This is a genomic window from Cohnella sp. LGH, from assembly GCF_017671885.1.
GTDB lineage: Bacteria > Bacillota > Bacilli > Paenibacillales > Paenibacillaceae > Cohnella > Cohnella phaseoli.
Genome location: NZ_CP072117.1, coordinates 8067042 through 8182384 on the forward strand (window position 1 = coordinate 8067042; position 115343 = coordinate 8182384).

The 115343-nt window shown below is 49.7% G+C and carries 101 protein-coding genes (2 of these 101 cut by a window edge); 3 read left to right on the plus strand and 98 right to left on the minus strand.

The annotated features are described in order from the left end of the window. The 25 genes from csrA to J4772_RS33375 form a co-directional block, all read right to left on the minus strand. Window positions 1-163, minus strand: the 5' portion of a protein-coding gene (gene csrA, locus J4772_RS33255; protein WP_209073151.1) for a carbon storage regulator CsrA. The gene continues 71 nt to the left of window position 1, outside the view; 163 of the gene's 234 nt are visible here — the first part of the coding sequence; the start codon lies at window positions 161-163; its stop codon lies off the left edge, out of view. 15 nt (window positions 164-178) lie between these two features. Next, window positions 179-604: a flagellar assembly protein FliW gene (gene fliW, locus J4772_RS33260; protein ID WP_209073152.1), complete on the minus strand. Its 426-nt coding sequence runs from the start codon at window positions 602-604 to the stop codon at window positions 179-181. A gap of 84 nt (window positions 605-688) precedes the next feature. Further along, window positions 689-1255 carry a DUF6470 family protein gene (locus J4772_RS33265; RefSeq protein WP_209073153.1) on the minus strand — a complete coding sequence of 189 codons (567 nt, stop codon included), beginning with the start codon at window positions 1253-1255 and terminating at the stop codon, window positions 689-691. A 25-nt stretch (window positions 1256-1280) separates the two neighbouring features. After that, on the minus strand, window positions 1281-2204 hold the full coding sequence (gene flgL, locus J4772_RS33270) for a flagellar hook-associated protein FlgL (protein WP_209073154.1): 924 nt from the start codon (window positions 2202-2204) through the stop codon (window positions 1281-1283). A 25-nt stretch (window positions 2205-2229) separates the two neighbouring features. Further along, on the minus strand, window positions 2230-3792 hold the full coding sequence (flgK, locus tag J4772_RS33275) for a flagellar hook-associated protein FlgK (RefSeq protein ID WP_371822798.1): 1563 nt from the start codon (window positions 3790-3792) through the stop codon (window positions 2230-2232). Between the two features lie 36 nt (window positions 3793-3828). After that, complete coding sequence (locus tag J4772_RS33280; protein WP_209073155.1) at window positions 3829-4332, minus strand: flagellar protein FlgN; 504 nt, start codon at window positions 4330-4332, stop codon at window positions 3829-3831. Window positions 4333-4367: 35 nt separating this feature from the next. Continuing rightward, window positions 4368-4634: a flagellar biosynthesis anti-sigma factor FlgM gene (gene flgM / locus J4772_RS33285; protein WP_116060632.1), complete on the minus strand. Its 267-nt coding sequence runs from the start codon at window positions 4632-4634 to the stop codon at window positions 4368-4370. 84 nt (window positions 4635-4718) lie between these two features. Beyond that, window positions 4719-5141, minus strand: coding sequence for a TIGR03826 family flagellar region protein (locus J4772_RS33290; RefSeq protein ID WP_116060633.1), 423 nt, complete (start codon window positions 5139-5141; stop codon window positions 4719-4721). Between the two features lie 87 nt (window positions 5142-5228). Next, entirely contained in the window at window positions 5229-6416 is a 1188-nt protein-coding gene (locus J4772_RS33295) for an acyltransferase (protein WP_209073156.1), read from the minus strand. 108 nt (window positions 6417-6524) lie between these two features. Then, a complete protein-coding gene (locus J4772_RS33300) occupies window positions 6525-7274 on the minus strand; it encodes a ComFC family protein (RefSeq protein WP_209073157.1) in 750 nt (249 codons plus the stop codon). Window positions 7275-7388: 114 nt separating this feature from the next. Beyond that, a complete protein-coding gene (locus tag J4772_RS33305) occupies window positions 7389-9434 on the minus strand; it encodes a helicase-related protein (RefSeq protein WP_209073158.1) in 2046 nt (681 codons plus the stop codon). 138 nt (window positions 9435-9572) lie between these two features. Beyond that, window positions 9573-10514 (minus strand): RpnC/YadD family protein, encoded by a 942-nt coding sequence (locus J4772_RS33310; protein WP_209073159.1) that lies wholly within the window; start codon window positions 10512-10514, stop codon window positions 9573-9575. Between the two features lie 324 nt (window positions 10515-10838). Continuing rightward, window positions 10839-11258: a hypothetical protein gene (locus J4772_RS33315; RefSeq protein ID WP_209073160.1), complete on the minus strand. Its 420-nt coding sequence runs from the start codon at window positions 11256-11258 to the stop codon at window positions 10839-10841. A gap of 208 nt (window positions 11259-11466) precedes the next feature. Continuing rightward, window positions 11467-12189 carry a response regulator gene (locus tag J4772_RS33320; protein WP_116060643.1) on the minus strand — a complete coding sequence of 241 codons (723 nt, stop codon included), beginning with the start codon at window positions 12187-12189 and terminating at the stop codon, window positions 11467-11469. After that, window positions 12179-13357, minus strand: coding sequence for a sensor histidine kinase (locus J4772_RS33325; protein WP_116060644.1), 1179 nt, complete (start codon window positions 13355-13357; stop codon window positions 12179-12181). Before J4772_RS33325 ends, J4772_RS33320 begins: the two co-directional genes overlap by 11 nt. 183 nt (window positions 13358-13540) lie before the next feature. Beyond that, window positions 13541-16243: a phosphodiester glycosidase family protein gene (locus tag J4772_RS33330; protein ID WP_209073161.1), complete on the minus strand. Its 2703-nt coding sequence runs from the start codon at window positions 16241-16243 to the stop codon at window positions 13541-13543. Between the two features lie 288 nt (window positions 16244-16531). After that, on the minus strand, window positions 16532-16885 hold the full coding sequence (locus J4772_RS33335) for an MmcQ/YjbR family DNA-binding protein (RefSeq protein WP_209073162.1): 354 nt from the start codon (window positions 16883-16885) through the stop codon (window positions 16532-16534). Further along, window positions 16885-21303 carry an Ig-like domain-containing protein gene (locus J4772_RS33340; protein WP_209073163.1) on the minus strand — a complete coding sequence of 1473 codons (4419 nt, stop codon included), beginning with the start codon at window positions 21301-21303 and terminating at the stop codon, window positions 16885-16887. The genes J4772_RS33335 and J4772_RS33340 overlap by 1 nt, the downstream gene beginning before the upstream one ends. 149 nt (window positions 21304-21452) lie before the next feature. Next, a complete protein-coding gene (gene metK, locus J4772_RS33345; RefSeq protein WP_209073164.1) occupies window positions 21453-22655 on the minus strand; it encodes a methionine adenosyltransferase in 1203 nt (400 codons plus the stop codon). Between the two features lie 143 nt (window positions 22656-22798). Then, entirely contained in the window at window positions 22799-23065 is a 267-nt protein-coding gene (locus tag J4772_RS33350) for an alpha/beta-type small acid-soluble spore protein (protein ID WP_209073165.1), read from the minus strand. 101 nt (window positions 23066-23166) lie between these two features. Further along, window positions 23167-24105: a glycosyltransferase family 2 protein gene (locus J4772_RS33355; RefSeq protein ID WP_209073166.1), complete on the minus strand. Its 939-nt coding sequence runs from the start codon at window positions 24103-24105 to the stop codon at window positions 23167-23169. After that, window positions 24102-24959, minus strand: a complete 858-nt coding sequence (gene rfbD / locus J4772_RS33360) for a dTDP-4-dehydrorhamnose reductase (RefSeq protein WP_209073167.1) — start codon at window positions 24957-24959, stop codon at window positions 24102-24104. Before rfbD ends, J4772_RS33355 begins: the two co-directional genes overlap by 4 nt. Before the next feature lie 3 nt (window positions 24960-24962). Further along, window positions 24963-25979, minus strand: a complete 1017-nt coding sequence (rfbB, locus tag J4772_RS33365; protein ID WP_209073168.1) for a dTDP-glucose 4,6-dehydratase — start codon at window positions 25977-25979, stop codon at window positions 24963-24965. Further along, a complete protein-coding gene (rfbC, locus tag J4772_RS33370) occupies window positions 25976-26545 on the minus strand; it encodes a dTDP-4-dehydrorhamnose 3,5-epimerase (protein WP_209073169.1) in 570 nt (189 codons plus the stop codon). The genes rfbB and rfbC overlap by 4 nt, the downstream gene beginning before the upstream one ends. A 13-nt stretch (window positions 26546-26558) precedes the next feature. After that, the gene (locus J4772_RS33375; RefSeq protein WP_209073170.1) at window positions 26559-27302 is read right to left on the minus strand and encodes a sugar phosphate nucleotidyltransferase; all 744 of its coding nucleotides are present in this window, start codon (window positions 27300-27302) and stop codon (window positions 26559-26561) included. A gap of 269 nt (window positions 27303-27571) precedes the next feature. On the opposite strand from J4772_RS33375, the gene J4772_RS33380 reads away from it, so the two are divergent. Continuing rightward, window positions 27572-28642: a class I SAM-dependent methyltransferase gene (locus J4772_RS33380; protein WP_209073171.1), complete on the plus strand. Its 1071-nt coding sequence runs from the start codon at window positions 27572-27574 to the stop codon at window positions 28640-28642. Between the two features lie 119 nt (window positions 28643-28761). Here the strand turns inward: J4772_RS33380 and J4772_RS33385 are convergent, their stop codons facing one another. The 46 genes from J4772_RS33385 to J4772_RS33610 all read right to left on the minus strand — a co-directional run bounded on the left by J4772_RS33385 (window position 28762) and on the right by J4772_RS33610 (window position 88898). Further along, window positions 28762-29745, minus strand: coding sequence for a class I SAM-dependent methyltransferase (locus J4772_RS33385; RefSeq protein ID WP_209073172.1), 984 nt, complete (start codon window positions 29743-29745; stop codon window positions 28762-28764). 106 nt (window positions 29746-29851) lie between these two features. Beyond that, complete coding sequence (locus J4772_RS33390) at window positions 29852-31777, minus strand: methyltransferase domain-containing protein (RefSeq protein ID WP_209073173.1); 1926 nt, start codon at window positions 31775-31777, stop codon at window positions 29852-29854. Window positions 31778-32233: 456 nt separating this feature from the next. After that, a complete protein-coding gene (locus tag J4772_RS37430; protein ID WP_209073174.1) occupies window positions 32234-32818 on the minus strand; it encodes an acyltransferase in 585 nt (194 codons plus the stop codon). Between the two features lie 41 nt (window positions 32819-32859). Further along, complete coding sequence (locus tag J4772_RS33400; RefSeq protein WP_209073175.1) at window positions 32860-33882, minus strand: glycosyltransferase family 2 protein; 1023 nt, start codon at window positions 33880-33882, stop codon at window positions 32860-32862. 16 nt (window positions 33883-33898) lie between these two features. After that, complete coding sequence (locus J4772_RS33405) at window positions 33899-34861, minus strand: NAD-dependent epimerase/dehydratase family protein (protein WP_209073176.1); 963 nt, start codon at window positions 34859-34861, stop codon at window positions 33899-33901. Then, complete coding sequence (locus tag J4772_RS33410) at window positions 34858-36639, minus strand: thiamine pyrophosphate-binding protein (RefSeq protein ID WP_209073177.1); 1782 nt, start codon at window positions 36637-36639, stop codon at window positions 34858-34860. The genes J4772_RS33405 and J4772_RS33410 overlap by 4 nt, the downstream gene beginning before the upstream one ends. A 14-nt stretch (window positions 36640-36653) precedes the next feature. Then, the gene (gene rfbG, locus J4772_RS33415; RefSeq protein ID WP_209077595.1) at window positions 36654-37724 is read right to left on the minus strand and encodes a CDP-glucose 4,6-dehydratase; all 1071 of its coding nucleotides are present in this window, start codon (window positions 37722-37724) and stop codon (window positions 36654-36656) included. Next, entirely contained in the window at window positions 37715-38491 is a 777-nt protein-coding gene (rfbF, locus tag J4772_RS33420) for a glucose-1-phosphate cytidylyltransferase (protein ID WP_209073178.1), read from the minus strand. Before rfbF ends, rfbG begins: the two co-directional genes overlap by 10 nt. A gap of 16 nt (window positions 38492-38507) precedes the next feature. Next, a complete protein-coding gene (gene rfbH, locus J4772_RS33425) occupies window positions 38508-40064 on the minus strand; it encodes a lipopolysaccharide biosynthesis protein RfbH (protein WP_209073179.1) in 1557 nt (518 codons plus the stop codon). Next, entirely contained in the window at window positions 40057-40461 is a 405-nt protein-coding gene (locus tag J4772_RS37715; protein WP_371822801.1) for a GtrA family protein, read from the minus strand. The genes rfbH and J4772_RS37715 overlap by 8 nt, the downstream gene beginning before the upstream one ends. Before the next feature lie 49 nt (window positions 40462-40510). After that, window positions 40511-42097: a glycosyltransferase family protein gene (locus tag J4772_RS33435; RefSeq protein WP_209073181.1), complete on the minus strand. Its 1587-nt coding sequence runs from the start codon at window positions 42095-42097 to the stop codon at window positions 40511-40513. Window positions 42098-42170: 73 nt separating this feature from the next. Further along, window positions 42171-42521 carry an EamA family transporter gene (locus J4772_RS37720; protein ID WP_371822923.1) on the minus strand — a complete coding sequence of 117 codons (351 nt, stop codon included), beginning with the start codon at window positions 42519-42521 and terminating at the stop codon, window positions 42171-42173. A 40-nt stretch (window positions 42522-42561) separates the two neighbouring features. Continuing rightward, window positions 42562-43443: a hypothetical protein gene (locus J4772_RS33445; protein ID WP_209073183.1), complete on the minus strand. Its 882-nt coding sequence runs from the start codon at window positions 43441-43443 to the stop codon at window positions 42562-42564. A gap of 1 nt (window position 43444) precedes the next feature. After that, window positions 43445-44461 carry a Gfo/Idh/MocA family protein gene (locus J4772_RS33450; protein ID WP_209073184.1) on the minus strand — a complete coding sequence of 339 codons (1017 nt, stop codon included), beginning with the start codon at window positions 44459-44461 and terminating at the stop codon, window positions 43445-43447. Between the two features lie 15 nt (window positions 44462-44476). Then, window positions 44477-46735, minus strand: coding sequence for an ArnT family glycosyltransferase (locus J4772_RS33455; protein ID WP_209073185.1), 2259 nt, complete (start codon window positions 46733-46735; stop codon window positions 44477-44479). Continuing rightward, the gene (locus J4772_RS33460; RefSeq protein WP_209073186.1) at window positions 46735-47112 is read right to left on the minus strand and encodes a DUF2304 domain-containing protein; all 378 of its coding nucleotides are present in this window, start codon (window positions 47110-47112) and stop codon (window positions 46735-46737) included. Before J4772_RS33460 ends, J4772_RS33455 begins: the two co-directional genes overlap by 1 nt. Further along, window positions 47099-47824 carry a glycosyltransferase family 2 protein gene (locus J4772_RS33465; RefSeq protein WP_209073187.1) on the minus strand — a complete coding sequence of 242 codons (726 nt, stop codon included), beginning with the start codon at window positions 47822-47824 and terminating at the stop codon, window positions 47099-47101. The genes J4772_RS33460 and J4772_RS33465 overlap by 14 nt, the downstream gene beginning before the upstream one ends. A 105-nt stretch (window positions 47825-47929) precedes the next feature. After that, on the minus strand, window positions 47930-49054 hold the full coding sequence (locus tag J4772_RS33470) for a glycosyltransferase family 4 protein (protein WP_247741252.1): 1125 nt from the start codon (window positions 49052-49054) through the stop codon (window positions 47930-47932). Further along, entirely contained in the window at window positions 49038-50144 is a 1107-nt protein-coding gene (locus tag J4772_RS33475) for a glycosyltransferase (RefSeq protein WP_209073189.1), read from the minus strand. Before J4772_RS33475 ends, J4772_RS33470 begins: the two co-directional genes overlap by 17 nt. 156 nt (window positions 50145-50300) lie before the next feature. After that, window positions 50301-54053 (minus strand): glycosyltransferase, encoded by a 3753-nt coding sequence (locus J4772_RS33480; protein WP_209073190.1) that lies wholly within the window; start codon window positions 54051-54053, stop codon window positions 50301-50303. Window positions 54054-54070: 17 nt separating this feature from the next. After that, window positions 54071-55420, minus strand: coding sequence for an ABC transporter ATP-binding protein (locus J4772_RS33485; protein ID WP_209073191.1), 1350 nt, complete (start codon window positions 55418-55420; stop codon window positions 54071-54073). An 11-nt stretch (window positions 55421-55431) separates the two neighbouring features. Beyond that, complete coding sequence (locus tag J4772_RS33490; protein WP_209073192.1) at window positions 55432-56214, minus strand: ABC transporter permease; 783 nt, start codon at window positions 56212-56214, stop codon at window positions 55432-55434. Window positions 56215-56408: 194 nt separating this feature from the next. Next, window positions 56409-57029 carry an adenylyl-sulfate kinase gene (cysC, locus tag J4772_RS33495; protein ID WP_209073193.1) on the minus strand — a complete coding sequence of 207 codons (621 nt, stop codon included), beginning with the start codon at window positions 57027-57029 and terminating at the stop codon, window positions 56409-56411. A gap of 95 nt (window positions 57030-57124) precedes the next feature. Beyond that, entirely contained in the window at window positions 57125-57619 is a 495-nt protein-coding gene (locus J4772_RS33500) for a hypothetical protein (RefSeq protein ID WP_209073194.1), read from the minus strand. Next, entirely contained in the window at window positions 57616-58560 is a 945-nt protein-coding gene (locus tag J4772_RS33505) for a glycosyltransferase family 2 protein (protein WP_247740925.1), read from the minus strand. Before J4772_RS33505 ends, J4772_RS33500 begins: the two co-directional genes overlap by 4 nt. A gap of 18 nt (window positions 58561-58578) precedes the next feature. Further along, on the minus strand, window positions 58579-60810 hold the full coding sequence (locus tag J4772_RS33510) for an O-antigen ligase family protein (RefSeq protein ID WP_209073195.1): 2232 nt from the start codon (window positions 60808-60810) through the stop codon (window positions 58579-58581). Between the two features lie 13 nt (window positions 60811-60823). After that, window positions 60824-62326, minus strand: coding sequence for a sugar transferase (locus tag J4772_RS33515; RefSeq protein ID WP_209073196.1), 1503 nt, complete (start codon window positions 62324-62326; stop codon window positions 60824-60826). A 154-nt stretch (window positions 62327-62480) separates the two neighbouring features. After that, window positions 62481-64631: a hypothetical protein gene (locus J4772_RS33520; RefSeq protein WP_209073197.1), complete on the minus strand. Its 2151-nt coding sequence runs from the start codon at window positions 64629-64631 to the stop codon at window positions 62481-62483. A gap of 127 nt (window positions 64632-64758) precedes the next feature. After that, window positions 64759-67710 carry an S-layer homology domain-containing protein gene (locus J4772_RS33525; protein WP_209073198.1) on the minus strand — a complete coding sequence of 984 codons (2952 nt, stop codon included), beginning with the start codon at window positions 67708-67710 and terminating at the stop codon, window positions 64759-64761. 544 nt (window positions 67711-68254) lie between these two features. After that, a complete protein-coding gene (locus tag J4772_RS33530) occupies window positions 68255-72145 on the minus strand; it encodes an S-layer homology domain-containing protein (protein ID WP_209073199.1) in 3891 nt (1296 codons plus the stop codon). 297 nt (window positions 72146-72442) lie between these two features. Beyond that, window positions 72443-73570 (minus strand): glycosyltransferase family 4 protein, encoded by a 1128-nt coding sequence (locus tag J4772_RS33535; protein WP_116060759.1) that lies wholly within the window; start codon window positions 73568-73570, stop codon window positions 72443-72445. A 137-nt stretch (window positions 73571-73707) separates the two neighbouring features. Then, window positions 73708-74478: a WecB/TagA/CpsF family glycosyltransferase gene (locus tag J4772_RS33540; RefSeq protein ID WP_209073200.1), complete on the minus strand. Its 771-nt coding sequence runs from the start codon at window positions 74476-74478 to the stop codon at window positions 73708-73710. 80 nt (window positions 74479-74558) lie between these two features. Then, window positions 74559-75680: a polysaccharide pyruvyl transferase CsaB gene (csaB, locus tag J4772_RS33545; protein WP_209073201.1), complete on the minus strand. Its 1122-nt coding sequence runs from the start codon at window positions 75678-75680 to the stop codon at window positions 74559-74561. A gap of 476 nt (window positions 75681-76156) precedes the next feature. Next, window positions 76157-78229: a DUF5693 family protein gene (locus J4772_RS33550; protein ID WP_209073202.1), complete on the minus strand. Its 2073-nt coding sequence runs from the start codon at window positions 78227-78229 to the stop codon at window positions 76157-76159. A 45-nt stretch (window positions 78230-78274) separates the two neighbouring features. Continuing rightward, window positions 78275-79984 carry a phospho-sugar mutase gene (locus tag J4772_RS33555; RefSeq protein ID WP_371822802.1) on the minus strand — a complete coding sequence of 570 codons (1710 nt, stop codon included), beginning with the start codon at window positions 79982-79984 and terminating at the stop codon, window positions 78275-78277. An 18-nt stretch (window positions 79985-80002) separates the two neighbouring features. Then, the gene (gene fabZ, locus J4772_RS33560) at window positions 80003-80440 is read right to left on the minus strand and encodes a 3-hydroxyacyl-ACP dehydratase FabZ (RefSeq protein ID WP_209073203.1); all 438 of its coding nucleotides are present in this window, start codon (window positions 80438-80440) and stop codon (window positions 80003-80005) included. A gap of 171 nt (window positions 80441-80611) precedes the next feature. Beyond that, the gene (locus J4772_RS33565) at window positions 80612-81121 is read right to left on the minus strand and encodes a CDP-alcohol phosphatidyltransferase family protein (RefSeq protein WP_209073204.1); all 510 of its coding nucleotides are present in this window, start codon (window positions 81119-81121) and stop codon (window positions 80612-80614) included. Between the two features lie 120 nt (window positions 81122-81241). Next, entirely contained in the window at window positions 81242-81475 is a 234-nt protein-coding gene (locus J4772_RS33570; protein ID WP_209073205.1) for a DNA-directed RNA polymerase subunit beta, read from the minus strand. A gap of 63 nt (window positions 81476-81538) precedes the next feature. Further along, entirely contained in the window at window positions 81539-82357 is an 819-nt protein-coding gene (locus J4772_RS33575) for a flagellar hook-basal body protein (RefSeq protein WP_116060687.1), read from the minus strand. A 14-nt stretch (window positions 82358-82371) separates the two neighbouring features. Further along, window positions 82372-83235 carry a flagellar hook-basal body protein gene (locus tag J4772_RS33580; protein ID WP_209073206.1) on the minus strand — a complete coding sequence of 288 codons (864 nt, stop codon included), beginning with the start codon at window positions 83233-83235 and terminating at the stop codon, window positions 82372-82374. Window positions 83236-83298: 63 nt separating this feature from the next. Then, window positions 83299-84297, minus strand: a complete 999-nt coding sequence (gene mreB / locus J4772_RS33585) for a rod shape-determining protein MreB (protein ID WP_305827809.1) — start codon at window positions 84295-84297, stop codon at window positions 83299-83301. A gap of 103 nt (window positions 84298-84400) precedes the next feature. Next, complete coding sequence (gene spoIIID / locus J4772_RS33590) at window positions 84401-84688, minus strand: sporulation transcriptional regulator SpoIIID (protein ID WP_094047597.1); 288 nt, start codon at window positions 84686-84688, stop codon at window positions 84401-84403. A gap of 203 nt (window positions 84689-84891) precedes the next feature. Next, the gene (locus tag J4772_RS33595) at window positions 84892-86025 is read right to left on the minus strand and encodes an HD-GYP domain-containing protein (protein ID WP_209073208.1); all 1134 of its coding nucleotides are present in this window, start codon (window positions 86023-86025) and stop codon (window positions 84892-84894) included. 200 nt (window positions 86026-86225) lie between these two features. Then, window positions 86226-86957, minus strand: a complete 732-nt coding sequence (locus J4772_RS33600; protein ID WP_116060691.1) for a M23 family metallopeptidase — start codon at window positions 86955-86957, stop codon at window positions 86226-86228. A 125-nt stretch (window positions 86958-87082) separates the two neighbouring features. Further along, complete coding sequence (gene spoIID, locus J4772_RS37235) at window positions 87083-88372, minus strand: stage II sporulation protein D (protein ID WP_247741253.1); 1290 nt, start codon at window positions 88370-88372, stop codon at window positions 87083-87085. Between the two features lie 298 nt (window positions 88373-88670). Beyond that, window positions 88671-88898: a hypothetical protein gene (locus J4772_RS33610; RefSeq protein ID WP_209073209.1), complete on the minus strand. Its 228-nt coding sequence runs from the start codon at window positions 88896-88898 to the stop codon at window positions 88671-88673. Between the two features lie 387 nt (window positions 88899-89285). Here J4772_RS33610 and J4772_RS33615 point away from each other — a divergent pair, with 387 nt between their 5' ends. Then, window positions 89286-89969 carry a transposase gene (locus J4772_RS33615; RefSeq protein WP_209073210.1) on the plus strand — a complete coding sequence of 228 codons (684 nt, stop codon included), beginning with the start codon at window positions 89286-89288 and terminating at the stop codon, window positions 89967-89969. Between the two features lie 52 nt (window positions 89970-90021). Here the strand turns inward: J4772_RS33615 and murA are convergent, their stop codons facing one another. The 27 genes from murA to upp form a co-directional block, all read right to left on the minus strand. Continuing rightward, entirely contained in the window at window positions 90022-91407 is a 1386-nt protein-coding gene (gene murA, locus J4772_RS33620; RefSeq protein WP_209073211.1) for a UDP-N-acetylglucosamine 1-carboxyvinyltransferase, read from the minus strand. Between the two features lie 203 nt (window positions 91408-91610). Continuing rightward, complete coding sequence (locus tag J4772_RS33625) at window positions 91611-91871, minus strand: DUF1146 family protein (RefSeq protein WP_116060695.1); 261 nt, start codon at window positions 91869-91871, stop codon at window positions 91611-91613. A 57-nt stretch (window positions 91872-91928) separates the two neighbouring features. Then, window positions 91929-94058 (minus strand): S8 family serine peptidase, encoded by a 2130-nt coding sequence (locus J4772_RS33630; RefSeq protein WP_209073212.1) that lies wholly within the window; start codon window positions 94056-94058, stop codon window positions 91929-91931. Window positions 94059-94316: 258 nt separating this feature from the next. After that, window positions 94317-95846 carry an NADH-quinone oxidoreductase subunit N gene (locus tag J4772_RS33635; RefSeq protein WP_209073213.1) on the minus strand — a complete coding sequence of 510 codons (1530 nt, stop codon included), beginning with the start codon at window positions 95844-95846 and terminating at the stop codon, window positions 94317-94319. A 1-nt stretch (window position 95847) separates the two neighbouring features. Next, entirely contained in the window at window positions 95848-97446 is a 1599-nt protein-coding gene (locus tag J4772_RS33640) for a complex I subunit 4 family protein (protein ID WP_209073214.1), read from the minus strand. Continuing rightward, entirely contained in the window at window positions 97446-99314 is a 1869-nt protein-coding gene (gene nuoL / locus J4772_RS33645) for an NADH-quinone oxidoreductase subunit L (RefSeq protein WP_209073215.1), read from the minus strand. The genes J4772_RS33640 and nuoL overlap by 1 nt, the downstream gene beginning before the upstream one ends. A 4-nt stretch (window positions 99315-99318) precedes the next feature. Next, window positions 99319-99621: an NADH-quinone oxidoreductase subunit NuoK gene (gene nuoK, locus J4772_RS33650; RefSeq protein ID WP_371822924.1), complete on the minus strand. Its 303-nt coding sequence runs from the start codon at window positions 99619-99621 to the stop codon at window positions 99319-99321. A gap of 2 nt (window positions 99622-99623) precedes the next feature. Beyond that, on the minus strand, window positions 99624-100148 hold the full coding sequence (locus J4772_RS33655; protein WP_209073216.1) for an NADH-quinone oxidoreductase subunit J: 525 nt from the start codon (window positions 100146-100148) through the stop codon (window positions 99624-99626). A gap of 3 nt (window positions 100149-100151) precedes the next feature. Then, window positions 100152-100598: an NADH-quinone oxidoreductase subunit NuoI gene (gene nuoI, locus J4772_RS33660; RefSeq protein WP_116060702.1), complete on the minus strand. Its 447-nt coding sequence runs from the start codon at window positions 100596-100598 to the stop codon at window positions 100152-100154. Window positions 100599-100611: 13 nt separating this feature from the next. Then, window positions 100612-101619 carry an NADH-quinone oxidoreductase subunit NuoH gene (nuoH, locus tag J4772_RS33665; protein WP_116060703.1) on the minus strand — a complete coding sequence of 336 codons (1008 nt, stop codon included), beginning with the start codon at window positions 101617-101619 and terminating at the stop codon, window positions 100612-100614. Beyond that, window positions 101619-102719 carry an NADH-quinone oxidoreductase subunit D gene (locus J4772_RS33670; protein WP_116060704.1) on the minus strand — a complete coding sequence of 367 codons (1101 nt, stop codon included), beginning with the start codon at window positions 102717-102719 and terminating at the stop codon, window positions 101619-101621. The genes nuoH and J4772_RS33670 overlap by 1 nt, the downstream gene beginning before the upstream one ends. 6 nt (window positions 102720-102725) lie before the next feature. After that, the gene (locus tag J4772_RS33675; protein WP_209073217.1) at window positions 102726-103763 is read right to left on the minus strand and encodes an NADH-quinone oxidoreductase subunit C; all 1038 of its coding nucleotides are present in this window, start codon (window positions 103761-103763) and stop codon (window positions 102726-102728) included. Next, window positions 103760-104278 (minus strand): NuoB/complex I 20 kDa subunit family protein, encoded by a 519-nt coding sequence (locus tag J4772_RS33680; protein WP_116060706.1) that lies wholly within the window; start codon window positions 104276-104278, stop codon window positions 103760-103762. The genes J4772_RS33675 and J4772_RS33680 overlap by 4 nt, the downstream gene beginning before the upstream one ends. Further along, window positions 104263-104634, minus strand: coding sequence for an NADH-quinone oxidoreductase subunit A (locus J4772_RS33685; RefSeq protein ID WP_246016495.1), 372 nt, complete (start codon window positions 104632-104634; stop codon window positions 104263-104265). The genes J4772_RS33680 and J4772_RS33685 overlap by 16 nt, the downstream gene beginning before the upstream one ends. A 240-nt stretch (window positions 104635-104874) precedes the next feature. Beyond that, a complete protein-coding gene (locus J4772_RS33690) occupies window positions 104875-105315 on the minus strand; it encodes a Dps family protein (protein ID WP_209073218.1) in 441 nt (146 codons plus the stop codon). Window positions 105316-105547: 232 nt separating this feature from the next. Next, complete coding sequence (locus tag J4772_RS33695; protein ID WP_116060708.1) at window positions 105548-105970, minus strand: F0F1 ATP synthase subunit epsilon; 423 nt, start codon at window positions 105968-105970, stop codon at window positions 105548-105550. 27 nt (window positions 105971-105997) lie between these two features. Continuing rightward, a complete protein-coding gene (gene atpD, locus J4772_RS33700) occupies window positions 105998-107416 on the minus strand; it encodes a F0F1 ATP synthase subunit beta (RefSeq protein WP_209073219.1) in 1419 nt (472 codons plus the stop codon). A gap of 144 nt (window positions 107417-107560) precedes the next feature. Next, window positions 107561-108421 carry an ATP synthase F1 subunit gamma gene (gene atpG / locus J4772_RS33705; protein ID WP_116060710.1) on the minus strand — a complete coding sequence of 287 codons (861 nt, stop codon included), beginning with the start codon at window positions 108419-108421 and terminating at the stop codon, window positions 107561-107563. An 89-nt stretch (window positions 108422-108510) separates the two neighbouring features. Next, complete coding sequence (gene atpA / locus J4772_RS33710) at window positions 108511-110025, minus strand: F0F1 ATP synthase subunit alpha (RefSeq protein WP_116060762.1); 1515 nt, start codon at window positions 110023-110025, stop codon at window positions 108511-108513. A 46-nt stretch (window positions 110026-110071) separates the two neighbouring features. Next, window positions 110072-110620, minus strand: a complete 549-nt coding sequence (locus J4772_RS33715; RefSeq protein ID WP_116060711.1) for a F0F1 ATP synthase subunit delta — start codon at window positions 110618-110620, stop codon at window positions 110072-110074. Next, window positions 110617-111108 (minus strand): F0F1 ATP synthase subunit B, encoded by a 492-nt coding sequence (gene atpF / locus J4772_RS33720; RefSeq protein ID WP_247740926.1) that lies wholly within the window; start codon window positions 111106-111108, stop codon window positions 110617-110619. Before atpF ends, J4772_RS33715 begins: the two co-directional genes overlap by 4 nt. A gap of 101 nt (window positions 111109-111209) precedes the next feature. Continuing rightward, window positions 111210-111434: a F0F1 ATP synthase subunit C gene (gene atpE / locus J4772_RS33725; RefSeq protein ID WP_094047624.1), complete on the minus strand. Its 225-nt coding sequence runs from the start codon at window positions 111432-111434 to the stop codon at window positions 111210-111212. Between the two features lie 55 nt (window positions 111435-111489). Then, complete coding sequence (gene atpB, locus J4772_RS33730; protein WP_209073220.1) at window positions 111490-112251, minus strand: F0F1 ATP synthase subunit A; 762 nt, start codon at window positions 112249-112251, stop codon at window positions 111490-111492. Between the two features lies 1 nt (window position 112252). Then, window positions 112253-112657, minus strand: a complete 405-nt coding sequence (locus J4772_RS33735; RefSeq protein ID WP_116060713.1) for an ATP synthase subunit I — start codon at window positions 112655-112657, stop codon at window positions 112253-112255. Next, window positions 112657-112899 (minus strand): AtpZ/AtpI family protein, encoded by a 243-nt coding sequence (locus J4772_RS33740; RefSeq protein ID WP_209073221.1) that lies wholly within the window; start codon window positions 112897-112899, stop codon window positions 112657-112659. Before J4772_RS33740 ends, J4772_RS33735 begins: the two co-directional genes overlap by 1 nt. Window positions 112900-113150: 251 nt before the next feature. After that, entirely contained in the window at window positions 113151-114272 is a 1122-nt protein-coding gene (wecB, locus tag J4772_RS33745; RefSeq protein ID WP_209077605.1) for a non-hydrolyzing UDP-N-acetylglucosamine 2-epimerase, read from the minus strand. 65 nt (window positions 114273-114337) lie between these two features. Then, window positions 114338-114967 carry a uracil phosphoribosyltransferase gene (gene upp / locus J4772_RS33750; RefSeq protein ID WP_116060715.1) on the minus strand — a complete coding sequence of 210 codons (630 nt, stop codon included), beginning with the start codon at window positions 114965-114967 and terminating at the stop codon, window positions 114338-114340. Between the two features lie 213 nt (window positions 114968-115180). Between upp and J4772_RS37240 the strand changes: the two genes are divergently transcribed. Then, on the plus strand, window positions 115181-115343 hold the 5' portion of the coding sequence (locus J4772_RS37240) for an LSm family protein (RefSeq protein WP_247740927.1). The gene runs 134 nt beyond the window's last position; only the first 163 of its 297 coding nucleotides appear in the window; the start codon lies at window positions 115181-115183; its stop codon lies beyond the right edge, outside the window.

Consider the following 115343-nt stretch of genomic DNA (forward strand, 5'->3'; position numbering starts at 1 on the left):
TCGATTCTTTGACGGAAAGAAGCAACTCTTTCCGAACGATTGGCATTTCTTTTGGCGCAGAAATCCCTAGTTTGATCGTATCTCCGTCGATCTCCAACACGGTAATCTCTATCGAATCCTGAATGACAACGGATTGTCCCTTTTTTCGCGAAAGTACGAGCATCCCTCTCGCCCCCTTCTAGCGCCCTTCGGACGGCTCAAATAAACGATGTCTGGTCGAATATCGGGTATTGGTCAGAATGACCTGCCTGCCTTCGCGATTCGTTCTATTGACGACAATCGGAGCGACCAGATTAACCGAAGCTTCTCCTGCCTCTCCCCGGATGGAGACGATGGAACGAATGAGCAAATCCTCGGCTTGACGGATTTGCAACTCCTGGCAAGACGTTTCGGCTAGATCGAACTCATAATCCTTAAAAAACAGAAACGGATCAACGACAACAAAGCTTATCGTTTCTTGGTCCGTAGATTGCAAAGTGCCAAATGGTTTATTGCTTTCGTTCTCAAAAAGGTTAAACGCCTTATAAGCTTCAAATCCGGGAAGTCCCTCTTTGAAATGTATCCTTAACGACTCAACGTTATCCGTTTTCGCTTCTGCAGACATTTTGACTGAACCTCCATGGTCAACAAAATTAGAAAAGCTATAAGCGATAACTCGCTTACAGCCAATAATGTGTCACTCTTCCCGTTATGCCGTAATGTCAATCTCGGGAGGAGTGATCGTCACTTTAGGATACTGCTGCATATAAATACGCACAGATCCGCGATGGAATTGTATATCTGGCCGATGGATTTGCGCGTCGACGGTTAACTTCCCTCGTTCAACTTGGATATTTACATCATTTGGTGTATATTGAAACGCAATATTAGTCGGAGAAGCATGTCCGAAAACCTGCAAATCTGGAGCTCCTTCAATGAAAGCCCCCAGCGCGATATCTGCAATCGGGCTTCCCTTGATATGCAGCGCTCCCATTCGGTTACCGTTCTCCACGATTTGCTGAATGTTTTGCGCTGCGACCTGTTTATACTGAGAATAGATTCTTTCCCAGAAGGCTTGAGGCTTCCCCCCGGTCAAAGCATCGTTAGTTAGATTCTGATCGACGCTAAGCATGCCTGGTTTGTTGTTCGCCGTAATCGTTGCACGTTCGGAATGAATTTTCAGTTCGGGCTGCGGTCTGCTAATTTCATACTGCCCACGCTGTGATTCTATTCCGATAAGTGCCCTTTGTGACTGTATAGAAATTCTCGGGAACATATGGGGGGACACCTCAATTCTTAAGCTATCTCAGAAAATCGACCAAGGAAGGCTGAATCACTTTAGCTCCGACAGATAGGGACGCCTGATAGACCGATTCATTCACTTTTGATTTGATCAATACATCTTCAATGTCCGCATCTTCGGTCTTCGATTGGAGCGTCGTCAAGTTCAAATTCAGATCCTGCAATCTTTGCTCCATCAACTCGACACGGTTTACTCGCGCTCCCAATTCCGCGCGCTGAGTTAATACTTTATTTGCTCTGGAGTCCAGGAAAGTGAGTTGGGCGCTTACGGCTGACGTGTCACCGGCTTCCAAACCGGCAATCATCTGGTCCAGAACATGAAACAGATTGTCATCCTCATTCTTCGGCGCAGTCACGCCAGAAGGAGGGTAACCGAATACATCGTTTCCGGTCAGATTCACTCTCACAGGAGACCCCGAGCTAATCAGGTACTCAAGACCGAAATCGTCTGTAAGCGTATTGGAAGCATTGGTAAGATTGGTATACGGCTCAACATCCGTAAATTGACCGTTAAACACATACTTTCCTTTGAACTGACTATTTCCGATTCCCTGCAATTGTTCCTTCAGTTGCTTCATTTCCGCTGCAATATTATTCAAGGCAACATCCGGGTTAGTGCCATTGGAACCTTGAATTGCTAGTTCCTTTGCTCTCTTGACTACCTCCCCGACTTGATTCAGCAAAGTATCGCTATAATCCAACCAAGAAGCAGCCGCAGTGACATTTTCTTGATAGCGTTCATTGAGGGAAAGATCGCTTCTGTATCGCAGCGAGTAAGTGATCCCTACAGGATCGTCTGAAGGCCGATTGAGCTTCATCCCCGTCGACAATTGCTCCTGCAGCCCCTGCATCTGCCCCAGGTTCTTGTTAATGTTGCGAAGCAATTGATTGGTTATCGTTCCTTGGGTTACGCGTCCTAACACTTTACTTCACTCCCTCTCCTGCCTATTATCTACCTACCGTACCCATACCGTTAATAATTCTATCCAATGTTTCGTCGATGGTTGTCATAAAGCGAGCAGCCGCATTATAAGCATGCTGGAACTTCACCATGTTGCTCATTTCCTCGTCCAACGAAACTCCGCTTACAGACTGTCGTCTCGACTCCACCTGATCCACTACGATTTTGGCGTTAGTCGTTTGACGATTGGCTTCTTCAGCTTCAACGCCCAATTGACCGACGATCGACCGAAAAAAGTCGTTAACGGTGCCCTGCGCAGTAGCGGCTCCGGTAGCTACAGAAGAAAAGTCAATCTTCATTTCGCTGAATTGGCTGATCAGGAGCGCCAAATCCTTGTTCCCTTTAACGACAGTTTCAGGCGTACCCGTCGTTCTCATCGAGGAGGCAATATATCCGGCATCATTAAGGATATTCTGGTTTAATGCCAAATTCCCGGCCGTCACAGGCCCTCCGTCTTTGGATACGAAGAAGGTACCACCAGCTTGAGGCGGGTCCATCATCGTGTACCCGAGTTGGTGGAGGCCGTTAAACCCCTGTACCGTTACAGTTAACGGAGAAGTCAAAGTGCGAGCCGTTCCACTATAGGTGACATTATTCAAAGTTGTGCCGTCAGGCAGAACCGTCCCTGCCGGAAGCGTAACCGTAATATCTCCGTTAACCAGTCCATTCACAAGCGTATCCAGTTGCCGTTGATAGTTGGCTACATATTGATCTCTGGAAATAATCATCCCGTGAACTTCGCCGCCGTTCAAGTCGCCGCCTGCGAAGCTGGCTAGCAGCCCTTCGGCCGTTACCGGTGTGAACTCTCCGTCCTCTACCAGTGCAGCTCCACCCATTAACACCTGATAGTTGCCCTCAGTGGTTTCCACGCTCGTTACATTAATAATTTTGGACAATCCGTCCATTAGTAAATCCCGTTGATCCCGAAGATCGTTCGCGTTATCTCCTAGTCCTTCGATTCGCTGAATTTGCAAGTTGAGGTTGGCGATCGTTTCAAGTGATGTATTGATTTGATTGGCTTTCACGCCTATGTTCTCGGTGATGTCGGCACTAAGATCGTCCAACTGACGGGCCGTCTGGTTGATCGCGTCCGTAACTGCCTTGGCTGTTTCGCGGACCAGTTTGCGAGCCGTTATGTCCTCCGGGTTCTCGCTAAGATCGTGCCAAGACTTCCAAAACTTATCAAGCACCGCCCGCAATCCAGTGTCCGAAGGCTCATTCACGATCGTCTCCAGCTTCTGCAGCGTATCCGCCTGAATCGACCAGCTTCCATGGGTTTTGCTTTCATTCCTAAACTGGGCATCCAAGAAGCCCTCTCGAATCCGGGTAATCGAGCTGAACTCTACGCCGGTACCTAGCTGCCCCGGAATGGTCGACTTGGTCATTCCAATCGCTTCCATCGGTTTGGTCGCCGCCATATTCACGACTTGGCGAGTATATCCGATTGTATTAGCGTTGGCCACGTTGTGTCCGGTCGTCTGTAGAGCAGCTTGTTGCGTGAACAAACTGCGCTTGGCCGTTTCAATCGCATGGAAAGTGGAGCGTATCATTTACTATCTTCCCCATTTCGCCGTAAGTTAAAGTGACTAGGCTTTAGAATCAAAAAAGCTGAGCTTGTTTTGCCCGTATGCCGATTCGGTCGGCTTCTTGTATACATAATCTTGATCGTCATAAGAGCTGGATAAGAGATTTAAGGAAAAATCATTAAATTCGATGGATTGCTGCGTCAGCCTCATGTTCAGTTCATTCAAGGCTCTGACGTGCTCAACAGCAGCACTAAGTTTCTCTGCGAGGTTCGAAAGCTTCAATTTGTCTTCTGCGTTCGTAATCATTCGAATAAGGCTGGCCACTGTAGTTGAGGGCGTAGGGCTGAAGCCCGCTTCCTTCAGAAAATGAACGACGGCTTGCTGGCGACGTCCTTCAGTTTCCACGATTAGCCTGACCAATCGCGACTCTTTCGTCACCATTTCGTTCAACAGCTCAATATCGTTCGCAATCAGCGCCTCTTTCTTGCGCTCGGCAAATCCGCTCATCTGTTCATGCTGAAGCAGCAGCGTTTCCATTGCTTCGCACAATTCGTGAACTGCCATTGTTATCACCTTCCGCCATCTGGATTGCGAGCGACCTATTCACGAACGAATGGCAGCATCTTCTCGGCTAGCTTGCCGGAATCGACATGATACGTTCCCGTTGCGACTTCCTTCTTCAACGTCTCAATCCGCTGGGAGCGGTTCGGATCTTCCGCGCGCTGCGCTCCGAGAAGCTCCATCGCTTCAGCCGAAAACTGCACCTCGTCCTTGCGGCGTTTGCCAGAGGCCTGGCTGGCGCGGATATCGTTTTGCTGCTGATACGTGCGGTAGGCGCCAATGCGCTGAACATCATTTATTTTCACGAAGATCACCTCTATAAATAAAAAAGACCGATAATAATCTATCCCTATTATCGGTCAGTTCCTATGAAATGTTTAGAGTTTCCTTTAATTCCCGCCGCGGTCTTGAAGCCGATCGCCGATCTGATAGGCGCTTCTGTGCTTCTCCTCGTCAGGGTTGATGCGTGTTCCCCCCGGAGAAGTGGCATTCCTTACGTCCCGCTGCAGACGCTTCCGGCAATTCTCGCATATGTGTCCTTCACGAATAGGCGTGCCGCAAGATTCGCAAGGATAGGTCAGGTTAGGCGCGTCCATCATCGAAATCCGGCCTTCGCGCACCCATCTGGCAATCTGTTTGATGCTGATTTCCGTTTCTTCGGATAGCTGCTGGATGTCCATGCCTTTATTTTTGCGAAGATGCTCGGCGCATCTCTCGTAATCCTTCTCTAGCTCCTGGTGGCAGTTATTGCAGACCTCTCGGAAGTTTTTCGAGAATAGTCGCCCGCATCTCGGACAGTAGGTTAAATCCATGCCATCATCTCCCCGAATTCCGACATCAACTACTACAATTGCTTAAATTATACTAAATATAACCTAAATTCGCCAGTCCATCAAAGATTATGCCGATGCAGCGGGTTTGCCGGACGGCTTGTCGACACGATTCGAGTCCGAATAAGCGGCTTGAAGCTGATTAGGAACGCTGCCGAACAGCAGCCAAGACCATCCGGTCAACCGACTCAACGCAGTGACGACGACCCAGGAAATCAGCAAGGCAAGCAGGAAGCCCCCGGCATACCAGGCGTGATGGATGAGCGTGCTACCGCCATTAGGCGGAAATTGCCGATAGACAAGCAGGACAAGCGGATGCACCAAGTACACGCCGAACGATACGATCCCCAAATGACGCAATCGGCCGACCCAGAACGAAGTGTTCATTTTTCCGCCAATCAGAAAAGCGATCTGGATCAGAACCAGCGGAGTAATCATCGTGTAGAGATCCCACACGCCGTCGTATAGCGCATTCGAATATCTCGTCTGATACAGTCGAGCGTTATAGAAAATCGTCACATAGGTGATGCCGGTCCCCAGCCAGACAGCCCAGAGCGCGATCCATGACGCTATTTTCGTCGCCGACAGATTTTCCTTCGCAATGATCAACCAGCCTTTGATCCGATCAAAGTAGATGCCCAGCCATGCCCCGAGAAAATAATGCCCGAAGTACGACAACGACCAGCTCCCCCGATTCGTGACCTGCCAGTATTCGCGATTAAGCAGGAAGAACGCCCACTGCAAGCCGACGCCGATCACGATCGCGGACGCCGCGAGCCATTTGTACCGTTTCATCAGAAACAGGAAAACCGGAAACAGCAGGTATAGCTGAATACTAATAAACACAAAATACAAATGCGTGTAGGCCTGGCCCTGCGACACTTTGCTCCAGAAGCTCGGCCACATCTGCGATAAATCCCAGGCGAAGCCGTTCTGATACCATCTCAGCACGAAATACACCATCGAAAACAGCAAATACGGAACGATAATATACATCAATCGATTGCGATAAAACTTCTTGAAGCGCTGCAGCGTGAGCGGCTGCGGATAATAGTTGTAGAATAGCACGAAGCTGCTGAGCAAAATAAAAGAAGTCGTCCCGATCTTGGAAAAAATGTTTAGGAAGTTGTAAACCCCGAACAGAGTTGTATTTTTCATATCGATTGTTGCGAACGAGGTCGAGTGCACCATCAGCACGCCCAGAATCGCAATACCGCGTACAATGTCGATTTCGTTTAATTTAGCGCGACGTTCCATGTCTCCTCCTTTTGATTGCAGGAATAATTTGGATGAGAGTGCAATCTGAAGTCACCCTATCATAGCATAGGCGAACGCCGTCGAAAAGGAAGTTTCAATGGAATATCTCTAGGATCGGGCCCAGAGCAAGCCGTAAATTCGGCGCTCCGATTGCGGTTCGGATGCTTGCAGTAAGACGCGAGCGCACTCATCAAGCGTGCTGCCGGTCGTGTACACATCGTCCAAGACCAGGATATTTCCGGAAAAAGAGCTCCTATGAGCTGCTGCGAAATTGCCTTTCATGTCGACGACGCGGCTGCGACGGGTTTTGAGACTTTGTTTCTCGGTATGACGTAGGCGAAGGAGCAGCGGCTGATAGGTCATTCCGTACCATTGAGCCAATCGAACGGCTAACCGCTCAGCTTGGTTGAATCCGCGTTCACGCAGTCTCTCAGGAGCAAGCGGAACAGCCGTAATGAACGGGAAATGGGCTTGGGGATCCGCCGCTCGCAAACGCTCAAATGCAAATGCCGCCATAGCCGCCAAAATGGTCTCGACACCCTCGTTGCCCCGATATTTGTAAAGCGCCAGCCAGTTCTTCATCTCATCGGTGTATCGCACCGCGCAGCGACTGATCGCGTAAAAGCGTTCCGTCCTGCGAACGCAGTCCTCGCACAGCTCCGCGCGTCCGCAGACGCGACAGACCGGATTTGCAATCCAGGGGATGTTTTGAAGACAGGAGCCGCACAACGACGCCAAAGCCTTCCTCGGCGCCGAGTTCTTAACTGGAATCGGCACAGCGGCCGGACGAGAATCTCGCCCACAGATCGGGCATTCGCGCTTGGCCGGCGCAAACCAGGCTCCTATGTTTATAGGCATGGGAAGATCACTCCTATTTGGACGAGGTAAAGTTCGGAAAAGTTACGAATGAAGAGAAAGCCCATTACATTTCTCAAGAATTAGCTTTGCCGACTGGGTCGCCTGCTGCGATACTCACTTTTCTTTTAAGTACCCTCTGCGTTTTGCAGCGGTATTCATTTTCTGTATCTGTCTTACCGAGCTTCGCTGAGAGCTTGTCCACTCCGGAGCGCCGTAGTAGACGAATCCGAATGGATCATCCCCCGAGCGCCCCGCCCTGCCCGCCATCTGGACGAGCGAAGACGCATCGAACAGCGAGTTATGGGCGTCAATGACAAAAACGTCGCTACGCGGGATCGTAACGCCACGCTCCAAAATCGTCGTTGTCACAAGAAGCTGTACGGAGCTATCCCGAAAAGCGACAACTTTGTCGCCCCGCTCCTCGTCTTGAGAAGACGTGCCCGAGATCGCCGAAGCAGTCAGTCCAAGACTCTTCGCACCCTGACGGAGCAAGCGAACCATCGGTTCCACTTGTTTCACGTATGGCACGAACAGAAATACTTGCGCTCCTCGGGCGACGGATCGACGTATTGGGCTCAGCAGCTTATTAGGTATTGTCTGCTTACCTAGCATGAAGCGGATAGAAGGCAGCTTTAATCTACCGGGTACAGGCAAAGGATAACGATGGTACCGAACCGGAACTCTCGCATAGCTCAGTTTCCCACGCGAAACATCACGCTGCATCGCAACTGGAGGCGTTGCGCTAAGATATACCGTGCGCCCCTCTGGTTTGCCGCATTTACCCGCAGCGTAATGAAGCATCGGATCGTTGTGGTACGGAAAAGCATCCAACTCGTCAATCAGCACGAGATCAAACGCCCCTTGAAAACGAAGTAACTGATGGGTCGTCGCCAAAGTCAGCTCTCCTTCCCGCCACCGATCCGGACTCCCTCCATACAAAACAGCAAATCTGCGATCAGGGAACGCTTTAGCCAGCCTCGGCGCCAACTCCAGCACGACATCCCTTCTTGGCGTCGCCACTAATGCTCGCCCCCCTCTCTCCAGAACCGAATCCAGCAGCGGGAAAATCATCTCGGTCTTTCCCGCTCCCGTCACGGCCCAAAGCAGAAACGAACGCCCCCGGGAAGCCGACGGGTCTTCCAGAAAAGCGAGCGCTTCTGCCGCAGCGTCGCTTTGTGCAGGGCTGAGCCCCCAGCGCTGGGCGAGGTAGCGTCGAACTTCTCCGGCTTCGGCCGCGCTTTTGGAATTTACAGCCGGTTTGACGGCTATTTCGGGCGTCGAAGTGGCGGCCCCATGAGACGTCGACTTTGCGGCCGATATGGGCATCGGGGATGTGGATTCGGTGCCCGCCGAGCCTGAGATCGGCGCGCCGATAATGAGCAGCTCGCATTCGCGGCTGCGCCCCATCGTCAGGCATGCCTCGCAATACGCGCAGGCTTGCCTCCCGCATGCGGCGCACTCCGTGCGCCGCAGCCTAGCGCTGCTGCAACGCCGGCAGCGCAATTCCGGGGCGCGACGCCGTCCGCGCCCCCACAACAGCCGAGCGCGGCGCAGCGCCCGCTCGGCCCAACCAGGCAGCCCCGCCGCAGCGGGGGCTGCAACATCATCGGGGGCCACGGCAGCCGTAAGCTGCACGGCCCCCAACAGCGCCGCGAGCTGCAGCGCAGCAAGCGGCTTGACGCCCGCGCTGCCTACCGGCGCGGCGTCCAATAGCTGCTGCGCTTCCTCGCGGAGCAGCGAGCGGCCGGCCATGCGCTCGGCCGCTAACTCCGCCGCTTCGTTCAGGCGCGAATCCGCCCCTTCCTTCAGCGCAACCCTCTCTATCTCTCCACTGTATCCGGCGGATCTCGCCGCATTCCCCAACCGATCCGCCCAGCTGCCGTCCCTATCTCGCCCTTCTACTGAACCTTTCGCGGAAGCTTCCTTCCCGCCGTGCAAACCCGTCGTTCGCTCAGCGTGTCTATCCGCCTTGGCCGCTCCCTCCCACTCTGCCTTCAACAAGCGGCACAACTGCTCCGCCTCTCCCAGAGGAAGCCCTTCACGAAGGCGAACGACTTCATCCGCTCTTCCGCTCCAATACTGGCGATCCGTCTCCCAGTCGATCGAGAATATCACTTTACGCTCGCTATTCAGCCGCACCGCATATACGACAACTCTCATTCGCTCCACACCCCCTCGCCTGCACCAAATCTTTCAAGAACAACAAAAAACACACCTACGCCTATACGGCGATTCGAGGTGTGCTTCACCTTGCTGCAAGCCTATTTATTACCCGTAGTCTCCCCGCTCCACCCGACATCACGTTACTTTGTCGACTTCAGGTCGCAGACTAAGCTCACGAATCCGCCCTGCAGGCAGCCCAGTCAATTCTTCCACTATAGCCGGATCAAGCCCCTTCGCCAGCATTTTAGTGGCGATTTCTTCCTTACTTTCTTGCCTGCCCTGCTCCAAGCCCTTCTTCTCCCAGGAAGTTAACCATTCCATAACCATAGCCTCCTCCTTCAGTTCTGTTTGCTCTATTTTCTTCACCAACTGCTCATTCTCCGTTTCCGTTAATGGCATATACGTTTCGAAAAATATCGTCAGCAACTTCATTCTCGCCGGGTCCAACCGAAGACGTATCATCATCCGTAGAAATTCTAATTTTACGGTTACGCGTTCCTTCTTATTATATCCCATGCTGCTCAGCAATGCAGCAGCCACCGGATTGTTCTTCCGCACAAACTGACGCCAGTTTTTCTTGCGCAACTGCACCACATAATACCGAAACCATACTACCTGCAGAAACGGAAACCCCCAACCAAACGTTATCGGTTCCTCCGCCCGACGCGCATGACTGAAGATTGCAATCGGCAGAATAGGTCGACGATATTTCTCATACAGCTTGCTTGAATACAAAAACATCCGCTCCGGAAAATCGGACTCATGATAAGACTGCGGTTCCAAGTGGATAATGATCAATGTTTTGTTCAACTTGCTCCGTATATTCGGTTTGTTTTTATGCACCTGACCGACCTCCCGCTCCTCTCCGTCCTCCAACAACTTCGTCTCCACCACTAAATCCACCCGTTCCGTCGTCCCGCCAACGAGACCGGAAAACACTTCTTCCGATAAAAACTTCAAATGCGTATAATCGATTGCTGCCGAAACTTTTGGAAAGAACAGATCCATAAACTCCTTGAAAAAGGTTTGCAATAGCTCCTTGTACAGTCGATCATGATCTATTGTATCTGCGCCCATTTTTTTGCTTCTCCCTTCATCTCGCCGATTTCGCCGCAAAATACAAAAGCCGCCCATCCCCCTGAATTCATCAGGAGAAAGAGCGGCGTGTTCTTCACGACCGTGCTTGCTTTCCATCATCGTAACATTTATTAAATGACGAATCAATCCATTTTCTCTGCTCTTGTCGTATTCCTTTATCTCACTGTTTCTCTTTCTGTGCGATTCATCTTACTCATTATTTCCTCTACAATCGTATTTCTCACTTCTCTTTCTGCCTCATTCATTTTATTCACTGTTTCTCCTACTGCCGCATTCCTTTTCCCACTCTTTTCTCGCTTCTATTCAGATATTCAAACGCTTCCCATCCTGCCCCAGCTCCAACCAAACTACGCGCGAATCCGCAGCCGATGACTCCAACATTGCCTCCGTCCGTTCGCAAACCTTTTCATATTCCTGCCTGACATCGTCCGATCCGTTCCGCCGCACCCACGCGATCCCCGAATCCCGGCGAGCCATACGCTCCAAGATCGGCCCTGTCTCGTCCGTCGAACGGTCCAGCAGGACCGTTATGCCGATCTCCGTTCCCGTCCTTCTCGAAAAATGCTGAAGAGTCCGAATATATCCCTCAATCTGCATCTGATGATTCCCCGCGACCAGCACATAGTGGCGACGCCCTTTGCGGGAGCTTCGACGAACGATGGCGCTCACCAGCAACGCAGCCGCAACGTACAAACCGACAATCCACAACAGCTCGGGAAGCATGGCTGTGCTCCTCCTTTGCCATGAAGATGAGCGACGGCTGACCCGAACCGGACTTTTCCTCCCCGTTCACCGACCGTCTACTCGTTCCACAATATATGCCATCTTACGTTGCGGGGTTCCGAGGCTCCTTATCCCATCCGCCATCCCGCCTCACAAATAAAAAATCGCGATCCTCAGGCCCAAGCCCGAAAACCGCGATTGCTATTCCCTACAAAGTCACCCAACCATACTTGATCGAGTTGATAACCGCTTGAGTCCGATCGTCCACTTCCATCTTCTGCAAAATGCTGCTGACGTGGTTTTTGACCGTTTTCTCGCTAATAAACAGGTTCTCTCCGATCGTCTTGTTGCTCTTGCCCTCGGCCATCAACCGAAGCACCTCAGCCTCGCGGCGAGTAAGCGGATTGTTTCCGCGAGGAACAAGCTTGGCCACCGTCTCCCGGCTGGCCGCAGCGCCCGAAGCGGCGCCGATCTCGTCAAGATAAGTCATGCGACGGAGCTGATTGATCAGCTTGCCCGTTACTTTCGGATGTATGTATGCATGTCCTTCAGCGACCGTTCGGATCGCATTCACCAGCGACTCGGCCTCCATGTCCTTAAGCAGATACCCCGACGCGCCCTTGCGCAGAGTCTCGAACACGTAGCTTTCGTCGTCATGAATCGAGAGAATGATCACCTTGATCTCCGGAAAAATATCGCGCAGCTTCTCCGTTGCCACCACGCCGTTCTCAATCGGCATATTAATGTCGAGCAGCACGACGTCCGGCTTGGCCTGGTTACAGAATTCCAGCACCTGGATTCCGTCGCCGCACTCTCCTATAACCTCCAGATCGCTCTCCATGTTCAGAATCCGCTTCAGTCCTTCGCGGAAGAGCTGATGATCGTCGGCTAGCAGTACTTTAATCGTACGTACCGTTGTCTTATTCTCCATACGCGATTAACTCCTTTCCTGAATCCGCTTTGATGGGAACATTGATCTTGATTACCGTACCTTGACCAACTGTTGAATCGATCTCTATCTTGCCTTGCAGCAGATCCACTCGCTCATTCATTCCAATCAAGCCGAAATGGGAATGCGACTTAGAACGAACAGCCACGGCTTCCCGATTAAAACCAATTCCATTATCCTCGATAAACATCCGAACCGTATCGTCCAGAAAGATCAGCTCAAGCGAGACGAAGGTCGACTGCGCGTGCTTCAGCACATTGTTGAAGGCTTCCTGCACGAGCCGGAACATAGCCGCTTCCATCGCGTCGGGCAGCCGCTTCTCCTTGCCCGAAGTCTCGAATACGGATCTAATTCTCGTCTTCTCCTCGAAGTCCTGCACGAACTTCCGGAGCGTCGGCACCAGACCGAGATCATCCAAGGCCATCGGACGAAGGTTGAAAATAATTTTGCGAATCTCCTCCAGCCCGATCCGGATTTGCGACTTCAGGTCGATTAGCTCGCTGCGTACGACCGTAAGATCGCCCGTATCCAGCAGCCGTTCGGCAATCTCCGTTCTCAGAACGAGATTGGCCAGCGACTGCGCCGGTCCGTCGTGAATTTCCCTGGCTACTCGCTTGCGCTCATCTTCCTGGGCCAGAATGATCTTGAGACCGATCATCTGACGATTTTTCGCCGATTCCAATATCCTCGTAACCTGCGTCAGATCGCCCGACAAGTAATCAAGTACAACACTCATCTGCAGACTGATCGTGTCCGCTCGTTCGATGGACTGTTCTACTCCCCTTACCCTCATCTGCAGCTCGTCTCTACGAGCTTTCAGATAGCTTTCCTTTTCGCGGTACACCATCAAATCAAGCTGTAGCTGAGTTGCCTTCTCGTACGCCAATTTGATATCCTGCTCGGAATACCTGACGAAATCCCGGCTCACTTCCGTGAGCCGGATTCTCGCCAGCCGGTAGTCCCGTTCGATGCGATCTACCTTATCTATTGTGTCCGACGTCTCCTGCAGGACGGTCTCCAGCTCATTCGTGAGGGAGAGCAGCTCCCGGCGGGCAGCCTCGCAGATTTCGAACACTTGAACCTTGCTGTCTTCCATGACGGAAATGGCCTTCTGGATGACGCGGTCTATCTGATCAACATGATAATCCACGTTAACTACTCCCCTACTCGAGACGCCGTCTACAATCTTCCTCTATCACAGCTTGCAGTCGATCACATTTTGCTATAACAAGTCGAAAACCTTTTCCGTTTTATTACTTAACTCATATAGCATTGTTTATCATACCATATTTCAGCGTTTTATTGAGAGAGGAATAGGTCCTTCGGTCTAAAATTAACGAATTGTAATCGTTTGAGTTTTATTCTCCCAATCTACTTTTTGACCGAGCTGCTCGGATATGAGACGAACCGGAACGTAGACGCTGCCCTTGATCAGCTGAGGAGCCGCCGGCACGGGCTGACGAATTCCGTTCGCGGTCATCGTGTCCTTGCCGACCCACAGCTCCAGCATTTTATCGCCGCGCAGCACCGTGACTCGCTTCGTTTTATTGTCCCAGACGACCTGCGCCCCAAGCGTATCCCCGACAAAGCGAAGCGGCAAATAGTTCGTGTTCGTGCCTTTTTGGATGAAAGGCGCTCCCGGAAGAGTGACCTTGGCACCGTCAACCGTTGCTTGCTTGTTCCCAACCTTCATTTCGATCGTCGGATTAGTAACTGCGATCTTTCCCGGTGGATACTGAAGCACCAAGTTGTCAAAAGCGATCTGGCCCAGCATCGAACGCTCGTCCTGATCATTCTCCTGATTAACGAGATACAGCTTAGTCAGCTTGGCTTCGCCCTTCAGCCCGGCTTGAGCGAGATCGAAGCGAATGTTCTTCCAGCCGGTCCAATCGACTTTATCGGCAATTGTAGCATAAGCCGGTTTGCCGTCTCCGTTGATAAACTCGGCCCGCAGCCAGTGCATGCCTCCATCACCCATCACATCAAGCGACATAGCGCTTGGCGAACCCTTGATCGCGATGCCTTTGCCGTCGTTCAGAACGGCGTTCGCATACCTTTTGCCGGCTCCGACCGTAAAATCGTAATCCATCGCCAGAACCTTCGACAGCTCGCGCCCGGCAATTCCCGTGACGATCGCCGCCGACCCCATCGTCTCGACAGGCGTGCCGGCGAAGCTTACTCCGTACGCGGCTTTCTCGAAATCCTCCAGCACCTGCTCCGAACCCGAAGCGAGCACCGCAACTGCTCCATAGCCGTCATAGCGGGCAATCGCATAGCCTGCGGCTGCGTCGTTCTGCACCTTGTTCACCGTCAGCTTGCCGTCCTGCACCGTTGCCGTAAAGCCGCGGAACTCCCAAGACACCGACGATGCCGGTACGGACATCAATCGTCCATCCGTCAGCTGCGCTTTGACCGGTACATTGATCACAGATCCCGGCTTCAGCAGCGTCGAGCTTGGTTCGACGATCAGCTTGGCAATCTGCGCCTCGCCGACAATCTCCAGTTTAAGCGAGTCGCTGGCGCTGCCCGATTTTACGCTGACCGTGGCCGTGCCGGCTTTCGCCGCCTGGAATGTCCCGTTCGAGAACGAACCCAACTGTTTATCGATACTCCATGTTGCGGTCAAGCCGTTCGGATCGAGCGGATTGTAGTGCGTGTCATAAGCCTTCAGCGAGTAAGCTGCCTGTTGGCCGATGAACACCGTTTGCGGACCGCTGGCCGCAATGCCCTTCAATGAGCCTTGCGGAGCCGTCGTATAGACGCCGATCCCGTTCGTGACCAGACGCTGCGTCGTCCCATAAGAGGTCGGATGCGTAAGCTGCGTCTGAAAATCTCCCAACGGACGAGTCACCATCGTCGTCGACCCGCCCCCGTCCAGATTGACAGCCTTCCAGACGCCCAATTCCTTCAGCATCTGCTGCAATTCCTTCAGCGTGACGCCTTTGCGGCCACCATTCTCCTCGACGGTGAGCATATAGGCAGTGGAGCCGTCCTTGGAAAAGCCGACGGCCGTGCGCGCACGATCCGCATACCCGCTTAGTCCGTTGACATCCCGCGTGAAAGAGACGGGCGCCCCTTGATCCATTAGCAGCGTATGTCCGCTCACCATCATCTGGAAGTCGGACGGATTGTACGTTTTGCCCGAGGCTGTTGTTAATGAATAGTCTGCAGCAACACGGTCTCCGACTGCCAGACTTGCGACGAAATTGCCGGATTCCCTTCTATTGTGCCCTCGAAGAATGAAGCCGTTCTCGGGGATCGGAGTTGAAATCGCCGCCCCCTCTACAACCTCCGTTACGATACCATCGACGATAAGCGCCTCATTCGGGGTAGCCGAACTGTTCGCAGGCCGCTCAGCCGCTGTCCATGCATTCGTATACATGTACAGAGCGTTAACGTGACTGTAGGCTTTGTCCGGCTCCGTGCGATAGGCTGACTTGTTCAGCCCCGCCAGAGGATACGACACCCCCTTGTCCGTCGCTGTGACCGTACCGCTAAACACAAAGTTGTCGATAACAGGACGACGATCCTGAGTTACGCCGAACGCATACATTCCCTGCAACTGCTCGGTGCTGGCAAGCAATTGTCCTGAAGTGATCTGCGCCCCCATCGGCACGCCTTCCGTGCCGCTTGCCGTACGGAACACGTCGCCGTTAATGCCGGCAACCGCCCCCGTCTCCCTGGTCATCGCGCCAACTGATTGCTTAGCGGTGACGCTTCCTTTCGGTCCTCCCATAGCATTGAGCTGGACGTAAGGATTTTGGAGATCCACCTGTAGAACGTGCAAAACCTCGGTCGGAATCGAAGAGTCGGACGGAATCCAGGCATAGGTCAGTTGGCGAACGCCGGAAGTCACGATCGATTCGCTTTGCTTGGAAAGCTTATAGGTGACCGCTGTCTTCTGAGTCGCGGCGACGGCATAAGGAACGGGGAGAAATCCCGAGCTGACGGGACCTGTAAACACCAACACTCCTGCGAGAAAAGGCAACACAAAACGGGAACGCTTCTGTCGAGCATTTGAAGTGAATAATCGCATGTACTTCTGTTCTCCTGTAAGTCTATGAATTTAGGGAGAAGTTCCTCTACGACGGTAGTAGCGGCCATAGCCGGGCAACTTCCCATTATCCCTAATCTATTAGACTCTAAAATAGAGCAAAAGTTACAGTCGACGATCGACTTCGCAAAATTTAATAGAAAAAAGACGACGATCGCTCGCCGCCCTTTTACCTAATCTTCCACTATTACTACGTTATATAGGTTGAACCTATGAATAGGAAAACTCTCGCACTTCGCCATAAGAGTCGCTTATCTGCGGTTCAAACTTTTATTGCAGCTCATCTCTCTCCCGCTTAGGAAGCTTGTCCCGTACAAGTAGATAGGATTGCTCCAGCATTGCAAGCACCTCGTCGTCCGGAACTATACCGTTCAAGACAACCGTATTCCAATGCTTCTTGTTCATATGGTATCCCGGCAGCACGGCTCCTTCATACTGCTGACGCAGCAGCCACGCTTCCTCGGGGTCCGCCTTCAAATTGATGCTCTCCACCTCGCCCGTATGGCCAAGCAACGCAAACATTTTGCTGCCGACGAACAGCACGGGCAGGTCGGGATCGAAAGGATAGCGAAGGGTTGTTCCGGGCCGCTGCAACCCCCTCTTCATCAGTTCGGCGTGGTTCATCACAGAAACTCTACGTATTCCAGGAACCGCTTGAGCATAATCGCGGCCTCGGCCCGGGTCGCATTGCTTTGCGGGTTGATTAATTTCGCATTCGTTCCTTGGATGAAGCCTGCGGTTACGCAAATTTCCATGCCTTTTTTCGCCCAACCGCTGACCTTGGTACGATCCTTGAAGCTATTTAGCGCCGTACTGGAAGCAGGTGTCTGAACACCGACATAATTCATCGCCCGAACGAGCATCGTCGCCATTTCCTCGCGTGTAATCGCCGCATTCGGACGGAATTTGCCGTCCGTTCCGCCCTCAACGATCTCAGCTTTGCTGACCGCACCGATGAACGCTGCCGAACCGTTCGTGACCGTGATATCGGAGAAACGAGTGGCCGAATTACGATCGCCGTCCAGTCCGATTCCACGTGCGATAAACTCCGCAAAGTCTGCGCGAGTAATATTTTTCCCAGGTGCATATAGCTTGTTGGACTCCCCGGTCACAATAAACTTTGAGGCCAACAGCGTGACATCGTTGCGCGACCAGTGACTGGTCATATCTGTGAAGGAGGCAGTTCTGCTCGCAACCGTATATACGCTGTTGCCTTTACGCTTGAAGCTTGCTCTTGTCGCCCCTCCGACGCTGTCGAACTGTGTCGGCACATAAGTCGTCTGATTGGCCTCAGGGTCGAAGCGCACAACCGCCGTATTGTTCACAGAGCCGGTAAAGCCGGGAAGCAGGAACGATCTCGTCACGTATTGCTCGTAATTATCGATCGCTCTGTAATTCGAGCCGGTCAAAATTCCTGCGGAGAAGTCCGCAGGCGTCGCGACCGACTGCGCTCCGAAGATATTCAGCGTAGACAGCACCGGCGCTCCCGGCACTTTCTCGATAATGAACTGCAAGTAGGACGAAGTCGTATTTCCTCCGGCAAGGTATATCTCCTTGCTGTAATTTACCGCCAACAGTGGCAGTTCCAATTGATACTCGCCGTACTCCACCCGGAACGAAGTGTTCGAGGCTCTGGCTGACGCGTCCATGATCGAGTTGATCGGAATGGCTACGATTGCCCCTAATTCCGTCGCTGGCACCTTGAACGTCAGTCTCGGCACCGTTACTCCGCTATTCGTCCGAATCGAATCGTACGCGCTAAGGAACTTCGATCCGTCCAGCGTGTAGCGAGGCATTGTTTTGCCAGATGGCGTCGATCCAAGGGAAGTCGTTGAAGCTTTTGCGGTCAAGAACTGAACGCCGCCGCTTCCGTCCCCTTCCAGATAGTCAGGAAGATTCGATATCGTTCCGCCACCTCCACCACCGCCCCCGGTGGACGAAGATTGAACCGTAACCGGCGTGTCTGTAAAGCCGGCAACCTGTTGTTGGTTCGTCAAATCCTTCAACGGATTTCCAGCCGTCATGTAGCTGAGTGCGGCAGTCGATCCGAGTGAAACCGGCACGGCCAACGTCAATCTAACCTGCAAGCCGTTCACATACACATTCGTAATACTGGCGAACGCGCCATTCACCTTCAAATAATACTGCGAAGCATAAGGAACCGAAGACGGGCTTAGCGGAGCGCTGTAGGTCAACGTAAGTTCGTTCTGATAAACCGTTGCCGATGCCAACGTTGCCGTTGTCGCTGCCGTTCCCGTCACCTGATAGCTGTTGATAGCTGGAGCCAAATTGCCAGCCAGATCCTTAATCCCCTGGCTTGTCGGAATATAGGATACATACACGATTGCATTGGTCGCGATCGACTGTGCTGTCGTCAGTTCGACCGTATTGTTCGCAATCGCCACCGAAGAGATCGTAGCGGCATTCCCCGCGATGATGACCGAGAAATTCGATTTTTGCGGGATCGAAGACGGGCTTAGACCTTCGTTATAGATAAGCGTAATTTTCGTCCCACTCGCCGTCGCACCGTTAAGTACAGGCGGCACCGTATCGTTCACATTCTGAATATAGAAATCGTTGAAGCCGACGACGGCATTCCCGCTTGTGTCCCTCAATGGGTAGGAACCCTGAACATACGAGACTGATGCTGTCTGCGTATTGTTAACACTGCTCGACAATGTCAAAGTGACCGTAGATCCACTGGAAGCAATCGAGTTTATTCCATAGGAACCCCCGTTAATCTTGACCGTGAACTGGGATCTGGCATTGCTATTGACGGCCGCGAGCGACTTATTGAAATTGAGCGTCAACGTTGCTCCGTTCAGAACCCCGCTTACCGGTCTCGGAAGCGTCGTATCGGTCGTATTCGTCACGTCTCGACTGGTGAACGCAGCCGCCTTGTTGCCTGAAGGATCCTGAAGCTGTTTGTTCGTATTGATGTCACGGGTGTAAGCAACCTTAACTACCTGTCCAACCGAAACGCCGGACTGCAGCGTCAGTCGTACCGTTTTCCCGCTAATTGCCACCGCGTTAACTTGTCTCGGAATGTCGTTAACCGTTACATAGTAGTTAGCCGGATAAGGAACGACATCGGCATCCAAATCTTCATTGTAGGTCAAGACGATAACCCCGCCATCCATCGCTGAGCTTTGAATAATTGGAGCCGCCTTGTCGGAGCCGATCGTCTGGATGGTCCAGCGATAATCGTTAAGAATCCCAGGGAAAGCGTTGCCTGCAAGATCGGTAATCGCGTTATCCGGTATGCTGACAATATAGGAGGACGACCCTTGCAGCGAGGTAGTCGGAGTCAGGACTACCTTCTTGGAATCCGTTCCATCCATTGTCAGCGTAGCCGGGATCGGATCCCGGGTCGTTCCGGATACAACCCGATACAGAGTAGCATTGACTCCATAATTAACCTGAACAGGCTTATCGAACGTCATCGTAAATATGGCGTCCAGCTTCACGCTGTTGGTTCCAGAAGCCGGCGACGTGCTGACCAAATCAGGCTTAACGGTATCCGTTGCCACGTTAAATCTCCAGGTCGTGAAGTCGTTAGTTCCGATCCCAACGTAAGCATTGCCTGCCAGGTCGGTAATAGCCAGGCTGCCGATTTGTACGGCATACGTCGTGTTTTTCACAAACGATCCGCACGAAGAATAGGCAGACGGTGTAATGGAGATTGTATTCGTCCCCCCGCCTGTTACCGCGGCATGAGTAACCGGTATGGAGCATACGACGGCTTGATTCGCCACATTTCGGAGGACAATCATGCCGCTTCCGGGTTTAACCACTTCATTGAACTCAATGCTCAAAGTGCCATTAAGCGCGGTAACCGTACCGCCTGAGGCCGGAGTGAACTTGTTCACTAACGGCCTTGTGGTATCGACACCTGTCTGGGTAGTGAAGCTCCAGCTCACCGCATCGACGATACCCTCATAGATCGTCCCACTTGCATCTTTCAGAACACCGGGATCCATCATAATGTAATACTCTGTACTCGCCACCAGGTGCTGAGGGAAAGCGATGCCGATGGCCGTCGTCCCGTTGCCGGATACCCGAGAGCGATCCGAAACGTTTGCCATATTAAGCGCGCTAACAGTCTCATTCGTCTGAACCTTCTTGAGATAGATGTACCCTGACGTTCCGGTGAACATAGGTGTTGCAAACGTCATTTGAGCCGTAAAGGCGCCAATCGCTACGTTCGTTGCATTGTCTGTAGGCGTTGTTGAGATCGGCGACAAGACAGAAGCGGTTGTCGTAAGCGTCCAATTCGCTCCTCCAAAAGAGTTGCCTACAACATCAACAAATGACCCCGCGGGTACAATAACTCTATAGCTCTTGCCCGACACGAGACGAATCGAAGGTTGTATCGAGATCGTCGTTCGGCTGTTGCCGTCCACTATGCCGCTACCGGTGACTTCAGGGGAGAGTACCGAGATGACCTGCGTATCGTTCGTATCCGTTCGAATGATCTGGATATTGCCGCTGGCCGCAAACACCTTCTCATTGAAATTTAGCTGGATCACACCTGTTGCCGACATAGTTCCGCCATTCACTGGAACCGTATTTGCATAAGGTGGCGTAGTGTCGCTGGCAATGACGCCAAAATTCCACGTCGTTGCGTTGCTAATTCCCGCAAAACCCGCTCCAGTTGCATTCGTAAACGCATTTGAACTAATCTCGACATAATAGCTCTGACCTGCGGCAAGAGAACCGTTCGGCTCGATGATCATCGTGTCCGCGCTCGTAGGATCAACCCTGACATAGCTGTTATGCGAAGTATTTCCCATATCATAGCTCGCAACAGTCGCGTTCGTATTCGAATTTTTGATCGAGACCGTTCCGCCGCTGCCCCGATAAATATTTTCGTCGAACTTAATCTTCAATTTTGCATTGGCCGGTACGGTCGATTCGTAGCTCGCAGGATACGTCGACACCATCACCGGACCGCTCGGAGCCGCGAAAGAAGCCCCAGCTACCCACAATTGCATCACCAGTGCCAGAATTAACGTAAGGAATAGAGTACGTTTAAGCCGCAAAAGATTTACCTCCCGTTGAACACACATAATATCCTTTATTTCGGCATTTTGGCTCTGTAAAGTTAGGGTCGGAGGTCTTATTTTCCAATTGGGGACAAAAAAAGACCTCCGCATTAGCGAAGGCCCTCGTGAATTGTCGATGATTTTTATTACGCCAAAGCCCCTTGCTTCAAGGCCTCAACCCGATCCAGTTGCTCCCAAGGAAGCTCAACATCCGTGCGACCGAAGTGGCCATATGCCGCCGTTTGACGGTAGATAGGACGACGCAGATCAAGCATCTTAATGATGCCAGCAGGGCGAAGATCGAAGTTGCTCTTGATCAATTCAACAAGCTTCTCTTCGGAAACTTTACCTGTACCATACGTATCAACGTTAATGGAAACCGGGCTAGCTACACCGATAGCGTAAGCAAGCTGGATTTCGCACTTGTCGGCAAGACCGGCAGCAACGATGTTCTTGGCAACGTAGCGAGCCGCGTAAGCCGCGGAACGGTCGACCTTTGTTGGATCCTTACCGGAGAATGCACCGCCGCCGTGGCGCGCGTAACCGCCGTAAGTATCAACGATAATTTTACGACCCGTCAGTCCAGCATCGCCTTGAGGGCCGCCAATAACAAAACGCCCCGTCGGGTTAATGAAGAACTTCGTGTCCGCATCCAGCCACTCTGCCGGAACTTCGGGGTAAATAACATGCTCGCGAATATCTTGCTGGATTTGCTCCAGTGTAATATCTTCGGCATGCTGAGTAGAAACTACGATCGTGTCAACACGCACCGGCTTACCGTCCTCGTATTGTACCGTAACTTGAGTTTTTCCGTCTGGGCGTAAGTAAGCGAGCTTACCGTTCTTACGAACCTCCGACAAACGGCGAGACAGACGATGAGCCAGCGCGATCGGTAGCGGCATAAGTTCAGGTGTCTCATTCGTCGCGAAACCGAACATCAAACCTTGATCGCCTGCACCGATGTCTTCATTCTCTTGTTGAATGTCTTTGCCGTCACGGGATTCAAGAGCGGCATTAACACCTTGCGCAATATCCGCGGACTGTTCATTCAGCGAGGTTAGAACTGCGCAGGTGCTGGAATCAAAGCCATACTTCGCGCGAGTATATCCGATCTCCTTGATCGTGCGACGTGCAATAGCGGAAATATCGATAAAATCGGCTTTACTGCTGATCTCGCCGATCACGAGTACAAGTCCTGTCGCTACGGAAACCTCACAGGCTACACGTGCATAAGGGTCCGCCTCCAAAAATGCATCCAACACCGCATCAGAAATCTGATCGCAAATTTTATCCGGATGGCCTTCCGTGACCGATTCGGATGTGAAGAGATGCCTGCCTTTAATCGACAAAGTCTCCAACCTCCACATATAAAAATCAACCTTTCCCAATTGGAAAAGGCTGTTAGGAATAAACCTTCGATAAATAATGATACCGGAAGTGTCGGATAGTGTCAATAAACAGGCGCCCAGCTTTGCACTGTACTCCACCCGATTTATAGAAGTGTCTGTTGTGCCTGCTGAATCAATCGCTTCGTAATACCCCCGCCAAGAGATCCCGCTTCCCGCGAGGAGATGTTACCAAGATAAGCTTGCCCGAATCCGGCTGCCCCTATGCTCCCCAACTCTCCCGCAAACTCCGTATCCAAGCCTTGCCCATGCTGACCGATCTGAACACCTATCTCGGATGCGATTTCGTATTTCATTTGATTAATCGCATTAGCACATTCGGGTACGACAAGCCTGTTGCTCCTTCTAGCCATGATCCATTCCTCCTTGAAAGTTGATACACTTATTATGGCTCGACTGATCCTCTTCAAGGCGTATTACATTTTGGATGGTCGGGGAAAATGTAGGAATCTAATCAGAAGGACTGGCGGAGTGCTTGTATTTTTCTTCGTTTGTTCCATGCAGATGGCACTAGTCGTACCAGATTTCGGATACAGCCAATCAACACTCCCGGATCTCGAACAAGCAAATAGCCATGAAGTGCAACTTCGTATAGAACCAGCTTAGGTAATCGGCTCCACCAGCTTAGATTAAATTGTTCATTTTTCAGGATCATCAAATATCTATTCTGATGAGAATGCTGACGCACTTTTCTGGAAATGTGCTTCCGGTCCTTTCTTGATCCCCAATTTCTACCATGAATGCCCTTAGCGCGAGGTTCGTACCAAGCTTTCCAACCGAGAAGCTGGGCCCTCCATGCCACATCAACATCTTCTTTATAGGCAAAAAAGTCCTCGTCAAAAAATTGTCCGTTAATTGAAATAGCATTAATCATTCTTCGAGAGTATAGAGCCGCCGCTCCCGACACGCCGAAGACCTCTTCTGCTACCTGAAATTCTTGCACCGATCTGCCCGCGCCTCTCTCTGAAGCCCGTCTCATCTCATTGATTTCCATTCCTGCCGAATCAATGCGTTCCGGATTGGAGATGAAAGTTAAACATCCAGTCGCGCTTCCGATTGAAGAATCTGATTCAGCTCTTTCGACTAATTTTCGAACATAGTCTCTCTCCAACACGACATCCGGATTAAGTACCAGCACATAGGGTGAATTGGATTGAGCAATCGCTAAATTTTGCCCTGCTGCAAACCCAGTATTATTCTCATTTCGAAAAACCCGAGTTTCCCCTATCATCGATGAAACGATCTCAACCGTGTTGTCCCTTGAAGCATTGTCCACAATAACAATATCGATTGCAGGCCACGTCTGGTTCTTAACCGCTATGAGACATGCTTCAATATCATTCGCGCTATTGTAGGTTACAATGCAGATTGTGACGCTAAGCTGTTCGCTCATATCGCCCTGTCCTTCAAAAAGTCCGTCAAAGCCTCACGCCAATGCCGTAAATCTTGCAACCCGTTTTGTCGGATTGCGGAGTGGTCCATCACCGAATAAACCGGACGTGGCGCAGGGCGTGGGAATTGAGACGTCGAACAAGGCTCGACACGGATCGGGCTGCCGATCTCCTCAAATATGGCCTGTGCGAATTCATACCATGTACATGCGCCAGCATTGGTTGCATGGTATATTCCGTAAGCTTCAGTCTTTATCAAATCGATTAAAAAACGCGCCAGATCAAGGGTATAAGTAGGTGAACCCTTTTGATCCTGAACAACGGATACCGAGTCCCGCTCAGCCGCAAGTTTCAACATGGTTTTAACGAAATTGTTTCCGTATTGCCCGTATACCCAAGAAGTTCTCACAATAAAATAATGACTGCTTAAACTCTGAACCATCATCTCTCCGGCCCGCTTGGATTTTCCATAGACCGATTTCGGGTTGGTGTTGTCATATTCATTGTAAGGTAGAACCGACGTTCCATCGAACACATAATCGGTACTGATATAGCAAAGCTTTAACCCTTGCTCTCGTGAAGCAAGGGCCAAATTCCGGGTGCCTATTGCATTGACCCGATACGCTTCATCTACATCCGTCTCAGCTTTGTCCACAGCAGTATAAGCCCCGGCATGTATAATGGCGGACGGCTGAATTTCCGAAACAACTTCACGACATTGAACCAGGTTTGTGACATCTAACTGTTCCCGTCCGCAGCCAATCACATGAATGAGATCGTCATTCAGTCTGACCAATTCTTGTCCCAATTGGCCACTAGCCCCCGTAACAAGAATCGTCGTCTTGTCTTTACCCATCGTTTAGCCTCCCAAACGCTGTCCGTACTGCAATTGATAATACTGCTGATAAGCTCCAGTCCGAACGCTCTCCATCCAGTCTTGGTTATTCAAGTACCATTGGATAGTTTCGCGAATACCTGTTTCATAGTTGTATTTCGGCTCCCACCCCAATTCATTCCGGATCTTGTCAGCATCAATCGCATAACGGCGATCATGGCCCAGCCGATCTTGCACGTAGCTGATCAACGATTCGGGCTTATTCAACTCATTCAGTATTGTCTGAACTACCTGAATATTGGTTCTTTCGTTATTGCCGCCGACATTGTATACTTCACCACTGTACCCTTTCCGAATAACCAGATCAATAGCGCTGCAATGGTCCTCGACATACAACCAATCACGCACGTTTAATCCGTCCCCATATACCGGAAGCGGCTTGTCAGCCAGCACATTCTGGATCATTAGCGGAATCAGTTTCTCGGGAAACTGATAAGGACCATAATTATTTGAGCAACGAGTGATGTTTACATGTAGGCCAAATGTCTCGTGATAGGCACGAACTAACAAATCCGCGCCGGCTTTGCTTGCAGAATAGGGGCTATTTGCTTGAAGCGGCGTAGTCTCGGTAAACAATCCTGTATCGCCCAACGTTCCATACACTTCATCTGTGGAAACTTGAACATACTTGGCGACTCCGTATTGCTTCGATAGATCAAGCAGGGTTTGCGTCCCCATAATGTTGGTGCGCACAAACACGCCAGGATCAAGTATGCTCCGATCCACATGCGACTCAGCAGCAAAATTCACGACAACGTCAATGTCCGCTGCAAAGCTCGGCTCAAGCGCTTCCCGATCTGTAATGTCGGCTTTAACAAATTTATAATTGGGATTAGCATCAACGGACTTCAGGCTCTCCAGATTTCCGGCGTAAGTGAGGCTATCGATATTGATAATCTCATCTTGCGGATGCTGACTCATAACATAATGAACAAAATTACTTCCAATGAATCCGGCACCGCCGGTTACGAGAATTCTCATTGTGTTAATCCCCCTTCATACTGGATGTTGATTTCCGCATGGGCCAGCAATGGATGTTTGGAATCCTTTTCGGACAATATGGGGTTTGCCAGCGGCCAATCAATGCCCAACGCCGGATCATTCCATGCGATGCCACGGTCGTGTTCAGGAGAATAACATTCATCCACTTTATATAGAACCTCCGTATTAGGCACTAACGTGCAAAATCCGTGAGCAAAGCCTTGCGGAACAAACAACTGGCGTTTGTTGAAAGAGGACAATATAAACCCTTCCCATTGTCCGAATGTGGGTGATCCTCTACGAATATCCACGACAACATCGTAGATTGCTCCCGACACGACTCTCAGCAATTTCGCTTGAGCTTTCGGGTTCAATTGGTAATGGAGCCCTCTAAGCACCCCAGTCTCGGCGGATAAGGAGTGATTGTCCTGAATAAATACATTATGGATATCGTTATCGATAAAACGACTCGAATTATAGGACTCCATAAAAAAACCCCGGTGATCGCCGTGTACAACCGGATCAATTATCTTTACGCCGTGAAGCTTTGTTGACATAGCCTTCATTTTTATTTCACCTCTATAGCTTTAATACTCCGAACTCTTCTCCGAATACAATATCTTTTGCCAATTCATTGGCATGCGTAAGCGAAGCATGAGTTCCGGCATCTGTCCACCAGCCCTGCAGAATGTCATATTTTAATTGTCCTGCAGCAATATAGGCATTATTTACATCGGTAATCTCTAGCTCTCCACGCCCCGATGGTTTCAAGGTACGTATCACATCGAACACTTTTGCATCAAACATATATATGCCTGTCACAGCGTACTGACTCTTCGGATGACTAGGTTTTTCTTCAATGGATACAATTTTGTTGCCGTCAAGCTCGGGTACTCCGTATCTTTTCGGATCGGACACTTCTTGCAAGAGAATCCTTGCACCGCCGCCCTGCTCAATATAGTTATTCACAAACGGAACAATGCTATCGGAAAATACATTGTCGCCCAGAATAACGACCATCGAGTCATCTCCGACAAAATGTTCAGCTAACCCTAGAGCTTGAGCAATGCCACCGGCCTCGTCTTGTACTTTATAGGTAAACGTAACTCCCATTTCGTAGCCGCTTCCGAGCAAATTTACAACATCGCCCATATGATCCTTACCTGTGACAATCAAAATATCCGTTATGTCGGCCTCTTTCAGTTTTGCAACTGCGTGAAAAATCATAGGGTACTTGCCAACAGGCAAAAGATGCTTATTCGTTACTTTGGTTAAGGGGAATAGCCTGGAACCTGTCCCCCCGGCTAGGATAATACCTTTCATTTTCATTCTACTCCCTCACTGAAAACTTACTGACAATATGTGTAATCCACTACCAACTTAAAACTAATTTAGATTTATAAAATGGTCATGTCAACGAAAAAAGCATGGTTCATTGTGTTGGGCTCATTATTGAGGATACAATCTCTTTATGATATTTGCTAGAATGACAATATGCAACATTGGGTTGGCTTTCGCATCCCTCTCCCTTGTTTACTCTCACGCAAGAAGATTTAAAACCGCTGTAAAAAGAAATGTAAGGGGGGATTGAAGTGGAATTTACAGGAGAACGTGTAATTAAAGGCATGGTCACAGATGACCTCTACAACGAACATATCACTAGGTACCTATTTGCTGCACAATATCTCAAACCGTATACTCGTCATCTCCTAGATGCCGGATGCGGAAGCGGCTATGGCTCTTTCGAGTTATCAAAATCGTTCGAATCCATTACGGCGATTGATATTTCAAAAGAAGCAATTGAATATGCAGTACATCGTTATCCAGCCCCCAATTTAACTTACGCAGTCGGTGACTGCAAACATATGTCCTTTGAACATAAATTCGATGCCGTTACTTCGTTTGAAGTGATAGAACACCTCGACGAAGTGGAGAAGTATCTCACGTCCGTTAAGAATGCTTTAGTTCCTTCTGGAATTTTTATCGTCTCCACCCCTAATAAAAAGTTGTATTCTGACGCCTTGGAGAATTATGAAAATCCCTATCACGTCAAGGAATACTATTTACAAGAATTTGTTGAAATACTACGGGGGCACTTTAATTATGTTCAGATTTTTGCTCAAGACCTTCTTAAAGGTATCTATATTCGCCAAACGACGAGCATTCCGGTAAGTACGGGAGTATTCTTTCTTGACGATCACGTTTACACTCCTGAAAGTTCATCCTTTTTTATTGCAATATGTTCTGATAGGGCACTACCAGAGGAGCAACATGATATCATTTTCCCATTAACGCACAATAACATCATAGCTGAGAAAGACAAATATATTGACGCCTTAAAAAAAGAAGTAGACAAACGAGACAGCAGCATTGTTGATATACTCCGAAATCAGGACGAAATTAACAACTGGATCGAGGACTTAAAAAATAATGTTGTAGAACGGGATCTAATAATTGAACGTTGTATGAGAGAGAATAAACAATTAAGCATAGATCTTACAAGCTCAATTCAAGAAACAAATAGAAGAGATGAAATCATGCAGCATCTTGTAAATGAAATAACAGAACTAAAAAAATGGGTAGAAATCCTTCAACATGAAGTAAGTATTCGCGATGAGAGTGTCGTAGCACTCCAACATGAAATAAAAGAACTAAGAAAATAGCGATGAAGATCGTTGAAGCTGCAAAAAGAAGCCCTCCCGTTAAATGGTTGCTGGACACTTCCATTCTACCAAGGTAGGCTTCTTTTTATTTTGAGAATATTATCAAATCACTCGAATTTCTATTTCCTTCTGATCCAAATGCTTCCTCCACAATTACCCAAATGCTTTAATGGCGCTGTTAATACTTCGTCCATTTCTTTTCTATGGTGAGTAGCCAAGTACCTAGAGGAAAATACGATTTCAAAACTCTCATTATACATTAAAAAAGCATGCAAAACGTATTGCTCATTCCAAAAGAGATTAAGTTCATCTACCCAGTTAGAAGGGAGCTCATTCGGTAAAAAGATATCATGGATATGAATAAGCACACCGCTTTTAAGAGTAGGGAGGATATTGAAAATAAAATGATTAACATCACTACCAAATTTGGATACATGGGAACCGTCGTAAAATAAAATATCATTTTCTTCAAGTCGAGCGAAATATTCAATGGGTACATCTTGAATTTTGCGTTCAATAATTTCAACCTTGTTTTTTTTGGCGATACTGTTTAACTCGTTTGACGGATAGGGCTCGATGATCGATAGAATGTTGCTAACATTAGACTCCTGCTTTAATAATGATGAGATTGCCAACTTAGTGGAATTTCCGGCACCCACTTCAATGACTTTTTTCGGATGCTTAATTTGAATTAGAGAATAGTAAAAAGCGGCATCTGAGTGCGAAAACGAACTATTATTCCAGTAAAATTCGAATTCATTCTTCTGATCAATCGAGCAAGAAAGCAGATCCGTCTGTATGTTTTTGCATGCATTGAGGTAGGATAATTGAACAGCATCATTCCAGCCAATTCCAACAGTACTATATTCATCATTTCTATAATCACGAATCTCTTCCTTTGTCGGAACAGGAGAATAAAAATGAGCAGGTAGACATATAAGATTTCTCTTTTGGGCTAATTCCACAATCCGATTATCAGGATGATAAACGCCAGGCACTCTATTCATATAATTTTTCGAGAGAACACCAAAAAACTTATCGCAGAGCTCCATAAATTGGGCAGGAGATAGTTGATCGATGGTTTTCAGCAAATCATCTGACATAAATTGCAACACTCCCGTTCCGTAAACTATATAGCCTCTGGCGGCGAAGAATTCGAGCCCAACAGACGCTCGCCCAGAGTCACAATCTGATTGTACTAATCTCCTATCACGGTGTGCGGTAATAAAATATCGCTTGACCGGTGGGCATCTTCAATAGCTTACCGGGTTTATCCGCCAGAAAACGATCAATTGCCGATTTGGTCTCTGCGTGCGGTAGCCATCCGTAATCATCGAAGAGAATGACGCTTCCTGCTTGCAATGAAGGATAGAAGAACCCTAATGCTTCAATGGTAGCTTGCGCCGAATTCAGGTCGATATGGAGATAGGAAATCGGGGAGATTGACTCCGTCAGGGTGTCCGGAATGTATCCTCTATGATACTCGATGCGAGGTTCGAATTCAGCAAGGTTCATTTGCGCCCGTTCAAATGAATTATTTCTGTATTTGCCGAGCATCGAATGTTCGCTATCAGGGAGATTGTCGCCTAGTATCATCCCCCAAGAGTCATAAAGGTGCATTCTATAGTCGAATGACGGACATTCTTGCTCGAAGTGATTCAATTCGCGAAGCGCGAAGAAGGCGGACATGCCGTCTCCTACTCCGCATTCTACGAAATTGCACCTTGTATGATTAATTTCCGTAAATTCCAGCGCATATTGAATGACGAAAGCTACGACCCAATGTCGCCAGAGCAGATGATCCGCGTTGCCCGCATGGATGCCTGTATCTGCCTTCAAGCCGAAGTTGAACCTTCTTTTAATATCTTCGCTCGCGGTTCGGAAGGTCTCCCACTGATATTCGTCATCCCAGGGGAGCTGGTGATTGGTCGCCATACCCCATCCTTCGAATGTAAGCTCGCTCATGTTTGTCTTTGACAGGTGGAGCTTCTTGGCCAGATTAATATATTCTTGCTGCAATTGGACGATATTGATGTCGGGCACCTGCTTATTTTCGCTTACGATAAAGGGCAATCCATTCGATTTTTGCTTTGTTGCGGAATCGTAAAGGTACAGGGTGTGCGTTCCCTTGAATGTGTAAAGCCATGCAGGGACAACAGCGGTTATAAGATTTTCTTCTACGTTCGCATGACTAACCAGCGCGACATCGTCGATCTTCATGACCGTCGTACTCGTCAGGTTTTGCGCAAGCGCCCAAATGGCGCTGTCTCCGGAGGATTGAACATTAAACGGGACGCCTGCCACAATGGCATTCGGTTCGAATTGAAGCAACTGTAGCTTGCTGACGCTGCGTATTTCCGAATGCACACGCGCTTTTTTCCGAGATTCGAAAACGATGGAGTTGTAGCGATAATAGTACAGCGGATCGGTTGTCAGATAGTCGGAATAGCTAATGTCCACATTCGTAATCTCAGCTGGTTGATAAAAAACGTGGAGGTTCCATTGCTTGGTCTCCATCCCGAAGCGCGACGTGATTTCAGGGAGATCGGTCCCCCAGTCGGTGTACACAAGGGCTCCGCCCGCCCGAAGTGCATCTCCGTGGAATATCGGTCTTAAGTTCGCCCTCGATTGGGTAGGCGAGGTTTCATGCAGGGGGACGGTAAAGACGTGACAGCCTTCCGGCTTGAGCACGCGATTCAGCTCTGCGAGTGCAAGCTCAGGCTGCTCGATATGTTCGAACACGTCCTGGCTGATAATGATGTCGAACGACTCGTCATTGAATGACAATTGCTGCAAGTCATTGCTCATGACACCATTGACAATCACCCCTGGCTCGGTACTGTCTATAAATTCAAAGCAAGTGTAATAGGGATAATCTTTTAATACGCGGTGAATGGCGCCGCTCGCTTGCGCTTCCAAGATCGATATCTTTTTGGAGGCGAGCAAGTCGACTCCATGTAGGAGCGGGATATCTCTTCCGGTGACTGCTAACATCAGGATTTTAGCCGTATCCGAATTTCGAATACTCGCATGGCAGTGACTGCAAGTAGCCTCCCGCAACAAGGTGGCGTTGTCCTCAATTGTAAAGTTGGCGAGCTCCCCGCAAACATAGCATACTTCGACAGATAGAATCATCGTATTCCTCCCGGATTTTACAGCATGAAGGCTGCCAAAAGTGATGGATACATAGCAAGTCTAGCATACCGGGGACTCTCAAACCAATCATTAAGAGCCCTACACAGAAGTTCGCACAACGGCCCTATTGCAGGCTGATCTGCGCCGTCTCAAAACAATATTATTGCAGAAAAAGATAACTATATTAATTCATTAAAACAAGAGAGTAACAAGCGAGATGAGAGCATAGCAACAATGCTTCGCCATCAAGAGGAAGTTAATAGATGGATCGAGGACTTGAAGCAAGAAATTGCGGATAGGGATAGAAAAATTACCAAAAAAGCAAAAATATTGGATAACCCCTTACTGGGTCGCACACGAAATCGATTGAAGAAACCCTAAAGAGAGATGATACGGTCTACTGAAATAAAGAAACTTAACAACTGGGTAGAGATTTGCGATGCAAGGTCAGAATGGTCATCGATTCCGAACCTTCCTCGCTGGTGCGCCTACCATTACCGAATAGGGCTCCGTATCTCTGGTCACAACTGCATTTGCCCCTACTACAGTTCCTTCGCCAAGGGTTACACCTGGCATAATCACGGCGTTTGCTCCAATCCACACATCATTTCCAATGACAATCGGCTTAGGAACTGTCGGGCGGGTAAAGATTGGAGGGTATCTTGCTTCGATGGGATGAATACCGGACGAGATGGTGACATTCGGGCCTAAAAGTACGTAATCCCCGATATCGATACCCCCAATGGCATTGATGTATGTTCCGCTATTTACGCCGAACGATTTGCCGACCTTTAACCGATTGGTATACACGAACACCACATTAGGCTGAATATAAGCCATCCCAAACAATTGTTTAAACAACACCTTGGCTACCAGAGTGCGCAGCACGAAACCAGGAATACCCGGGATCGATTTGACAATCCAAAACAAATAGGCTTCCCATTCGCCGTAGAGAATATGTCGAAGCTTTAAGTGCCCTATCTTCTGTTTTAGAAAAGAACTGGTGTTTTGCGAGCTCCCACTCTCTTGCCGTCGAGCCATATTGTATCCCCATTCGAATTCATTTGCGATAAAGACAAGCCTTACACTCCTACATTCACTTTCTTGTTTGCCTCTTGGATATCTGCTTCACTGCTAATTTCTTTCCCTGCCGGCTCGAAAGATTTCAAAGAATCATGAAAATTGATTCGTTCCTTCTCGATGACCAAGGGTCTTTTGAGCACTTGTGTATGAATTGAACCGATATACTCGCCAATAATTCCGATAAAGAACAGCTGAACGGAGGAGAACAGAAACAGACCAATAATTAACGGAGCCATCCCAACCGTGAAGTAATTCCAGAATATTAGCTTCGCTGAAAAGTAAATTACCGCTACCAGAAAGCTTAATCCTGACATAACAAAGCCGAGTAGAGCTGCCAACCTAAGCGGGATTTTTGAGTGGTTGGTAATTCCCAACATTGCGATATCATACAGCGTATAAAAATTGTTTTTAGTGATTCCCTTTTTTCGTGCCGGTTGAACGTACTCGATTTTGTAACTTTCGAAGCCAATATCCGATATCAGCCCCCTAAAATAAGGATAGGGATCATCGATTTTTCTTAGTACTTCTATAACTCTTTGATCGTATAACCCGAATCCCGTATTGTTCTTAGTAAGCTCTATTTCGGCAACTCTATTGATAAAATTATAGTACATCTTCCGGATGAAAAACATCGATTTGGATTCTTCGCTTTGATGTTTAACCCCTAGAACAACTTTGTAGCCCTCTTCCCATTTTCTAATAAAGTCAACGATCATCTTCGGAGGGTCTTGCAAATCAGCAACCAAAAGAATAACGGCGTCCCCCGCCGCTTGCAGCAACGCATGATATGGAGAGCGGATGTGACCAAAATTACGCGAATTAATAATTACCTTTACGCGTGAGTCTTGCATCGCTATTTTTTTCAGAATGGATGCGGTGCGATCTTTAGAGGCGTTATCTATAAAGATGTGCTCGTACTCGTAGCCATTTAGCGTATCGAATATCGCTTTTACTTGAAAATACAGTTCCTCAACGTTTTCCTCTTCATTGTAACAAGGCGTTACGATACTGATGAGCTTCATTGGAAATAGACCTCGTTTATTCTTTTAGTTTAAATAGCAGCACCGCAGCTACATCACGAATACAATCTAGCGAACTGTATTGAGGAAAATACCCGACTTTTGTAGCCGAGTTATTTTCAGAGAAATAGTTTCTCTTCTGGCCGCCGACTGAACTGCCCAACTGGACCTGCGATGACTCGATTTGCAAACCGTACTTTCCCTGGAAAAAGTTCAAAATCTCTGATTTAGAGATCGCACTTTTACTATAAAGATCAAAAGATTCATTTAATCTTCTTGTATGAACACAGCTTTGAATCATGTTTATTAAATCTAGAGGGTGAAGGAAATCCCGAACCAACTCTTCATTGTTTGTGCTCAAGGCTTCATTCTTCTTCAAGCAATTAATAATGTCGGACAGCAAGAAGCTTGAGTTTAAATCGATAAACCTGCTAAAGAAGCTAAAAACCCTCAAGTCTACAATATTTAAATGGTTTAAGGATCGATGCTTCGCCTCGATATACAGCTTTGCAATCCCATAGTAATCTGAATTCTTTAGTTCATTGACATTAATGATAGCTTGTGATCGAGAATTCACCGCATTTTCGAACGAACCGCCATACACCGCTCCGCTGCTTATATGAATATACAGACAAGCAGGATGTACCTTAATATACTTCAAGGCGTAGTTATCATACTTCTCTCCCACCTGAAAAACTTCATTCGGTTGATCATTTAATACGTTACCCTGCGTTACTCCCACGCAATTGATAACGACATCGTAGAAACCCTTATCAAATTCTTCATAAGGGCGCACTTCAATCAAATTTAGTTCCATTTGGGTTTCCGCTAAAAAGTCTTGCACTCGTTCAGTAGAACGAGCGAACAATATCAAGCGATAACGGCCATCTTGTCCGAAATAATAGATAATGTTTTTAGCGACATGGCTAGTGCTTCCCAATATGGAAATGCAAATCGGCTCCGTTTTCAGGGTATGGCTCATTTTGGTACATCCACTTCCTCAACAAGGTCGATGAGCATCATCTCCCGTAATTCTTCACGATCCAAGTGCGGGTACATGTCTTCGATTGGTCGATTAACAACGAGTTTCGGATTTACTGCTGAATCTTTAGATACCTCGACATTCACCAACACCGGACCCTTACAATTGAGAGCCTGTTGAACAATTCTTTCCGCTTCGCTCCAATTAATGATGTTAAATGATTCGATCTCGTAGGCCATAGCAATGTTGCAGAAATTTGGTGCATCATAAACGGTAGACTGCTTGCGGCCATCGAAGTACAACTCTTGGAACTGCCTTACCATTCCTAGCGAATTATTATTGACAACGAATATTTTAATCGGCAACTTGTAGCGCTTAATCGTATCCAGTTCTTGGATGTTGAGTTGGACGGCTCCATCGCCCACTATGGCAATGACATTATTCGTGGTCAGAAATGCACTGCCTATCGCTGCCGGTATAGCGAAACCCATTGCCCCCATACCGCCGGAATTAATCAATCGTTGTTGTTCCTTCAAATGAAAAGATTGAGAAGCCCACATTTGATGTTGTCCGACATCCAAACAAACTATATCGCCCTCGTTGCAGTTCGAGGATAACATCTCCATAAATCGATTAGGGTCGATTGTGTTATTCGTACCTTGGTCCGGTAGCTCTGAATACTTTGATCGAAATTGCTGAATTTTTTCATTCCACGCAGTCGGGGCTATAAAATCATGATTAGCGATAGCTCCGTTTATCTGATCCAAGAAATCCTTTAATTCGGCGTGAATGACGACTTCCGTATTTACCTTTGCATTTAACTCATTCGCGTCGACATCTATATGAACCTTTATGGCTGCTCTTCCGAAAGTATCCGGTCTCGTTCCTGTTTGCCTTGTATCCAGTCTGGAGCCTAGAATAAGAATGAAATCAGCATTAGCTAGAGCCATGTTGGCGTAACGATTCCCATACGAACCAATTAAGCCGACGTATGACGGATGAGTATGCGGAAGCACATCAAGGCCCATCAGAGAGCAGGCAACAGGAATGTTAGTCCTATTAACGAAATGTTCAAATTGTTGCTGTCCGTTAGCCGTTCGAATTCCCCCGCCTGCTAGAATTATTGGACGCTTCGCTTCTTGAATGAGTCTAATAATTAGTTGAATTTGATCGTCAGGCACAGCTTTGCGATAGGTTTCCGATTGAACAATTTCTTTATATTCCGTACTGTCGAAGAAACTCTCCAATTGCTCGGGATCGACATCTTGCCGTTGAAGATTCATTGGAATATCCAGCAGAACAGGGCCAGGTCTTCCCGATTGCGCAAAATATACGGCCTTTTCCAAATGGAATCTAATCTTATTCGCTTCAACAACCATCTCCGCGTATTTAGTCAAGCTCTTCACTACACTTACGATATCTGTCTCCTGAAATCCAATCTGTCTTACAGGACGATCAAATTTATATTCATAGGTGTTTACCTGCCCTGTAATAAATAAACATGGAACCGAATCAAAATAGCAGCTGCCGATTCCGGTAACCAAATTTAATGCGCCTGGCCCGCTAGTCGCCATTGCAACGCCAAGTTTACCATTAATTCTCGCGTAGCACTCTGCTGCGAATGCTCCAGACTGTTCATGGCGTACGGATATCGTTTTCATGTCATCTCTCAACGCAATTGAGTCGATTAAATGGACGATCGCACCGCCAATAAATTCAAAGACATGCGATACTCCCTTCTTGGAGATAAAATCGACAATATAGTCGGATACTTTCAATTGTCGTTCTCCTCTCATAGAGATTTCATATAAACATCTATCTGTTTAGAGCAAATACTATGTACATTTTGTCCGTTCTTATATTCGATATTCCAGTCAATAATTTTGTCGATGGCTGCACTTAATGACCACCTTGGTCTCCAGTTCAACATATACTTCGCTTTCGAACAATCTAGCTTTAAGTAGTGCGCTTCATGAGGATGATCCGCATGATTTAGTTCAAAGCCTTGATTATCCGTCCATTTTTCAGTCAACTGCTCCACGATCCATTTTACCGGTTTCGCATCCTCATCGTCGGGGCCGAAGTTCCAAGCCTGGGCATACGTTTTTCCTTCCATGTAAAGCTTCTGAGCTAAAACCATATATCCGCTCAAGGGTTCTAATACATGCTGCCACGGACGAATGGCATGCGGGTTTCTTATTATTATTTTCTCGTTATTCAGAAGGGATCTTACACAGTCCGGGATGAGTCTATCCTCTGCCCAATCGCCGCCGCCGATTACGTTTCCGGCTCTTGCCGAAGCAATTTGCATACCGCTATTCTCTTGATCATAAAATGAGCTGCGGTACGATGCAGTAACTAGCTCTGAACAAGCTTTACTGCTGGAATATGGATCGTGTCCGCCAAGCGGCTCATTTTCGCGATAGCCCCAAAGCCATTCTTTATTCTCATAGCATTTGTCAGTGGTTACGTTAATGAATACCTTGGCGCCATTGTATTCACGTAAAGCCTCATGCAAATAGACTGTTCCCAGAACATTCGTCGTGAATGTCTCTACTGGGTCTTTGTAAGAGGCTCTTACAAGCGGTTGGGCTGCCATATGAAACACAATTTCCGGTTTGACCAGTTGGACCGCGTTCCTCAACTTTTCACGATCTCTAATATCCTCAAAATATGTCTCATACAACTTATGATTTCCCGTCAACTCGAACAAGGACGGTGTTGTTGGCGGTTTCAGTGAATATCCCGTTACGTTTGCCCCAAGTCGAGTAAGCCACAATGAAAGCCAGGAGCCCTTAAAACCGGTATTGCCGGTAATCAGAACGTTTTTGCCCTTCCAAAATGTCGTATCAATTATTCCCATAGCTTCCAAGGTGCTTTCCCCTCTTTCCACAAGTCCTCCAAATAATTTTTGTCCCTGAGGGTATCCATTGGTTGCCAGAAACCGTCATGCTTAAACGCCATCAATTCCTTATTAGATGCCAACCTTTCTAAGGGTTCTCTCTCTAATATCGTAGAATCTCCTGCGATATGATCGAATATTTCCGGACCGAATACGAAGAAGCCGGCATTAATCCATGCTCCATCGCCTTTTGGTTTCTCTTGAAAACCATTTACTTGATTGTTCTGTCCTAAATCCAACGCACCGAATCTGCCGCCCGGTTGGACGGATGTCACGGTTGCAACTTTCCCTTGCTTACGGTGAGACTCTAATAGTTTTCCTAAATCTACACTGCCGACTCCATCCCCATAAGTTAGCATAAAAGGCTCATTACCTAAGTATTTTTGAACTCTCTTTAACCGGCCTCCAGTCATCGTATCTATTCCCGTGTTAACAAGAGTTACTTTCCATGGCTCGGCCGTATGTTCATGGGTAACATATTGATTATTATTCTTGAAATCAAAGGTAACGTCGGATTCATGCAAGTAATAATGCGCAAAATATTCTTTTATATAGTAACCTTTATATCCTAAACAAATAATGAAATCATTAAAGCCATACGAAGAGTAAATTTTCATGATGTGCCATAGAATGGGCCGGCCGCCGATTTCAATCATCGGTTTAGGCCTAAGATGGGATTCCTCGCTAATTCGAGTGCCATAACCCCCGGCTAAAATGACAACTTTCATTCTTAGTCCCTCCCCGTCACGGTTGCGCAGTCATTACGAACTCATTAATCTTCTTCACCATATAATCGATCATCTGATCGGATAGCCCTGGATACACGCCCACCAAAAACGTGTCATGCAAAATTTTATCCGTATTTTTCAATTCTCCATGGATGCGGTAATTTATATTTTGAAAGGCAGGTTGCCTAGTCAGATTTCCTGCAAAAAGCATCCTCGTTTGGATTCTATTTTTCTCCAAATAACCTACGATTTCATTTTTGGTAAACCGAGCATTATCTCTTACAGTAAGAATAAATCCGAACCAGCTTGGATCTGAATTATCGGTTGCCCTAGGAAAAATGAAATACTCATCAAGATGGGAAAGACCGGCAAGCAATCGATTAAAGTTCTTCTTTCTCGCTTCCGAGAAGCCCGTAACCTTTTTAAGCTGCTCAAGGCCAATGGCTGCTTGCATATCGGTTACTTTAAGATTGTAACCGATATGGGAATAAGTGTATTTATGATCGTATCCCTCAGGCAATGCACCCAACTGCCACCCGAATCTCTTTTTGCAAGTATCGTCGCACCCAGAAGGGCACCAACAATCCCTGCCCCAGTCCCGGAAAGATTCAACGATCATTTTTAATTTGGCGTCGTTCGTGTAGACCGCACCGCCCTCTCCCATTGTCATATGGTGGGGAGGATAAAAGCTGGAGGTCCCAATATGTCCAAATGTTCCCGTTAATTTGCCGTTGTAGAGTGAACCTAAAGCATCGCAGTTGTCCTCCACTACCCACAAATTATACTTATTCGCTATTTCCATAACTTTATCTAGCTGAAACGGATTACCCATCGTGTGTGCGATCATAATCGCTTTTGTTTTTTCCGTAATTGCTTCTTCAATTTGATCGGCTAAAATATTGTACGTACCTAAATCCACGTCTAAGAAAACGGGTACCGCACCATTCTGCACGATAGGCGCCACTGTCGTCGGAAAGCCGGCTGCAACCGTAATGACCTCATCCCCGGGCTTTATTCTACGATCGCCAAGTTTGGAGGAAGTGAGTGCCGAAAAAGCCAGAAGGTTAGCAGAAGAACCAGAGTTCGTCAGCAATGCATAACGGACCCCCAGAAATTCCGCGAACTCTTTTTCGAATTGTTTACTATATCTGCCTGCCGTCAACCAAAAGTCGAGAGAGGAATCGATGAGAATTTTCATCTCCCGTTCGTCGTAGACACGGCCTCCATAGGATAAGGAATCCGTATCTTCGTTGAAGCTGCTTTTCTTTTCATGAAACAAGTGATAGAATCCTTCTACTTTTGTTAGTATATCTAATCTTAAAACCTTCTCCAGCTCCGAATGGTTCAAGCTGCCTTTGAGAATAAGCCGATCTGAAGAGAATGTTTTCCTTTTTCCCCAATCGCAAAATAAGGAGCGAGTATCATGTTCAAGTCGAATGGACGTTTGTTGGTCGTTTGACTGTGAGTCGTTCGACAATTCAACAACAATATAGTCCCCCTCGACACTATCAACAATAAGCCCCAAGTATCCTTCAACATTCTCAACTCCGACAACGTTTCCGACTTTATACATCCGCACCCGACTCCGTTCTATTTTTTCTGAAACTCCAATATTTGTGTCCTACAAAACTAATCATTGTCGTAATCATTAGGGTTATCGCTTGCGCGAAGATCTGGTTCATAAAAAAGATTAAAACACTCAAAAGTAAAAGATTCAAAGAAAAAGTGATGCCGTAAACGGTAATAAACTTGTAAATCGTTCCGGCTTCAACTTTGCCAGCCTTGAATGTCCACTTATTGTTCCAATAATAACTATGACAAACACCAATGATATGGGAGATCACTAACGATAACGTGTAGTGGAGACCTAAAAAATACACGCATAAAAAATATACAGCAAACCCTACAACCGTGTTTAATATCCCAACTATCACAAATCTTAAGGACTCATGCAGTTTCATCATTACCATCCATAACCGGATTATTAATACGTCGTCTTGTCAGGTCTGACTTTTCACACTAAGGCTTTATCTTCTTCACAACAGCAATTCCGACAAGCCCAACGAGCACCGGATTTTCAAAATCATAGCCACTGAGCTTCATTCTTTCCACAATAGCTGCATTTATTTTTCCCGTTGCTTCCGGCCCCAAGTAGCTGGCGGTACCTCCATAAATATAAGCTCCGGTCGTCTCATCTTTCCCCAAGATCGTCATGACTGCGTAGTCCGCCTGCTCGATGCCAACAGGAAAGAAATTCACTTGTCGATTCTTATATAAATTCGCCATAGCTCCTTCAGGCACTGTGACAACAGAGCCCTCAGGAACAGCCGCTTGAATTTGCTTCTTACTGTCCTTGATCACTTTGCCGTAGTCATCGGCATAAAAAAGCCTCAAATCCTTGGCATGTTTATAAAACGGGTTGTAAGCCACATTCTGTAGAGAAATGTTGACCGACTTGAATTCGTAAGGATTAATAAGCCCCATACATACTGTGATCGCCACAGGGATTGCGCTTCCCACCCAAAGTTTTCTTGCCCCTGCTTCTCGCAATCTGGCATTCAATACGACAAATCCTGTAGCCGCTGCAAATGCAAGAAACGGATAATAGTTGCTGTGATAGTGAGACATCCAACCAACTTTTTCAGCTCCTCCGATGTTACCAATAATATTGGGTAGCATCGTACCGAACGCCAGTAAAGCAACCCTCCAGTTGAAGAACATAAAGAAGCCCATGAGCACCACATTAAACAACAAAAAAATCCATGCCATTTCCATAAACTCGGGATTTTGCAACCTCGATACTACTTCTTGATAGCTCTGCGGCAAAAAATTGTTGTAGGCTTCGTAACTGGTAAACAATTTTTTCAACAAAGCTGATCCTATGATCATTCCTAAACCAATCGTGAGACGATAATATTTCAGCGTGTCAATTTTTTTCCAGTACAGCGTTACAAAACCTACAGCAAACAACCCGGCGATCAGTCCGGTTCTCTCGGTAAAGGTCATGGCAAGCAAAGCTGAAAATAGAATGTAATATTTATTCGGCTTCGCGCTCGTAAACAGGATAGCAAACAACAGACCAAAAAACATAAAAAAGCGGTCGACATAAAGCTGTCCCTGCAAAGCTTGAGACCATGCGGGATGTGATACAAGCGGAACGCAAAACAACGCTGCTGCGCCAATCGACACCCCGCGTCTACGCATAAACATATACAGCAAGTAAGGGATGCCGACAAAACATCCCACCGTTAATGCTTTTAGCAGAATATCTACAGGTATCAGCCAAGCCAAGGGAGCGACCACGTAAAGAAATAAATAAGTATGATACTTAAAAAAATTCATTTTGTACTCTTCCGGCATTTGCAAACTATCCGTAATAAATTGTTCTATCGGCATGATCGTATAATGCTTGTCGAACAAATAGTTGACGATCCCTCCGGCGACCCCCGATTCTGGCTTCCCCGTATACGCGATATTCTCCGTCAAATCAAATAAAAAAGCACTGTCTCCCTGGTCTGGAAGCCAATTGAAGAATCGTATGCTCGTTAAAGAAATAGCCAGCAACAAGAAGATCAATGTTACGATATAAAACTCCTTTTTTTTCAACCTGAGCACCTCGACTCAACATTATTAACTTTTTGCAGTTAGCCTAGTTGCTTCGCTCCTCAAAAGATAGGCTTCATTTCCCCTTAATCACTCCGCTGCTCATCATTACAAGTATGCCGATAAACACGATGACACTACCTACCGCTTGCAACATCGACACTTTTTCTTTGAAGATCAACACACCGGCACAAATATTAAGAATATAAGTTAACGATGTTAATGGAATAACTAACGAGAGATTATTGCGTGACAACAAAAAGAGAAATAACAGCATTGAACCGAAATAAAACACAACGCCTAAAATGACTTGAAAAGAAAACAATATGGACAAAATGCTTCCGACACTTGAAAAAGAAACCGTGTGCTTCGCAAAATAATATTTCCACAGCGTGTTGCCGACAGTATTACACAAACAGGCCACCACTACCGGTAAAATAAGCTTCAGGAAAATGAAACTCAACTCCTTAACTATGAGGCAAATACTGTCTTAAGATTTTGAATGTTTCGTCCGCATGCTTCTGAGAAGACAAACCCACAATCACATGTCTTACGCGTTGCAACGAAAATAGATACTCATACGCTTCTTGAGGCGGGATTCTCCCAGAAGCCAATGTGGCCATCGCAATCACGGTGTGATTAGAATTCTCGATCGCCTGCTCGGTCACTTCCCGACTCGGATTCATTAGAAATCCTTTCTTGTTGACCGAGGTCATGACAGGTACTCCGGATATGCCAGCTTTATCAAGCAAATCGCAAAACAGCGGATAGTTTAGTGTGCCATAAGCGGGAAGCGCGTCATATTTGGAACGAATATATTGGTCAAAGTTGCGAATCACTTTTTCCATGTTATAGCCTAGAACCAGATCACCTAACACATTATGCAAGAACACTGCTTTGATATTTAAACCATGAAAGGGATTCAATTCGGCGTCGATTAGCCGATTTACGATTTGCAAATAATTCTGGGTGCCGGCGTTGATTATTCCCTGCAAAACATATTTCATTTTATCGATCGTACTGAGACCTTCCAATATCTTATTGATTGTATTATACAGGCCCATTTCGTTTACCATCGTGACATACTTTACGATGTAAGGCACATTGACATATATATTGAAATGATCACGCAAAGCGGAGTCCGCCCGCATCATATCGGTAATTTGATAGATGGAGGGATGCGTAGAGAACATTACACCTTTCACGCCGTGTTCCATTGCCATGTAAAGGACTTTTTTTATTTCGTCCATGCTTTTGAATTGTTCCTGAGTCTGTTTGCCCCGCTCATGGGACATATGGTTCACTCCGAAAAACTGGTTGTCTCCCAATATAACCGAGTCCAGATTCATGTTAAAAGTCCTCGCTTATCATCTTTTTTCCCCCGGACGCTGCAGCAGCGTAGATCGACTCTACAACATGCTGAATATAGACTCCGACGGTAAGGTCCGCTTGCGAATTTTCATTGCGACTGATGGCATCGACCAAATCCTTCATCTGCTTGCTAAAGTGAGGACCTCCAATATCGATATGAACGCCTTCGTAGAGATCCGGATAATAGAGCTTCTCAGGCTCTGTACCCGGACGATCGATACTCAACTCCTGATCGGTTATCGTCATAGTGCCCTTGCTTCCGGTTACCACCAGCTTGTAATAGGGCTTGCGATATTCGGGATTGCTCCAGCTAGAGTGTAGTTGGGCCTTGACACCATTTTGGAAATCAAACTCCGCCGAGACCTCGTCTTCCACTTGTGCAGAATAAATACTATTAATCGTTCCGGATACCGCGTTGATCTTACCAAAATAGGAATACAGCATATCAACCATATGAATGCCAAAATCAATCAACACGCCGCCGCCGGAAATTTGAGGGTTAAATCGCCAGCCCTTCTGCTCGGACATAATGTCCGAACAATACATATAGGCGGAAGCTTCGGTGATTCCGCCAAGTTCTCCAGCCTCGATAATTTGTTTCCCTTTCGCAAACATCGGATTATAGCGCATGCAGAATCCGACCATCGTAATTAGCTTGCTGCTGTTACCGCTCTTGGCTAGTTCCAACGCGCTTTGCAGATTGTTACTCAAAGGTTTTTCCACGAAAACGTGAATGTTGCGATTGATAACCTGCAGAGCGATCGGTACGTGACTAAACGATGGGGTAGTCACGATAACTAAATCCAACGTGCATTCGTCGAGCATTTTTTCATACGAAGTGAAACACTTGACGGATGGAAACACCGACTTAAAACCCTTTAGCACTAGCTTCGACGTGTCGGTTACCGCTTCGATGCGTACATCCGGCAGCGCATTTAGCAGCCCGCCGTGCAGCATGCCCATTTTACCGAAGCCTACAATTCCTACCTTTAACATGTTATTGGCTCCTCCTTAACGTTCCACATAGGGCCACTTACGATTGTATTGATCAAGCAGCTGGTCGATGATATTTACGTTACTTCTCGATTGTTGAATCAACTGTACGCTATGGATAGCGATAGGCTGCTCATCATGACTAGTGAGATACAAAATGCCGCTATCCGCATTTTTCGGTACATCGCTAATAATGTCGGAGATGTAGTGCTTTCGTTTGTTTTCCAGTTCAAAAGGGATCAAAGACGTAGAAATGAACTGTTGTTTATCGTCTACCCAGTTGATCTGCCAGCGCCCCATATGATTCCCCGCATTCGCCGGTCCCACTTCCAAATCGATTCTGTACTGATTTCCCTCCACCTTGAAAGGAAGTACAGTAGGACTGGAAACTTTGACTTGCAGCGGCTCGGCATAACTCTGATCTATCAAGATTGTTTTATGGCTAACTTGATACAACACATGAGACTGATTTTCCTGAACCTTGTGCAAAACTCCTTGCAGCTTCTGATTGTTTTCCGTCATTTGGTCTCCAAAGTTTACAGGAATTCTCTTATCGATCAGATAATAATCGAAAGACTGCATCAGTTCCACCGGATCAATCTGACCTTGTTGTAGCTTGTCTGTCAGCAGCGTGTTATACCACGTCAGCGTATAGTAGCTACCTGCGAATGTACCACGAAACGGGTCATTGTTGGAAAGCAACCGCACATCCTTACGATTAACCGCCTCAAGAATGGACTCATTTTTATTCATCATAAAATTATCATGGGGGTTAATCATTTCTTTTTGAACCCCCCAGTAGTAGCTCGGTTTTACAATGAAATACATATTTGGTGCAGCAAGCAGGGCGATAATAACCACATGAACCGCCATGTTCATTGTTGCGTTTCGAAATAATATATTGCACACGAACGTAATAACAAAAGCAACCAGGATCGTCGCAATGACAATAGCTCCGAAGAAATACCGGATATTGTTCGTCATTCCGATAGAAAGCACATAAGAAACCAAGCAAATAAACGTTAAAAAGCCGGCCAGCTTATTTCTCTTGAAGATGAGCACGATTGGCGCAAGTGGAACGAGTAACAGGAAATATCCCAGTCCACCGTCCTCCAGTTCCATATTTCTGCTCGTGTGAAATACGATTGATAACAAAGAAGAAATTGAAAAGCCAAGCTTCGCATCATCAAACGGGTCGGTGAAATTGAACGCCGGAAAATACGGACTTTGGAATGTCTGATTCATAAACGGAAATACCGGATTCCCAGTTTTATACCAAATAAGAGCGATTACGGGGGCAAACGACGCAATGCAAATCAAAAAGCTGACGGTTAATCGATGCAGACCCTGTTTGAAAGACAGCACTCTCCAGGTGAAGTAAACTGCTACAACTGTAATGGGCACAATTAAATAAATAGATGTTTGCTTCGCAAAAAAAGCCACTCCCAAAAGGAAGAATAGACTGTAAAGATTAGAAACAATTGTATTCTTATCGAAATTCCGAAAATATAACAAAGCACTCATAATGAAAAACAGCGGAACAATATCAATATATAAAATCGTGGAAAGCACATAAATAAGCGGCGTAGTAAAGTAAATGCAACCGAGCAAGTATGGAAAGGCTTTGTTTTTGATGATCGTCTGTGAAAGTCTGACAAGCATCAGAAAAACCATGAACGAAAAGCTCATGTTTAACAGCACTAGCGCCTTCATACTTCCTAGTGACATCAAAAAGCTATAGAGCAGATGCGGTAAGAGGGCGTAATCTCCGTAGCCGATAAACTCCACAACGTTGTAATCCCATTGAGAGCCTTGCGAGATTTGAAATGGAATAGCCGCATGCTTTACCAGAGCATCGTACTGCCATACCGGATACACTGCAGGAATCAAATAAAACAGCATCACAGCAATGAATAAAAATAAAAACCAAGGCCTTCGAACATAGGCGAATCGGGCAGCCCGGAAAGCATCGTTCAGAGAAGCGCCAATCACTTTTCTCTGTTTAGCGATAACCGCCAAGGAAAATACCCAGTAAATCGATTTGGGTTGGAAATTAAAAAAGCTATACAACCAGACTATTAACGCCAGTATACCAAACCCAGTTGCCATTCGCAGGAAGAATCCATCGTAGCCTCGCTTTTTTTTGATAAAAAAGCCACCCAACCCAATTGCCACAAGCATGAATACAATAAGAATCAGAATGTCGTGGATTACGTTATAATAAATCGCCTCAGCGATAAATAGTGTCGAGAAAATAGCCAACATCCATTTTTTCATTATGGCCGCCCTTTTCCTGCATTTAATTGAGCTTTCAATTCGTAAATTTCCCGCTTCATAATTCCAACTTCCTGAACTACGTCTTTCATTTTCATAGACAGTCGCGAAAGGGCGATCGTCAGGCTGAATACAATGGCTATCGAACACGCGTGGGCAATTAAAAAGATCGTGTTCACCGGCATTTCGATGCCGAGAAGATCGGATAGTGTAATCGTAATATCCGGAAATAATCCAATGATCAAAATAGATAAGCTAAGCAAAATCCATAGAAGGGAATATTTGAGCTCCAGCTTGTACTTCCGGATCAAGTTAACAATAAATAAAAATCCGATAGCCGAGGTACCGATTAGAATGATATGTAACTTAAACGAAATCACTTTTGACCCTTCCTCCCGTTCGCTCCCTCAAAAGATCAATCAGGATAGCCAAAGACACTTTAATCATATAGTACGCGCTTTTTAATGACTTGATGGAAGAGATCCCTGCAGATCGTTCCTCCATAACCACGGGGACTTCTTTTAATCGGAATTTTTTGCGTGTAAGTACCACAATGGATTCCGGCTCAGGATAATCAATAGGATAATTTTTAGCAAAAATATCGATAATTTCGGCATTGCAAGCCCGAAATCCTGATGTTGGATCAGTAATTTTGTGTCTCGTAAAAAGATAGATTAACTTGCTGAAATAGTAGATTCCTGCGCGACGTAAAGCCGTAGATTGGAAGCCCTCTTTTTCTATATACCGTGAGCCAATGACAAAATCCGCCTCACCTTTAAGGATCGGCTCGACAATTTTGGCAATAAATCTGGGATTATGCTGACCGTCGCCATCCACCTGAACTGCTACATCGTAACCATGCTGCTTCGCATATTTATACCCCGTCTGCACCGCTCCGCCAATCCCCAGATTGCAAGGCAAGTCTACCACCGGCACATTCATTTCCCTCATGACCTGAGAGGTGTGATCTGTCGAGCAATCGTTAATAATCAGCAAGTCATATTGCAGTTGTTTCTCCCTTTGTAAATTCGCAATTAGCCGCTGAATGTTGTCTTGCTCGTTATATGCGGGAATAATGATCAAAATTTTCATGTTTTTCGTTATATCCCTTCTATAAAAAGGATTCTAATCAGAGACATTATAACACTGATTTCGGCATCAATCACGAAAGTATAACAAAACCCACTAGATGAAAAGCTACTTGTCAATGCTTTGAATGATACCGTCTAGCGGAATCAAAACTTGATTCCAATTGAAATTTTGCTTAATGTGCACAGATAATCCGCTATCGATAGGTTGTGTCGTTAGTCGTATCAAGCATTGTGCTATCGAATCGACATTGTCCGGCTCGCAATATTGCGCATAGGAACCAAAGTATTCACGAACCGGACCTACATCGGATACCCCAATCGAACACCCTAACGCCGCTGCCTCTAAAGAAGCCAAACCGGGCGTTTCAATATAGCTCGGCTGGATGTGACCTGCGCTCCGCTTCATAATTTCAAACACCGTGCTTTGCGGAACGTTGTTTATAAGAGTTAACCCGCTCCCGCCGGCAGCTACAATCTGGCGATAATAATTTTCAGCACCTGGAGCTGCTCTACCTACCAGCACAATCGGAACGTTCGCCGATCTGGAAGCCTCTATCAACTTCAATTGATTCTTTCTAGGCCCAATCCCCCCCACACAGCAAATGAAAAATTCCGGCAAGCAAAACTTGTCGGTAGAGGCAGCGGGATGTTCAATTATATTAATGTCCAAGCCATTAAAAACGACCCGTATGTTATCCTGAACAGAGTTCGGCAACTGAAACCGCTCGATCAAATGACGTCGTTCGGCTTCGGAATTTGGACATATACAAGCTGCCTGAGCAAGCACTTCGCTAATCATAGCCGGTATGGACGACGCTCTGGGCGTAATCTGTCCGGTTGCCCCGCTATTCTGTTTGGCAAATTTACGCAGCCTAATCAGATCCTTAACCCTTTGCGGCAGACATTTCTTTGCCAAGCCGCTCCATCCGCGTTGCATCGGTAATGCATCCAAGTCCCAGTATACAGGGAATACAATATATGGCTTGCGATAACGCATGGCTTGTTTGGCCTGCAAGAATGCTTCAATTGGGCGAGTTAGATTAAATAGAATAATAAGATCAAAGTCTTCCAGAGAGGATTGCCAGTCCGAAATAATCCTCACCTCATACCCGCAGCTTTGCAGAAACTTGCGGATAGCCAACAATTGAACGGTGTCTCCTCCTGGATAGAGTTCAGCATCCGGACGATTAAATATACCTATCAGCTTACTCATATCATGCTTCACATCCATTTTCACCTAACCTACGCAACACCTGAGAAACTCGTCTATCCCACGTGTGAGCAACTGCCGCTTGACGAATCCGTTCTGGCCATACAGGATCCATCATCAATCGATGGGCCTTCACTAACGATGATTGAAACTGCTCCTTGTCTTCGGCTACCAGTACTCCTTCATATCCAATTACCTCAGGAAGCGCAGTGCTTACAGTCGCTTTCCCTCCAGCCATATATTCAAAAATTTTTACAGGTGACGTGCTGCGCGTGATGTCGTTAATTAAAAATGGAAGTATGGCAATATCGAAATAGGCAAGCAATGCTGGAATCCGATTGTAAGAGGTACGTGGCATAAAATACATATTGGCACATTGCCTCTGGATGCCTTCGACTTGTGAACGTACCTCAGCATAGACTTCTCCGACAATTACAAAGGCCCAATTAGGGTTAGCCTTAGCAGCATACTGTACAAGCTCAAAATCAAACCAGGGTGCGATCGCCCCATAGTAGCCCACAATTACTTTATATTGTGCTTTCAACTTGTCAAGCTCAGGCCAATCTGCAGCCTGGCTCGTTACAAAATCGCATATACTTACGCCGTTCGGCACAAGTTGGGGACTATAACCATTTTGTATCAGCTCTTCTTCAATACTTTTGGATGTGGCAAGCAGCCATTGCGCATGATGAAGGGATTTCTCGAAGTCTTTCGCAATCCCGGCATAGGGCCGGAAAGTCGTCAGATGATCAATGCAATCGTATATTGTCCTAATCCCCAATGAGGAAGCCTTTTTTGCAAAATTGAGCTGACTCGGCCAATACTGCCACACATAAGCTTCCCTATTGCGCAATTCTTCGAGTAGAACTGTCCCCTGTCTCCCGTCACTGTACAGATACAAATTCCGAGCCATTTCCATGGCTCCTCTTACACTCCAGTCCGGCTCATATGGAAAAGATGACTCGCCAAAATAAAAAACGAGGTTGCCTTGCTCAGCCAGTGCCTTTGCTAACTGTTGCGGACGTTGAAACATATATCCCCAAGGACTTCCAGGTGAAGGGAATATAAATACAGACCGTTCCGGATTTGCCTCCAAAATGCTCTTCAGCATTCCACGAACAGCCTTCGGAGCAGGGCGACGAAAGTAATTGCGAAATAGCTTATAGAGTACCTTTCTGGAAGCAACTTTAGGCTCACTCAGCAATAACCGCAATAACTTAATCGCCCGCCCCATATCCCCATTCCTTTCAATTCTTCCAATAATAGATTACAATTCAAGCAGTTGTTTGCCCTGAATACCGAAAGAAGCATCGGGAGAACCATAAATATGATCGAAGTTAACGCTCTTTAGCAGATCAAGCCTGCTAGTAGCATATGCCCCTGGTCCCAGCTTGCGTATGCCATGAATCGGCTCGCCGCAATAGGTTTCCAGATGCATGATTACCAACACAGCATCAGAATTCATCGAAAAAATGCGACTACGAATAGATATCGGGACTTCATTCCATTCCCGCTGCGAATCGGTAATTAGAACTGTTTCACCTTTATGGCTTTCGGCGATTCGCTTAACCGAATATTCGTCTTGTTCTCCGAAAAATAAAGAGTACGGATGAGGTGGGAACTTCCATTTGCGCTCCCATTTCTCTTCAAATTTACGCTTATTAATTTGGAATAAATCTCGATAAACCTGATTCTCCAACTTTTTAAAGCTAGCACTGCCATGATGATAGACAAATGCATCCTCTACAATTCCCAGTCGGAAGCCTTTGGCTCGTACACTCAGACAATAGTCATCGTCTTCAAACATCCCGATTCCGTATCGAATATCAAGCGGTCCTGCCTGTTCATATGCAGCCCTGCTCAAAGCCACACAATAGAAGCCCAGCAGTTCTGTATCTCTGACCCTGCCATCATAAAACGCGTAAAAGTCCTGCAGCCAGCGCTTATCTGCCCCCTGTATCGGATTGCCAACGAAGAAATCGAGCATCTGGTCATTGCCCACAGAGTTGGACATCGGACCTACAAGCCCTAATTTAGCATCTTGCTCCAGAGGACGAATCAGCTTTCTGATCCAGTTTTCCGGCACAATGGTATCATTGTTCAGCAAAATCAGGTAATCTCCAGTTGCCATTTCCAATCCTATATTGTTACCAGCAGCAAAGCCAAGATTTTCATTTGAGAGATACACCTTTAACCGCTCATTCGAGATAGACGCAAGCTGCAATCGAGTCTCATCCGTCGAGGCGTTGTCGACTACGATAACCTCATAATTTGGATAGTGACTATTTGCAAACACACTTTGCAAACATTGCTTCGTATATGCCCAGTTATTGTACGTTACGATGATCAAGCTTACTCTAGGATAGAAGCGCATATGTAGCATCGACAGCATCTCTTGATAACGAGTCTCCCAAGTATTAGCCGCAGCAAACACCTTCCGTTGAATCTGCAGCTCTTCGACATTGGCCTGCTCTAGGGCGCGCTTGATGCTGGTTTCAAAGTCCTTAACGGAATCGCATAGGAATACAAGCGAATCACCAATGAGCTCCACTTCCGGTAGCCGGGTAGATATAACAGGTTTGCCTGCTGCCAAGTATTCATACACCTTTACAGGATTGGTAGCAAGCGTTAGGTCGTATATTTTGAACGGAATCAAACAGACATCAAATCTATACAGGTATTGCGGCAACTGCGAATAGCTAATCTCCCCGGTAAATTTCACGTTAGACAAACGAGAGGCTTGTTCGATATCGCAGCCAAAAGTATCGCCGACTAGAACAAATGTCCATTCCGGGTGCTTATTTGCAAGCTCTGTTACCAGATCAATATCGAACCATTCAGAGATGGCGCCATAGTATCCAATAATTGGAGAAGTTACATCTCCCAGCTCTTCAGCCAATACAGACGGGATTTGCGAAAAGTAATGATATTCACCTGCATTACGCAGCAATGAGACCTTATCCCCCAAATTATGCAGCTTATCAAATAGACGTTGGGATGTGGCGATGACATGGTCTGCGCGCTCCATCATCACTTGTTCCTGATCGAGCATTTGCTTTGAGTTGGTGGAAAAGCCTGCGTGGTCGTCCATACAATCATAAATCGTTATGTTATCCGATAGCGCAAAAACAAGCGGAGCCCAGAAGGGCAAATCAACCAAAGAAACGGTTGAAAAAACATTGAATTTACGCTTCATAAGAAGCACCGAACGAAACAGCAGCTCTAAATCCTTACTATCGGCCAGCGAATCCCTGTATATATTCAGCGTCTTGAACGAGCAAAGCCTGACAATCCAGACATTGGTCATAGGGCTGGAATACTGAATTGCGGCCTCTAAAGCTTCATCGTCAAGATCCGTCCGTCCAACTCCCGTTGTTTCAACTGTAAAATAAAACACCGGAAAGCCATGCTGCGCGAACTTCGAACTCAATTGTTGCGGTCTCTGCCAGCGGAAATGCCAGTCGATCACTGGAAAGCGTAGTAATGCAAATCCAGCCGCAGTTCCGGTATCCAGAGCCGGACTGATCGTGAGGATATTAGCCGCTGCAGAGGGGCCTTCCGAGGCCGCAACATGTTCAACCTCCGCCAGAGACTTAATTCGAATAGGACTATATCTGGCCAGTTCCAGTTCCTTGGCAATCGGCCTTCTGCGAGCTTTATGCATCAGCCATCTTGAGAATTTCTTTCGCTCAACGCGATCCCCTTTCAAGAATTGTTCGTTCAGTCTACGCAGAAGCGTCATTGCCCTCCACGCCTTCGTCGTCATGGCCGCACTCAATTCGTTTTGATATTGAGTCAACACATTCTTGTTATGCTCGTAAGCAAACTGATAATCTTCCTTTTGCTGAAGCATTTGCTGTGCAGCGTTCAGCTTATGTTCCGTGATGTCCAGTTGTTCCCTAGTCTCCAAAGTCTCCTTGCATTGCTGCTCCAATTCAAGTTTGACCGCCTGCTCAGACTCCGCAATTTGCTGCAACTTTTGATTTTGACTTAAAATAATTGCTTCTAGCCGGGCTGACTCCAAGGACAGTAAACTTTCCTTTTCTGCTACTAGCTTATCCTTGTCTTTGAGTTGCTCCATAAGCTGAGTAATCGCTTTCGAGGCTTCAGTAATTGTAGTCTCCTGTTGAAGAATAATTCTGTCCTTTTCCTGATTGTCTCCAAGCAATCGATCGTAGTAAGTACCAGTCCGAAACGAAAACCGCTCAAGTTGGCTAGCCTCGATTATACGGATATCATACACTTCGTTAAATGGAATATTAATGGAATTCTCTACAGTAAAGTCCGTTTTACGAATCAGTACGATTGAACCATGCTCCTGCGAGTCGGAGTTGTTGCGCGACTTGCTCAGACCGGCGTAAATCGTTCCTTCAGTAATGCATAACCCTCGAACATACGAATCTAGTTGAAGTTTACGGATACTAGTTTCATTGTCAGTCTGGGCCCATATCTCTTTCTCTTCAGAGTTACACACATATAGTCGGTTATCGTCCCATTTCGGAGAATGAGGCTGGGATAGCCTATCAAGAAGGATTTCTCCACTTTGCACTTCGAAAACAATGCCATTGCCATTCGTGTTGTTCTTGTAGCCGCGATGCATATCAAATTTGCCGAATGCTGACACCACCAACTTGCCATTCCACATCTCCAGACAATTGAGATGCCAGCTATCCGACTTACATGGAAATGAATAGCGATGTTGAATCGCACCCTGCAGAGACATTTGAACGACTTCATTCGTACCTGTAGAAACCACGTACACACGATCTTTGTAAATGTATATATCATGGATATCGGAAATATCATCATGAATAAACGAACGAATTGAGCCATCCGGATAGTACACGAGAATCTCCGAATGATCATCATGTTGAATGGCCCTGTATAAGCAACCGTTATAGATAAAAACTCCCGTGGAGGAAATATGGTCGATGACCTCCACTTCCAGAAGATGATTAACAGTAAACAATCCACCATTGTTGGGGGAGGATACTAGCAGAAGTTGCTGGGAAGTAAACACGTCGTCACCTTCCTGCTTTAATCTAATAACTGAAAATTTACGTTCAAATCGACAATTCCCGTAAAAGGGTATTCGCTCGTCACTTCAAACAGAATCGCATCATTTCTTCGGTCGACAGCCTTAGCCTCGCCGTTAAGCTCCTCCTCGGAGATCCCGACAGACAAAGAATACTTTCCAGCAGTCACGTTCAATTTAAAGCTGTATTTAAGTATGCAGATTTCGTTTGCTTGCCTTGGGGCAAGATCAATGCGAGCCATGCTGGTATTAAATCCGCTGACAACAACTCCATCAATCGTTTTGAGAAGCAGACCGAAGATGACACGGTCTACTTGCTCGTGAAACAAACACTTAATATATACTGTAACAAGACTATTTGAGAGAATATAAGTCGGATTCACTTGCCCCCCTCCGACTTCTAAACAATAGTCAATAATCGAGGCCCTCTGGTCTCCCCATCGAAACTCCCCCGGGTTATATGTGCCGTGCCGAGAAAACACATCCTCGGTCTGATTGGAAAAAAATTCACTGTCGAGTTCGATCAACTCCCTACCGAGAGGACCTTTTGCAAAGCGAACTTCTTCAGCAGCACTTTTCCTGGTGACTAATTCCATTTTCCCGCTTTGCGTTAAAGATTGTGTATACAGGTTTACGATATCATTGACAGCCCCATCGGCTACCATCCTTCCTTGCTCCATAAACAATGCCCGCTGACAATGCCTCGTAATAAGCTCAAGAGAGTGCGTTACGAACAAAATTGTCGTGCCGCTTCGTTTTAAAGCATCAAACTTCGCGAAACACTTATTTTGAAATGCGATGTCGCCGACAGACAATGCTTCGTCCACGATCAAAATATCAGGATCCGTACTGATCGCGCTAGCAAAGGCCAGACGTACAAACATCCCGCTCGAGTAGGCCTTGACCGGCTGGTAGACGAAGTCGCCAATATCTGCGAAATCCAGAATCCCCGCGATCTTGCGATCCATTTCCTCTTTGGTGAAACCCATAATATATCCATTCATGTAGACATTATCGATGCCGTTGAGCTCAGGGTTGAAACCCGCTCCCAACTCCAACAGTGAGGCCATTGTACCAGATACGCTTACGGTGCCCGAGGTTGGGGTTAAAACACCCGCGATAATTTTCAGCAAAGTGGATTTGCCAGACCCGTTCTGTCCAATAATACCGACGATTTCCCCTTTGCCAATCTCCATTGTAAGATCATGAAGTGCATGGAAATCCCTATGATACTGTTTCCGACTAAAGCTCAATGCTTCCTTTAGACGATCCTTCTCCCTATCGAACAACTTATAGATTTTGCTGATATTGTTTACCTTGATTACACCATTCCCAACCTGATCTTCCCCCATATCGGCCTCCACTACAGTACATCCGAGAAATGCGGTCTTAGTCGTCTGAAGACAAATCGCCCCAACAAAACCGCACATAAAGCTACGGACCAAAAAATTATCGTTAAATACGGTTTGTTCTGCCAAAACCAAACTTCTCCAAACAATGAGTTGCGATAGCCTTCCACAATGTAATACATAGGATTATATTGTAAAATATTTGCGTATTTCTCCGGAATTAGCGATATGGACCAGAAAATCGGTGTCAACCAAAAACCCAACTGCAACAACATACCAATGAACGGAGAAATATCCTTAACAAATATCACTACAGACGACGCAAGCAATGCCAAACCGTACAACAAAAAAATCATAGCTGCCAGATAATAAATTAACTGCAAATTATATATCTGAAGGGTATACCCATAGCTCACGTATAGAATAAACAATACCGCGATAAAAAAGAGATGCACAAATAGCGAAGAGAGCATACGGACTACTGGCAATAGTTCCACATCAAAAACGACTTTCTTGACGAGAAACCTATTGTCAGAAATGCTATTCGTTGCATACATTAGTGTTTCTTGGAAATAAAACCATGGAATAATCCCTGCAACCAACCATAGAATGTAGGGAATTTGTCCGACCGGAACAGACCTGAAGCCAATCTGAAAGACAAACCAATATACAAGAATTGTAATCGTCGGCTGGATAAATGCCCATACTATGCCCAGCAACGACCCAAAATATTTGGAGGAAAAGTCCTGTTTGGCAAATGTCCAGATTAGATGCCGCTTTTGCACAATCTTGATCATAAATATACAGTATCCTTTTTAATGTAGGTTACATTCGATAAACCGCATAAGATTAGTAATCTCTGTTCTCAGCATATTCTAACAGAGTTGTGGCTTGAGTGCTAACTCAGACAAATAATGCGTGGGTAACAACACTGGTCAACTTAATCGCAAATAAATTACTTATCGGCCTCCGAAGCCTTAATGGAGTGTCATCAAACGTCAACAGTACAGTCTATGTACTGGTTCTTCTCCAAGTAATCCATAATAGTTTGTACAGATTCTTCGATGGATTGTTTATCTGTTTCCAACATAATTTCAGGTGATGAAGAAACTTCGTAAGGAGCAGAGATACCTGTAAATTCCTTAATTTCTTTCGCTCTTGCACGCTTGTACAATCCTTTAGGATCACGACGCTCACATTCTGCTACATCACACTTGACATAGACTTCAATAAATTCGTTAGCAGCAAACATATCTCTCACCATCTCTCTATCCTCTCTGTAGGGAGAGATAAAGGCAGCAATCGTAAACAAGCCCGCATCTACGAACAGCTTGGCTACTTCCCCGATACGTCGAATATTCTCTTTGCGATCTTCAGGGCTGAAGCCCAAATCGCGATTCAAACCATGTCGAACGTTATCACCGTCTAGAACGTACGCGCTAACTTTTCGCTCAAACAAACGTTTCTCGACTTCATTAGCAATAGTTGACTTGCCTGCAGCGGAGAGTCCTGTCAACCACAGGACGCAGCTTTTATGCTGGTTCATTTGTCTACGATCCGAGACCGTAATTTTATAATGATGTCTATAAACTTCATTTTGGGGCGAGTTCATTGTAAGCTCCTTGGATTCACAGTCATGTCCTTTACTAAGCAGTTTTTATGTAAATAGCTTCTCATAAGCTATTCCTAGCACAGGATTTCTTTGTCCTACTCCACCTTATACCCCCCACGAACCAAAACAATCAATCCTTTTGCCTGCTTAGGATCCGCCTCTACGCCCCTGCCCCCCCTCGGAGCAAGGATGAGATGATTATTAGCTAGCGGCTTCCCTGGAGCGATGTCAAGTCCGTCTGTTAGATCGGATAAGCCGTTTTTATCGGAACTGTAGGCAACGGCTTTCCCGGACCGCACAATAATCTCAGCTCCATCTTCCACAATGAGCTTGCTGCCCCATGGGAGCGTTACAACTTCAAGCGTTGCCGAACCGCTTTCTTTGCCGCCTGTTTTCTTGTCGAGCTCCGCTTTAACTAATTTAGCTACGGCTTGATCCACATAACTCTTCGTTACGATTGGATCATCAATATTACCTGGAGTAGAAGAGCCATCTGCCTGAGCGGATTGATACCAACCGATCGCTCCTACAACGACCACCAGCACGATAATAGAAATAAACTTTAATGTATGCTTCTTCAAGACGTTCACCTCATTATTGTGTTTGTATTTTCACGTCGATCCCAGAATCCCGGATGCATACTCATTCCTCTACGCATTTTTCTTGGAAGTGTATGATAGAGTAGTCCTAATCTATACCCGATGTATTTGACTATGGACTCCCCGATCCACAAGGGGATCCACCGCCAATTATTAGGTCGAATGAGTTGGCGAACTTGTGATTTAAGCAACTGGCCTCCCTGGCCCTCTGCAGAGGTGTAATCTAGTATCCAGCGGTTCATGCCGAGGGCACCGCCGATGTCGAAATATCTCTTGAAAGTTTGCCGCAACGTATAATTATGCGAATGATCTACCTGAGCATCTGCTGCATAGGCCACCTTATAACCAGCCAGTATACATTTTGCGGAAAGCATCATATCCTCGCTTACAATGATCGGCTCAGGGAATTTCCCCACTTTATAGAATACAGAGGTCTTAACAGCTGAGCAGACATTTGTGAAGAAAAATGTCTTGATCCCATATCTTTGTATATCCTCTTTAGACTTGTAAAACGACTGTGGCGGGTAATTGAACTCTTTGGTAATTTTCTCCAAAAACTGAGTTCCCGGCAAAGATATTTGCCTTCCGTGCGCAGCCGCCACTTGTTCATCCTGCAATGGTTTAATCAGATTTTCGATGAAGAACACATTGTGCGGCATAGCATCCTGCGTAAGAAACAGAAGAACATCTCCCGTTGCATGTGAAGCTGCGAAATTTCTTGTACCGCCGTGATCAAACTCTTCTTGCTTAACCGTTAACACAATGGCACCCAATGATTTGGCAATATCGACCGTTTGATCCGTAGATGAGGAATCTACGACTATGGTTTCATGTGGTTGGATAGATTGACTTTTTAATCCATAAATTAACTTCTCTATATACTGGGTAGCATTTAAGGTCGGAATGATGACTGAAACTCGGATGACACTCACCTCCCTTTACTCTTTTGCCTATCGTGGCTTTACTTTTTCATATGCAGACCGAACAACATTCGTAACTTGGAAGGGCCTGAGCAGTTCAATCGTCTCCGGCAGCTCCCGTATTATCTGCTCTTGCTTCTCCATCCTTAAATAAAGCTGCTCGATCTGTTGCGCCAGTTCAACTAACTTACCAGAATCAGTAGCCGACTGCTGCGCCTCGTACTGTCTCAATAGTTCTTTAGCCGTCAACTCATACAAAGCTGTGTCAAAGGGATAATCATTAATTTTTTCTAGCAAAATTTCAGAAGCGCGTTCAGAATCGTTATTCCTTAGCGCAATATAGTAATTTAAATCCACTATCTCACGATATCTTCTCTCATGCTGATTTAAGCGCTCTGCGTAGCTGCTCGCTTTCTCGAGATACGCAGGATCTTCAGTTTGATCGAACACCTGCAGATTCAGAACCGTCGCTTGATAGAGCGCTACAGGATGATTTGGAGATACGTCCAGAGCCGCAGTCAGTTCCGCCTGAACTGTCGCAAACGCCCTTTGGCTTTCCAAAGCCGCCTGGGCCTTGTTGAACTTTTCAAGTGCATACATTTGCCTTACAACAAAAACAAAAACGATAACACCAACCACTGATAGGGAAGCTGCCGCTGTCCACTTCACTTTGTTAAGCCCGCGCTTGGTGATTTGAATCTTTAACTTTCCATTATGCATACCAGCCAAAACACCTAGACAGAAGAATACAATAAATGTATAGAACAAGTAACTCATCTCAAAATCAATCAACGAATGCAACAGAATCGTACTCGGAACGATATAGTAAAAAACACTAGCTGTAGAGAATTCAGCAAGTTGACGGCGTTTCCTAATATAGTGCACAAAGGTTGTCACAACAACCCCCAAGAATACGATTAGCCCTACCAGACCAGTTTCCACTAGCAGTTGAAAGAGATAGCTATGAGGTTGAGCGCTTAAATAAGCATAGGATTGATATTGCTCATAGTATGACTCCCACGCCCCGCGTCCCGATCCGAATATTGGGTTTTCCGCCCAGATCTTAAGGGCATCCTTATACATGGTGAGTCGCTCATAAACGGAATGGGTCTCCCAGCTAATGTTGCCGACTCGAGCTCGAATCACTTCGGGCAAAAGCTTGTTGATTGCTGGGATTGCAACGACCAAGGCTCCGATCAATGTCAAAACAAGCGTTATTGCAGGCATGATGAATACTCCGATATTGGACGAGTTCCACTTTTCCGCCAGTTTATCTATTTTGGGTCCCAACCAACGTTCTGAGAAATAAATAGCTGCTGCTGATACCCCCGATGCAGCGATAAGCAGTAACCAATGGGGGAGAGACTGATTGGAAAAGAAAGAAATTGTTTCATACACAACGGCTGCTGCTTTGGCACTTTGAATACGCTGAAAAGTTTCTTCCCCCGCATTTTGCAATGGGCTGTAAACCAACAAAGCTAGGATCAGTGGAACAACTGAATATAATATTAGCTTAAGTTGTTCCCTGAACCTAAAGAGCAACAACGTAGCGATTGCAATAATCGGCAGAATAAATACGGCCCCTCTGGAGAGAGTCAGTAAGAAGGACAATATCACTGGCACGAGCATGAAACCATGGCTTAGGAGAGCCCACTTAGTCTGTACCTCTATCACTTTCGTCAACAAAACAATCCACAAGGTTAGAAGCAGCACTGCATAAGCATTCGGATACTGGAAAATAGAAGATATTCTAACTCCTTCGTTCATGGAAAGAGCATCATTAAGGTAGACATTGCCGAACAGATTTAGAAAACCATAACCAACAACCAGATAGCCGAACAGAATGTACAGCCGCGGAAAATATTCAACGAGTCGGCGGTAACCCGCGACAAATGTTCCTGCAATGAATAAGACCGCAATCATAAAACCAAACCATATACTATGCTTCATCATATAGTCGCTTTCAGAATTCATACTACTTACAACATATACGATTCCGAGGGCTACCCCTGCAAGAGTGTAGATGTCCCTGTGTTGAAGCTCATAATCTTTCTTAAGAAAATGAATTGCGACCCATAGACAGCCAGTAAAGCTTATCAGTAAGCTGTACAGAATGGGAGGTTCATAAGTAAGATTGATTAAACTTGAATGAAGACTTAGTCCATTAAATATCCCTTTTGTTGTCAGACTAAGAATAAATAAGGCTGACAACCACAACCAAGCGAATATTTCCAATGCGCCAACCTGATTTCGCTTCTTCAAACCGGACACTCCCTTAATATGCGCCTTCCCCTTTTAAAACAGCAGGAATTGTTTTTATAAGTATCTTCAGTTCCAGATAAACGCTCCAATGCTCTATATAATAAATATCCAGGTCAATCCATTGTTTGAAATCCAAATCGCTTCTCCCGCTAACTTGCCACAGTCCTGTCATTCCTGGGAGCACATCCATTCTCCGCCAGTGGTAGTCCGAGTATAGTTCAACCTCTCGCGGAAGAGGTGGCCGAGGCCCAATTAGACTCATTTCTCCTTTTAATACGTTGATCAACTGAGGAAGTTCATCAATCGAATACTTCCGTAAAAAGCGTCCAACATTAGTAATTCTCGGATCATCTTTGAGCTTAAACGCAGGTCCGTCCTTAACCTCATTTCTTTGTGCTAATTGATCTTGCATCTTCTCAGCTTGTTCATACATAGATCGAAATTTGATCATGCGAAACGTTCGACCGTGCTTACCGACCCGAACTTGGCGGTAGAATACCGGCCCCTTCGATTCTGCCTTAATCACAATAGCCGAAAGCAAGAAAATCGGGGAACCAACTAGCAGCAAAAACATACTTCCAACCACATCTGCTATTCTCTTCAATATGATATTCAACCCACGCAACGGAGTCTTCACAATTTGCAAGCATGGATAGTTCGAATCATTGCTAAATGTAAAGACGCCAGATATCCGATCAAACATTTCCGGAATGATGCGAATATCGACATCATACTTATAGATGGAAGTTAGAAGCTTCTCAACAAGTGGCTTCTCCGATGGAATAGTGACATAGATAATATCTACTCTACTTTTATTAAGCACCTTCTCCAGATCAGAAATTTTACCTACAACCCAATCCGCTTGTTTATTGTCATCCAAATAACCGATTAGCCGGAATCCTTCTGCCGGTCTTGCGGACATTTTCTCCGCCAATTCCAGTCCAACTTTTCCCGCCCCGACGATCAGAACGCGCTTGATCGCTATCCCGCGCTTGTTCAATATTCCAAGTAGCCATTTTTTCGTCATAACCCATACAGCAGCTTCTGTAACAATCATTATAAGGAATAAAACAAGAGTAACACGCGAGTATAAAAATGTCGTTTTTAACAAAAAGGTAATTCCCAGCGTCAAAAGAACTGCATGAATGGAAGACCGGCATCGTTGAACAAACGACTCCCATAACGTATTCCCTTGACCATTATGTAGTTCGAACTGTACCCTTGTAAAAATGTGAATAAACAGAAAAATTGCCAAGAACAGCATATATTCATCCAACACGAGAACCGTCTGTCCCCATTGAAAGGGGTTTAAACGCGAAGTTCCCGGATACTCCGGTACCACTCGAATAGCCATCAGCAAATAAAAAGTTACTGTATATCCAATATACTCGGCGAGGTGAAAAATCTGATTGAGCCAAACAACCATCCTATTGGAACGGAGACGGCTTTCTGCCACATTGCCGATCTTTCGTATTCTTACGCTATTCATTGCCTCCATCGCTTTCATTTTATCCATCCTGTATTCTCCAATTATGAGAATTCTATTATTCTAGTTTAACACATTATCAGTTAGCTGCGTGTCTTTCGTTGCTGAAGATTTGCTAATCTTGTCGACTTGCTCCCAATAGGAAAGCCGCCCGCATCAATCGAAGCGGAGCGGCCAGCGCCTACTAATTCAGTTTTCTGTCAACATACCAAGGAATCGTTTGTGTTGCAATAAGAGTCTTATAACCAGGCTCTACTTGATAATACACATTGAGTCTGAAGTCCTTCAGTACACGAATCAGACTGACAAACTGCTCATCGTACCACGGAGCTAAATTAAGGGTATTGTTTCCAAATTTTAACGCTGTATTTTCTTCTCCATTTGTTGTTCCGTCTTCATTAGGCAAAGAAAGTTCCCGCGAGAAAGAATAATTATGAGTCTCGTCCTTAATCTCGATAACAATTTTATGATCTTTCGTATTTGCCTTTGTGAGTAGATCCCTTGATAGAGTATAATCAAAGCCCATCGTTATTTCATTTTTGTCAAACCGGGTTTGTGTACCAATACGAGTGATGGAAAATTCAAAAGGAGCTAAGGCCAATTTTTGCATATTATCTTGAACTTCCTTAGCCGTAGGCAATGCCATCACATGTGGGTCGATGTACCCAATTAACTGTTCGGTTGGATCTGTGTTCTGTCCACCCTCCGCTTTCTGCTCAGTTAGCGCTTTACCAACTACCAGCTTGATATCTTTTACGTCAACTCCTTTAGGAATAAGACTTGTAACGTACACGATTGCTGAACCGCCAGTAGTTAATTTTTGCGACACATTTGCAAACTTTGCCGGATAGACATTCCCGTCTGGCTTCTCGAAATACCCCGCTAACGATTTCATGGAGGCTTGACGCTTTTCTAAATTCTTTACTTCGAGCTTGGCAACAAGGAGATTAGCTGAAGAACCCTCAAATACATTCTGCTCCTTGACGGAAACTGCCGATCGATAGCCTATATCTTCTATCTGGAATCCGCCTGTTGCTGTAACCATTGGAATCGGGTCAAAATTTGCCTTAAGTGCAAATTTTACTAGATCTGTCGTCTGCTCGTTCGTACCTTGAGTTGTTTCTTTCTGTTGTAAAACAACATTGAGCTTATCAATATCAAACGTATATGGCACCTTTGTTACGATCTGAATGTTAGATGAAGCCCCTGCAGGAATAGAAATAACTTTATTGTTGCTTGTGACCGAAGCTGACTTTTCGATCGATGAATTAAAAAGATATTTTGCAGATAAATTTGGATATGGCAATGAGGCTTTTGTCGTATTGGCGATTGTCAGATTAGCAATAATAAGGTCTTCATCTTCAATCGGCAATCGATTTAGTGAGTTAAGCTTAACGTTATAGATGCCCTTAGCCGTTGTAATTGTATAGTATTTTCCTTTTACTTCACCTGTATCGATCTGAGAACTTACCAAATTAAACATTGCTATTCCTTGTTTATCTTTGCCCTCATTCTTCGGATTTACAATCACCAATTTCCAATTTCTCTGTTCAACAGAAATCGGTATTGTCGTAGTCAGTAAAAACTCTTTATCCATCAATGGGTCGAGTTCAGTCCCCTTAACATCTGATGCATTCAGTGGATACATGAGTTGGTTTGATGTCATAACATAAAATTGGTAATCTGGCAACGTAATCGAACGGTTACCTTCATTTTTTATTGATAGATTGATCTGAGGTATGTAATACTTTTCACTTACCCCAGTTGTAGTTTGTTTTACTTGAAAGACAGCTTTCATGTCTTCATTGATGACCCTGCGTGCTTGTGTAGAAGGTGTCGACATATTATAGTTGCTCGGAACGCTTATTTTACCCAATACTTTTGTGTAATTGCTAGCGGAGAAGTCCCACTGAATAATTTGAATGACCAAATCGCTTGCTTTAATGGAGGCCCCTGCAGTTCCTACGAAATCTATGTTACGGCTTGACCTTGCCGCGACACTCTTAATATTCGAATCAACCATTTGTAGATTTAACTTAGATCCATTCTTTGTTGTAACTTTTACCCAATAATCAAGAAAGTTGAGCTCAGAGTTGCTGTTATTAGTAATTGTGAGTGTTAACGACACAATCTGGTTCGTATTCGCCGGCAATACGAACAAATTACTGATTTTCGCATTTACATTCGCCTTGAGTTTTACATTCCCTAGTGTGGTCGGTTCCAAAACCTTCACACTATTTTCTTTCGTACTTTCTGCATGAACTGTCGGCTGCACATTGCTTACTAACATTAGAAGTGCAAGCATGAGCAAAAGCGCATTGATCTTAGCTTTCAATGGTATTCATCCTCCTACCAACGATATCTTCTTACTAATATAAACGTTTTGTAGAATAGATAAGTTGCGCATGAGCAATAAAAAAAGACTGTCAAGCTAAGCTTGACAGTCTTTTTTATTTAGTTTCTTACAGGTAAACCAGTACGGATACTGTCTTACCATTTGGTGCGTGTGCTGTAAGAACGAACTCAGTTACACCTGCACCGATGCCGATCTGGTTGCTCGCATTCAGAGTAACCGTTCCGCCTTTGATGTTGCTGATGCTATACGTGATACCGATCAAATTCTTGTAGTTGTCGATACTAGCACCAGTATATTCAATGCCATAGTTATCAACAGCTTTCAGACCAGGCATCAAATCAACAGCATTGTGAGTAGCAGCAGTAGTTTGCTTGTTGCCTTCGTCAGTAGTCAATTTCTCTACTGTTACTGCATCATTCTTAACCGTTACTGTTCCAGTCGTGTTAAGAACTTCACCCTTAGCCGTGTAGACCGTTGCGTTAACGGATACCGTACCAACTTTTTGACCAAGGATATAGTAATTTTGAGCTGTAACGCCTGGTACTTCCGAAGTCACACCAGCAGTTTCCTTACCAACTTCAGCAATTGCGCCGTTAGAAACCGTTACGTTCTGTACCAGTTCACCAGGGAATGCTACAGAAATGCCAGCGGAATCCTTAGCTGCAATGCCGACCTTCTTATGAAGGTTGCCAGTTACAGCATTTTCAGCCGCATATGCACTGTCAGCAACTGCAAACAGGTTACCCATATCTTTAAGCGTGTAAGTTAAGTCTACCTTAGTTGGGTCAATCGATTCGATAGCTTGAGCTGCTGTCGAAATCGTTGTGTTTGAAGCGCCACCAGTACCCAATTTGATAAGCTCAGCCTTGAATTGCACTTTTCCATATTGGCCAGGCTTCGTGTCAAATGTGAAACCGTCGTTAAAGTTCTCAGTAGCTGCGTATTGTTTTACAGCTGCTGCTGCAGTTGCAGTTGCACCTACTCCAGCTGTGCCAATTGCATTAGTACCTCTACCTTTCAGCAGAGTTCCCGAAGTTCCGTCGGTGTTGAAGAAGTACACATCAACTACATAGCCCGTAGGGATAGGGAGATCTGCACCATACTGGTCTCTAACTTTAACAGTGAAGTCGGAGTTAGCGCCCAGAACAGCTTTCGGATCCGAGGATCCAGTTACAGCAAGAGATTCTGGTTTACGAGGATCTTGAATTGTGATCGTCATCGTTTTGTAGTCTTGGGCATCAATTTCAGTAATGCTCAGGCTTACAAATACTACTTGCTTAGCTTGGGCAGCAGCAGTAACGCCATTGATCAAGATTTTGCCTTTGTTAGGTCCGGATTGAACCAGCGTAGAACCAGCGTTGACATTGCCGCTAACATTAGCTTTGATTCTTGCATAGTTAACAGGATCTACGATTTCGTCTACAGTCAGTTCATTTCCTTCAACATCATATGCAAGAACTGGAACATAGAACTGTTTCGCAGTGTCGCCTTCAGCGATTACGCCCGTGAACTCACCCAGGCCAATCTTTGTAGCAACTTTTGCATTGCTTACTTTTACAGTAGCCGTGTCGGAAGCACCGCCAACATAAACGGTCAGCGTGTAATCGCCAGACTTGGCTTCTTTTTGAGTCAATGTAACTTTGGATTCGAACGTGTTATCGCTGTCGAAGTCATCCGTTACAACACTCAATTTGTTCGGTTGAGGAGTGATGAATCCATTAAAGCTAGAAGGGGAAAGCGTTACGCTTTGATCCTTCGTAATCGGGTTGCCGTACTGATCAAAAAGGTTAACCGGAATAGTAGCAACTTCACTTGCGTTAGTCAAGCTCGTTTTGGAACCAGCATATTGCACATCGCCAAACTCCATCTTTGTAACGAATGGAATGTTGCCGATTTTGAACGTTTTGCTAACTTGAACGCGAGTATCGTTGAAGTAAACCGTCAACGGAAGCGGGCTAACACCTTGAGTAAGGATGGAAGTAGCAGGAGTACCTGCTGTTGCATTCGTATTCAGTACTACCAAGAGGTACCCTTCAGCATCCTTAGTAATACGTTCGCCAAGTCCGTTGTAACCTGTGAATACGGAATAATCAGAAGCAGGGAAAGATGCCAGTTCATCGTATTGGTTTTTAGCCGCAACTTTTACTTTAGCGTTTGCTGTGTACGCGATTTCCGCAGAAGCTGTTACAAACTCCAGAGACTTAACAGCTTCCTTCTCAGCTTTGAAGCTAGCGCTAGCAGTAGCGATATCTTCAACGCCGCTCAGAGTAACTGTGTACTCGCCTTCGGAGATCTTAACGTCCTTCAAAGGAAGCGTAGCAACTTTCTTGTCTTCGGACCAAGTTACTTTGTCAAGAGTTACGTTAACGGAACCCTTTTTCAAAGCGAATGCAGCTTTCTCAATGTCAACCGCTTTGTCAAGCGTAACTTCTACTTTTTTGATACCTGCAGCTTTAGCAGAAACCACAGAAACCTTAGCAGGCTCAGTTGGGTTCAGCTTCTCATAAACCGAGTAGCCAACAAGGATCGTTTGGCCGCGAGTAGCGTCAGCTTTGTAGTCAAGACCAGTAGCGATCAGACCAGCGTCCAGAGCAGCCTTGATGTAAGGAGCAGCCCATGTGGAAGCACCTTCAACTGCTTCAGCTTTCTCGTCGATTTCCAGGCCAGCAGCTTGAACAGCAACTTTGATCACTTGCTCAACTGTTACGTTAGCTTTAGGATCGAATTTGCCGTTGTAGCCTTCAACCAAACCTGCTTTAGCAGCAGCTTCGATTGCGCCATACCACCATTGCTTGGAGTTAACGTCGGAGAAAGTTGCCGTAGCAGGCTTCTCTTGGGCCAATCCGGAGATGGCGATAGCGATCGTAGCGAACTCAGCGCGGTTCAGGTTAGCGTCCAGACGAGCATCGCCGTCAGGGTTACCTTTCAGTACGCCTTTATCAACAAGTGCTTGGTATTTCTGTGCAACCGTCAATTCAGTGTCGGCTGCAGATGCCATGGATGCGAACAAGCCGAATACCAGGGCGAAGGAAAGCAGAATAGATAAACTTTTCTTCATAACCTTTTTTTCTCCTCCTCGAGAAAATATCTGTTGTGTTTGTGTGTGAAAATTATAGCTCGAATCTCTCATTGGCGTTTTCACCCCCTTCCTTGAGAAGAGCATTGTCTATAATTGATGTCTGACGGCATGTCTATTTTAGTAGATACATGTCGCAGAAACTTGAAACCTAGTAATTGTAGTGCCAGACAGGAAAAAAATGGGCAGGGTAAATTATGCCACTTTCTTCATTATACATGAGACGCTTGCCCAGCGTAAAGCACAATTTCATAGAGAGGATGCGAGTTTTAGTTCCTGAGTCCCTCTTGTTGCGACCCACATCTTTAAACGCATGGAATTCGGAAAAGTTGCGGTCGAATTCAAAAACCTCAAACATTTTTTGTTGCACTTGTGCGAATCAACCGTTTCGTTATGTACGCTTAATCGCTACTCTAGTATAGCTTGGCCTATGCTTTAAATCATTGTCAAATCTTTTCCTATAGAACCAAGATAGAGAAAGACAGAAGGGAGAACATGGCGTCCCCCTTCTGCATCTCGCAATCAGTTAGCTCAGGTTTTTAGGAAAGATACTCGTGCTCTTCTGCAAGAGCGCCACCGCGATCTTGCCCGCTTCCGCCCGCGTCATGTTGCCCCTCGGATTAAAGCTGTACACCGGCTTCTTCTCGCCCGGCAACGTCGTCGGGGAGCCTGTCATAATCTTGGCCTTGTTCACGGCGTCTATAGCCGGCCTTGCGTAATATTGAATTAATCCTGAGTCCACGAAAGACTTAGCAAGGTTAGCTTCAAGCTTCGTGTTGTTCACTGGCATCTTCAGCTTGAGCGCTCTTGCAATCATGACCGCAGCCTCTTGACGGGAGATTGGCATGCCCGGCCCGAAGAATCCTTCGTCCAGCCCTGTAACAATACCCGCTCTAGCTGCCGTCTCGATGTACTCGTAGCTCCATGTGTCGGTCTTCGTTCCCGGTCCAACATCGAAGAACGTTTGCGCGCCTTCCGCATTCATCGGAAGATTCAGGCCTTTAACGAGCAGCGTTGCGAATTCCCCGCGGTTGGTTGTATCGTTGGCGCCGAATTCGTCCGCGCGAACATTCTTCATTATACCTTTCGAATACAAAGCATTCAAAATGTTACGCGCCCAAGAATGGTTTGTAATGTCCGTAAACCCTTTGCGCAGCTTCACGACGCGATAGTAGCCGAAATCATCGAATGGCACCGAAATCGTGTGCTGTTTCGCATTGACTTCTCCGCCGATGTTCTCCCATTCGCCACGATCCGTGTAACGGAACACGGATACTGTATAGGAAGCTTCATCTACTACATTGTCGTCGAACTTAAGCGTGAGTTTGCCGCGGTTGGACGGCATGACCTTACGTTCTAATGGGTACTCCGTAAACCTTCCTTCAACGGAGTACGGAGCGAGCCCTCCCACAGCAGGTGCATAACCTACCTCTCCACGATTACCCAGTTCTCCGACTCCGCCGCTGATCCAGTATGTCGGAGAAATCGGTGTGAAATTAAACGTATTGCTGTTGTTGCTGAACCGTACCACCAAGTAGCTCGGAATAAAAATTGGGCTTAACCCTTGATTTGTTCTCTCGTCGTTATTGATATTAATAATATTCCCATAATCGTTCTTGCGTTCGACGACACCATCAGCAGGATCGGCGATGCCGAACAAAATGTTCGTATTGTTATACAGCTTAGTTATACCCGTCGCATTCGGTTTTGCTGCCTTCAGCACTGTTCCTTTAGGGAAAGTCAACTGCAGTTTTTTACTGAACACATCAAATTTGTTGGACATCTTCTGCATGTACTGCGTGTCTACCTGAACCGTACTCGAATAGTAGACTTGAACGGTGTAGTTCAGAGTTGTATCCGCTCGCTTAATCTGGATCTTGATTGGAGTAACCTTATCCGGCTTAAGTCCGATGAAATCATAAACGAATCGATTCGTCAGATCCTCGCGCTTAACGGCCTTCTCCTTCTCGATGATGACCTCCGATGCGCCTTCTGCTTCGATGTCAAAGTGAACGAAGTTTTTGTTGACGATAATCTGATCTCCGACAGTCGGCCGCGGCGATAGAATACGGAACGGCGACAGTTCACGCGTCACCTCTAAAACCTGGGTAGAACGCGCTCCTGTCTCATTAATCAACTCCAGCGTGTAGACATGGGAGCCCGGCGCTTCGAACACCATATTTCTGAGCCGAAGCATGAAATCCTTCTCTTCACCCGCAAAATCATATTTGAAAGCACCGGGAGCGCCTGTCTCAAGATCGGGATAATCCGCATCCACCGTACTTGTTCCCGCAGCAGTCACAGGAATGTTATGCGTGAAGATTAATTTCGATCCGCGCTTGATATTCAGAATTTTGGCGCCTGTACCCCGTAACACTAGATCGTATTTCGTTTCACTCGTCACATATTTGCCATCCTGCAACGAGAACTCTGGCGGGACAGTAAAGATGTTCGCCAGCTCTTGCTCCAGATAGTTCTCGACCTTAGGATGCTGAAACGCTTGCCGAGTATTGGTACTAAGGTTTGGCGAGAAGTTCTTGATAGTGGAGATATTCTCATCAATCAAGTAAATTCGAATTTCTTTAATAATCTCTTGCGATATTCCGGCGTTCTGGTTTACGCCTTTAATCAGAATCTTGTTCTCGCCAAATACAAGAGGACCAGCACCGCCGATATTCAGTGTCAACGTAAAATCCGGAAGCGCCCCACCTGGAGTGACCAGAGTTCCGTTTACGAAAAACTGAGGAGCAACAATAGATTGAAAGCCCATAAATTTCCCATTAACGGTAATACTATTGGTGTTCTTCGAATTGAACGTGTAGGTCTGACCGTCATATAGATTCGCTACATAAATGTAACTCTTCGAGGCGTAAGATACGTCAGCGATATACGTCGATGCCGAGCCCGCGTATTTGAATTGCACTTTCTGTTGGCCCACAGCGAAGTTCGTAACGTGATACACAATTAGCTTCTGGTCCGTACCCGTTGGCTGCGTTCCAGCAACCGCAACCGAAGGACCTGACGAGTTGAGGGGCAGATACGTTGCTCCCAGAGCCCCTGAAGGCACACTATCCGTTTCCACCAAAATATAGAAAGACGTATCTTCGACTTGAGCCCCATTCAAGGGCTCCTTGTCTGCGTCCGCAATGTCAGTGATCGTAGCCGGGTTATAGTTCGGCAAATATTGAATGCTTTTGATAACCGTATCATTCGGAACAAATCTGAATCGACCTTCGAACGATGTACTGAACGATTTGTAAGTTACATTCAATCGGACATTCTGAATCTGACTATACGCCGTGTTGCCCGAGTCAGTCTCGAATGCAAAAGGAGCCGTCGCTGAAGTTTTAAATGTCACAAGTCGATATTGCGGTGTAAATCCGTCACTGCCCGGAATAATAATCTCCGAACCAACGATATCCCCAATCGGAATTGTGGCGGATGTGCTGTTATTCAAAGTAAATGTGGCATGCCCACCAAAAGGGTCTGCATGATAAGGCACTAGCATTGTAACTTCGAGGGTTCCAGTCTCTCCTGGGACGGCAACCGGATTGCCGGTTGTCGATGTCGAAACTTGAGGCACCTGATTATAAATTGAATACATCGTCCCGCCATGGTTCAATTGAACCTCTGTAAACGGACTGTTGGCATCGAAGAAATACAAATCGCGGGTAATGTTTACTGTATTGGCACCATTCGTAATCGAAAGCTTTATGGTATTCAAGCCTGATTTAAGAGTGAGCGCAGGAGTAAATAATGTTCCTTCGTCGTACACGTAAGATACGATAGGGTTACCGCCGTTCAAGCTGATAGAGGCTTGGGTAGCATTGCGCACGACGCCCTGAATCGTGATCATCTGCACAGGAACTACAGCTCTCGCACCCTCATTAAGGTTAAAAGAGGTAGAGCCGCTGTTGACTTTAAGGCTCTCTACATACGGAATCTGGTCATACAAAACATAGAACGTATCGGAACGTTGAATTGTACCTTGGGTACCGGTAAATGTAATTCTGTTCATGCCCGGGAACAAAGTAAGATTAGCCGCCTTGAACTTATTGACGCTGTTCGGCTCCTCTTGCACGGAACCGGTCGTGAAACGTGTGCTGTCCGGCGCCCAAGTACCGTTCGACTGCAAATTCAATTGCTCGATCTTGACGTTCATCGAAGCAGCCGCGACATACGAGAACGTTCCCGTAATTGTCAGCGTGCCGGTTGTCGTTGTATAGGCGTTGTCCCTTGTCAGCAAATCAGGGGAACCTGCAACGTTGGTGACCCGCAAAGCAGTTCCCCTAATTACCGTATTGTCCGGGATAAAAAATTGAGCCGGATCTGCAGCGCTAGCCTGCTTAATTAACCCTGCCGGAACCAATGTCACGACAAGTACAAATGCCAATAGTGCCGATAATATTTTCCTCACTTATGCTCCTCCTTATGTATGGCTAGAACCGATAAGGTTCCGAATTAAAGATAGCGAACTCTAGCCCGAGATCCATTTGCAGTTAGAAGCCCCGTCCCTCCCCTTCTGGCGGCATTCGCCTGCAACGGCATGTTCTACCATTAGACGTCATGATTCCGCAAAAGTTCCGTACCTTTGTTATCGGGCATCTGACGGGAATATTTTAGATATACAGGCAAAAAAAAGACCTGATTGCATCTTCCTCATTTCCGAGGAAAGTGTCTTCAGGCCTTTGTCGTCACTATTTATAGATAAGATCTACTTCCGCGACCCCGTCTGAGGCTTCATCCGAATCCTCGCGAGAAAATCCAGAACCGGACGGCGGGTTTTGTCGACAATGCCGATGAGCTCCGCACCAATCTGCAACAGGAACACAAGCGCACAGATAACGATAAACGTAATCCAGTTGCCCAGACCCGTATTGGTGACGGACGATTGGACAACCGCACACGTACCAAAGAACGCTGCGATTGCATAGATGATCAGAACCGTTTTGCGGTGGCTGAAACCGAGCTGCTGCAGACAGTGGTGCAGGTGCCCTTTATCCGCTTCGAAAATCGGCTTGCCCTTCCGCCAGCGCCGAATGATCGCGAAGAACGTATCCGACAACGGTACGCCGATGATCAACAGAGGCGTTACGAACGACACGACCGTGATCTGCTTAAAACCGAGCATCGACAGCGTCGCCAGCGCAAAGCCGAGGAACAGCGCCCCGGAATCGCCCATGAAAATTTTCGCCGGGTGGAAGTTGAAGAACAAGAAGCCCCCGATGCTGCCAAGCAGCAGCGCCCCCAGCAGAATAACCGCTTCGTTGCTCATAATAATGCCCATCACGAGGATCGTGGCGATGGCGATGCCCGATACTCCGGCGGCTAGCCCATCCAGGCCGTCAATCAGGTTGATTGCGTTCGTGACGCCCACAATCCAGACAATTGTCAAAGCCACGCTGAACCATTCCCCGAGCGGCTGCATTGCCGAACCGAACGGAATGTTCAACAGGTTGATCTTAACTCCGAAGCCGAACACAACGATGCAAGCCGCGCCGATCTGCACGAGCAGCTTCAGCTTGGCGTTTAAGTCGTATTTATCGTCGAGCGCGCCCAGCAGCACGATCAATGTGCCGCCAACGAGCAGCGCGCTAATAAGATTGCGGTCGTATGCGCTCAGGTAACCGTCCGGCACCCAAGGCAGGATACAGAGCAAGCCGATGGTGAAAGCTGCGTAAATCCCTACGCCTCCAAGGCGAGGCATCGTTCTAGTATGGACCTTGCGATGATTCGGCTCGTCGATTGCTCCGACGCGGTAAGCCAGCTTCTTGACTAGCGGCGTCAATACCAATGCTAAAATCATTGCCGCAACGAATGAAATAAGTGCGATTCCTAGCATCCAACCGGACAATATCCACAACTCCCTTTTTTTCTGTACCGAAATGAATTATACTCCGGCCACAAGAAATTCAACAAGGTGGTCAATTCGTCGTTTTCAGCCGTTTTTCATGAATTAAGCGATTTTCACGAATGCTTTCATCGCGGATTGCCCGCTTTCAGGACTTTATCTCCGTCTTTAATCACTTTAAGCGCAAATCGAGGCAGCACCAGCATCCTCCCGAACCGCGAAGGCTCCTGCAGCAGCCGATACAACCATTCCATCCCCGCCTTGCGGAAAATGAGCGGCGCTCGCTTGAGCTTGCCCGACACCACGTCGAAGCTGCCCCCAACTCCCATAACGACAGGTACTCCCAGCTGAGCCTGATACTTTTCGATCCACGGCTCCTGATTCATTGTGGACCGGGCGACGAACAGCATGTCCGGATTCGCCTCGCGAATCGCGGCCACGACCTCTTCATCCTCATCATCCTTGAAATACCCATCTCGGCAACCCACGAAACGCACCCCGGGAAACTGCAAACTCAGCTTCTCCTTCGCCGCTTCGATCACTTCCTTCGTTGCTCCCAGAAGATAGGCGCTCCAACTGCGCACGCTCCCTTCCTTCAGAAGCTCGTGCATCAGATCAAAGCCGGGTACCCGCTCCTTAACCGGCTCGTTAAGCCTGCGGGCAGCCCAGACGACTCCGGAGCCATCGGGAACGACGAGATCCGCCGTAGCGAGCGTCCGATGAAAGTCGGGATTTTCCAATCCGACCATCAGCATGATCGGGTTGCCGGTAATGACTCGATGAGGCGTCTTCGTCTCAATCGCATTTGCCAAATAATTGACCGTCTCTTGCATATTCATTTTCGAGAAGGGTACGCCGTACAAGGAAACCGTAGCAAACGCCTTCGTCTTCGCATTCATTAAAGGTCAACTCCAACTGATCAGACTGTCGTCTCATCTCTCAGGACTCGTTGTCCCCCGAATCGACGTTAGCCTACATATTATTTACGTATGAAAGCGATAATTTGTTGCGCGGGTTTGGCAGCTTCTTCCTTAAGCCGTTTAATCGAGCTCATTTTTTCGCTTTTCCACGCCTCCGGATCCCCCAACAGCGCTGCTGCCCTCTCGGCCGCAGCTTGAGCGTCCAGCGATTCCGTCGTTCCAATCGCTTTCTCGCCCAGACGCTGCAGAAATTGATCGATCTTCGGATCGTATGAAATGCCGAGCAGCGGCACCTCCCGATTCGCCGCATAAATCAGCGAATGGAGCCGCATCCCGATGAGCAGCGCGCATCGGCCCACCTCCCGCAGCATCTGCTGCGGGTCGTCGTGCGCCGGGGCCAACTCGAGCTCCCGCTCGGAGTATGCCCCCGTGCGCGCCAGCCGTTCCATCACGTAGCGGGACGAATCCTCGTCCGCGCCGCGATGGAACGGCAGGAAGCGCAGCCGCGCCCGCACGCCGAGCGCGGCCAGCGCTTCAAGCGCCGCAGCCGCGCGGTCCAGGTCCGCGCGGTCGCTGCGCCAAAACCTGACGGACACGCCCACCACGGGCAGCGTGTCCACAACATCGGCGCCGCCCGTCTCGTCGGCGCCAAGCCCTCCCGGTGGCAAGCCCATCACCGGGTCGGGCACAACCGCCACGCGGGACGCGGGCACGCCATAGCCGCGCAGCAGCGCGGCCGACTCCTCGTCCCGCACAGACACGTATTGCGCGCGCTTGAACGCTCGCCCAATAAACGGCTTGAACATCGCCCGATTCACGGGCCCGATGCCCTGCGCATATACAAAAACCGGCTTGCCGCACCAGCGGGCAATTTCCATAATCCCTAAATAATACGGAATGGAGCCCATCCCAGTTGCATCCTGCAGCAAACTCCCTCCGCCGCTGATCAGCCCGTCGCTCGCCTTAAGCGCCCGCCGGACCTCGGCCAGCTTCATTCGCGGAACGGCTTCGACGCCGTACTGCCGGCTTGTCCATTCCGGGTCCCCCGACAGTACGATTGGCTCCACTCTTACTCCAGCCGCGTCCGCAGCCTCTTCCAGCGCGGTCAGAATGCTTTTCAGCACCGCCTCGTCACCGCTGTTCTTAAACCCATAATACCCCGACAGCACAAGACGATACATTTTCTTCTCCTGTCCGATTGCCCTCCGCCTCCGTCGCTACCTTATCTCTATAGATACCCGTAGGATGCGCTAAAGCGCCGTTTCCTACATCACGCCATTTCTGCGTTAAACCGATTTCTTGCTCCAATGCCCCGACATTCTTGTTTTTCTTTTGCTTAACTAATGCCTTTGTTTATCTTGTTCTGTACTTATCTTGTTCTGGTACTTATCTTGTTCTGGTACTTATCTTGTTCTGTACTAATCTTCGCTTTACTCGCCGGCACCTTACTTATCTAATGCCGCACTCCTCTTGCGCCTTACTGTATCTTGCATCCTACTTATACAGTAACGTTACACCATACCCGCAGCCCATTTCCACAAAAAATTTTTCATTTTTCTCACAGAGCTTCAGTTTAGCCGACTTCTTACGACAAGAGGAGCCCGATTAGACTCGGGCCCCTCTTCCTTTTCAATATCGCCACAGGGCTAAACATTGACTATTGCCCCGCATCTCCCAATACCTTTTTACCCCAACGCTGCCACAGACGTTCCAGCACCTGCCACACTGCAATTGCGACGAATCCCAGCAGCAGGCCGATTCCCAGTCCGAGCAGCACGCGAATAAACGATAACAGCAGCGGCGTATGAATATGAGCGAACGTATCCACCATCGACAACTGCGCGATCGTGCCTACGACCAGCAGCACCATGCCCCAACGATAGCGAAGCGCGATAAAAATGCCGGCAAAGAACAGCGGATGACCGAACATAAACTCCTTGATCCGCGGTCGCACGCCAAACGTATTTTCCATCAGCGAGCGGAATTCCTTCTCGATGCCCGTCACCTGTCCGCTATTGCCCGTACGGGACAAATAATAATAGCCCACCACAGCAAGTACGCCTACGCCTGCAATCCACAGCACCGTGAGCGGCATAGACAGGATCTTCCTGGCATTGCCGATTACCGTATTGCCGGAGCCGTACAAGAAGACGTACAGCGCCACAAGTCCGATAGGCACAAGATGCAGCGCGCTAACGCCGCGGAATTGCTGCAGCACCAGACTGTAGGAGATATGGTTGAGCAGCGCGACAACGAAAGGCACAGCCGCCAACGACAAAATCGTCGTTCTGACGAATAGCAGCAGCGCTCCGCCCAGTCTGTGCAGCGACGACATCTCCCGATCCTCCGCGCTGTCGCGGAGCACTCGAATGCGCTTGACGAGCAGGACGACAGCCGCCGTCGGAGCGGCAATCCCCGCCATCAAAGCTAGCGCCTGCACCATCAACGTCGGGCTAAGCACATACAGTCCTGCTCCTCCGACCGCCCCCGCGACCAGAGAAGGAACGAGCAGCGACGGCAGGAACAGACCGATCGTCAGCGCTACAAGCGCAATTGCGCCGAGCATTGCAACTCCGCGCAGCGCCATTTCGGCAGGAGCATGCTCAATCTGGAACGCCTTCGGAGATCCGATCTCGAAGCCGAAATCGTGCAATTGCTTCACGACGCCAACGCTGACCGTATTGCCGTCATCGTCTTTCTCGCCTTTCAGCACGTCCACGATATTTTGCAGCGGATGCGTCACTTGCCCTTTGGTCGAATCGCGAACCGTAATCGCGTTTAGATAGAGCAAACGAATGTTGCGATCCTTAACCGCCAGCACAAGCCTGTCTTCCAGCACGGGCTTTTTGATCACCGACATTTCCGCCTCGCTGACGGAATGCGCGCGAATCGCATTGTAACCGAGCAGATTGGCCAGCTTGGACATCCCTTTCTGCGGGATGCGCAAGTTTTCGAAAATTGCCACTCCGATTCCATGTTCCTTCAGTTCTCCGGCGAAAAACGTAATGCCCTTGTGTTTCTCGTCGTCATCCGCAAACCCGGTAACGGCCTCGCCGTCGAATACGATGCGGTCGATTCCAAGCTCCTGATAGCTATCGAGCCATCTGGCCACTTCCGTCTGATCGAACGGGTCAAAACGGTCGGACAGCCTCGGAATAACGAGGAAGCCGGCTTCGCTCAGCGACTTGATCGCAAGCGGATTCGGCTGCATCGGCCGCAGGATTGCATCATCGTAGCCCATGCTTATACGCACGCCGGCTTGTCCCTTAACGGACCAGCTTGTCACTTCCGCCCCATGGTGCCGGAACGCCCACTCCATGATCGGACGGAACGTCGCTTCATGCTCCGGACGGTTAAACACGACGTACGTGCCATTGTCATCAGGAGGAGAGACGCGACCTTCGAGCAGCGCGGCTTGCGTAGCGTTGTACACGTTCACCTCGCCCGCCCAGCTCAGCTCCTCCAGCGTGCTCTCGAACACGACCATTCCGTTGACTCCGGCATCCTTCAGCAGTCCAATCTGCTCCTCCACAAAACGCCGAGGGTCGACCTGCGTATTCGAAACCTGCAGCAAGTCACGATAATCCATGACGATTGCGACCTCATTGGCGGTCTGCTCGGTCTGCTCCCTTGCGTAGACGACCGGCAGCGACGCTATGACGCCGAGCAGCACGACCCACCAGAGCCATTTCGCCATTATTGTATTCAATCTATTCACCCATTGAGGCACAAACAGTCACTCCTTAAAGGTAATTCAAAAATTCCGCTTTTGATCTTATCCTAACGAATCGACGCGCGCCATCACGGAAGCCGCCAGCTTCTGCAGAGAAGCGGACGCTTCCCCGAGGCCCTGACCGCGTACCGCAAAATAAACTTTGATCTTCGGCTCCGTGCCCGAAGGACGAAGGCAGAACCACGAATTGTCCTCCAGCAGGAACTTCAGCACGTTCTCGGCCGGCAGTCCGTCCAGGCCCTGCGAGTAATCGAGCATCTGCGATACGCGAACGCCCGCAATCTCCTGCGGAGGAGCGTTGCGCCAGTCGTTCATGATCGCGCCGATCTTCTCCACGCCGTCCTTGCCTTTAAGCGTGCGCGATTCCAGCTTCTCCAAATACGTGCCGTATTGCGCGTACAGCTCCAGCAGCACGTCGTACAGCGTCTTGCCTTGGGACTTATAATAAGCGGCCGCCTCGCTAATCAACAAGGAAGCGACTACCGCATCCTTGTCCCGCGCATAAGTTCCCGTTAAGTACCCATAGCTTTCCTCGTATCCGAAAAGAAACTCATGTGAGCCGTCCTTTTCGAACTTCGTCATCAGCTCTCCGATATATTTGAAGCCCGTCAGCGTGCTGAACACCTTACAGCCGTAAGAAGCGGCAATGTCGGCCCCCATCTCGCTCGTCACGATCGTCTTGATGACCGCTCCGTTTGCGGGCAGCTTGTCCTTGGCTTTCAAAACAGACAATAAATAATGAACCATAAGTGCGCCAGACTGATTGCCCGTTAGCACGACGAATTCGCCCTTGTCGTTCTTCACGACTGCGCCCATCCGGTCGCAATCCGGGTCCGTACCGATAATGAGATCGGTTCCGACCTCTCCCGCCAGCTTAATCGCCAGCGTAAAAGCCTCCTGCTCTTCCGGGTTCGGCGATTTGACCGTCGGGAACATGCCGTCCGGCTGCTCCTGCTCGCGCACGACGCTTACCTTGGTGAAGCCGGTCTGCGCCAGTACGCGCTGAATCGGCACGTTGCCCGCGCCGTGCAGCGGCGTGAACACGATGCCCAGCTCCGCTCCGGCTCCGCCGCGAATTAGCTCAGGCTGCACGACCTGCGCCGCCACCGCATCGACAAAACGCTGATCCGCCGCATCGTCCAGCCAGACGAGCAGCCCTTGGGCCTCTGCTTCCTCGCGGGACAATCTCTTCACCTGATCGAACGAAGCGATCGCCCGAATCTCGCCAATCACCTGTTCCGCTTGATCGGGAATCAACTGACCGCCGTCCGCGCCGTATACTTTATATCCGTTATATTCCGGCGGGTTATGACTGGCCGTGACGACTACGCCGCCCGTCGCGCCAAGATCGCGGACCGCAAACGACAGCTGCGGAGTCGGACGCAAGGAACGAAACAAATAAGTACGAATTCCGTTGGCCGCCAGTACACATGCCGCTTCCAACGAGAAGACATCGGAATTGTGACGAGAGTCGTGCGCAATGACGACCGAAGGGGACGAGGATTGTCCGAGCAGGAAGTTCGCGAAGCCTTGCGTCGCCTTGCCGATCACGTAACGATTCATCCGGTTCGTTCCGGCTCCCATAACGCCGCGCAGCCCGCCGGTGCCGAATTCCAGCTCCCGGTAGAAACGATCCTCGATTTCCCCGGCTTGTCCGGCAATGCCTCTGAGCTCCTCTTTCGTCTGCTCATCGATGTTGACGTCTTTTAACCATCCCTCATATAATTCCAATGGATTAATTGCGGACATCATACCCCATCCTTTCTATAATTAGCCTTTAGACGGATCGGACAGCGCGAACATCAGCTCTCCCTCGGCCGCGATTTTGTCGCCTACGCGAGCGACGCCGCGTCCTTTGCCGATCGGCCCTTTCAGGCGCGTTACTTCGAGCTCCAGTATCAGCGTATCTCCCGGCTTAACCTGCTCGCGGAAACGGAATCCGTCGATGCCGGCGAAAAAGCCCAGCTTGCCCCGGTTCTCCTCCAAAGCCAGCATAGCCACCGTACCGACTTGAGCCAGCGCTTCGACGATCAGCACTCCCGGCATAACCGGATAAACCGGAAAATGCCCGACAAAATACGGTTCGTTCATCGTCACGTTTTTGAGACCGACCGCTCTCTTGCCCGGCTCAAGCTCCAAAATCCGGTCAACGAGCAGAAAAGGCGGGCGATGCGGGATCAATTCCTGAATTTGTACGATATCGAGCATGGGCTATTCCTCCTGAATATTCGAGTTTCTTACGCATAAGCCTTCGCCTGGCGGCGAATAATACAGGCATCCCTCCGGCGAGCTGCAGCAGCCGAGGTTGATATAGGCTGCCCGCTGTCGCTTGGCGATGTCCAATCCGACGGCGGGTTTCTTGGGTTTCTTGCGCGCGCCTCAGGACACTCCGTTTATTTTTCTGAATTTCATAAAATAAATGAACGAAGCGATGAACGACAGCGCAATTCCTCCCCACAGTACCGGGACGCCTCCCGGCAGCTCTAGCATCAGCAGCGTAATCGCAAGATAGTAAATAATCGTTGTCGCCTTGCCTACTCCATTTGCCGGAACCGTCTTAAAACCGCGGAAATAAAAAACAGCCGAGCCGACGATCATCCCCAGCTCCCGGAAAGCCATCGCGATAAAGGCGCTTAAAGGAAGCACGCTCTTAATCAGCAGCGAGAGAATGACGGACAGCATCATCAACTTGTCGGCCAACGGGTCCAGCATGCTGCCTGTGACGGTAACTTGTCCGTTCTTCCGGGCGAGATAGCCGTCGAGAAAATCGGTAAATCCGGCCAGCAGCAGCGTGAGCAGCGCCGCGAGCGCATAGCCTTCGAAGTACAGCACCAAAAAAACGGGAATTAGCACGAAGCGGGACATCGTAAGCAGATTTGGCACGTTCATTCCCGCGTTCCTCCCGTCTCTCTCAAGTTCCCCATCATTATAACGCTCACCTCTACAAATGAAAACTCCCCGAGCTATAGCCGGGGAGCTGCAGTCCCGGTTGCAAAGCGCAGACTCGCGTCAGCCGCCTTCCGCGAACACGAGATCATACATATGCTTCCAGGTTTTAATGTCGAATACTTCCGATACAGGCTTATCCCCAAGGACGGAAAATCCGATTGCGAGTCCGACGATAAGCGCGGCAACGCATAGAACCGGTATAATCAATAACTTTATGCTCATCCAAACGACCCGGGCAATTATCCTGCCAATGGAAGGTTTGCTCTTGCCGTTTGAACGGGAAGGTGCTTTCATGAAATGTCGTCTCCTTCGACGAGCAACGGCGCGGCTGTCAGGCCGCTTTCAATCCGCTTCGCATTAAGCGCGCAGGTTGTTTGCCATCCCCATCATCTGTTCGCTGGAGGACAACGCCCTGGCGCTAAGCTGGTACGCGCGTTGCACCATCATTAAATCGCTCATCTCGTCCGCCATATTCACGTTGGATTGCTCTATGAAGCCTTGGCGAACCGCAATGCCGGCCGCGTTGATATCGCCGGGCTCCCGAACGACGCCGTTCGGATCGACTCCGTCCGGAATGCCGTACAGATTGTCGGCCAGCGTCCGCAGCAGCTCGGCGTTGGTGAGCTCCACCACTTTCAGCCGGCCCAGTCCGACCGACGCAATGCCGTCGGCAGCCACCGCTGTCAGCGTGCCGTCTGCAGCGATCTGCAGATCGTAGCCGTTCGGTACGCGAACCGGTTGATTCCCGGCTCCGATAACCTGCTGGCCGGTATTCGTTACCAGAACCCGCTGGTCCTGCCCGTCGGGAAGCAGTTGGAACGGGCCGTGCCGCGTAAACGCGCGAGCCCCGTCAACGGTCTGAACCTCGAATAAACCGTTGCCCTCGATCGCAACGTCCGTCATGATGCCGGTTTCCAGAAGGGACCCTTGAGTCATATCCGTATGGATCTGCATCAGCCGCGTTCCCCAGCCTTCGACGAGACCGAGCGGAGATTTTCTTCCCGGCTGGTTGAAATCGTTCAACTGGTTATTGACGCTCGTCAAAATGTCCTCGAAAACGGCCGTCTTGCGTTTGTAGCCAGCCGTATTGACGTTAGCGAAGTTGTCGGCGAGCATGTCCAGCTTCTGCTGCAGCGACCCCATCGATACGGATGCGGTAATCATGGAAGTGTTCATTCAGCTTGCTCCTCCTACACTCTGCCAATTTCGTTAACGGCTTTGTCCAAGCTGCGGTCATATGTCTGAATGACCTTCTGATTCGCCTCGTACGCTCTAAGGGCGGCCATCAGATCGATAGCGGCCTGCGTCGTGTCCACGTTGGAGCGTTCCAGGAAGCCTTGCCGCACCTCGACTTGGTCCCCCGCTTCGATCTGACGCAGGCCGTTCGCTTCACCTGCATAGCGGAAGCGGCCGTCGCCTTCGCGAACGAGCAGATTCGGATTGTCCACACGCATAATGCGAAGCTGCGGATTGCCCGGAAGCGTCCCGCGAGTCTCGGCATTTACGAGCCGCCCGTCCGCCGTTACGGCGATATTCTCCCACGACTGTCCCAAAACGATCGGCTGTCCGTCCGCTCCCGTCACCGGGTACCCGTCCGACGTGACCAATGTGCCGTCCTGCGTAGTCTTAAAGCTGCCGTCGCGGGTATAGCGCTCCTGTCCCGCAACGTTCACGGCGAAGAACGCCTGAGGCTGATACGTAATTTGCCCGTTCGCGTCCACGGACTTGCCGGATGCGTCGAAGTTGACGCCGTCCACAAAAATATCCGATACGAGCGCCAAATCCTGATTCCGGTAGGTTTCCTTAAGGTCGCCCTGCGCCATGCTCAGCAGATTCTCCTCGGAGAATACGCCCATGCTCATCTTGCCTACCTTGTTAGCAGACGGGTCCGATCCGCCCATCGCGTAGACGAGCGCTTCCGGAAACGTGCGATTGACCGCATTGCCGCCCTTGAAGCCGACCGTATTGATATTTGCAATGTTGTTCGTGATCACGTCGTGCCGCCGCTGCTGGGCGATCATTCCCGATGCGGCCGTATAGAGCCCTCTTAACATGGAGCCTGTCCTCCTTGCGTATGCTGGATCCGGTTGCTTGCATCCTCCAGGGCGCTATTAAGCTTACCCTAGCCTGCGGGTCATCTTATCCAAATGATCGAGCATAATTCCGGTGCCCTTCACGACGCAATGCTTGGGCTCCTCCGCGATCAGCACCGGAACCTTGATCTCTTCCGCGAGCAGCGCGTCCAGTCCGTCCAGCAGCGCGCCGCCTCCGGTCAGAATGACTCCGCGGTCGATAATATCCGCGGACAGCTCCGGAGGCGTACGCTCCAGCACCGTTTTGGTCGATGCGACAATCGACATGATCGGCTCCCACAGCGCTTCTCGAACCTCGTCCGAATAGATCGTAACGGTGAGCGGCAGACCGGATACCATATCCCTGCCGCGGATATCCATCTCTTCCCGGCGGCCGTTCATATACACGGTGCCGATCTTGATCTTGATATCCTCGCTCGTCCGTTCGCCGATCAACAGCTTATACTTGTTCTTTATGTATCTCATAATCGCGGCGTCGAACTTGTCCCCCGCGACTTTAAGAGAAGAGGCGGTTACGACGTCGCCCATGGATAGAACAGCGACATCCGTCGTACCTCCGCCTATGTCGACTACCATATTGCCGCTGGGCTGGAAAATATCCATCCCCGCTCCGATCGCGGCCGCCTTCGCTTCCTCTTCGAGGAACACTTCTTTAGCGCCGCTTCTCTCTGCCGCTTCCCGAATCGCCTTCTGCTCCACCGACGTAATGTTCGTAGGGGCGCAGATCAGAATGCGGGGCCTGCTGTACCAATTTTTTGCCCCGACCCGTTGGATAAACGCCTTCAGCATCATATCCGTCACTTCGAAGTCGGCAATGACGCCATCCTTAAGAGGCCGAATAGCAACGATATTTCCCGGTGTACGTCCAACCATCCGATGGGCTTCTTCTCCCACCGCTACTACCTTGCGCGTATCGGTTTCCAGCGCAACCACGGAAGGCTCGTCGAGTACGACTCCCCTGCCTTTTACATGAATGGATACGTTCGCCGTACCCAGGTCGATGCCGATGTCTTTGCTAAACATGCGTCTTTTATCCCTCGCCAAAATGGAGTGTCGATATTGTAATAGTATAATATTCGATGCATGCGCGGCAAATCCTTCTTTTCATTCGACATCATTAGCAAAATTATGCTTTTCCGGCTGTCATAACCTCCCGTTTCTTGACGGTCGTCTTCTTGTACTTGATTTTAGTCGCTTCTCCTCCTCTAAGGTGCCGGATCGACTTATGATACTCAAGGATGTGCTTGACCTGGTCAGCCAAATCCGGGTTGATCTCCGGCAGCCGCTCTGTCAGGTCTTTATGCACCGTGCTTTTGGAGACGCCGAATTCCTTGGCAATCGTACGAACCGTATTGCGCGTCTCCACAATGCAGCGGCCAATCTTGATCGTGCGTTCCTTGATATAATCGTGCACGCTCCCGCCTCCCTGCTGAAATAGATTGGTACAGTATATGAGGGGCGCGGTCACTTATTCTAGATTGCCAAGCCTGACAGGCTAGGAAAGTCCCTTTTTTGACGGAAAATATGGGTCTGACGGCCGAAAAGCTGAATCTTAAGCCCTATAAAAAAAGACGAAGGGGGACTTCCCCTCTCCGTCTTTGGGACATGTAGGTATGGTTAATTGTCAGCTTTGCCAACAATTACGACATTCGTATGGGACTGCAATTCCAACGTATAGGGAACAATGATGTCCCTTCCGTCGCTCTCGCGGAACACTTGGACTTGCGGTCTTTGAATCGGGCGGCCGGACGTCTCCACAACCGTCGCAAGCTGCCCGCTGCTCAGCTTCACCCTGGTCGAGACCGGATAGATAATGACATGACTGAGGAACGAGCGGATTAGCTCCCAATCGAAATCGTAATTGCCCGAAGCAGACAAATATTCAATCGCCTCCGCCGGTCCATAAGCGTTCCGGTGATGCCGCGGAGAGCCCAATGCGTTATACACGTCCGCGATTGCAACGATCTGCGCATATTCCGGAATTTTATCGTTCGTCATGCCGAGCGGGTAACCCGAGCCGCGATAACGTTCGTGATGCAGCAGGGCGCACTGCGCGGAAAGCGAAGGAATCTCCTTCATCCCCTTCAATACCCGGTAGCCTTCGCTCGTGTGCTGACGCAAAATCTGCTGCTCCGACTCGTTTAATTTCCGATTCACTTTAGTAAAATCCACGGGCAGCCTCGTCATGCCGATATCGCAAAACAATGCGCCCGTCGCCAGCTCGTACATCTGCGACTTGTCCAACCCGCGCGAGATTCCCATAATGCTCGAGCATAACGTCACGTTTAATGCATGCTCGAATAATATCCGATCCGTCTGCAGCAGAATGCCCAATTCCTCCGCAAGCGCAGGCTGCCGCGAAATCTCCATAACGATATCGCGAAAGGTCTGACGAAAATTCGCCTCCGGAAACGGCAGGACGATCTGCTCCATCATCAAACCGCGGTTTACGAACTCGCCGATGATCCTCCCCGCTTCCTTGCGGGGCCTGTCGTCATTTTTCATTGCCGCGATGTCGGGACGTTCCCACGCTGCAATCATGGCTTCGCCGCGCTTCCTGACTAGCTCCCCGCCGGTTTGGCCGGACCCGTTGGATAAATGCACGTATTTGATTCTGAGCGCCTTCAGCCTCTCGATATAGTGCTCCGTAAGCACGGAGCCCGCCTCCAGCATAACGATGCCGCTATGGTTCAACACCGCTTTCTCCAGCACGTCGCCAGGTTTCAGTTCCGCGGTAGCCACGATCCTCATCCTTGTACTCCCCTTCGAATCATCGGATTTCTGCCATCGTTTCTCTACCCTCTCGCTATTGCAAAATTATCACATATCCGCCCGTTTCTTGTCGAGAACTCTTCCCGTAAAAACAAACAGAGGATCAAGACCGGCTTGCGCCAATCTCAATCCTCCGCCTATAGCCATTCCTACTTCAGTCTAGCATTTTTGCTGCGCGATTATTTCTCCGACTTGATCAACGCGTTCGGGTTGACGGATACGCCGTTCTCCCGAACTTCGAAGTGAACGTGAGCGCCCTCGCCCGGCTCAAGCTCGCTGTGGCCCGCCGCTCCGATGGCATCTCCTTGCTCAACTTCGTCTCCGGCTTTCACTTTCAGATCCGTGAGGCTTTGATAGACGGTCACCAACCCGTTCGGGTGCTCGATTTGCACCTCATAGCCGTTGGTCGGCGATTGGGAAGCGACTTTGACCGTACCGCTCAATGCCGCCAGAACATCGAACGACTCTCCGTCTTGACGGGATAAGTCGGTCGCCATATGCGGCGTGAACGTGTTCTGGTACTCGACCATGGCGGCTACGCGCTCTTCCTCGGATGCCGCAGCATCATAGAAAGGCATCAGCGTAGTCATGTCTTCGATCTTCTCTACCGGCCAGCGAAGCGATTCTCCATTTGCGAGAACGGCTGACGCTTCCGGACTTTCCTGACCGCTAGTGGCGGCTTCGCTCGCGACTTCTGCTTGACCGGGAATGGCTGGATCTTGCTGATCCTTGCCCGTGTTCAGCCAGAGAATCGTTACGATAATTGCTGCCGCGGCCATGTACGCTGCAGGGAAAACCCAGCGCTTGGAGAGAAATTTCTTCCATCCGGTAGGCCTGACAGCTGGAGACGTGCCCGCAATCGACTTGTGGGATTCTTCGATTTTGCGTGGCGTTTTGTTTCCTTCATTCATGATTATCATCACCTCAGTAAGCCATTGTTACCAGGTGAAGAAGTTTTATACCTGATTTCTTTGGAAGATTACAATTTTTAGAGCTCTACCTTGTCTATAGACGTTTACTGGCCGCAATCGCAAGCTTAGAAGCTTGCTAGCTTGGCCCCTTTATAATAGTGTGCCAGAATATGCGATGCGTCATCCCCGGCCCGCGCCATCCCTTCCGCTCCCCATTGGCTCATTCCTACGCCGTGACCGTATCCATAGACGGTCAGCACCGCCATGCCGCGCTCTGCCTTCCATTCGAAGGAAGCCGAGCGCAACCCTAGCAGCTGCCTAACCTCCGTCCCTTTAAGCCGCTTATCCCCGGCCAACAGCGTTTTCACCCTTCGTCCCGCCGTCCGTTCCAACACCCGAATAAGATCCGTCGATAAAGCCCCTCCTGCCGCCGGAGCCGTTTTTACCCCCAGCAGCTCGTAAAACTCCGACAGCTCCATCTCCACCGTCTGTTTTGCTCTATCGGAAATCGCTTGATCCCATGGACTCTCCACAGATCTCAAGTACGGTCGTCTGACCGAAAACACATCCTCCGAATTTTCCGTATACCCGTTGCTTGTCGAGAAGAAAAGGGCTTCAATCGGCTCGCCCTCATATACGAGAATTCGGCCTTTCGTAGCGGCCACGGCGTCCCGAACCTTCTCCCATCCCTCTCTGTCGTCCTCCTTCAACCGCTTCATCTCCGTCAAGGACAAATAAGCCTGATGCTCCTGGGTATCCGTCACATCCGCTTCCTTTGCGTCGCTTCCCGCATGCTCGCCCAGCCACAGCCTACGAATCGCATACGTCCTCGCCGCCACCGCCTGCGCTTCAAGCGCTGCCGGACGGAACATCAGCGGCATCTCCGCCGCCACCACTCCCTCTACATACGTCTCGAGCGGCACCGTCTCTACCTTTCCCTCCTTCGTCAAAAATACAGAGATACTAGGCAACGCCTCCCGCCGCCCCTCCCCGCCTTCCCGATCGAGAACGAAAGCGCCGCCAGCGCCCCCAGCCCCGCTATTTCCGCCAGTCCCGTCAGCCCCACTTCCCGTCCTTTCCCGACTCTGGGCCTCCCCTTTCTCTAAAGCCGAACCTTCTCCTTCTCCTTCTGCTTTTGCTTCTGCTTCTGCTTTTGCTTCTGCTTCTGCTTCTGCTTCTGCTTCTGCTTCTGCTTCTCCCCCTACCTTCTCTACTGCCTGCCCTTTGACCTCTCCCTTCTCTACCGCCCTACTTTCCTCCACTTGTTGAAAAGCTTGTCCCATCGCACTGCCGGCACCGCTATGAATCGACGCCCACATTAAGATCGCGATTATAACCCCCAATCCATATGCCACGCTGATAACCGTCCAAGAAACTTCCCCCGCGCGCGCCCGGCCTCTCCGTCCGTATGCCATTTTTCTCACTCGTCCACCTCCGCCCGGTCGTGCTTCGTCACGTCGAACTCTCGGCTCTCCGCTATCAACCGATGCTTCCAAACTATGCGAGAGTGCGAGAGGGTAGAACTTCGGTCTTGGCCTCGACCTCGCCCCCAGCCTCAGCCTAGGTCTGCCTCCTATTACCTATCCGGAGCTTCCTCAGCATATTTATGAAGTTTCTAGCGTCCTTGCTTCGGTGCAAATTCAATGTCTCTCCTTTTCGCCTCACCTGAGTGATCTGCAGATACCCGAAATCCGCACCTGCCCCTCCTCAATCTCATCTCTCGCCCCTCTCCGAACTCCTTCCCACACCTCTCACCTTACCTTCTCCTGCGCCTCTTTCATTCTCATCCCTTGCCCTTTCTCCGAACTCCTCTCTCACACTTCTCACCTTACATTCTCCTGACCCTCCCCTAATCTCATCCCTTGCCCTTTCTCCGAACTCCTCTCTCCCTGCTCTCACCAACCCCTTTCCCGCGCTCCCTGCGCCTTCATTCAATCTCATCTCTTACCCCCTCAGAACTCTTCCACACCTCTCATCTTACCTTCTCCTGCCCCCTCCAATCTCATCTCCTGCACTCCTCCCTCAAATCTCTCCTCCACTCCTCCTTATTCCTCCTCTACACCGCTCCCCTTCCTGGCCTTCTCTTTATCTCATCTCGTGTACTCCTCTCTGAACACCCGTTGCTCCCCTCTCACCACCCCCCCTCCGATTCCCGCCTCTTCTATCTGCCATTCACTCAGGTAAGCCAAATTCGAGACACATTGTCACGCAACAAAAGCAAATATAAGGAAATTTTCTAGATTGTTTAAAATAAATGTTGAAATAGGAACAAATGTTCGTTAAAATAAAGAAAAGAACACCCGTTCCCACCGGGGTAAGGAGGAAAAAATGGCGTCCATTCGTAAGTTTATGGCGTTGTTTCCGGACGAGCAGTCTTGTCGCAACCATTTGTTTGCCGTTCGCTGGCCGAGGGGATTTATTTGCACCAAGTGCGGAGAGATGCGGTACTGTTTGATCAAAACCCGGAACGTCTACGAATGCGCCAATTGCAAAACGCAAACCTCCATTACATCCAATACGCTGATGCATCGCACGAAGCTGCCTTTGCGCTATTGGATGGTCGCCCTCTATTGGTTCGCTTCAGGCCAGCGCTGCTCCGCCCGCAGACTCGCCCGGACGCTGCAAATTCAACAGCGGACGGCAGAGAGGCTGCTCCTTAAGATTCGGCATGCCATGCATAGATCCGAGCGCACGCCAATGCTTGATTTCTGGAACCGCGAGAAACGAACAGCCCAAGAGCCGATCGTGCGTCGAGCCTTGCTGATGTTGTACAGGAAGTCCCGCGCCTTCATTCGCAAGTATTACGGGCGGCGTGTATCCAAATGGAATCGGCTATATTATTACTACGAGTATCGATTCCGCAGCAACAACGCCCACAACGCAGTAGCAGCGCTTAGCAAGCTGATTATCAGCGCATGCACAACGATCTACACACTCAACGAATACGGGATGCTGCGCGAAAACAAAAAACAGCCCCCGAACCAAACTGTCCAGGGGCGTTGCTTTCAATAACGGCTAAGTATAAGAACGCGTTCATCCATGCGTTTCCCGAAACGCGGCCAAATTAAGCCAACGTCGGTTGTATGTTGCGGATAACCACTTCCGCCGACGCCGCGGCGCGCTGTTCGAACTGCTTCATCAAGTTGTCCGGCTGCAGAGCCGCTTTTTCCGATTCCTTAATGACATCTTCAGGGGAAGGCGCGCGATAAATTTCCGCTCCCAGCCCTGCCAGCTTGTTAACGATATTCACATAACCGCGCTCAATATGGTGCAGACCGCCAACCTCAGTGTTGCCGTCTGCCGCCAATGCGGCGCAAATCAGAGCCGCGCCGGCCCGAAGATCCGTCGCGCACACGCTAGCTCCAGAGAGCTTCGTGCCGCCCGTAACAATCGCCGTGCGTCCGTCCACTTTAATTTCGGCGCCCATCTTGATCAGCTCGTCGACATGCATGAAGCGGTTTTCGAATACCGTTTCCGTCACGATACTCGTGCCGTCCGCAACCAGCAGAAGCGTCATCATCTGAGCCTGCATATCGGTCGGGAAGCCCGGGTAAGGCAAAGTTTTCACATCAACGGCCCGAAGCGGCTTCAACGCGCATACTCGTATGCCGTTCTCGTCGCACTCGACTTGAACGCCCATTTCTTCCAGCTTGGCGATGATCGGACCAAGGTGATCGCGAATCGCTCCGTCTACATACACGTCTCCGCCCGTAATCGCAGCGGCGATCATATACGTACCGGCCTCAACCCGATCGGGAATAACCTGGTGCTCGGCCGCATGAAGCCGTTCCACGCCTTCAATGCGAATAACGCCGGTGCCGGCGCCGCGAACTTTAGCCCCCATCGCATTCAAGAAGTTGGCAAGATCCACGATTTCCGGTTCTTTGGCCGCATTTTCTATAATCGTCGTTCCGACCGCAGTCGCTGCCGCCATCATAATATTCTCAGTAGCGCCAACGCTTGCGATATCCAGATAAATTCTTGCCCCGCGCAATTTTCCGTTTACAGTTGCTTCGATGGAGCCTTGGCCGAAGCCGATTTCCGCTCCCATCGCTTCGAAGCCCTTCAGATGTTGGTCGATCGGACGCGTGCCGATGGCGCAGCCGCCAGGCAACGATATCCGCACCTTGCCCACGCGAGCCAACAACGGCCCCATGACCAAGAACGAAGCGCGCATTTTTCTGACCAGCTCATAAGGCGCTTCCCACGAAGTTAGCGACTCCGCGTTCAGTTTTACGCTATCGTCTTGATGCTGCGCGTAAACCCCCAAAGCCGCGAGCACCTGAAGGATATTAGTGACATCGTCCAAGGCGGGAACGTCATGAATGACGCTTGATCCTTGCTCCGCCAACAAAGAAGCGGCCAGGATCGGAAGGACGGAATTTTTAGCGCCGTGCACGCGGACAGTTCCCTTCAGGGTACGTCCGCCGCGGACGATGATTTTGCTCATGGGTGGTTCCCTCCGCGCGTAATAGATTCATTCCGAAGCACTGGCAAATATACCCGACTCCGAAAAACCCAAATTTTATCATACCACTTTCAGCAACATTGACACAAGCGGCATTTTTTGGGGCAATCAGCCGTCATTCGACTTCTTTCGAGCTCAAATGAACGAATGCTTGGGTTTGTATATTATTGCCCAATCATAAGGAACTAACCGCCGCCAAATAGCCATTTAAGGGTACCTACCCAACTCCAATAATCCAACACGAACCGGGAAACGAGATGCCCCAGCCCGATCGCAGCCAGCAAGTGCAGCATTCGAACCTTCGGCCCGCGCGGATCTCGCGCAATTTTATCCCATCTGATTTCCTGCAGAACGATCCAGGCGATGACAACGCAGCCCAAAGTGACAAATATTGAAAACAGCCCGTTCCATCCCGCCAACTCGAACAACCCTGAATCATTCCCCATAACCTGCTCCTTCCGCCCTAATCGCAGCTATGTCGCGCCGATTCGAGCCTTCCCCCGCTACTCGCTTACCGTTTGAATCTTAAGTCCGTAATATTGGCTGCGATCATACCCGTCCGCAGTCATCTGAACATAATATGTGCCTGGCGACAGCTTTATTTCTCCGCCGGTCGTCTTCTGTTCCTTCCCGCCGGTCCATTTGCCTAGCCTTTGCAGCTTTTTATCCCGTAATTCAACGTTCACAGCCAACGACGACGGAATATTTGTAACATCGAGCTTCACTTTCGCGTCTTTGGCCAGTTCGAAGCGGTACCAGTCTTCATCCTTATCCGATTGGATCAGAGCGTTATACGTCTTGCCCAGAACGAGCGGCGTCGAAGCTAGCGCGCTCTCGTTCGGTTCGTATAAATCCTCCTTCTCGGTAATGTATTCCAGCGAGACGGCATATGTCCCGATTACTGCTTCGGGATTCGACGATACCGCATTGGAAATACGAAAATAATACTTGCCCGCCTTGGCATTGTTAATCGTTCCGTACTCAATGCCGCCGTCGCCGCGCTCATCGACGAGGATCATTTTGCCTCCGGCCGGGTAAATCCGCAGCTCCGGATCGATTCGCGTCGTGTCCGGAGTCAGTGTTAGCTTGAGACTACCCGGCTTGGGAAGCGTTACGACAAACCAATCGACATCCCCCCGACTATGAAACGACCCGTTCCATTTCTGGCTTCGGGCAGGAAGCGTAGCAGCCGATGCAGACGTATCGTTAGGCTCATTGGCGTCGGGCAGCATTGCAAAACCCGAAACGAGTCGATAATTCTGCGTTTCCTCTTTCGAATTCTCGGGCATTTGCGCAAGCAGCCAATTGCGACCTGCTTTTACGGGCCACTGCATAAGCTTGTCCTTGGATGCCGGCTCGGAAGAAATCGACTTGATCAGCTTGCCGTTAGCATCGTACAGCGTGAACCGACCGGAATCGCCCGATAGAATAAACACCCCGTCGTACTTTGCTTCGAACACAAACCAATCGGCATCTGCTTTTCCATCCCAGCTTCCGAACACCTCTTTGCCAAGCGGCAGCACGGCAGCTTGCGATCTCATGTTGTTGGGCTCCCGCCAATCGATCGTTTCATCGGCCTGCAGCGCTTTGGAGGCCGATAAGAGGCCGTAGCCGGTATTCGGAGTCCACGGCTTAAGCACATTCAGTGGAGTCGCCGTTCTACGCAGCGTCTCGCGAATTCGCAGCGGCTCCCATTCCGGATGAGCCGCTCTCAGCAGCGCCGCAACGATAGCGACTTGCGGCGCTGCCATGGACGTGCCTTCCATTTCGATTTCTCCGCCGCCGATCGCCATCGTCTGTACGTTCCATGCCGCTCCGATGTCGTTCTCCGGCCCGGAGGTCGACCCGGCAACCGTCCTTTTGTTGTCAATGCCCGCAACGGAAATAACGGAAGGATACGCCGCCGGATACTGTACGGCAGCTTTGTCCCCGAAGATCGCCGCATCGTTGCCGCTTGCGGCGACAAGCAGCACCCCGCGGCTTTCAGCGTATGCGACCGCTTCGCGCAAGCTCTGTGCATCGCGTCGAAGGCCCAGGGACATCACGATAATATCCGCCCCTTGATTAACCGCATGACGAATGCCCTGCGTCAACTTCTCCTCGTTGCCCGCACCAAACTGGTCAAGCGCCTTAATAGGCATAAGCTTGCCCTTCCATCTGCCCCGGGCCGGAGAAGCCTCCCCCGCTTGCGCCGCCGCCGCAATAATGCCTGCGACTGCCGTCCCATGACCATTATCGTCCTGGGCGGATTTACGGGTATTGACGAGATTGATTCCGGGCAGCAAATAAGGCTTCAACTCGGGACGATTAAAATCGATCCCCGTATCGATAATCGCAATCGTTGCCGTGACGTCTTTGTCTAACAGCGCCCAGGCATCCTCTATGCCGATCGTCCTAATAAATTCGGGCAGCGGCGGCGCAAGATGCGGAGCGTTCTTGATCATATCCGTTGTGCCGATGGCTTGGGCATGAACGGCAGGCGCCCGCTGCATGCCTCCCCAATCGTCCGCTAACCGGGGAGGGATTAGGACAGCAGTGCTCAGAAGAACGACGGATAATGTCGAAATCGCGGCTCGACTGCCAGGTACGAACGTTAGCATGATCGCGCTAAACTGTTTCCCGCCCTTATTCATCTCGCCTCCGCCGCCTTTCGCCCTCGCATGCATTCTATTGTAGCTGCGCCGCCTGACAAATTTCTGAATGAATTCTCCGACAACGACGCATATTCTTTATTACCCATGTTGCATTCTTCTTAATTTCGATTTTCAAGCCCTGTTTCCCTGCTTCTGGCGACAAAATGGGGACTAAGGTCGCAATTTGTCACAAAAATGTAAAACCGCCGAGACGAACCGTCCCGACGGTTTATTCCTAAGCCTTTATGCTTAATAATCTCAACGCACCAGAAAATCGACCGGTATAGAGAACAGATCGTTGATCCAATTAAGAATCGGCACGGGCAGAAACCCAAGTACCAATGTCGCTGCGGTACATAGCCAGATCGTAATCGTCGCCGGAACCGTCAGCTTCAGTCTCGAATCCGTCGCTCCGCTTCTCATATACATCTGACGAATGATCGAAAAATAAACCGCATAGGACACAATTGTCGTGACGAGCATAATCGCCGCCAACCAGTATGTCTTCGTCTGAATGGTACTGAATAATATGAACAGTTTTCCGAAGAAGCCGCCGGTTATCGGCAAGCCGGCCAACGAGCACAGCAGCACGGTCATAGCCCCGGCCGTCCAAGGCGCCCGATGATACAATCCCGCAAAGCCCGATACCGTTTCATTGCCGGAATCGCGCGTCACGATTAGAAGAACCGTAAACGCTCCGATATTCATAAAGGCGTAAGCCACCAGATAATAGATAAATTCCGAGAACATCGATGTATGAATATCCGCGAACCCAAGCGCCAGAGGGGTTAGCAGAATACCGGCGTTAGCTACGCCGGACAGCGCAAGCAGTCGCTTGAAGTTGCGCTGGCGCAGCGCTCCCGCCGTACCTACGATCATCGCCGCGGCGGCGAGAATGCCGAGCCCGAGGAAAACGTCCTGCTGCAGGAACGATTCGCCTGCGGGAACGAGATTCGCCGAATTGATGAAAATCCGATACAGCATCGCAAAAGCGGCGCCTTTGGCGACAACCGCCAGGAACGTCGTTACCGGTGTCGGGGCGCCCTGATACACATCAGGCGACCAGGCATGGAACGGCGCCAGTGCCAGCTTCGCCGCGAAGCCCGCCAGCATCAGGAAGAAGCTGATGTACAGCAGCGCCTCCGAATTCTCAATCGCAGAGCCGAGGTTGACGCGAATCTGCGCAAGGTTCGTCGATCCCGTAATTCCGTACAGGAAGGACATCCCGTACAAAATAAACGCAGACGCCGTTCCCCCTGTAACGAAATACTTAAACGCCGCTTCGCTGGACAGCTTGTTTTTCTTCCTCACACCTACCAAAATATACGATGTGATGCTGAGCAGCTCCAGGCCGACAAACAACGTAATCAAATCTCCGGATGAGGACATGACCATCGCGCCGAGCGTCGCCGGAAGCACGAGCGAGTACATCTCGCTCTTGATCGGAACATCCTCGTCCTTGACCGCTCCGAGCGACGAGAAAACGATAAACGCAGACGCCCCCAAGAAGACCAGCTTCAAAAGATTGCCGAAGTCGTCGACACGGTAGCTTCCCGCCAATAGCTCAACGACGCCCGAATCGGTTCTCGTCAGATCGCTCATGAGCAAGACGACGAACACTCCCGAGACCAGCAGGCCGACAAGCGTCAGCCACCCGACGATATACTGGCTTGCCCTTCGGGGCAACACCAGATCCAGCAGCATCAGGAGCACGGCAAATCCGGTTAAAATCAGTTCGGGGGTCACGTACCACAAATCGCTCAAAGTCAAAGCGAGCTTAGTTTCCATGTTAACCCCCCACCCTTGTCTGTAATTGTTCCAGCAATGCGCCGAAGCCGTTCTGCATCAGATCGGTCAGCAGGGATGGGTATACGCCCAGCAAGACGATTAGCGCGGATAGCGCGACCATCGGCAGCGCTTCGATGAATCGGGCGTCTTTCAGCTCGGCGTACTTCTCATTCAACGCCCCGTAGGTGATGTTCAGCACGCTTCGCAGCACGTATATCGCCGCCAGCAGAACTCCCAGCACGCCGATAGCGGTCAGAACCTTCATCGAACCGAACAGCCCCAGGAAAGACAGGAATTCGCCGACGAAGCCCGACAATCCCGGAAGCCCAAGCGAAGCAAGTCCCGTCAACAGCAAAATGCCGGATGTGAACGGCATCGCTTTGGCCAATCCGCCCAGCTTGCCCAGCTCCGTCGTTCCCGTTCGTTCGTAAATATTGCCGACGATCAGGAAGAACAGCGCCGAGATCAAACCGTGCGACACCGATTGGAAGATCGCTCCTTGCAGGCCAACCTCCTCCAAAGAAGCGATACCCAGCAATACGATGCCCATATGGCTGATACTCGAGTAAGCCAATACCAGCCTGAACTCATTCTGCACGCAAGCCAGAACCGCCCCGTACAAAATGTTGATAACGCCGAGTACAGCCAGCACCGTCGTCCAAGAGCTCGCCTGCTCCGGGAACAGGCCCAGCGCAAAGCGAATCAACCCGTATACGCCCATCTTCAGCAAAATGCCGGAGTGGATCATGACAACTGCCGGCGGAGCTTCGACATGCACCTTCAGCATCCACGTATGGAACGGGAAGATCGGCACCTTGATTCCGAAGGCAACGAGGAGCAAGATGAACGCCGCCCAGCGCATGTTATCCGACAGGAACCATACCGGATTCATTGCGTTGTTGGCAAATGCCCCCCCATCCTGCAAGTTGCCAAGCAGGATATCGTAGTTACTGGAGAAAAAGAAATTGACATTGTCGGTCGAACCGAAGCCCAGAGTGGCGATCAGGATCAAGAAGGCGAACAGCATCGCGGCCGACCCCAGCCCATTATAGACAAGGAAACGAGTCGCAGCCCTCTCCCGCCCGTAATAACCCCAAATGCCAATCAGGAAAAACATCGGAATAAGCGTCACTTCGAAGAAAATAAAGAATAGGACCAGGTCCCGCGCCAGAAAAACGCCGTATATTCCCGTCAACAGCAGCAAAAATAGAAAATAGTACGTTTTCCAGCGTTTACGGATATGCACAGAAGCGAGAGCAGCCATCGTCGAGACGATACTCGTTAGCAGAAGCAACGGCAGCGAGATGCCGTCTACGGCCAGATGGTACTCAAAGCTCAGTTTTAGAGACTCAACCCCGTTGAAAGCCTCGACATTCAGCGGAATCGCCAGCCACTCCATTTGCTCCGAGTATGCCGCTCCCCCCACGGAAGGATTGTAGGAAGCGAACAGCCATAGAGTCAACAGAAGCGGAATGAGCGTAAACACAATGGCGGTTCCGCGTATCCAACTGTTTTTGCCGCTAGGCAGCAAGAGCACGACAAGTGCGCCAAGGAGCGGCGCGAATGTAATCAGAGACAGAACCGGCAGGTCCTCCAGCATTACCAGAACCTCCTTCCGGCGAGCGCGACCATCAGAATCACGATGCCGATCACGGCGGCCAGCGCGTAAGCTTGAACTTGCCCGCTCTGCAGCCTGGAATTCAGTCTGCCGACCGCGCCGACCGCATGGCCGGACAGGCGGACAAGACCGTCGATCACATATTCGTCGAACAGCTCGAGCAGCTTGCCAAGTCCATAAAGCGGCTTGACGAATACGGCTTGATAGAGCTCATCGATGTAATATTTGCGCTCGAGCAACTTAACAAGTCCCGGAACGCGGGAGGAGACGGCATCCCTTCGAATCGTGCCTTTGGCGTACATCAACCATCCGATGTAGATGCCGAGCAATCCGACGGCCGCAGATACGATCATCACGAGACCGCTGACATGGTGCTCCGCTTCCCCTCCGAGCAGCCAACCTCCCAGCCAACCGTTAAACGGCGTCTCCACGAAACCGGAGACAACTGCCAGCACAGCCAGCACGATCAGCGGTATGGTCATAACGGAGGAAGACTCCTTGGCCGCTTGACCCTCCTTGGGCTTGCCCGCGAAGACGAGGAAGAATAGCCTTGCCATATAGAGTGCGGTGAAGAATGCGGCGACCAAGGCAACAATGAACAAAATCGGCTGCTTATCCAGAGCAACGGTCAGAATCGCGTCTTTCGACCAGAAGCCCGACAGCGGAGGAATTCCCGACAAGGCGAGCGCGCCGATGCCGAACGTCCAGGCCGTGATCTTCATTTTGCCGCCGAGGCCGCCCATCTCCCGAATGTCCTGTGTATGTACGCTATGAATGACGCTGCCGGCTCCAAGGAACAGCAATGCCTTGAAAAATGCGTGCGTAAACAGGTGGAACATCGCACCCGTAACAGAGCCGACGCCTAGCGCCAGCATCATGTAGCCAAGCTGGCTAACCGTCGAGAAAGCGAGAATCCGCTTAATATCGTTCTGCGCCAAACCGATCGTCGCCGCGAAGATCGCAGTGAACGCGCCGATAATCGCCACCGTATTCATCGCCACCTGCGACGCTTCGAAAATATCGAAGGTGCGAGCCACGAGGAAGACGCCGGCTGCGACCATCGTCGCCGCATGGATCAAGGCGCTGATCGGCGTCGGACCTTCCATCGCGTCCGGAAGCCAGACGTGCAGCGGGAATTGGCCGGACTTGCCGACCGCTCCGAGGAAGATCAGCAGCGCGATCAACGTCGTAATACCCGTGGAGATGACGCCTCCCTGAGTATCGAACACGTTATGGATCGAGGTGAAATCCAAAGCCTGCCCCGGCATATACCAGAACAGCAGCAGAATGGCGATCAACAAGCCCAAGTCGCCGATCCGGGTGACGATAAAAGCTTTCTTCGCCGCTGCTTTTGCTTCCGGCTTCTGATACCAGAAGCCGACGAGCAGGAAGGAGCATACGCCGACCAGCTCCCAGAAAATGTAGAAGGTTAAAAGGTTGTCCGCCAGCACCAAGCCCAGCATCGAGCTTGTAAACAGCGCCACATAGGCATAGAAAGTCGAGATTCTCTCATCTTTCTTCATATATCCTTGCGAGTACAGATTCACAAGGAACGCCACCAGCGTAACGACGACCAGCATCAGCGTGGACAGATTCGTCACTTCGAAGCCCGCCATCAGCTTCAGCTTGCCAATGGTGATCCATTCGAATTGCTTGCTGTACTCCGGCGCGTCGCTCGCCATTCTCTCCGTAGCGAGACATAATGCCAGCACGAGGGACGCGAACGAAGCCACCGTACCGATCCAGGCGCCGGTTTTTCCTAACGATTTTCCGGCTCCGGTCAATAGGATAAAAGCGACAAACGGAAGCAGCGGAATCAACCAAGCGTATTCGGTAAAGAAGGTGCTCATAAAGTTACCTCCTCAACTCGTCGAATTCATCCACGTTCACCGTAGCGCGGCTGCGATAGAAGACGATCAATATCGCGATGCCGACCGCGGCTTCCGCCGCCGCGACCGAGATGGTGAACAAGGAGAAGATTTGTCCCGTCAGCGACGGGAGCACTCCGTATTTGGAGAAGGCGATCAGGTTGAGGTTCGCGGCGTTAAGCATCAGCTCGATCGAAAGCAGCACGATGATCGCGTTGCGCTTCGTCAGCACGCCGTACAGCCCGATGCAGAACAAAACCGCCGCCAGCGTCAAGTAGGAGGACAGCATGCTCATTCCGCGTCCTCCTCTCTCTTCGCCAGAGCGATCGCTCCGATAAAGGCGACCGTCAGCAGAACGGAAGTCAGCTCGAACGGAATCGCATATTGGGTGAACATCAGAATGCCGATTTCCCTCGTATTGTCTTCAGACGCAAAAGCCGTCGGGACCTGAAAGGTCGCATTGCGGATCCCGAAGAACAGAATGCCGAACAAGCAAATGCATCCGATGGCCGCCAGCGTCTCCAACAACGGCCTTGCCGGCTCTCGTCCTTCCCCGTCGTGCTTGGTCATCATGATGCCGAAGATCATCAGGATCGTAATCGCGCCTACATATAGCAGCACCTGCACGAAAGCGAGAAATTCCGCCTCCAGCACGACATACAACCCGGCCAACGAGATAAAAGTAAAAGCAATCGAGAGCGTCGTATGCACAACCTTGGTAAAATTGATCGCCAGCACCGCTCCGACGATCGCGCACACCGACAATATGAAGAACGCGACGAATTCTCCCGTAAATTCAATATTGAAGTTGAACACCGGTTATTTGGCGCCCCCTTTCGGAGAGCCGATGTTGTTGTTGTCCAGACGAACGTTCGTATTGTTGTCGAACAGCCACTGTTTGTCCTTGAACAGTTCGTCCCGACTGTAAGCCGCCAGCTCGAAATTGTTCGTCATGACGATCGCCTCGGTCGGGCATACCTCCGTGCACAGGTCGCAGAGTATGCAGATTTCGAAATTGACGTCGAACGTATCGATGACCTTGCCCTTCTTTTCCGGATCCGGATTCGGCTTGCCCGTCAGCGTAATGCAATCGGTCGGACAAATCCGCGCGCACTGGTTGCAGACGATGCACTTGTCCGGCTCGAAGTATTGAATCCCGCGGAACCTTTCCGGCATCTGGATCGGGATGTCGGGATACGCGTACGTCAGCTTTTTGGTCCCCATCGTTTTCAGGGTCACGCCTAGTCCTTTGAGCATGCCTTTCACGGCGTCCGCCTCCCTATCCCATCAATTCTATGCCAATTGCCGTCAAGAAAATATTGAGAATTGCCAGCGGCAGCAGTACCTTCCATGCCATGCCCATCAACTGATCGACGCGCAGCCGCGGGAACGTCGCCCGCATCCAGAACAGGAAGAAGACGATAAAAGCAAATTTCAGGAAAAACCAGATTAATCCCGGAATGAAGTCAAGCTGCGGAATCGGCGCGTTCCAGCCGCCAAGGAACAGAATCGTCGTCAGACAGGCGATCGCATACACGTAAATGTACTCCGAAAGCATGAAGAACGCGAAGCGGAAACCGCTGTACTCGACGTGGTAGCCTGCGACCAGCTCGGATTCCGCTTCCGGCAAGTCAAACGGCGTACGATTGAGCTCGGATACCGCGGCGATAACAAAGATCGCGAATCCGAGAATTTGCGGCAGGAAGTTCCAATGCCAGAAGTAGCCGCTCTGCGCCAGCACGATCTCCCGCAGGTTCAAGCTTCCGGTCATCATCACGACGCCGACGACCGACATAACTAGCGGCACCTCATAGCTGATCATCTGCGCCGCGGAACGCATGCCGCCCAGCAGCGAGTATTTGTTGTTCGATGCCCAGCCGGCGATAACGATTCCGATCGTCGTAATTCCGGAGAGCGCGATATAGTAGAGGAACCCGACGTTCAAGTCCGCAAACTGCAAATTCATCGAATATGGAATGAAAGCAAGCACCAGGAACGAAGGAATGAAGGCCAGCACCGGCGCCAAAATGAACAGTCCGCGATCCGCCTTGCGCGGGATCGTATCTTCCTTCAGCAGCAGCTTGGCGACGTCGGCCACCGTCTGGAGCAAGCCGAGCGGTCCTGTCCGGTTCGGCCCTTTGCGATACTGCATCCAACCGATGACCTTGCGCTCGAAATAAATCGCATACGTAACAAACACGATAACGACCGCGAGCACGCCGATTCCCCCGGCAATGAAGATCGCCGCGTTGCCCCAGCTTAACGGTTCATCCAAGAAGCGTTGCATCAGCAGTCAACCTCCCCCAGCACGATATCGATGCCGCCGAGAATCGTAACGAGGTTCGTCATGCTTTCGCCGACGAGCAGCTTCGGCAGAATCTGCAAATTGACGAACGAAGGTCTGCGGAACTTCAGCCGATACGGCTCCGCCTTGCCCTTGGACACGATGTGGCAGCCGATCTCTCCGCGCGGCGATTCGATGCGGACGTAAATCTCTCCGGCGGGAGGACGGATGGCCCGAGGCACCTTGCCCATCGTATCGCCTTCTCCCGGAAACTGCTCCAGCGCCTGCTCGAGAATGCGCAAGCTCTGTTCAATCTCCGCAATGCGAATCAAGTAACGATCGTAGCAGTCCCCGTTCTTGCCTACCGGGACGTCGAACTTGAACCGATCGTACAAGCTGTACGGCTCCGCTTTGCGCAGGTCCCACTGCACGCCCGTACATCTCAAGTTCGCCCCCGACAAACCATAGCTGATCGCCGTCTCCGCGTCGTATTGACCGATTCCTTTTACCCGCGACAGAAAGATTTCGTTGCCGCTAACGAGGTTGTGATACTCGTCAAGCCGAAAGTACATATCCTTGACGAAAGTCTTCACTCGATCGATCCAGCCCTCGGGCGCGTCCCACTTCACGCCTCCGACCCGCATGTAATTGTACGTCAGCCGCGCTCCGCACAATTCATTGAACAGCCCCAGTACGCGTTCCCGGTCGCTAAAGGCGTACAGGAACGGACTAAGGGCTCCGATGTCCAGCAAATAAGTACCCCACCAGACCAAATGACTGGCGACTCGCTGCAGCTCCATCACGATCAGACGCATAAACTCCGCTCGCTCCGGAATTTCCAGCCCCATCATTTTCTCCACCGCATGACAGAGAACATAATTGTTCGTCATCGCGGATACATAGTCCATTCGATCCGTGTAAGGAACGATCTGCGTAAAATTCAAATCTTCCGCCAGCTTCTCCGTACCGCGATGCAAATAACCCATGACCGGAGTCGCTTCCGTGATGATTTCCCCATCCAGCTTAACAATGATCCGAAACACGCCGTGCGTGCTCGGATGCTGCGGGCCTACGTTCAACAGCAGCTCTTCAGTACGAATCACGTGATCTTACACCTCCGGGTCCAGCGGAACGTAGTCTTTGCGAAGCGGATGGCCGACCCAGTCGTCGGGCATCATGATGCGTCTCAAATCCGGATGTCCGGGAAAATCGACGCCCAGCAAATCGTAAATTTCTCTCTCGTTCCAGTTCGCCGTCTCCCAGATCGGAGTGGCGGACGCGACGGACGGATTGTCCCGATCCGTACGTACCTTCACGCAATAACCTTCGCGGGCGTTCATGTTCCACGGGTAGTACACGACTTCCATGTGAGTCTCGTAATCTACGCCGGAAACATTGCGCAAATACTTGCAGTCCAGCTCCGCGTGATCGCAGAACAGCCTTGCCGCCTGCTCCCATCGGTCGTTCTTGATCACGAGCGTCGGCAGGTGATCGTTTGCTTCATTGATATAGGCTTCCTCTACCGCATCCTCCGCGACAAGCTCGCGCAGCATCGCCGCAACGCGATCAAGACGGGGCTGGCTCGGCGACGGAGGTTTCGGCGGAGGCGCATCGCCTCCCGGGCTCCCGTCTCCGCCTGCAGCCGTCGCGGGCGCGCCTCCTTGCGCAGCCGCTTGGGCCGCTGCGGCCTTGGCCGCCTCGCGAGCCTCCAACGCAGCTTTACGCCGCGCCGCCTTCTCCTCGTCCGTCTCCTTGCGACGTTCCGGAGCCGGCGCGGACGCATCGCCTTCGCCTGCCGCCGGAGCGGCCGAGGCCGGTGCCGCTGGCGTCGCCTGCGTATCCCCCGCGACGGGCTGCGCACTTGCGGGTCCCGCAGATGCGCCTCCTTTCGCCGCTTCGGCGGCCGCCAGTGCCGCTGCTACCTTGGCCGCTTCGCGAGCCTCAAGCGTCGCTTTACGGCGGGCCGCCTTCTCTTCGTCCGTCTCCTTTCGACGTTCCGGAGCCGGCGCTGGCGCAGCGTCCTCGACTGTCGGCGGCGCTGCCGCTGCCTCTGCCGGCTGATCATCCGGCTTCGCCGCTACATCCTCGGCTTCCGGAGATTTATTTTCTATTGTATTATCGTCATCCCGTTTGTTCTCTTCGCTCATCGGCTAGTCACCTGCTTCCCGGTTTTTGCCTCGTAGCGAATTTTCGCCTGCAGTTTATTGATTCCATAGATTAGAGCGGCAGGGTTCGGCGGACAGCCTGGTATGTACACATCTACGGGAACGATCTGGTCGACTCCCTTCACGACGGAGTAGGACTTGACGTACGGGCCACCAGCCGTTGCGCAGGACCCCATCGCGATGACCCACTTCGGCTCGGGCATTTGGTCGTACAGACGCTTGAGCAGCGGCGCCATCTTCTTGGTCACCGTTCCCGATACGATCATCACGTCAGCCTGACGAGGCGATGTCCGAAACATAACCCCGAAACGGTCCAAATCGTAATGGGCCCCGCCCGCAGCCATCATTTCGATCGCGCAGCATGCCAAACCGAAGGTCAGCGGCCATAGCGAATTGCTTCGCGCCCACCCCTTCAATTGTTCAATGGTGCCAAAGAAAACGTTACGCTCCACTTCCTTCCGATCCTCCGGAGATACGTTCGCTAAATCGAGTTCCATTTGAACACCTTCTTTCTCCATGCATACACCAGACCAACGAGCAGCAAGCCCGCAAAAATCAGCATCTCAATTAATGCAAATAGACCAAGCTGATTGTAAGCTACGGCCCAAGGGTACAGAAATACGGTTTCGACATCGAATACGACAAACATAAGCGCGTACAAGTAGTACCTGACGTTAAAGCGGATCTGGCTGTCTCCAACCGGCTCGTTGCCGCTCTCGTAAGTGGTCATTTTCTCTTCGGTAGGTTTTTTGGGCCTAAGAATTGAACCGAGCCACAGCACGAAAATCGGAAAAGCGATACCTAGTACCAAGAAGACCGTAACAATGACGTATGAATTGATATAATTCTCCACTGCAACGCCTCCGCAAACAGGTGAATTTACCCCATAATTATAGCAAATGCTCCCAATCAAGTCCATGAAAAAAGCGTTTTCAATGGAAGTTGTCCAATCTTGTCGAAAGGTAGAGGAGGATAATATTGGGGTATTGAGCACTCCCTTATACATATATATGCTGCTTTGTCCCCGCTAGTCCAGAGCGCGCAAGGAACCGCCGAGCTTATGCTCCGGCGGTTCCTTCGATCTCTATCTGGCTTATGCCAGCGTCGCTTTCAACATCCAAACCTGCTTTTGCAGCTCTTCCACTTGGCCGATCAGCATATCCGAAGTTGCGGTATCTTCCGCTTCTTCAGCCGAGGAAGCGGCCGCTTTCAGCCCTTCAATCAGCTCCTTCAGATCCTCGATCGTGGCCGACAGCATGTCATTCTCCGTCTTGGCTTTATCTGCTTCCTTTATCGTCGCCTGCGCAAGAAATTCCTTCATCGTCGATACCGGTTTGCCCTCGATTGAGAGAATCCGTTCCGCAAGCTCGTCCAGCTTCAGAGCCGCCATGTCGTACAGCTCTTCGAATTTCGCATGCAGCACGGGGAAATGCGGCCCTTTCACATACCAATGATAATGGTGAAGCTTAAAATATAGCACCGACCAATTGGACAACTGTACGTTCAACTTATCCGTCAACGAATTCGAATTCATCTGAGCCACTCCTTAAACTTTTTGTCTATCTCTAATGTACCCCTTCTCGTCGAAATGAATCAGTGACACCCGTCACTTCTGACTCCTATTCATCCTCGCTTCCCGACATAGTTCCCCTTCTGAGCAAAAGGGATACCGGCGAATAAACGCATACGAGACAGCGATCACACGTAAAAAAACCGCCCAACGGGAGATCGCGTTCGATCTTCCGCCAGGCGGTCGATAAAGCCGTTTATTGGTTCCGATGCTGCTGTTCCCGCTCGTGGACCGTTTCCAGCCGCAAGATGGCGCGCTGCAGCGCCAGTTCAGCGCGAGCCGCGCTGATGTCCGCTTGCTTCTGCGCGAGACGGCGCTCAGCCCGTTCCTTCGCAAGACGCGCGCGGGAAACGTCGATGTCCGACTCCAGCTCGGCAGCTTCGGCCAGAATAACGACTTTGTCCTTGCGCACTTCCATAAAACCGCCGTGAACGGCAATGAATTCGTTCGTATTGCCGATCTTGGCTTTAACCGGAGCCACTTTCAGCGGCGTAACCAGAGGAATATGGTTGGGCAGAATGCCGAGCTCGCCGGCCACGCCTTTAACGACGACCATATTCACGTCTTTCTCGTAAACCTTGTGCTCCGGAGTGACGATCTCCAACCGTAAGGTACTCATATCGATCCCTCCAAACCAGCCGCCGGATTAAACCTCAGCAGCGAGTTTCTTCGCTTTCTCGACCGCTTCCTCGATAACGCCGACGTTGTGGAAAGCCGGTTCCGGAAGATCGTCGTGCTTGCCTTCGAGGATTTCCTTAAAGCTGCGGATCGTTTCTTTGATCGGAGCATAGACTCCAGGAATGCCGTTGAACGCCTCAGCAACGTGCAGCGGTTGGGACAGGAACAGTTGAATGCGGCGAGCGCGTTGAACGACCTGTTTGTCTTCATCGGACAACTCGTCCATACCGAGGATGGCGATGATGTCTTGAAGCTCTTTGTAACGCTGCAGCAATTTCTTAACGCCTTGCGCTACAGTGTAGTGCTCTTCGCCGACGATTTCCGGCGCAAGAATCCGGGAAGAGGAAGCCAGCGGGTCAACCGCCGGGAAAATCCCCATTGCCGCGATGTTACGCTCCAGGTTCGTCGTCGCATCCAAGTGAGCGAACGCCGTAGCCGGAGCCGGGTCGGTATAGTCATCCGCAGGTACGTAGATCGCTTGGATCGACGTTACGGAACCTTTTTTCGTAGAGGTGATACGCTCTTGCAGTTGACCCATCTCGGTTGCCAGCGTAGGTTGGTAACCAACCGCGGAAGGCATACGGCCGAGGAGTGCCGATACTTCGGAGCCCGCTTGGGTGAAGCGGAAAATGTTGTCGACGAACAGCAGAACGTCGCGGCCTTCTTCATCACGGAAATATTCCGCCATCGTCAGACCCGTTAGAGCAACGCGCATACGCGCGCCCGGAGGCTCGTTCATCTGACCGAACACCATCGCCAGCTTCGCGATAACGCCGGATTCCGTCATCTCGTGGTAGAGGTCGTTACCTTCACGGGTACGCTCCCCTACGCCGGCGAATACGGAGATACCGCCGTGCTCGGATGCGATGTTGTGGATGAGCTCCTGCATCAGAACGGTTTTACCTACGCCTGCGCCGCCGAACAGACCGATCTTACCGCCCTTGGTGTAAGGCGCGAGCAAGTCGACGACTTTGATTCCCGTCTCCAGCATTTCCGTCTGGGTCGTCAAATCTTCGAAAGAAGGCGCTTGACGGTGGATCGGGTTCGTATTCGTGCGGTCGACTTCGCCTTTGCCGTCGATCGAATCTCCCAATACGTTAAATACCCGGCCCAATGTCGCAGGACCTACAGGAATCGTGATCGGTACGCCCAAATCGACCGCTTCCGTTCCTCTAACCAAACCGTCGGTAGAGGACATCGCAACCGCGCGAACCAGATTGTCGCCAAGGTGCTGCGCGACTTCAACCGTAAGGCTGACGTCGGTGCCGCTAGCGCTCTCGGCCTTCGCTTCAATTTTAATCGCATTGAGAATGTCAGGCAGATGACCGTGGTCGAACTCGATGTCGACAACAGGCCCCAGAACCTGAACAACGCGCCCTTTGCTCATGGATTTACCTCCTAAAATAGTGCGACCAACGAGTTGCGCCTTGCATCTACGGTTGGTCGTCACGATAGTGCGACCAACGAGTTGCGCCTTGCGTCTACGGTTGGTCGTCACGATAGTGCGATCACTGAGCAATCGTCACAATTGTTATTGCTGTGCGTTCGCTCCCGCGACGATCTCCGAGATTTCCTGAGTAATTGCCGCTTGACGAGCACGGTTGTAATGCAGCGTCAAATCGGCGATCATCTTCGTCGCATTCTTCGTCGCATTGCCCATTGCCGTCATACGCGCTCCGAACTCGCTCGCTTTGCCCTCCAGCACTGCGCTGAACACGAGCGTCTCTGCGTATTTAGGCAAAAGCACGTTAAGCACCTCTTCGGCGGACGGCTCGTATTCGTATTCGGCTTTGTCGGCTCCCGCGGCGATATCGCCAAGCGGAAGCAAGCGTTTAAGCGTCGGAATTTGGGTGACCGCGTTCCTGAATTCGTTGTAAGCCAAGTGAAGCTCGTCGTACTTGCCTTCTTCGAAGCCTTGAACCGCTTTGGCCGCAACCTCTTTAATGTCCGAGAACTTAGGAGAATCGGACAGTCCGGTCACTTCCTCGACGATCGGTATACCGCGTCGCTGGAAGAAGTCGCGCCCTTTACGGCCGATCACGAATACGGCGTACTCGTCCTTCGAGTTATGCTTCTCTTTAATCGTCAACAGCACTTTACGCAAAATGTTGGCGTTGTATCCTCCGGCAAGACCGCGATCCGAGGTAATCACCAGATAGGCCGTTCTCTTGATCGGACGGCTCTGGAGCATCGGATGCTTGCTGCCTCCCGAAGCGGATGCAATGCTGGATACGACTTCCTTCAGCTTGTCCGTATAGGGGCGAGCGGAGACGGCTGCTTCCTGGGCTCTTCTCAGCCGCGAAGCGGCGACCATCTCCATCGCTTTCGTAATCTGCTTCGTATTCTGCTTACTCTTGATCGAGCGCTTGATCTCGCGCATCCCTTTAGCCAATCGTTTCACCACCTTATTGCCAGGCTTGCCGACGGCAAACCCGGCTCAAGCTTATTGTTGCGACTCGAGTTCCATGTTCCGAATCTATCTTATGCCGATGTGTTGAAGCCCTTCTTGAACGTCGCGATCGCGTCGATCAGAGCGCTGTCGGTATCGGCCGTCAAATCCTTCGTATCGCGGATCGACTGGAAGATTTCCGGACGGTTCACTTCCACATAAGCAAGGAACTCCGCTTCGAAGCGACGAACGTCTTGTACGGGGATCGTGTCCAGATGGCCTTTGGTTACGATATACAGAGATACGACTTGGCGCTCGACCGGAAGCGGCTGATTAACGCCTTGCTTCAAAATTTCGAGCGTACGGATTCCGCGATCCAGACGCGACTTCGTCACTTTATCGAGGTCGGAGCCGAATTGCGCGAACGCAGCCAATTCGCGATATTGCGCGAGGTCGGTTTTGAGCGTGCCCGCAACCTTCTTCATCGCTTTAATTTGAGCGGAGCTACCTACCCGGGATACAGAAATACCGACGTTAACCGCCGGACGTTGACCGGAATAGAACAGGTCTGCTTCAAGGAAGATTTGACCGTCGGTAATCGAGATTACGTTGGTCGGAATATAAGCGGAGACGTCGCCCGCTTGCGTCTCGATGAACGGCAGAGCGGTCATCGAACCGCCGCCCTTCTCGTCGCTCAGCTTAGCAGCGCGCTCGAGAAGACGGGAGTGCAAGTAGAATACGTCGCCCGGATAAGCTTCACGGCCCGGAGGACGACGAAGCAAGAGGGACAATTCGCGGTATGCGGCGGCTTGCTTCGTCAAGTCATCATAGATGATCAGAACGTGCTTGCCGTTGTACATGAATTCTTCGCCCATCGATACGCCTGTATAAGGAGCGAGATAGAGCAATGGAGCCGGTTCGGACGCGTTCGCCGTTACGACGATCGTGTAGTCGAGGGCGCCATGTTTGCGCAGCGTTTCAACCAAGCCGCGCACGGTCGATTGCTTCTGACCGATTGCAACGTAGATACAGATAACTCCGTTGCCTTTCTGGTTAACGATTGTATCGACCGCAATCGTCGTCTTACCCGTCTGACGGTCGCCGATGATCAATTCCCGTTGGCCGCGGCCGATCGGAATCATCGCGTCGATCGCTTTGATACCGGTCTGCATTGGCTCGTGAACGGATTTACGATCCATAACGCCCGGAGCCGGGGATTCGATAGGACGGGTTTTCGTCGTGTTGATCGGTCCGTTGCCGTCAATCGGCTGACCCAGAGCGTTCACGACGCGGCCGAGCAATTGCTCGCCGACCGGAACTTCCATGATGCGGCCGGTTCTTTTTACTTGGTCGCCTTCGCGGATGCCTGTGTAAGGACCCATGATAACGACACCGACGTTGTCTTCTTCCAAGTTGAGGGCCATGCCGATAACGCCGCCTTCAAACTCGAGAAGCTCTCCCGCCATACATTTTTCCAAACCGTGCACGCGCGCGATTCCGTCACCGACCTGGATGACGGTGCCGACGTCGACGACTTGAATATCGGATTGATATTGCTCGATCTGCTTCTTGATCAGAGTACTGATCTCTTCGGGCCTAATACTCAATTCGTTCACCCCTGTCTCCATTGCTTGCAAATGGTATTATTATTCGTTAGATCGCCGCGGTCTGCAGCGTTTTGTCCAGACGTTCGAGTTTGCCCTTCAGGCTGCCGTCGTACAGCGTGTCGCCGATGCGAACGGTCAGGCCTCCGAGCAGTTCGGGGTTTACGGAATTCGTAACCCGTATGGTCTTGCCTAGCAGAGCGCCGAATTTCTCCGCGAGATTCGACTTCTCCTGTTCGCTAAGCGGAGCAGGCGAGGTCACGTGAGCATCCGCGCGGCCGAGAGCTTCGCCCGCCACTTGCAAATAAGCGTCCAATACGCCGGCCAATTCGCCTTCGCGTCCGCGCTCGATCAGCAAGCCGACGGCGTTCAGGACGATCGGCGACACATCCGCGCCGAACGCTTGAAACAGCGTCTTTTTTTTCGTGTCCAACGTAATGTTGGGCGCCACGAGGAATGCGCGAAGATCGGCATTTCCTGCGACGACGTCTACGATCAGCTTAAGCTGGCTCTCGGTTTCCGCGACGAGCCCTTTGTCGTTGGCCGCTTGGAATAGCGCCTTCGCATAGCGCTTGGCGACTACCGAAGCGCGGCTCATGATTTATTCCCTACATTCTGCAGGTATTGATCGACAAGCTCCTTCTGGGACTGCTCGTCGACTTGTTTCTCGATAATCTTGGAAGCGATCAGGACGGACAGGCCGCTGACTTGCGCTTTGAGCGCCGCGACAGCCTTGTTCTTCTCGGCTTCGATCTCGCGAATCGTTTCTTCCTTAATGCGGTTGGATTCGTCGCGGGCGGCTTGAACGATATCGTCCGCCTGGCGGGAGCTAGTCGTTCTAGCTTGCTCGATAATATCGTGAGCTTCTTTGCGCGCTTGCTGAAGCGCTTGCTTCTGCTCCTCGATGAATTGATCCGCTTCCGCGCGATTTTTCTCCGCGCTGTTCATTTGCTCGAGAACCATCTGGCGACGTTTCTCCATGATGCCGAACAACGGTTTGAACGCATACCGCTGCAGTAGTAAGAACAAAACTAGAAACGCAACTAATTGAACAAAAAAGTTGGACCAAACAATGTTTTCCAACACGGATCTTCACTCCTTTCATACGGCTTTACTTAAGCTGTTTCGTGCTTCGCAAAACGAAGGCGTGGAGGCATCGCACTCCCCGCCTTATTCTTGTTGCCGTATTACTCAGCTTGACCCATCAAGATGAATGCAAGAACGAGCGAGATGATCGGAAGGGCTTCTACCAGACCTACGCCGATGAACGCCGTCGTTTGCAGGGAACCGCGCAGCTCAGGCTGACGGGAGATTCCTTCGATTGTTTTGCTGAAGATCATACCGTTACCGATACTTGCGCCGAACGCACCAAGACCAAAAACAATTGCCGCTGCCAACAGACCGTATACCATTTTGTAAATCCTCCTCAAGAGTGTGGGTTTATTTTTAATGGGTAATTCCTATGGGTTAGTGCTCGTCGTGAATACTTGCCTGACCGATGTACACCATCGTCAACATCGTAAATACGAACGCTTGGATCGCGCCTACGAAAATACTGAAACCCTGCCAAACCATGAGCGCCGGAATGCCGACCCAGCCCATCCCGAGGATGATCCCGATCATGACTTCGCCTGCATAAATGTTACCGTAAAGCCGGAGACCTAGCGTAAGCGGCTTAGCGGCCGTCTCAATCAGGTTGATCGGTAGGAAGAATGGCCACGGCTGAAAATAGTGCTTCAGGTAGTGCTTGCGATTATGACGCACGCCTTGGATATGCGACAGCACGATAACCGTAAGAGCCAGAGCCATCGTCATTGCCATGTCCGCCGTCGGCGACTTCCACCATAACCAAGCGAGATGCTCGTGCTCTCCTTTGACGATCAGCTCTTGGCCGAACACCTTCGGAATTTGATTATCATGCGCCTCGGATACGATCCCGAACGGCAAGCCGAGCATGTTGCTCACGAAAATATACATGATAAGCGCAAGCCCAAGCCCGGTGTAGACCCGGCCTCTCTTGAAATCCGTCGCCATGCCGATAATGCTCTGGACAAATTCGACGACCCATTCCAAGAAATTCTGTAGCTTTCCTGGGTTTTCCACCGACAGATTACGAACGGCCAGTCGGGCCAGCACGAATACGATAATACTGGATAGAACAACCATTAGAATAGCTGCGAGGTCAAATTCGATACCGAAAATCTTAATAATGGGCACTAAATGATCCATGTTACTGCTTTTCACCCCTTTCATTTGAGGGATGTCCATTGCGTCTGCGGATGGACGATAATCCCAATACGAGTGTTGCCATCGGAGTCACAATTAATCCAGCCACCGTAGCAGCCGGGTCGTACCCCAACGTTCTGACGGAAATGACCGCGGCCAGCAATGCGATCGCCGCCCTGGACAGGAAGCCGAAGCCCCGTCCCCTGCGTCCTCCGACAGCCAAATCGGCAATGCGGATTACCTTCCATGCGAGCTGCCAAGTAAAAAGGATGCTGCCGACCGCGCCGATCAAGAAACCTCCGAAGTAGATTCCCCACTCGGGCCAGATCGCCCAGCCTAAGCAACCCAAGAACAAAAAGAAGAATGTGATGCGGCTAATCTTGCGCATAATTACCGAAATATCGTCCATTATGACCCCCTGCCTCCCGCATATTTGCGGATAAGGCCGATTGCCGAGCCGATTCCGGCGATGAGACCGACGATTAGACCGACGATGTACCCGCTGTCGGTGCCGTTTCTCTCATCATATGCGCTGCCAAGCCACCAACCGAGACCGACCAGAACGGCAAGCTCCACACCGATGGCCGTCACGAGTCCGGCCGCCCGCCAAGGGTTTTCGTCCTGCGGAGGGATCTTCGGGGAATTCGCCATCTTTCGTCGCTCCTCGCTGTTTCCTAGGGGGATTGAAACCAATCGAAGTAAGCCCTTTCCACCCAAGTTCCACGTTATATTGTAGCTTTGCTTCGCGCGGTTTGTCAATCGAGCGAAATTCAAATTTTATGTGAACACGACAGATAAAAACCGCGTAATATCAAGACTTTCCGGTCTCGCAAACCATACAGTTCAACTGTACGCTGTACGGCTCGCAAGGCTTTCCGGCTGTTGCCGTCTGCTCGGCCTTCTTACCGGCCGAAAGACTCCGGACGTTCCGTCCCTCGAAAATGGTGTAAAATTCCTTCGACAATTCTCCGCGAGGCCTGACCGTCGCCGTAAGGATTCGACGCTTCACTCATCCGCTTGTACAAAGCCGCATCGGTCAGCAGCGCCCTCGTCCGCTCGTAAACGGTCTTTTCGTCCGTCCCGACAAGCTCCAGCGTGCCTGCCTCGATGCCTTCCGGACGTTCCGTCGTATCCCGCAGCACCAGCGTCGGCACTCCGAACGAAGGAGCTTCTTCCTGAATTCCGCCCGAATCGGTCAAAATGAGGTGGGTATGCGCATAGAAATTGTTCATCCCTACCACGTCCAGCGGCTCGATCAATCTGATCCGGGGGTGCTCGCCCAAAATTTCGCGAGCCGGTTCGAGAACGGCCGGGTTCGGGTGAACCGGGTAGACGATCGCGACATCCTCGAATTCGTCGGCGATTTGCTTCACCGCGCGGAAGATTTGGCGATGAGGCTCTCCGAGCGATTCGCGGCGGTGCGCCGTCATCAGAATCATTCTTTTGCCCGCCGCCCACTCCAGATCGGGATGAGCGTAGTCCGGCTTCACCGTGTATTGGAATACGTCGGTGGCCGTGTTGCCCGTGACATAGATCGTATCGGGATTCTTGTTCTCTTTCATCAGATTGCCTGCGGACCAAGAAGTCGGGGCAAAATGCAGATCGGCCAGCACGCCGGTAAGCTGCCGGTTCATCTCTTCCGGATACGGCGACAGCTTGTTCCACGTCCGCAGTCCCGCCTCTACGTGGCCGACCTTGATCTGCTGCAGGAACGAGGCGTAGCTGGCCAGGAAAGTCGTCAGCGTGTCTCCGTGAACGAGTACGATGTCCGGCTTCGCTTCCTTCAGCACAGGCTCCAATCCTTGCAGAACGCGAATCGTAACCTCGTTAAGCGTCTGGCTCGCCTGCATGACGTCGAGATCGTAGTTCGGCGTGATTCCGAACACCTCAAGCACCTGATCGAGCATCTGACGGTGCTGTGCGGTTACGCATACGATGGACTCGATCTGCTCCGGGTGTTTCTGCAATTCCAAAATCAGCGGCGCCATCTTAATCGCTTCCGGCCGCACGCCGAAAATCGTCATGACTTTGATTTTGTCGCTCAACTCTTCTCTCCCTCTCCTACAAAACAATGCTTCCCTTGTTAGCCTTACTTCGTGCCGTACAGTCGGTCACCAGCATCGCCCAGCCCCGGAACGATGTAACCGTGCTCGTTCAACCTCTCGTCCAAAGCTCCCAAATAAATATCGATATCCGGATGCTTCTCCTGAACCGCCTTTACGCCCTCGGGAGCCGCAATCAGGCACATCAGCTTCGTAGGACGGCAATTCCGCGCCTTCAGCATGTCGATGGCCGCATTCGCCGAGCCTCCCGTTGCCAGCATCGGATCGATCACGATCAGCTCCCGCTCCGTCACGTCGGACGGCAGGCTGCAATAGTACTCCACTGGCTGCAGCGTCTCATGATCGCGATACAGGCCAATGTGACCGACCTTCGCGGAAGGAATGATTTTGAGCACGCCGTCGACCATTCCGAGCCCTGCGCGCAAAATCGGGATCAGTCCCATCATGCGCCCGGCAATCACTTTCCCCTCGGTGGCCTGAACAGGCGTCTCAACTCGCACGGTGGATAGCGGAACGTCCCTGGTCAGCTCATAGGCCATCAGCATGGCCACTTCGTCGACCAGTTCGCGGAATTGCTTCGTATTTGTCATTTTGTCACGAATAAACGTGATTTTGTGCTGGATCAGCGGATGATCGCAAATGACGAGTCGTCCCATTGTGTTCTACCCTTTCTTCTACGGCGACGGCAAGCGCCTCAGCGCTTCCGGCCGTGCTCCTATGTAGCTTGCACCGTTCATTATATCATTGTCTCCGAACGGGTGCATAACATCCTTCCTCCTCCGCGCGGATTTCGTCGAATAAATTTCTGGTCTCACCTCCCGTTAGGCGAACGCATAGCATAAAGCACAGACATCTTAGGAGGAATGACGATGCCATCCCGTTCCGCGCCCGCCGGCTCGACGCAGCTGTACAAGGCCGACAGCCAGTGGTGCGACCAATTGAGTAAAACCCGCCAGAAGCTTGCCGGCATATGCGGCCAGTGCATGAATCGCCGAGTTCGCATAGAGACGATTGACGGACATTCGTACGAAG

What these genes read in the sequence shown, in the direction of transcription:
- fliW (WP_209073152.1), bottom strand. Translation starts at nt 604, where the DNA reads ATGTCTGCAGAAGCGAAAACGGATAACGTTGAGTCGTTAAGGATACAT.
- J4772_RS33265 (WP_209073153.1), bottom strand. Translation starts at nt 1,255, where the DNA reads ATGTTCCCGAGAATTTCTATACAGTCACAAAGGGCACTTATCGGAATA.
- flgK (WP_371822798.1), bottom strand. Translation starts at nt 3,792, where the DNA reads ATGATACGCTCCACTTTCCATGCGATTGAAACGGCCAAGCGCAGTTTG.
- J4772_RS33280 (WP_209073155.1), bottom strand. Translation starts at nt 4,332, where the DNA reads ATGGCAGTTCACGAATTGTGCGAAGCAATGGAAACGCTGCTGCTTCAG.
- J4772_RS33290 (WP_116060633.1), bottom strand. Translation starts at nt 5,141, where the DNA reads ATGGATTTAACCTACTGTCCGAGATGCGGGCGACTATTCTCGAAAAAC.
- J4772_RS33295 (WP_209073156.1), bottom strand. Translation starts at nt 6,416, where the DNA reads ATGGAACGTCGCGCTAAATTAAACGAAATCGACATTGTACGCGGTATT.
- J4772_RS33300 (WP_209073157.1), bottom strand. Translation starts at nt 7,274, where the DNA reads ATGCCTATAAACATAGGAGCCTGGTTTGCGCCGGCCAAGCGCGAATGC.
- J4772_RS33305 (WP_209073158.1), bottom strand. Translation starts at nt 9,434, where the DNA reads ATGAGAGTTGTCGTATATGCGGTGCGGCTGAATAGCGAGCGTAAAGTG.
- J4772_RS33310 (WP_209073159.1), bottom strand. Translation starts at nt 10,514, where the DNA reads ATGGGCGCAGATACAATAGATCATGATCGACTGTACAAGGAGCTATTG.
- J4772_RS33315 (WP_209073160.1), bottom strand. Translation starts at nt 11,258, where the DNA reads ATGCTTCCCGAGCTGTTGTGGATTGTCGGTTTGTACGTTGCGGCTGCG.
- J4772_RS33320 (WP_116060643.1), bottom strand. Translation starts at nt 12,189, where the DNA reads ATGGAGAATAAGACAACGGTACGTACGATTAAAGTACTGCTAGCCGAC.
- J4772_RS33330 (WP_209073161.1), bottom strand. Translation starts at nt 16,243, where the DNA reads ATGCGATTATTCACTTCAAATGCTCGACAGAAGCGTTCCCGTTTTGTG.
- J4772_RS33335 (WP_209073162.1), bottom strand. Translation starts at nt 16,885, where the DNA reads ATGAACCACGCCGAACTGATGAAGAGGGGGTTGCAGCGGCCCGGAACA.
- J4772_RS33350 (WP_209073165.1), bottom strand. Translation starts at nt 23,065, where the DNA reads ATGGCTAGAAGGAGCAACAGGCTTGTCGTACCCGAATGTGCTAATGCG.
- J4772_RS33355 (WP_209073166.1), bottom strand. Translation starts at nt 24,105, where the DNA reads ATGAGCGAACAGCTTAGCGTCACAATCTGCATTGTAACCTACAATAGC.
- rfbD (WP_209073167.1), bottom strand. Translation starts at nt 24,959, where the DNA reads ATGGGTAAAGACAAGACGACGATTCTTGTTACGGGGGCTAGTGGCCAA.
- rfbB (WP_209073168.1), bottom strand. Translation starts at nt 25,979, where the DNA reads ATGAGAATTCTCGTAACCGGCGGTGCCGGATTCATTGGAAGTAATTTT.
- rfbC (WP_209073169.1), bottom strand. Translation starts at nt 26,545, where the DNA reads ATGAAGGCTATGTCAACAAAGCTTCACGGCGTAAAGATAATTGATCCG.
- J4772_RS33375 (WP_209073170.1), bottom strand. Translation starts at nt 27,302, where the DNA reads ATGAAAGGTATTATCCTAGCCGGGGGGACAGGTTCCAGGCTATTCCCC.
- J4772_RS33385 (WP_209073172.1), bottom strand. Translation starts at nt 29,745, where the DNA reads ATGTCAGATGATTTGCTGAAAACCATCGATCAACTATCTCCTGCCCAA.
- J4772_RS33390 (WP_209073173.1), bottom strand. Translation starts at nt 31,777, where the DNA reads ATGATTCTATCTGTCGAAGTATGCTATGTTTGCGGGGAGCTCGCCAAC.
- J4772_RS37430 (WP_209073174.1), bottom strand. Translation starts at nt 32,818, where the DNA reads ATGGCTCGACGGCAAGAGAGTGGGAGCTCGCAAAACACCAGTTCTTTT.
- J4772_RS33400 (WP_209073175.1), bottom strand. Translation starts at nt 33,882, where the DNA reads ATGAAGCTCATCAGTATCGTAACGCCTTGTTACAATGAAGAGGAAAAC.
- J4772_RS33405 (WP_209073176.1), bottom strand. Translation starts at nt 34,861, where the DNA reads ATGAGCCATACCCTGAAAACGGAGCCGATTTGCATTTCCATATTGGGA.
- rfbG (WP_209077595.1), bottom strand. Translation starts at nt 37,724, where the DNA reads ATGGGAATAATTGATACGACATTTTGGAAGGGCAAAAACGTTCTGATT.
- rfbF (WP_209073178.1), bottom strand. Translation starts at nt 38,491, where the DNA reads ATGAAAGTTGTCATTTTAGCCGGGGGTTATGGCACTCGAATTAGCGAG.
- rfbH (WP_209073179.1), bottom strand. Translation starts at nt 40,064, where the DNA reads ATGTATAAAGTCGGAAACGTTGTCGGAGTTGAGAATGTTGAAGGATAC.
- J4772_RS37715 (WP_371822801.1), bottom strand. Translation starts at nt 40,461, where the DNA reads ATGGTAATGATGAAACTGCATGAGTCCTTAAGATTTGTGATAGTTGGG.
- J4772_RS33445 (WP_209073183.1), bottom strand. Translation starts at nt 43,443, where the DNA reads ATGAATCTGGACTCGGTTATATTGGGAGACAACCAGTTTTTCGGAGTG.
- J4772_RS33450 (WP_209073184.1), bottom strand. Translation starts at nt 44,461, where the DNA reads ATGTTAAAGGTAGGAATTGTAGGCTTCGGTAAAATGGGCATGCTGCAC.
- J4772_RS33455 (WP_209073185.1), bottom strand. Translation starts at nt 46,735, where the DNA reads ATGAAAAAATGGATGTTGGCTATTTTCTCGACACTATTTATCGCTGAG.
- J4772_RS33465 (WP_209073187.1), bottom strand. Translation starts at nt 47,824, where the DNA reads ATGAAAATTTTGATCATTATTCCCGCATATAACGAGCAAGACAACATT.
- J4772_RS33470 (WP_247741252.1), bottom strand. Translation starts at nt 49,054, where the DNA reads ATGGATGTGAAGCATGATATGAGTAAGCTGATAGGTATATTTAATCGT.
- J4772_RS33475 (WP_209073189.1), bottom strand. Translation starts at nt 50,144, where the DNA reads ATGCTGAAGAGCATTTTGGAGGCAAATCCGGAACGGTCTGTATTTATA.
- J4772_RS33485 (WP_209073191.1), bottom strand. Translation starts at nt 55,420, where the DNA reads ATGGGGGAAGATCAGGTTGGGAATGGTGTAATCAAGGTAAACAATATC.
- J4772_RS33490 (WP_209073192.1), bottom strand. Translation starts at nt 56,214, where the DNA reads ATGATCAAGATTGTGCAAAAGCGGCATCTAATCTGGACATTTGCCAAA.
- cysC (WP_209073193.1), bottom strand. Translation starts at nt 57,029, where the DNA reads ATGAACTCGCCCCAAAATGAAGTTTATAGACATCATTATAAAATTACG.
- J4772_RS33515 (WP_209073196.1), bottom strand. Translation starts at nt 62,326, where the DNA reads ATGGATAAAATGAAAGCGATGGAGGCAATGAATAGCGTAAGAATACGA.
- J4772_RS33525 (WP_209073198.1), bottom strand. Translation starts at nt 67,710, where the DNA reads ATGAAGAAAAGTTTATCTATTCTGCTTTCCTTCGCCCTGGTATTCGGC.
- J4772_RS33535 (WP_116060759.1), bottom strand. Translation starts at nt 73,570, where the DNA reads ATGCTAGGAATCGCACTTATTTCATTCGTTGCGGCAATGATTTTAGCA.
- J4772_RS33540 (WP_209073200.1), bottom strand. Translation starts at nt 74,478, where the DNA reads ATGAATGCGAAGACGAAGGCGTTTGCTACGGTTTCCTTGTACGGCGTA.
- csaB (WP_209073201.1), bottom strand. Translation starts at nt 75,680, where the DNA reads ATGTATCGTCTTGTGCTGTCGGGGTATTATGGGTTTAAGAACAGCGGT.
- J4772_RS33555 (WP_371822802.1), bottom strand. Translation starts at nt 79,984, where the DNA reads ATGATGTCCGCAATTAATCCATTGGAATTATATGAGGGATGGTTAAAA.
- fabZ (WP_209073203.1), bottom strand. Translation starts at nt 80,440, where the DNA reads ATGCTCGATATCGTACAAATTCAGGAATTGATCCCGCATCGCCCGCCT.
- J4772_RS33565 (WP_209073204.1), bottom strand. Translation starts at nt 81,121, where the DNA reads ATGAACGTGCCAAATCTGCTTACGATGTCCCGCTTCGTGCTAATTCCC.
- J4772_RS33570 (WP_209073205.1), bottom strand. Translation starts at nt 81,475, where the DNA reads ATGAAAGCACCTTCCCGTTCAAACGGCAAGAGCAAACCTTCCATTGGC.
- J4772_RS33575 (WP_116060687.1), bottom strand. Translation starts at nt 82,357, where the DNA reads ATGAACACTTCCATGATTACCGCATCCGTATCGATGGGGTCGCTGCAG.
- J4772_RS33580 (WP_209073206.1), bottom strand. Translation starts at nt 83,235, where the DNA reads ATGTTAAGAGGGCTCTATACGGCCGCATCGGGAATGATCGCCCAGCAG.
- mreB (WP_305827809.1), bottom strand. Translation starts at nt 84,297, where the DNA reads ATGTTTAGCAAAGACATCGGCATCGACCTGGGTACGGCGAACGTATCC.
- J4772_RS33595 (WP_209073208.1), bottom strand. Translation starts at nt 86,025, where the DNA reads ATGAGGATCGTGGCTACCGCGGAACTGAAACCTGGCGACGTGCTGGAG.
- J4772_RS33600 (WP_116060691.1), bottom strand. Translation starts at nt 86,957, where the DNA reads ATGAATGAAGGAAACAAAACGCCACGCAAAATCGAAGAATCCCACAAG.
- spoIID (WP_247741253.1), bottom strand. Translation starts at nt 88,372, where the DNA reads ATGGCATACGGACGGAGAGGCCGGGCGCGCGCGGGGGAAGTTTCTTGG.
- J4772_RS33610 (WP_209073209.1), bottom strand. Translation starts at nt 88,898, where the DNA reads ATGAGATTGAATGAAGGCGCAGGGAGCGCGGGAAAGGGGTTGGTGAGA.
- J4772_RS33615 (WP_209073210.1), top strand. Translation starts at nt 89,286, where the DNA reads ATGGCGTCCATTCGTAAGTTTATGGCGTTGTTTCCGGACGAGCAGTCT.
- murA (WP_209073211.1), bottom strand. Translation starts at nt 91,407, where the DNA reads ATGAGCAAAATCATCGTCCGCGGCGGACGTACCCTGAAGGGAACTGTC.
- J4772_RS33625 (WP_116060695.1), bottom strand. Translation starts at nt 91,871, where the DNA reads ATGGGGAATGATTCAGGGTTGTTCGAGTTGGCGGGATGGAACGGGCTG.
- J4772_RS33630 (WP_209073212.1), bottom strand. Translation starts at nt 94,058, where the DNA reads ATGAATAAGGGCGGGAAACAGTTTAGCGCGATCATGCTAACGTTCGTA.
- J4772_RS33635 (WP_209073213.1), bottom strand. Translation starts at nt 95,846, where the DNA reads ATGGAAACTAAGCTCGCTTTGACTTTGAGCGATTTGTGGTACGTGACC.
- J4772_RS33640 (WP_209073214.1), bottom strand. Translation starts at nt 97,446, where the DNA reads ATGCTGGAGGACCTGCCGGTTCTGTCTCTGATTACATTCGCGCCGCTC.
- nuoL (WP_209073215.1), bottom strand. Translation starts at nt 99,314, where the DNA reads ATGAGCACCTTCTTTACCGAATACGCTTGGTTGATTCCGCTGCTTCCG.
- nuoK (WP_371822924.1), bottom strand. Translation starts at nt 99,621, where the DNA reads ATGCTGTCCTCCTACTTGACGCTGGCGGCGGTTTTGTTCTGCATCGGG.
- nuoH (WP_116060703.1), bottom strand. Translation starts at nt 101,619, where the DNA reads ATGCAACGCTTCTTGGATGAACCGTTAAGCTGGGGCAACGCGGCGATC.
- J4772_RS33675 (WP_209073217.1), bottom strand. Translation starts at nt 103,763, where the DNA reads ATGAGCGAAGAGAACAAACGGGATGACGATAATACAATAGAAAATAAA.
- J4772_RS33680 (WP_116060706.1), bottom strand. Translation starts at nt 104,278, where the DNA reads ATGGAACTCGATTTAGCGAACGTATCTCCGGAGGATCGGAAGGAAGTG.
- J4772_RS33690 (WP_209073218.1), bottom strand. Translation starts at nt 105,315, where the DNA reads ATGAATTCGAATTCGTTGACGGATAAGTTGAACGTACAGTTGTCCAAT.
- J4772_RS33695 (WP_116060708.1), bottom strand. Translation starts at nt 105,970, where the DNA reads ATGAGTACCTTACGGTTGGAGATCGTCACTCCGGAGCACAAGGTTTAC.
- atpD (WP_209073219.1), bottom strand. Translation starts at nt 107,416, where the DNA reads ATGAGCAAAGGGCGCGTTGTTCAGGTTCTGGGGCCTGTTGTCGACATC.
- J4772_RS33715 (WP_116060711.1), bottom strand. Translation starts at nt 110,620, where the DNA reads ATGAGCCGCGCTTCGGTAGTCGCCAAGCGCTATGCGAAGGCGCTATTC.
- atpE (WP_094047624.1), bottom strand. Translation starts at nt 111,434, where the DNA reads ATGGTATACGGTCTGTTGGCAGCGGCAATTGTTTTTGGTCTTGGTGCG.
- atpB (WP_209073220.1), bottom strand. Translation starts at nt 112,251, where the DNA reads ATGGATCATTTAGTGCCCATTATTAAGATTTTCGGTATCGAATTTGAC.
- J4772_RS33735 (WP_116060713.1), bottom strand. Translation starts at nt 112,657, where the DNA reads ATGGACGATATTTCGGTAATTATGCGCAAGATTAGCCGCATCACATTC.
- J4772_RS33740 (WP_209073221.1), bottom strand. Translation starts at nt 112,899, where the DNA reads ATGGCGAATTCCCCGAAGATCCCTCCGCAGGACGAAAACCCTTGGCGG.
- wecB (WP_209077605.1), bottom strand. Translation starts at nt 114,272, where the DNA reads ATGACGATTTTCGGCGTGCGGCCGGAAGCGATTAAGATGGCGCCGCTG.
- upp (WP_116060715.1), bottom strand. Translation starts at nt 114,967, where the DNA reads ATGGGACGACTCGTCATTTGCGATCATCCGCTGATCCAGCACAAAATC.